The following is a 91,451-nucleotide window of genomic DNA, read 5'->3' on the forward strand; positions in this document are numbered from 1 at the left end:
CGGTGATTTAACTGCAACCGTAGATCCCGTTACCGCAACTGGTGGTGATTTAACTGCAACAGCGTCTGTAAGTACCGATGTTGGCGGTGATCTATCAACAAGTTCTCTTGTTGACAGTAGTTTACTGGCTGATAGCTCTAGTAGCTTACTAATTGATTCTACAGTCCATCTCGGTTGATGATAATCTTTTAAGTCCCCTAGTACTTTAAACTCAATTAAGTACTAGGGGATAACCTTTTGCCTAAGGTAATTGTCCTCTCTTGGATTTAGTCATCTCAAGCTTTTCACCAAAACAAAGAGCCATAAATAAGAGAAAGAAATAGCCTGAGCCTGAATAAAGAAGCAGAGAGTCTGATACATTTCCTATCATAAATGGTATTAACATCGCAAAAGCTATCGTTTTCATTTTGTCCAAACGTAAACTAGCTTGAATCATACTTAAAAAGAGAAACCCTAATGCCCCCACTCCTAATAGACCAAATTCAGCAGCCACCAACCAATACTGGCTATGTGGCTCCTGTAACTTCCAACTCCAGAAAGGTACAGGCTGCTCTTTTTCAAAATAATAAGTAAAACTGGCTGTTCCATTACCAAATAATGGATGACGATTAAATAGCTGGTACGCATAGTGATGAAATTGTAAGCGTAATCCAATATCTGTATCTTTTTGATTATGTTGATAACTTTGAATTTGTTGGGTGAGACCATCTACGCGCTCGTTCATGACTGGGCTTGTATGATAGCTAGTCATAACCTGTGCAAAAACCAGCGATAAACCAAATATCGTTTGTCGCCAAGTACGCAGCTGCAACGAAAAAAATGACATTAGCAACAGATAAATTATATACCCTGTACGTCCACCACTTACAAAAAGAACCTGATAACTGAATAGCAGAGCGAGTAAACCATAAACAAAGCGCATCTTACCTTGCTGACGATAAGCAAACAAACATGATATGTAAGCAGCAAAAGCAACCATATAGCCAGTCATAATATGATTGCGAAAAACATGGTCAGGATTGAAGTGGAATGACTGTAAATAACCGTGAAACTTAAAAATAGATAATACACAAGTAATAATCATGGCCACAAGAAAGGCTTGTAGGCTCATTTGTCTTGTTTTTGCACTTTGAAATCCAGCAACCAGGATAGGGAAATAGAGTAATTTGCTATATTTTGCAATCATGAATTTTTTATCAGCAATATTGGCTGGACTCCAGAAACAAGCAATAAGAGATATGGCGAATAAAATCAAACAAGCCCTGCCCCATTTGGTGCTAAAAAGTTCTACCACATCTTTACGAAAAGCTGGCGTCAGCAAGATAGTTATTAGGGAGAGGCTTAAACAAATGCTTTTTGCAGTGGAACTCATGGGTAAAGTGAGTAAGGTAGCTGCTAATAAGACAGTAACCCATTTTTGCATTGGGAGTCTTTGTGAAAAGCTAAGTAAAATATCCATTTAATTATCTCTCAATATATATTGGGTAATTCATCAACCTGAGTATCACGATAGAGCTGTTTAATACCACGGTAAAACGTTCCTTGCGCATTTAAAGTCGCAAATAAAAAACCTGCTTGTCCATCTAAAAATCCCCGCTGTAAAAAATAACAACGGAAAAACATCCAACCTGTTCCCAAAAGAATTTTTGCAAAATTGGGGGGATTTTGCTTCTTTCTTCTTATTTGAGCACTGTAAGAAGAGTATTTGTTAACCTTATAAAGAGCATGGCTTATATCTTGAAAAGAATAGTGTTGAATTGCTAATTTCAGTCTGGCTACCCTGGCGGATGAAGGTAATATTATTTTTTCATGAACTATATCGTTGCTGTAACGAGCGCCAGTCCGTTTAAAAAGACGAATGTGTCTTTTGGGACTTGAGGAAAAACGAAGCAGCTTACCATAAAAATTCATGCAAATAGGAATTCGATAAGCATCTGCTGTATCATTATTGATTGCTTGTTTAATTGCTTCCTGCAACCCACTATCCACAAACTCATCTGCATCAAGATTTAAGATCCAATCGCCCGTAGCATAAGCTAATGCTCGTTGTTTTTGAATTCCATAACCTTGCCAGTCAGTGCAATAAACATGAGCAGTAAATTCTTTCGCAATAGCAACGGTATTGTCTCTACTGCCTGAATCAAGAACAATAATTTCGTCTGCCCATTGCACAGATTCTAAGCAACGCTTAATGTTTGCTTCCTCATCCTTAGCAATGATGATAACACTTAGCATGCATAACCAGTAGGGTATAAAAATTTTGTTAGTTTAACTCAGAACAGGTGTAATTGTTAGCAATTTCAAGACGATATAAACTGTCAAAAAAAATGCGCTTTTAAAGCGCATTTTTTGAAACTGAACTAGTGCTCAACTTAGTAAACACCTTCCCTATGATCATGACTATCAAAATGCAACTTACCATCTTTTACCTTTAAGGTTACATGACCTCCATTAGCCAATTTACCAAAAAGTAACTCATCAGCAAGGGGTTTTTTCACGTTTTCTTGGATCAATCGTGCCATTGGACGGGCACCCATGGACTTATCATAGCCATGTTCAATGAGCCAATCACGTGCAGCTTGATCAACTTTAAAAGTAACTCCCTTGTTGCTTAATTGCTCATCAAGTTCCATGATAAATTTGTCAACTACTAAACCGATAGTGACATTGTCAAGCGGTGCAAAATTAATGATTGCATCTAATCTATTTCTAAACTCAGGACTAAATTGTCGCTTAAGGACTTCCAGACCATCACCACTATTGTCTTGGAGAGAAAAGCCGATAGAATTTCTGCTAATCTCACTTGCCCCGGCATTAGAAGTCATGACCAAAATAACATGCCTAAAGTCAGCCTGACGTCCATTAGTATCGGTCAATGTGCCATGATCCATGATCTGCAATAATAAATTGAAAACATCTGGATGAGCCTTTTCAATCTCATCCAATAAGAGAACTGCATGAGGATTTTTAGTCACTGCTTCTGTTAGCAAGCCCCCTTGATCATAACCAACATAACCTGGAGGCGCTCCTATCAGACGAGAAACAGTATGTTTTTCCATGTATTCAGACATGTCAAAGCGCAGTAATTCGATACCCAATACGTTGGCAAGTTGTTTAGTAACTTCTGTTTTCCCAACCCCAGTGGGACCTGCAAATAAGAAACAACCCACAGGTTTTTGTGGCTCCCGTAAACCTGAGCGAGCAAGTTTAATCGCAGAGGCTAGTGCTGTAATGGCATCATCTTGACCATAAACCAGTAATTTTAGATCCCGCTCCAGATTACGTAATGTATCTTTATCTCTTGCAGAAACCTTCTTGACAGGAATACGGGCAATTTTAGCAACCACACTTTCAATTTCTGCGACACTAATGATTTTTTTGCGTTTATTCACTGTCAGCAGATTCTGATATGCACCCGCTTCATCCACTACATCAATTGCTTTATCAGGTAGAAAACGGTCATTAATGTATTTTGCGGATAACTCAGCTGCTGCTTTTAATGCAGGAATAGAGAATTTCACGCCATGATGTTCTTCCAGTCGTCCTTTCAAGCCTTTAAGAATTTCAAACGTTTCATCAACGCTAGGCTCTGTGATATCGATTTTCTGAAAACGTCTGGCCAAAGCTCTATCTTTTTCAAAAATGCCGCGATATTCCTGATAAGTAGTTGAACCTATGCACTTTAGCTCACCATTAGCCAGCAAAGGCTTGATAAGGTTTGATGCATCCATAACGCCACCTGAAGCAGCTCCAGCACCAATAATAGTGTGGATTTCATCAATAAAGAGTACAGCACCATCTTGCTGTGATAATTGTTTTAGAACAGCTTTTAACCGTTTTTCAAAATCCCCGCGATATTTAGTACCAGCCAATAAAGCCCCCAAATCTAAGGAGTAAACTACACAATTGTGGATAGCATCGGGGACTTCACCATCAACAATACGACGCGCTAACCCTTCAGCAATAGCCGTTTTACCTACTCCTGCCTCGCCTACTAACAGCGGATTGTTTTTTCGGCGACGACACAATACCTGAATCGTTCGTTGGATTTCTTCATGCCGGCCAATCAATGGATCAATTTTGCCTAATCTAGCTCGTTTGTTGAGATTCATGCAATAACTTTCAAGTGGTGACTCATTAACTTCACTACCTAAAGTCTCCTCATCCATAGAATTCATACCTTCACCCATATCACTATGGTATTTAGAAACACCATGAGAGATATAGTTAATCACATCCAAACGAGTAATATTTTCGCGACGTAGAAAGTAAACAGCCTGACTCTCTTGCTCACTAAAGATTGCCGCTAACACATTGGCACCTGTAACCTCAGTCTTCCCTGCTGATTGCACATGAAATACAGCACGTTGCAAAACACGTTGAAAACCAAGCGTAGGCTGAGTTTCTCTATCCAACTCATCTTCTGGAATTCTAGGAGTAGTCTCATCAATGAATTCAATTAAATCTCGACGCAAAGCATCAATATTAGCATCACAAGCCTGTAACACGTTGCCTGCAGCTGGGTTATCAAGCAGCGATAGTAACAAATGCTCAACCGTCATAAATTCATGACGCTTCTCTTTTGCTTCCTTAAAGGCTAGATTTAAGGTGAATTCAAGTTCTTTGTTTAACATTGTCGTTGCTCCTCTCCACCCACACTACCATTACTCTGGCTCCATGGTACATAACAAGGGGTGCTGATTACTCCTAGCATGATCATTCACTAAAGCAACCTTCGTTTCTGCTATGTCCCTTGTAAAAACACCACAAACACCTTTCCCCACAATATGAACCTGTAACATCACCTGAGTTGCTATTTCTTCATTTAAGTGGAAGAACCTTTTTAATACTTCCACGACAAACTCCATTGGGGTGTAATCATCATTAAGTAAAATAACCTTATATTTCCTAGGCTGTTTAATCTCTGGTAGTACTTCTGACTCAGCCTTTTTTCGCTCAACGATTTCCTCTAAAGACCATCTACTCATAACATACACCCTTTATTAATTTTATAGACTTCTAAAGGACTTTTGGCCAGTAAAAATTGATTTAATTTCTTTAAAAAATTAAACCTTGCGATAATCAACAACATCTTGATTAGATTACATTCATATTGGCTTTTCATAACTGTTTTTTAAATTACCAACATCCTGAGTCTGTAAAATAGAGCTGCTACGAAATTTTCCCTATGATGCCCTAACTATATTTTTGTTTAGACAACAATTTTCCAGATTGAATCATCTGGAAATATAAGACCTATAGACATTTATTTGGCCAGACAGTGTGCAACATTGGTTTACCACCACAATGCTAAAGACCAATATTTTAAGTATGCGACAAAACTATGGACTTATAGCATCAATATAAACATCCAGAGGGTCTATATTGCTGCGAATATCTTGGCGATGCGTTTACGCATCACCAAGATATATTACGCCCAATCCTATCCAATCACAGGATAGTTTACATGTGCTTAATCATTGCTTCAGCAAATCCCGAACTGCTGACACAAGTAGCACCTTCCATCAAACGTTCAAAATCATAAGTAACCGTTTTTGCTTCAATGGCACCTTCCATTCCTTTGATAATATAATCAGCAGCCTCTGTCCATCCCATATGACGTAGCATCATCTCAGCTGATAAAATAAGAGAACCTGGATTCACTTTATCCTGGCCAGCATATTTTGGTGCAGTACCATGAGTTGCCTCAAATACCGCAACATCATCACCAATATTGGCACCTGGAGCAATTCCAATTCCACCAACTTGGGCCGCCAGCGCATCTGATATGTAATCACCATTTAAATTAAGAGTGGCAATGACGCTATAATCCTCAGGCCTTAACAAGATTTGTTGTAAAAATGCATCTGCAATTACATCTTTAATAATAATAGACTTACCATTTCTGGGGTTCGTCAATTGCATCCAAGGACCACCTTGATATTCTTTCGCTCCAAAGCTTTCGCGAGCTACTTGATAACCCCAATCTTTAAAAGCACCCTCAGTAAATTTCATGATGTTGCCTTTATGAACCAAAGTTACTGAATCACGGTCATTATCAATAGCATATTGGATAGCAGCTTTTACCAAACGTGAAGTACCCTCTTTAGAAACAGGCTTAATACCTATCCCGCAATGCTCAGGAAAACGAATTTTTTTAACACCCATCTCTTTTTGGAGAAAATTAATAATTTTTTTCGCATCAGCCGTGTCGGCTTGCCACTCTATCCCCGCATAGATATCCTCAGAGTTTTCTCTAAAAATAACCATATCAGTTTTCCATGGCTCCTTCACAGGACTTGGGGTACCTGTAAAATAGCGAACTGGGCGCAGGCAAGTATAGAGATCGAGATCTTGACGAATTGCCACGTTCAACGAGCGAATGCCACCGCCAACAGGAGTAGTAAGGGGCCCTTTAATGGCTACAACAAATTTTTTTAATGCATCCAATGTTTCTTTAGGAAGCCATTGATCGCCACCATAAACCTTCGTTGCTTTTTCCCCAGCATAAACTTCCATCCATGCAATTTTCTTTTTATCACCATAGGCTTTTGCCACCGCAGCATCAACTACACGCCGCATTGGAGGAGTAACATCTACCCCAATACCATCCCCTTCGATAAAAGGAATAATTGGGAAATTAGGAACTTTTAGTGACAAATCAGCGGCAACCGTAATGGCTTGTCCCTGAGCTGGAACATGAATTTTTTCGAATGTCATTGGCAACTCCGTCAATAATTTTAAAGTAAATAATCATAGCATGCGAAAAGCCTTTGTCCCAAATGCGTTTCGCAGCGATAATAAACCTTTTTAAAGATTGCATGTTATGAGAGATATTTTACTGTTTAATAAACCCTTTGGTGTCTTAACTCAATTTACAGGCGAAGAGCACGACAAAACTTTGGCTGACTATATTAATTTACCCGATTTTTATGCAGCTGGTCGTTTGGATAAAAATAGTGAAGGTTTACTTTTATTGACGAATAATGGCAAATTGCAACATCGATTAACTCACCCCCGTTTTAATAAAGAAAAGCATTACTGGGTACAAATTGAGGGTGTGCCTCAAGAACACGATCTGCTACCACTGCGTAAAGGACTCATTCTTAAAGAAACTCATTTTTTACCTGCCAAAGTTAAAATTATTGATGCACCATTGCTATGGGAACGTGTGCCTCCAATACGTTTCCGCAAAACTGTACCTACAGCTTGGCTTGAGATTATTTTGTGTGAAGGGAAAAACCACCAAATCCGTAGAATGACTGCTGCAATAGGTTTCCCTACTTTAAGACTGGTGCGTCATAAAATTGCAAACTGGTCTTTAGGTAGTTTACTACCCGGAGAATATTGCATTATCTCGGTAAATCCTGGCGATCTGAAAAAGCTCTAATCTAGCAGAATAAAAATTAACGAGCATAAAAGGCTTTTGCCCGTAGAGTATCATCCGCTAGCAATCTAACCCAAGGCCAAAGAACCATGCTGATTGCAGCACTACCGATAGACATTAACAAAGCGATATGATAGCCAAGAAAAGCTTCCATTATCAAAATCAGCACTTGGTATAGCAAACAGAAAAAACCGATTAAGGCCATTTGCTGCCCCATAGAGAAAAAATTAAACCGCCGAGCTTTATTACTTGCAATCCATGAAACTATTGATAACGCAAATGCATGTTCACCAAGCACAGTCGACAACAATACATCAAGGGCCAGGCCAATAACCAATAGAATTACCACATTAAAATAGTTTGGTAAAAAAAATTGTAAGTAGAGAACCAGCATTAACACCCAAGGCGGTCTCAATCCAATTAATAAATCAGGTAGCGGCAAAATTGTTAATGCCAATGCTAATACAATTGCAATAAATAAGCGCAAATATAATGAGTTCATGCATTTTCTCCGATTGCATTTAAACGCTCATTAATCTGGGCTGTTAATGCAGCCTGTTCTTTATCAGGCCATATCAGTAGAACCAGCCTATTTCTATTGAGCAAAGCAATTGGACTAACATCCACCTTAATAAAGGCATCTCCAGGGATACTTCTTATTGCTTCAACTCGCCCCACAGGATACCCCTCTGGGTATAAACGGCCCAAACCAGAGGTAACTAACAGATCACCTTTACTAATTGATGAAGTTCTTGGCAAATTAATTAAAGATAGTTGGCTCATATTATTTGTTCCTACCAAAATAGCTCGCTCCCCAGTGCGATTATTTCGTACAGGAACTGCGCTTTTTGAATCGGATATCAACAATACAGTACTTGTCATTGAGCCTACATCAATGATTTGCCCCATCACCCCTTTAGCATCAAGAACGGGTTGCCCCATATAGACACCATCGCGTTTTCCTTTGTTCAATACAAAAAGCTGGCGCGAACTGCTCGTATCAACAGCCAAAATTTGTGCAGCCATTGCACGCATCTGCGCCTTTGAAGAGGTTAAGAGCAATTCTCGAAGTTGAGAATTTTCTTCTTTAATGACTAATAATTTTTGTAGTTCTGCTTCCAATAACGTTTGCTGATATCGTAGCTGCATGTTTTCATTAATTAGGGCTTTTTTGGTACCCACTAAAGATTGCACCCATCCAATGACTCGCACAGGGTAGTCTACAGCAAATTGTAGAGGTGAAATAAGCAAAGCAAAACCACTACGAACACTATTAAGATATTTATAGTGGTAGTCCGAAAACATGAGCAAAAAGGACAAAGCAGAAGCAAACACAAAACCAAATACTTTGTGTTTGCTCTTTTCAGCAAAAAGCCTGCCTTTAGGATTATTCTGTTGAGAGGAAATCACCGCCACGAAGATCCATGGTTTCTAATGCCTTACCACCACCACGCGCTACGCAGGTTAAAGGATCTTCTGCAACCAGCACGGGCAGGCCTGTTTCTTCCATCAATAGAGTGTCCATGTTCTTCAATAGAGCTCCCCCACCGGTCAGCACCATACCGCGCTCAGCAATATCTGCAGCCAACTCTGGTGGAGCCAATTCCAAGGCAGCTCTAACAGCACCTACAATTCCTGAAAGTGGCTCTTGTAATGCTTCGAGAATTTCAGCGCTTGTAAGAGTAAAGCTACGAGGCACGCCTTCTGCCAAATTTCTACCTCTTACTTCAATTTCAAACAGATCACGACTGGGGAAAGCTGAACCAATTTCATGTTTAATGCGCTCAGCAGTTGTTTCACCGATTAAAGTTCCGTAATTACGACGAACATAAGAAACAATAGCATCGTCAAACTTATCACCACCGATGCGTACTGATTGATGGTAAACGATACCACTTAACGAAATGATTGCGACTTCTGTAGTACCCCCACCGATATCAACTACCATAGAGCCACTGGCTTCTTCAACTGGCATACCGGAGCCTAAAGCTGCAGCCATTGGCTCTTCTATCAAGAAGACTTCGCGAGCTCCAGCACCCATGGCTGATTCGCGGATAGCACGTCTCTCTACTTGTGTAGAACCACAAGGTACGCAAACCAATACACGTGGGCTTGGACGTAAGAAACGATTTTCATGGACTTTATGAATAAAGTGTTGCAACATTTTTTCTGTAACAAAGAAGTCAGCAATTACACCATCTTTCATTGGTCTAATCGCGTTAATATTACCAGGCGTCCTACCTAGCATACGCTTCGCTTCCAAGCCAACAGCAGCAACGCGTTTCTGGCCAGACTCATTGCGAAGAGCAACCACAGAGGGTTCATTTAAAACTATTCCCTTGTCCCTGACGTAAATCAATGTATTCGCGGTTCCCAAATCAATGGATAAATCATTGGAAAAAACGCCCCTTAATTTCCTGAACATGTGCAGCACTACCTCATTATTTTTTGGGGAGTACTTTACCCTATATTTGAATAAAAATCGACAGATCTTTATCAAGATTTTTTAAGTCACCAATTAATAAGTTACATAACGAAGATTTATTTCTTATAACAATGAGAATTTATCTCTCGAAATTCAAAGATTATTTAATCCAATCGACTTGATTTCTATCAGTCGCTTGATTTTTTAATTTGTTTTTATCTAATAATCACATCTTATATTTATGTAGAGTAGATTTTGTAAAATAATGGCGGGTAACCCCGCCTTTTTATTACGATTTTTTGCCAAAAATATTAGCCAATGATAAAAACCTCTTGCAGCTGCTTGAGATGGCTTTTAACAAATTGTTTGCCTAATCCGCGCACCTGAGACAGGTCTTCAATCGATTTAAAGTTACCGTGTTCTTCGCGATAATGAACAATAGCTTCTGCACGCTTTTGGCCTATTCCCTTTACAGATTTAGAAAGCTCACTAACATCAGCTTTATTTAAATCGATCTTTTTACCAGAGAATACCTTAGCCTTAGCTGTGGGTGAGCTATTTGCATCGGCTTTTGCATGAATAGGAAGGGATACAATACATAGTGATAATACAGCAGCAAATAAATTTGCCTTCATTTAACATTTCTCCATTAATTGTTGGACTGATAGTGGGATTAAATATTTCCAAATTCTAATCCCGTAACTTCTTGCTTACCTGCAAGAAGTTGTGGAGTATGGCAATATTTTTTTTACCTGTCGAGATTTATATGATTAAAATGAGAGTTAAGTACATAGGCAACACAAGCCGTTAATTTTTCTACCATTTCCAGATGTAAAAACTCATTGGGACCATGCGCATTTGAATGAGGACCTAAGACACCCGTAATCATAAATTGAGCTTTGGGAAATTTTTCCCCCAGCATCCCCATGAAAGGAATTGTTCCTCCCTCTCCTATATAGGCTGCGGGTTTTTTATAAAAAATCATTGATGCATTGTTGATAGCCTCTTCTAACCATTGAACCATTTCAGGAGCATTCCATCCCATAGCTTCATCATGAATATGAAAATCCACTTTTGCTTGATAAGGTGGGTTTTCGGTTAAAGTCTTTTGCATTGCTGCTGCAGCTTTTTTGGGGGATACCAAAGGCGGCAGGCGCATCGACAGCTTTAGTGAAGTTTTAGGTCGCAATACATTTCCTGCATCAGCGGTTGTTGGTAACCCCATCGCGCCTGTCACAGCAAGGGCTGGTCTCCATGTACGATTTAAAATCAGTTGCTGCTTATCTTTTTCAACGGGCTCTACACCGGAATGAAAAGGAAAGCTGGTATAGACTTCATCACCAAGAATTGCGGCACAAGCAGTCGCCTGTCGTACTCTCTCTGGTGGGATTTCGCAATATAAAGACTCCATTTTAATTTTACCGGTGACTTCATCTTCAATACGACTAACTAGTTGCCTTGCCACACGAAAACTGTCTGCCACAATGCCACTTGCATAACCAGAATGTACACCTTCTGTAAGTAACTCAACAGAAAGCTCCCCTGTAACATTGCCTCGTAGGGACGTTGTCATCCAGAGTTGCTCATAGTTACCAGCACCGGAATCCAAACAAATAACCAGGGCAGGCTCACCTATTTTTTCTTTTAAAGAGTCAATATAGAAAGGTAAATCATAACTACCGCTTTCTTCACAAGCTTCAATAATCAGCACACAACGTGCGTGAGGCAAATCCTGTTCTTGCAAAGCGCGAATTGCGGTAAGTGAAGCATAAGCGGCATAACCATCATCCGCGCCACCGCGACCATAAAGACACCCTTCCTTAATAACAGGCTTCCAAGGCCCTAATCCTTCTTGCCAACCACTCATTTCAGGTTGTTTGTCTAAATGTCCATAAAGCAGAATTGTTTCATCAAGTTGTCCTGGCACTTCCATAAACAACAATGGTGTCCGATTGGGTAAACGAATAACCTCTAAAGTCATTCCTTCAGGCGCATGAGTTCTACACCAATCAGCCACATGGTTAACAGCCTGCTCCATATATCCATGTTCTTGCCATTGTCGATCAAAATGAGGGGATTTATTAGGGATTTTAATATATTCACAGAGGCTTGGGAGAATATTGTCCTGCCATTGCTTGGCTACATAATCATACAATCTCTGGGGATTCAACATGTATCTGCTCCTTGATTAAATCAATAATTTTCAAGGTAGCAGACTCGATCTGAAGCCCCTTGATTTTAACAATAATTTCATCTTTATGTTGATTCACTTCTGTGATAGCCATTAAAAGAGACTGAGGTGCTAAGTTTTCTTCTTCAACAACCACACTAATTCCCTGTTCTTTAAAATATTTTGCATTTTGAATCTGGTCACCACGGCTTACTTTGGCGGACAAGGGGATCAGTACGTGTGGTTTTTCCAAAGCCAGGATTTCATATAAAGCATTGGCTCCTGCACGAGAAATAACTAAATCACTCGCAGCAAATAAATCAGCTAATTCCTCATTTGCATACTCAAACTGACAATAACCTTCTCGATTAAGCAAATCATTCTCTACCTTGCCTTTACCACATAAATGGATAACTTGATAATCTTCGCATAAAGTAGATAGGCATTGTCTTAAAGCATTATTTAGGGGGGCAGCTCCTTGACTTCCACCCATCACCAATAAGCAAGGTTTCTTATCATTAAAACCGCATAATGCCAAACCTTTTGCTTTAGAACCTTTAAATAGCAGTGTTCGGATGGGAGTTCCTGTAATTTCAACTTTTTCTTGTTTTTTAAAATGTTTTTTGGCAGCAGCGAAGGTAACACAAATTTTATCAACAAAGGGAAAACTTAAACGATTTGCCAGTCCAGGTGTCATATCAGATTCATGAGCAATGACTGGAATTCGATGCAGCCACGCCGCAACAACGATTGGGAAAGCAACGAAACCTCCCTTGGAAAATACGATATCCGTTTTAAGTTTTCGTAACAAACAATAAGCCTGACTGATACCCAGAAAAATTTTTATAGGATCTAAAAAATTTTTCCAACTGAAATAACGTCTCAATTTGCCACTATGAACCGCATGGTAAGGAATATTCAAAGCGCTAATCATGCCTTTTTCTACCCCATCCTCTGAACCAATATAATCAATTTTCCAGCCACTATTTTGTAAGATTTCAATTAATGCTAAATTTGGTGTGACGTGGCCAGCGGTACCGCCACCGGTAAAAACTATACGTGGATTCATTTGACTTCCCTAACCAGTAAACTTAGATCAATTGCTTGAATTGATTTGGTAATTGAACCAACCGAAATATAATTAACCCCTGTTTCAGCCACAGAACGGATTGTTGATAAACCAATACCACCTGATGCTTCTAATTCGCAGCGATGTTGGTTTATTTTTACTGCTTCAACAAGCATAGCATTGCTGAAATTATCGAGCAAAATACGATCAGGTTTGGCTGCCAGCGCTTCTTGCAATTCATCCAACGTTTCAACTTCAATTTCGATGAAAAAATTACGATGACTTTGCCTTGCTTTGGCTATTGCTGTTGTAATTGAACCACAGGATTTAATATGATTTTCTTTGATTAAAAAAGCATCATACAAACCCATGCGGTGATTAACTCCTCCGGCACAGGCCACTGCATATTTTTGAGCCATCCTCAGGCCTGGAATTGTTTTGCGTGTATCCAACAAACGGGTGCCTGTACCTTGCAGTTTCAGTAAATAACGCCGCGTTTGCGTCGCTGTTGCAGACAGCGTTTGTAAAAAATTTAAGGCGGTACGCTCTGCTGTTAAAATAGAAGCAGCCGGTCCTTTAATGCGGCATAATATTGTAGCCTCATCAAGCCAACTCCCTTCTTGCACAAGCCATTCAATAACAATACTTGTATCAATTTCGGCAAATACAGCATTTACCCAAGGGCAGCCACAAACAAGCATGGGCTCGCGAGAGACAATTTCTGCTTCTGCCATTAATTGTGGTGAAAGCAAAGCCGCACTAATATCACCAGTTCCAATATCTTCCGCTAATGCCCGTTTCACATCTGACAGGATATGAACTTTATCTAACATCATTCTTTAACATCTCTTTGATTTTTAGTATATCTTGATTTCAGGAGTGGCGGAGCCAGAAAGGTTGTCACAATAACCATGAGAATAATGGATGAGAAAAGCTGATCAGAAATTACACCCAATGTTCGACCTATCGATGCAAAAACTAACCCTACCTCTCCACGCGGCAACATCCCGATACCGATAAGTAATCGATCGTCTTTACTGCTACCTCCAAAGCCACTCAGCAATTTGCCTACAATTGCTGCAATGGTAAGTCCTGTAGACATAAGCAACACATGCCAATCAGCAAAAGCCTCAAGCTTAACCTGAATACCAATTAAAATAAAAAACAAGGGAGCAAGGATAGATTCGAGCGGTCCAACTAAATTTTTAATGCTTCGAGCATCCGAAGGTTGTCCTTTTTTGGAAATAAAAAAGCCGTCATGCAAAATCAGTCCAGCAGCAAAAGCACCAATAATGGCGGCAAGATCAACTAAAGTCGCAAGCCACGCCAGAAACATTACAAAAATAAACGAAGCGAGTAATTTAACTTCCCAAAATTCTAAAAAATTATCAAAGAAAACCACTACCTTACGTAACAAGATAGGCCCAAGAGTTAAAGCTGTTGCAAAAAATAAGAGAGCAGAAATAATAATACGCGTCACCATAGCAAAATCGACAGCATCGTTAATTACTAATGAACTCACTACAGCCAGAATAATCAGCCCAAGAATATCATCAATCATTGCCGCACCTAAAATAGTTCGCGCCTCACGTGTACGTAATTTTTTCATCTCCGCAAGTACACGTGCGGTAATCCCCACACTCGTTGCAGATAGGGTTGCAGCCACAAATAGATCGACTTTATAAGAAGCCCTAGGAAGTAACAGATGGGCAACAGTAAAACCTAAAATAATAGGCGCAATGACACCAATAAGTGCCACCAGTATAGACTCACGACCAGTATGCTTTAATTCTTCAATGGAACTTTCCAAGCCCACCATAAAAAGTAAGAAAATAACCCCATAGCGAGAAAAAACATCCAGAACATACCCTACTTTTATCAAATCAAGCCCATGCTGACCTGTTAAAGCGGCTATTACCTGTTTCGCATACACAGGATCGGTAATATTAGTGGCTACCGCTTGCGGAAGCGCCATCCCTTTTAATATCTCGCCCATAATATTAAAAATTTCAGGGCCTTCACGCAAAATTACAGCGAGATTTAAACCAAAAAAGTAACAAAGATTACCTAATAGTACGCCCATTAATAGCTCACCTAGTACACCTGGTAGCTTTAAGCGACGGGCAATATAACGGCCGACTATGGCGAAGAATAAAATAAGAGTAACCCAAAGCAATATCGGGGCAATGGGATCGTGGTGAGAATCTTGTGGGACCCCTGCATATAATAAAGCAGGGCAAAGTCCTGCTAATAATAAGTATTTAAGGTAACGTCTCATTGAGTGTTGCCAGCAAGAAAGAGACAAGTCTCTAATACAGAATCTGGATTTAATGATACACTATCAATCCCTTCTTTCATCAACCATTGAGCGAAGTCTTGATGATCAGAAGGTCCTTGACCGCAAATCCCCACATATTTTCCTGCTTTTTTACAGGTTGATATTGCCATGTGCAATAAGGCTTTCACTGCAGCGTTGCGTTCATCGAATTGTGAAGCTACCAAACCCGAATCCCTATCTAAACCCAATGTCAACTGAGTCAAATCATTTGAACCAATAGAGAAGCCATCAAAATGCTCTAAAAACTCACTCGCTAGCAAAGCATTAGAAGGTAATTCACACATCATAATAATACGTAAATCTTCTTTTCCTCGCTCAAGCCCGTGTTGTTTTAAAACCTCAATTACCTCTTTGGCTTCAGTCACTGTGCGTACGAAAGGAATCATAACTTCGACATTACTAAGCCCCATATCCTCACGAACTCGGCGAACTGCCTTGCATTCCAATGCGAAGCACTCTGCAAAATCATCGGAAATGTAACGCGATGCACCACGAAAACCTAGCATGGGATTTTCTTCATGAGGCTCATAGTGCTTTCCACCAGCCAGATTCGCATATTCATTAGACTTAAAATCCGAAAGTCTAACAATGACAGGCTTGGGATAAAAAGCAGCAGCGATCGTCGCAATCCCTTCTTTTAAGCGTTCAACATAGTATTCCACAGGCGAAGCATAAGCCGCTGTTTTCTCATCAATAAATTGTTTTAACTTTTTGTCTTCTAGTTTGTCATATTCCAACAATGCCTTAGGATGAATACCAATAGTATTGGATATTAAGAACTCTAATCGCGCCAAACCCACGCCTGCATTAGGGATGGATTGAAAAGCAAATGCACGCTCAGGATTACCCACATTAAGCATAATTTTAAGAGGTAACTCAGGCATAGTATCAACATCAAGACTCATTTGCTCAAAAGGCAACATCCCTTGATATACAAAACCTGTATCCCCCTCAGCGCAACTTACAGTTACTTCATCACCATCTTTGATGGCTTTCGTTGCATCACCGCAACCTACAACAGCAGGAATTCCTAACTCACGCGCAATGATAGCAGCATGGCAGGTCCTACCACCCCGATTGGTAACAATAGCGGATGCCCGCTTCATAACTGGCTCCCAATCCGGATCAGTCATATCTGAAACCAATACATCCCCAGGCTCGACTCGATGCATTTCACTCACATCGGTAATGATTTTTGCTCGTCCTTGACCAACTTTTTGGCCAATACTACGCCCTTCAGTAAGTATTTCACTATGCTCTTGTAGGGTATATCGCTCTAGCACTTGAGAATTTGCACGACTTTTGACCGTCTCTGGTCTAGCCTGTAAAATATACAATTTGCCATTTTTACCATCTTTAGCCCATTCAATATCCATGGGTCGGCCATAATGTTTTTCAATGACAAGAGCATGTTTGGCAAGTTGCTCGACTTCTTCATTAGTTAAAGAAAACAGTAACCTTTCACGCGGACTAACTTCTGTCGTGGTGACTGTCTGATTTTTGGTAGAATCATTGGCATAAACCATTTTCATTGCCTTACTACCCAAGGTACGACGAATTACTGCTGGTTTACCAGCCTTCAAACCTGGTTTATGCACGTAAAACTCATCAGGATTTACCGCACCCTGTACCACCATTTCACCTAAACCATAAGAAGAAGTGATAAAGACAACTTCATTGAAGCCTGATTCTGTATCCATAGTGAACATAACACCACTTGCTGCCAAATCGCTTCGTATCATTTGCTGAATACCTGCAGATAAAGCAACATCATGATGTGCAAAACCATGATGAACCCGATACGCAATTGCACGATCATTAAATAAAGAAGCAAATACTTGCTTAATTGCAATTAAAATAGCTTCTATCCCTCTAACATTTAGATAGGTTTCCTGCTGCCCTGCGAATGAAGCATCAGGTAAATCTTCAGCTGTTGCAGAAGAGCGCACTGCTACGGTAAAGTCATTGTGCCCAATAGTCTTGACTAAGTCGTTATAAGAAGCCCGAACAGCATTTTCAAATTCCACCGAAAAGGAGTGGCTCAGCACCATTTCACGAATTGTTTTACCAACAGATGTTAGTTGAGAGATATCATCAGTGTTTAAAGAAGCCAATAAATCATAAATTTTTTGATCAAGTTTATCTTTTGCCAAAAACTCGCGGAAGGAGTCAGCGGTAGTAGCAAATCCTGTTGGGACATGAACGCCAGCCGACGATAAACAGCTAATCATCTCACCCAATGAAGCATTCTTACCACCAACTTGTTCAAGATCTCGCATCCCTAAATGCTCAAAACCAATTGTATGTATGCTGACTGCCATAACCCTATTCCCCTACTTCCTTAAAAATGACCACCATTCTACTTAAATTAGTGGATGATGTGAATGAAAGCCCCGGTAATAATGGATTTCTTATTAAATACTCTTAGCGTCTTGAGACCGCGGAGTCCATCTTTGAGACAAGCCAAATTATTGTCGATATAAACGTGTATTTGTAGGAGGCTCAATCATTTCATTAGAACGAATAGGATTGATATCCAATCCGCCTCTTCGAGTATAACGTGCATAAACGGTCAACTTAGCCGGATGACAATACTTCATAAGATCCATGAAAATACGCTCAACGCATTGCTCATGAAATTCATTATGATTACGAAATGAAACCAAATACTGCAGTAAAGTCTCATTATCAATACGAAGCCCGCTGTATTTAATAACAACAGACCCCCAATCAGGTTGGCCTGTTACCGGGCAATTCGATTTTAATAAATGACTATAAAGGGTAATATTTTGTACCTCTTCATCGACAGTCTTTAACAATGTTGAATTAACTCGATATTCAGAGCAATTGATATCCAAATCATCCAAACAGAATCCTTCCAAACGGCCAATTTGAGAATTATCAAAGCTCGTGGGATAGTAAATCGCAACACTTACCTCTCGACCCACAACTTTACTCAAGTCATGAACCAGCGTTTTTTGTACTATTTCCTTGGAGCTGAAATGCGTATTATTAAATGAATTTAAATACAATTTAAACGACTTCGATTCAATTAAATTTGGCGAATCGCAAGGGATGATGATATCAGCAACAGCAACCACAGGCTTACCTTTTTCATTAAGCCATGACAACTCAAAAGCCGTCCACAAATCATAACCGTGAAACGGCAGAGATTGCTCATAAATTCCTACTGCGTCACGTTTTGGCTGACGAGAAATAGGGAAAAGAAGCGAGTTATTATAAGTCTCGATGTAGACAGTTTTTTGTCCCAGCGGTGAGGAATGAAGTTGATTTTCAGACATTATTCAGTATGTTCTTAATTTGTTCGTCATGGATTATAGCAAATCATGATATCTTTATGCATTAGCGAAAATATACTGTTTTTATTAAATTAGACACAAACTTTAATCTCTCTGTTTACCTTTTCTGTGTATTTTGTTAACATAAAGTCCTTTTTTAAAACCAAGCCGTGCTGCCTCTGGTAGTTTTAACTTAAGGTACCTTTATGCTTCGAACTCTTAATAAACTCAGTGGTTTTCTACTGGGTATAATTTTATACCCTCTTAAATCTTTATTTGTTAATTTTCTTCTCGCAATGGGTATCGTGTTTATAGCCGGGTTAGTTTTAACCATCATTCCCGCACTGGTTGGATCCTTATTCTACGATAAGACTGAAGAAAACAAACTACCTATAGCTATACTATCAGCAGTACTGACTAACCTTGGTCTACTTATCATAGTTCCTCCTGCTACTGTTGCAGTATTGATTGCTTTAGCTGTGGAAAGCATAAAAGATATATTTAGTAGTGCACGTTTAGGTGCAACTGAAGGGTATAATGAAGGGTTGTTCTATCATGTGTTTAAACAAGCCCTCATCGCCTATCTTCCCTTTAGTCGTACGTTACAAAGAGGCATTAACGCCTTAAATAGAAACCGCACACTGAATGAAGAAGGTCTTAACAACCTCAGGACTGACGATATCGATTTTAGTCAATTTGGAGAGGACGTTCCCCGGAGTGGTAGTAAAGTACCTGACTTATTTGGACCGAAAGAAAAAAATGCCGTTGTATTTACCCCGTTAACACCTGTAGAATTGCAGTCGCTTAAAGGTATTGTCGCTCTACAAGCAACCCTTGACAGATACACTGACTTGCTAGAGCGGTTGACAACTCTTGAGCAAGCAATGAGTGCACCGCGTTCTGAAGAAGGATGTCTTGACTATGAGCTCGTTCAAGATGAGCTTACTTATACAGAGATGAAAACCCCCTGTTTAATTGTTAAGTTTTATGAGTATAAACCCCAACCAAATGAGCTTAGCCCCCCCAAATGGAAAGTTGTTCCTGGAACCACCAAGATTACTGACTTTGACAAAAATCTCACACCATGGCTAACCCTACACAATAACGCTCACCCACTGTTTCGAGATGAAGTTGATAATCCTGCTGACTTTAATGGTTGTAAAACCAAGTATCATGTTTTCCCTTATAAAGAGCTTAAAGATTCTCATGAACTACGAGAGCTAACCGCTACTATTCGCAAGGAATTATCAGTGCTTGACCCTAGAAATATTCCTTCCGCTCCTGTGGTAATATCGGAAATCAGAGCAACATTAGGCCAAACATTTTTTGGCGACACAGTTGCTCCTGTAGACACGCAACCGGATGCAAATCAGCATGCATCCCCGACTTTTCCATAAGCATAATTTTATAAATACTTATCCTGCGGCCAAGCCGCAGGGTCTATTAGCACATTAAATCTCCATTTCGCGATAGTTTTGGTTCACATCTGCGGCTGCATCTAATATCATATGCGCTTTATGATTGCGGCGATTCACCATGACATTATCTCCATTAAATGCTATCTCACCTATCGATGGACGTTACTTAAAAAAAACTACCATTCTAAGTCCCTATTTTAGTGAGTTTGCTCTCACTTATTACCGTTTGATGGTTGAAATTCGCTGGCTTGAGACATTGGCTGCCAATAAGGAAATTGCTGAAGTACCGCAGCTCGATAATAATGCAAAAGTTTATTTGGCTGAAATATTGGTAAATTTTAATGAGGCAGAAGCTGAAAAAGTCAAAGATTACGAAAAAAAGACCAACCACGATGTCAAAGCTGTTGAGTATTATTTGCAAGAAAAGCTAGAGCAATTTGAAAGTCTGCGCAAATACACTGCCTTTATCCATTTTGCTTGTACCTCGGAAGATATTAATAATTTAGCCTATGCCTTGATGATCAAAGAGGCGATTGCCCAGGTCATTCAACCCACACTTGCCGAAATTATCGGTAGCATTACCATGCTAGGTAAACAGCATGGAGATATTGCGATGTTGTCAAGAACTCATGGTCAACCTGCAACGCCGACGACAGTTGGGAAAGAGCTCGTAAATTTTGTTGCACGTTTGAAGCGTCCACAACAACAATTGGCAGAGGTACTTATACCCGCGAAATGCAACGGTGCTGTAGGCAATTACAATGCTCATGTTATTGCCTATCCCGAGGTTGATTGGCGTAAACATTGTGCAAATTTTGTTAGCTCATTAGGACTATCGTTCAGTGCCTACACGACGCAAATAGAGCCACATGATGGAATCGCTGAGGTCTCGCACATTATGACTCGTATTAATAACATCCTACTTGATTATACTCGTGATATTTGGACTTACATTTCACTCAATTATTTTAAGCAAAAAACGGTCGCCGAAGAAGTTGGCTCGTCAACAATGCCTCATAAAGTAAACCCCATTGATTTTGAAAATGCTGAGGGTAATCTTGGTTTGGCTAATGCCCTATTTAATCATTTTGCGAATAAACTTACCCAATCACGTATGCAACGAGATTTATCGGACTCAACTGTCTTGCGCAATATAGGTGTTGCTTTTGCCTATACACTGATAGCGTTTCAAGCTATTGCCAAAGGAAATGACAAGTTACAAATTAATAAAATTGCTTTAAAGGCAGATCTGGACGCCAATTGGGAAGTATTAGCTGAGGCAATTCAGACTATCATGCGTCGTTATAATGTGCCTAATGCCTATGAACAGCTAAAAAATCTTACCCGCGGGCAAGGTATTGACGAAAAGAGTTTAAAAACCTTTATTAAATCACTTGCTGTTCCAGAAGAAGTGAAAAATCAATTGATTGAATTAACACCAGAAAAATACACCGGCTTAGCCGCACAACTGGTAAAAGCATTTTCATGACCACATTAGACCAACAAGGACAAGCTAAAGAGTTTGACGTTCTAGTATTAGGGACAGGTTTGGCAGGCCTTAATTATTGCCTGCAACTACTCAAAATGCAGCCGCACGTAAAAATTGCTTTAGTTAGCAAAGCTGAAAGTACTGAGTGCAACAGTCGCTACGCACAAGGTGGGATAGCGGCAGCCGTTGCTAAAGATGACTCGCAAGAATCCCATATTGCAGATACCTTACAGGCCGGCGATGGATTATGTTATCGACCGGCAGTCGAATTTATCATTCGCCAAGCACCTGAAGCCATACAAGATTTACTGAGTTATCCTATTAATTTTACTAAGCAAACAAGTGGCGATTTTGCCCTGGCTCAAGAAGGCGGACACTCTCATCGTCGAATTTTTAATACTGGTGATCAAACTGGCTTAACTGTAACCCAGACACTTTTAGAAACAGCTAAACAGCACCCGCAAATAACATTTTTTGAGCATCACGTGGCTGTTAATTTAATTACCCACTATCATCCCCACCGCACAGATATCCAGGGTGAGGTTCTTGGTGCCTATGTATTAGACTGTGAGAAAAATCGCATCCATACGTTTGTTGCTCGTTGTGTGATTCTTGCCACTGGTGGAGCTGGTAAAACCTATCGTTATACGACCAACCCTATGATTGCTACTGGTGATGGTGTAGCGATGGCCTATCGTGCAGGAGCTCGAGTAGGTAACATGGAGTTTTATCAATTTCACCCTACCCTATTGCACCATCATTCATTGAATAATTTTTTAATCTCTGAAGCGGTCCGTGGTGAAGGTGGTTTATTAGTAAATCCTGAAACAAACGAGCGATTCATGCAGCGCTATGCGCCAGAATCAATGGAATTAGCCACTCGTGACGTGGTTGCCCGCTCTATTTTTAGTGAGATAGAGCAAGGCCAGCAAGGCTTTGTATATTTAGACATTAGACATCAATCTAAATCATTTTTGCAAAAACGTTTTCCCCAGATTTATAAAACCCTACTAAATATTGGCATTGATATGAGCCAAGACATGATCCCTGTCGTTCCTGCAGCGCATTATCAATGTGGGGGGGTTTTAACGGATGTCGATGGCCGTACTGATCTAAAACGTCTGTATGCGATAGGCGAAGTCGCCTTTACAGGTTTGCATGGCGCCAATCGCTTAGCGAGCAATTCGTTATTAGAAGCACTTGTCATGGCCAGTAATGCGGCCAGATGTACTCTTAAAGATATCACGACTCCAGCTAAAGTCATCGAGACTATTCCTAATTGGAGTTCACCTGGGGAAGTCAATCCCCGAAGAGCGAGTCAAATCAATGCCCATTGGCGCGGATTAAGAGGTGAAATGACTTCTTATGCGGGTATTGTGCGCACTGAAGCGGGCTTACAAGATCTACTACAATTAATTATGAAACGAAAAAAAATCATTGAAGAGTATTATTGGAAACACTGTATTACTCGTGATTTTATTGAACTACGAAATATCGTATTGAATGCGGAATTGATTGTCAAAGCAGCACTATCACGAAGGGAATCACGTGGGGGACATTATCGTGAAGACTTTCCCCATAAGAATGCAAAAGCAGAGGAAAGTATTGCTAGATTAACCTCACCGCAAAACCCTTTTACTTAATTTAAGGTGCCTGGATGTTTAAAAGTCATTCCATTTATCAACCTGAAAAAACGCTCATGCGTATCACTAATGACATGAGTATTTGCCAGAGTGATTACCCACTAGATTGGTATCAGGAAGATTTTATCCCTTATGCAGAAGAATACCTTGCGCTACCTGATCGTAAATTAACTACTGTTTTGTCTTGGATGACTCCCTATCTCAAAAAAGCACAAGCACATTTTGGTGACAAATTACTCTTGCTTGCTCATTATTATATGGGAGGAGACATTGTTAGGCTTGTTGAGCAGTTTGGTGGACAAATTGGCGACTCCTACCAATTAGCCTTGATGGCTGCCAATCATCCTGAAAAATCTGTCATTATCGAATCAGCAGTGCATTTCATGGCAGAGTCTATTGCTATTCTCGCGAATCAACATCAACACGTGTACATTACCAATCCTAAATCAGGATGCACCATGGAAATGTTAGCGAAGGATTTTATGGTGGAGCCTGCTTTTTTAGATCTTAACGAAAGATACGGCCCTGAAAATATCTTACCCGTCTGTTACATGAATACCTCCGGACGAGTTAAAGCAATGACCGGTGCACAAGGAGGTGCCGTATGTACTAGCTCAAATGTCAAAAAAATTTTTGAATGGGCTCGTCGTCAAAATAAAAAAATATTATTCATTCCTGATAGACATATGGGAGAAAATATTGCCTATTGGATGGGTATAAAAAATCTGGCTTATTGGCCAGGTGGTACCGCAGGCGCACAATATTCTTTACCTGATCAAGACAAAAAAACCTTAGACCAATTTGATAAGGCAGAACTCATTTTATTCTCAAGTGAGTGCGCAGTGCATACTCATTACCAGCCAGAAATGTGTGAGTATTGGCATAGTTTAGGTTATGCAACAGTTGTTCATCCTGAATGCCGTAATGACGTTATCCGCGTCGCACAACATTCTGGCTCCACAGCCTTTATTTGGGATTATGTAGTCAATGACAAAGCTGGTAGCAAAAAATATGCGATTGGTACCGAAAATCACATGGTTGAAAATGTGAAACAGCATTGTAAACATCTTGGCATTGAGGTAGTGAATCTCGCTGAAGCTCCTAAAAAAGATCATGAGAAAGGAATGGGCTGCGGGTGTGCGACCATGTCACGAAATGATCCTCCTCATCTGGTTGCTTTGCTTGATCTTTTAAGACAAGGCAAAACAATGGTTTATAACGAAGTCAGAGCAGGAGATTTGGTCAATGAATTTACTGGCTCGCGGCAACGACTTAGTGAGACAGACCAACAATGGATTATTGATAACGCTAAAAAAGCACTGGAAATGATGATTAATATCACTGAGGATCGAGGCTAATTCAGAAACTTATAGGTTAAAGGAGTACAAAATTGAAAAAGGAATACCACTCAATTTATGAAGTGCATGTTGAGAAAATGGATGGCACCCAGACTAATTTGCAATCCTATCAAGGTCAGGTGATGCTTATTGTCAATGTCGCAAGTCGCTGCGGTTTTACTCCTCAATACGCTGAATTAGAAGCACTTCAACAAGATTATAAAAAGCAAGGCTTTAGTATTCTAGGATTTCCTTGTAATCAATTTTTTCATCAGGAACCTGGAACTCACGAAGAAATTAAAACCTTTGCAGAAAGCTGCTATCGAGTAACCTTCCCATTATTTGCAAAATTGGATGTTAAAGGCGCTAATCAAGCTCCTTTATATGATTACATTTTACAAAACATCAAAAAGCGGCCGTTGAAGTTTGTTCCTTGGAATTTTACAAAAATACTAATCGACACTCAGGGAAATGTGCTGAAACAATATTTACCAATGGCTTCTTTTAAAAAGATTCGTCAAGAAATTGAAACCTTATTAGCTAAACACTAATAAAACTGAGGTATTTTTAAATGTCCCACAAATTTAATACTTCCTTAAGCATTATACGATACATTGAAAAATAACAGGACAATTAGGTTAGGAAAAAACCGTCATTCAATTTGTGGGTCCTATCATGCGTACACGAGTTAACAGCCGTCAACATAATCTGGCAACAGTCAGCTCCGATAAGGCTGCTGAAGATGCTTTCTATACACAAGGTCTTTTTTCACTCTATTCATTCTTTGATAAAGAAATGAGAAAGCAACACAAGATCAAGGCTAATGAAAATAATCGCTGGCTTTACGATAAAAATGATGCGGCAGTTCCCAAGAAGTTTTATATGTATGCCATTGGTAAGAATGGCGCTCTATACATTGGCAATCCAACAGTGCATTCACAATTTAAAGCTGGAAAAGAAACCCAATCAGCAGGTTGGATAGACTACCAGTGGAATGAAGAAAAGCAAGAAGTTACTTTGATTATTGATAACTGTAGTGGTCACTATACACCTACGTTAAGTCAATTTCTGAGTGGCTTACATGGCTTGCATGAGGCAAAAATGTTACCTGACCGTTTTACAATTAGGCTAAGTAAGCTTACTAAATTCGATTATTCCATGGATGCAGATTTTTGGGAGAATGCGAGACTTGACTCGCCAAGCACAGAAAAATCAGCCATGGTTACCGTGACCTACTCGGCTAAAAATAAAGGCTTCATTTTTTCAAGAGAAACCGGACAAAGCTATGAAATGAGTAAGGAACAAATTTTTGAGAATGATTCTCCAAACCTAACTCCTAACTTAAGTTAGTAAATTGGGCAATAATAATCTTCCAGTGTTAACCAATCATCATAAATGTCTAGGATGACTTTGTTCTCTCTTCGCTTAGCCATTTGGTATGGTGTTAATGAGGAATTATTTTTCTCATAGGGATTCAGTTGTCGTAAATTATCTTTCATGTATTGCGCAAGCTCACAATTAGTTGAGAACGATAGCGACTCTAATAAATTAGCTCCTGCATTATTCTTCCCCATCCCATCCACTCCCTTTTGTTCAAATAAAAAGCGAAAAGCATTGAATGAGCCATAATACGCTGCAATGAACAACAAGTTATTTCCTTGAGCATTTTTTTCATGCCAATTCAAATTTGGAAAATTTGCATCCATGGCTCTTAGTAGAACTTCATTATCTGCAGCAGTCGCGTAAAATAAAATCCGTTGCCTCATCGTTGAGTCAAGAGTAGGCAATAACTCTTCCACTAAAGCCAAGTGATCTGAGTAAGCACAACCTAAAAAGAGGTCCCCAAGAGCATTTTGATCACTGTTGTGGCATTTTTGAAAAGCTTTCACAAGTTTTTCCTGACCTAAGAAACCAACTAAAACCGGCAAGTTGAATTTAGGTAATTTGGCATTTTTTGCTAGATAACAACTTTTATAAATCTCTTTGAGTAAACATCCTTGACTAGTCAAAAAATTTAAATCATCGGCACCTAATTCTTTAAAATCACGTTGCAGATGTGCTTTCCATAAAGAGTCAACTTTGGTGGAAACAAATTTTTTAAAAAAAGTTGAGACTCCTCCTAATTTATATAAATCTAAAGGGGGAAATTCACGAGCAATCATGACTTGTAAATCAAAGCTTAATTTTTCCAGCGAATAGAGTTTGTCGTTAAGTTCGTTACTATAGTCTTTAAGTAATTTTGCAAATCCGGAATTTGGAGCGACTACACCTCGGATGCTGCGAAGTAAATTCAACGTATTTTCATAACTGACTTTATGGCCCCATTGATGTGCTTCATATAAAAGCCAAGCAATAACAAAACTAGCTGAACGAGACATTCCTTTTTCACAATGAATTAAAATTTTTGAGTTGTTTTGCTTTGCTTCTTCTATAAAAGCAAAGACATCTTTTAAATAGGGTAGGATATTTTCGTTTCTGGAGTCAGGAATTGGGATAATCAGTTGTTTAATGAGGGGGGGCAGTTCGGGTGCATTCTGCATAATACTCACTACATGAGTAATTCCTTCGTGTTCAAATATCCCTCCATCCTTTACACTATCCACGCCACTTAATAAAAGATAATCCGTTACTTGGCTTGGATATGCTAACTGACTCTCAAGATGAAACATCATGACCCTTGAATTTTGGCAGAAATTAAAAACAGGGCAATTATAACACAACAAACATTTTTTTTGATCTTACCATTGGTACCCAGCAGTTTTTTAAGCGAGTTATTGCCCTTAAAGTACTAATGTGATTCCAGCAATGACACTATTATTGTATTGATTAGGATTATTAGTAAGTTGTTGATACACTCCAAAATCTAGCGCCATCATGGACTTAAGCATATAGATAAAACCACAATCCACAATTACCGCGCCGCTCTCATGAGGTCCTGTTTGTGATTGACCATAGATTTCAGCATAAAGACTTATCTTTTCAATAGGCGCATAGCTGATTAATACGTCGGGTAGTAATGACGTATAACGCCCTCCACCTTCCAAAGTAGGATTAGTAAACGAGCCTCCCTCAAGCATCGCGGTAGCACTCCATTGCTCGTTAAAAGCATAGATGCCAATACCACTTATAGCTATACCTAAGCTTTCACTACCAAAAGCAGAACTTCCACCCGGAAATATGACGGTTCCACTTCCTGTAAATATCCAATTTTGGCCATAACTGAATGGATGTTTAAAATCAAAACTAAAGGGTGAATAGCCAGAAAAAGGAGCCTCATTGATACGATTATAATTAGACAAAAACAATCCAATCTCATTGTGTCCTGGCAACCCAATTCGAAACTCACCTTGTGGAAAAGTTTGCTGCCAACCAGAGGGCTTAAGGGTTTGATATTGGTAGCCCCCCTCTAAAAACGCTGTTTTCAATGGGAGAGAGCAAGGACTGTCAACATTTCCTCCACGATCGGTCAATACGAGTACCTGTGGAGACCCCGTACAGGGATTATCATAGGTTTGTGCAATAACATTTGCCAGATTCACAGATAGAATAATCAAAACATAAAATAAGTTTCGTCCCTGCTTCACTAACATCCATTATTCCAGATTATCTGTTTATTTTGCTCCTAACCTTATCATAGTTATTCTTATTTACCAGGTAGAATATATTTAGGGATAGAAGAATGCTTGCAACCAAGCAATATCTTATTAATCCGTGGCAATGCTAAAAATACAGTCTGTGAGTGATTGCGTACAAACAAAACCACCATAGGTATCGATCCAATTATAGTCAGTCCGAGCCGGAATTTTGACTCTTACTGGCCACCAAATTGAATAAAGTCCTAAGGAATTACTATAAGCACATACTACCCCTCGTCCCATACCAGCAACCATGATGTTGGCTCTAACAAAACGAGTCCCATCTTCACCTTGCACACGATTGGGCGAATAAGGATTTTCAATCCATGGTTTAGGGATTACTCCCCATTTTAATGAAGTTGTGTCAGGATCAGGGCAGGATAACATTGCAGCCTTGCTTGTTAATGTGAACAAGAGCAGACCTGCCATATTTACCAGTATTATTTTTTTCATGATTTGCACTTAATTGATTAGTTATTGTTTAATTTTTATAAAAAAACTCATTCAAAGGCAATACATTCACAAGCGTAGCAAATAATTTTAGATTTCCCATTGTATCACAGCATTTCTTTGTTATAATGGCCGCCTATGCCGGGGTGGCGGAATTGGTAGACGCGCCGGATTCAAAATCCGGTGGTGGTGACACCGTGTGGGTTCGAGTCCCACCCTCGGTACCAAAATTCATTATGATATCTTCCTAAAGTTCTTTTTCTACATCGTCCTTCTAATAACTCTGAGTCATTTAAAAACTGTTAATAAGGATATATAACAATGCCAAACAATGATGCTCTTTCTTCATTAACTCAGCATAATTTAGAAATATTCCCAAACTCTCGTGCGCAACTCCTCAATGATTTGCGAAATCAATGGATTAAAAGCAAACCTTTGGCTGGAATTAAATTATTGCACAATATCCCTTTAACCTATGAAACCTTGGTAAAACTAGAGTCATTATTAGCTGCAGGTGCAAATTTAACTGTGACGCACACTCAATTTTTAGAAAAATCACCTGCAACTAATATTGTAACTTTTTTAAATAAATTAGGACTTACATACATAGAAAAGCACAATGAAATCAAAGGAGAATTCGATATTGCTTTAGATTGTTGTGCCGAAGTAGTTAACATGCCTAATGTAAAGATTAGAAGGGGTATTGTTGAATTAACTCAAAGCGGTGGTGAGCTCTACAAGCAAATGACGACACCATTCCCAGTCATTAGTGTTGATGAATCTAACTTAAAAAAATTAGAAGGCATGTATGGCACCGGCGAATCCTTTGTGAGAGCCATTAAGGAGCAATCCAGGCAATCAATTAGTGAGCAACATTTCATGGTATTTGGCTTTGGCAAAGTAGGACGTGGAATTGTAAAATATTTGCGACGAGAAACACCCTATATTACTGTCGTTGATAAATCTAAGGAACAATTGCGAAAAGCAGAAGAGCTTGGTGTCAAAGTACTTCATGCTTCCCAAATTAGTATGATCAAAGAACGCGCCAAAGAAGCGTTCTGCTTGGTTACAGCAACCGGCGAACCACAAGCATTATCCCACTATTTAACTGCAGAAGATTGTCCACAATCACTCATTGCTAATATGGGGGCAAGCGACGAAATAGGTTCCGGATTTAATAATAATCAGATACTGTTCTCAGGGATGCCGATTAACTTTTCTTTAAAGCACCCCACTTTACTTCATTTTATTGATCCAATCTTTTATGCTCATAATTTAGCTGCACAATTAATCTTGGAAAATAATTACGCTCCTGGATATCATCCCTTCCCAACGTATTTAGACGACTTAATTGTCAAGATGTGGAATGCCTATAACCCCATTGATATTAGTGATATCTATCTTTAAGACAACAGCTCCAGCAGGTCAATTTTGAATTGCTCTGATGCTGAGCTTATTAAATAAGGGACAGGTGCTACACCACTCTCACACTTTCACGCTTCTCAAAATTAAATTCATCAGGAATTTTAGTCTGTTCCCTTATCATCAAAAGGAAAGGAACAAAACCTAAAGCCAGGATAAATGATAATTGATAGAGGCCTATCCATCCGAGCCACATCTGCAACATCGCGGCCAAAGGGCCTGAGAAAATTCGCGGCAATGCTGAGACAGCAACCAATAAGGAAAATTGGGTTCCCGTAAATGACTTATTGACCAACCGCATAAATAGTGCAACCAATGCTGTTGACCCCATACCGGCTGCAAAGTTATCACAAATAACGGCTGTGGCAAACAATGCCAAGTTTTTTCCCATAATTGCTAATAAGATAAACAAAATATTTGTTGCTGCCTGTAATAAACCAAATGCTAACAAAGCGCTAAACAAGGACCAACGCATTAAAATCATTCCTGCAGCCAAACCGCCTAAAAGAATGGAACTAATGCCAATCATCTTGTTTACGTAACCAATTGTATCAAGGGAAAATCCCACCCCTTGAATTAAAAATGGCATGACTATGCCGCTTGTTGTAGCAGTGAATGCCTCTCCTAACTTGTAGAACAAAATAAAAAACAATAATGGGATAACACCACGCCGAGTTAACAGATCTTTAACGGGGGCAATAAACGAGCTAACAAAACTCGTACTAGTTGTTAATTGAGTAGTAGGCTCAGAACTCCATAAGGTAGCAATAATGCCAGCCACCATGAGAATACCCATTAAACGGTAAGTAAATGCCCAACCAAAATGTTTAGCAATAACCAGTGCTAAACCTCCAGCGATAAGAAGAGCCAACCGATAGCCAAAAACAGCCACAGAAGCCCCTAACCCGTGCTCCCTTGTAGAAAGATACTCTACACGATGCGCATCAATGGCTACATCTTGAGTAGCTGAAAAACAAGCGAGGGAAAAGGCCAGAATGGCCATAATTTCAGGAGAAGTTTTCGGTGAAAACCAAGCCATGGCATTAAAACCCACTAGCAAAGCAATCTGCATAACAAGCATCCAGCTTCGTCTTCTTCCAATAGGCAAGAGAGAATATCGATCGAGTAAAGGGCCCCAAGCAATCCGGTATGCATAGGGTAAGCTGATTAAACTTAACATTCCCGTTGCCAACACAGACATCCCTACATCAGCATACCAAGCTTGTAAGGTTCCACTTAGCAATGCCAACGGGAGTCCTGAGGAAAATCCCAGTAAAAAAATAATTAATAAACGTTTATTCATATAATTCTAATCAATTAAATTCTTAATGTTACTTACTGAGAAATCGCGAAATGTAAGCACGCCCTGGAAATCATGATAATTTTTTTGAAATAGAATGGAACTGGAGCAAGCAAGATTAAGAATTCAATAAAATTAATGCTCCCGACATGTATCAGGAGCACCGGCTTTTAATTAAGCGTCAGATTTTTTTACAGAGATCAAATGAATTTTAAAAATTAATGTTTCATTTGGACCAATAGGACCACCTACACTGCGAGGACCATAAGCTAAATCCGCAGGAACATAAACTTCCCAAGTTGAGCCAGCTGGCATCAGTTGTAGTGCTTCAGTCCACCCAGGAATCACTTGTGATACCTTGAAAGTGGCTGGTTTACCAGCTTTATCGGTACTGTCAAAAACTTGGCCATCAATCAGTGTACCAGTGTATTCAACGGTAACAGTGTCCTCTTTAGAAGGTTTAGCACCATCACCCTTTTGAATTATTTTATATTGCAAACCACTTGGTAAACTAACAACACCTTCTTTTGCTTTATTCTGATTTAAAAAGGCTTCACCTTTAGCTTTATTTTCGTCAGCTTTCTTGCTGAATTCAGCAGTACGCTTTGCCATCAAATCTTTTTGAAATTTATTCAATACATCTTTCATTTGCTGTTCTGTCAATAACAATTGCCCACCGCTCATACCATCTTGCAAACCTTTGGCCATTGCTGAAGGATTGATATCAATACCTTGCTTTTTAAAGTTTTTACCTAAATCAGCGCCAATACTGTAAGACAGCTTATCCATGTCACTATTTAATGATGTTGTAGGTGTAGCAGATGTTGCAGGTGCAGGTGTGGCAGTAGCTGATGCATCGGCAGCAACGATTGCCGTTGACATTGTCAAACCTATGACAGCTGCAGCGACCAGTCTCATCTTCATAAACAATTCCCCTTTTGTCTTTGGTCAGAATAGAACTTGCAAAAATGCCCAACCATTCTGCCTAAATTTAATTAAAATTACTAGTCAAGCCTTAAGCAAAATCAATTTTTTGGCTATTCTTTTAGTATTAAGGCTACATTCTTATTGTTTGTGTGTAAGTTTCCTTCTAAAATTGACATTATTTAAACCACTGAGTTCTTAGAATGAGTATTAGCATATTTGATTTGTTTTCCATAGGCATTGGCCCTTCAAGCTCTCACACGGTAGGACCAATGCTTGCAGCTAACGCTTTTTTAGATTTATTAATTAAAGGAAAACATTTTGATAAGACTGAGCGACTCAAGATAGAACTTTATGGTTCTCTCGCTTTAACCGGCAAAGGTCATGGCACTGATAAAGCCATTTTGAATGGATTAGAAGGAAAGGCTCCAGAAACAGTCATCCCCGAAAGCATGGTGCCTCGGATGCAAGAAATTATTGCTTCTAAAGAACTCCGTTTGGCGGGGGAAAAAACGATTCCGTTTTCTGAAAATTCTGATTTTTTATTCTTGCAAAAAGAGCTCCTCCCTAAACATAGTAATGGGATGCGGTTTACTGCTTATGATAAACAAGGCAATATGCTACTCGCTCAAGTCTATTATTCAATTGGTGGTGGCTTTATAACGACAGAAGAAGACTTTGATCACGCATCGAGTGTCAATAGTCCTCCACCCTATCCCTTCATAACTGCTCGCCAACTTTTGACACTATGCCACAAAAATAAGATGACGATTGCCGAGCTTATGATGGCTAATGAGTTAACGTGGAAAACAGCCGATGCTATTCATGACGGTATTCTTGCCATTGCCAAGGTAATGGACGAATGTATTGAAAATGGTTGCCATCATCCTGGTAATTTACCTGGCGGATTAAATCTTAAACGACGTGCACCTGATCTATATAAAAAGCTGATAGAGCATAAAGGGGTGCCCAGTGTTTTTGAGCAATCTGACATCATGAACAAACTCAATCTGTTTGCCATGGCTGTCAATGAAGAAAACGCGGCTGGCGGACGGATTGTGACAGCGCCAACTAATGGTGCTGCTGGTATTATTCCTGCGGTTCTTAGATACTGTCAGGAAGCTCATGATCGTTGGAGCAAAGAGGACATCTACACTTATTTTCTAACCGCAGCAGCCATTGGGATTCTTTATAAAGAAGGTGCTTCTATTTCTGGGGCTGAAGTGGGTTGTCAGGGTGAAGTTGGTGTTGCTTCTTCAATGGCCGCAGCAGGACTTACAGCGGTATTAGGGGGCACAATTGAACAAATCGAAAATGCCGCTGAAATTGCTATGGAACATCATCTTGGCATGACTTGCGACCCGGTAATGGGCTTAGTGCAAATCCCTTGCATTGAACGAAATGCTATGGGTGCTGTTAAAGCGGTTAATGCTTCGCGTATGGCTTTAATTGGTGATGGTCAACATCAAATCTCTTTGGATAAAGTGATTCGTACGATGAAAGATACGGGTAAAGATATGCAAAGTATTTACAAGGAAACTTCGATGGGTGGTTTGGCTGTTAATCACCCTGAATGCTGATAGGCTAGACCTCATAAGACATCACTTCAACTTTGTTGGTGCAATGTTGCACCAACAATAAACCCACCACCAAAATCCACATACCTATTAGAACTTCCACATAAGCTTTTAATGGATTAGTACTCATATAGCCCATCAAGATTACCGCTAATGTGGCGCTGAACATATTAATAAAACTCATCATTGCCGAGCCACTTGCTTTATCTGCAATTGCGTTAGAGGCAACTAAAGAACCCGCTGCAAATAATAAACCACTAAAGATGTAAAAATTCATAGTGCTTAAGAAAAACCAGCTTGCTGAAAAAGAATGGTAATACAACATTCCCGTTAGACTTCCAATGCCCGCAATACACCCGGCCAAACCAATCACAATCACTTTCTTTGCCGGCAGGCGATTCACTAAAATTTTTGCCCATAAACCGCCAATTAACATCCCCAACATATTGAGTAAATTCCAATACCCATAATCCACAATTCGTATATGAAGAATGTCATTTGCTATTTGTGGACCCGCTGCTGAAAAGCAGTATCCTATTGCTGAGCAAAGTCCAATTACCAAAGAAAACACAATTAATTTTCCACAAGAAAGAGCTCGTCGGTAATTGGCTACAATTGCACGTAGGTTAATTTCTTGTGGGTTTTGTAGGGTTTCGCTAAACATGCACGTACCCCACAGCATAACCACCCCATGAACTAGCAGGATTAAAAAGCATAAAGACCATTGCCAATACTCAGTCATTACCCCGCCAAAAGCAACGGCCAGTCCAATCCCCATTGTAAAAGATAAAATACTATAAGCCATTGCAGTTGCCCGCTGCGATTCTGGTAACCATTCATTAATTAGCATATAGGTGCATGCTAAACCACTTGCCGCCCCTAAGGCACTAATTAGGCGTCCTAAAACAATAATCCCAAAGTTTGTCTCTGCCAGTCCCAACAAACAAATCAGAACACCTACCAGATTAATACTTAAACCGATACGTAAAGCCAATACTCTGCCAAATCGATTCGCTAAAGGGCCATAAATAAGTTGCCCAATAACATAACCTACTAAAAACGCAGAAACTATCCATTCTACTTCACCAGTGGACAAACCAAATTGCATTTGTATTTGTGGTAAAGCAGGAGTAATTATTGCTGCCGAAAATGAAGCAATTGAAATGTAGGTTAATAACCATGAGATGCGAAGCTTTGAAATCATTATAATTACCCTTTTTACACATATAGGATAATTATATTTTTTGAATTTTAATTAATAAAGATGGGTAATAATTAACAACCATTAACTTTTTATTAACAATCAACCGTGACCTATCGACATTTGATAAGCTTTCTTTGGCGCAGAGACATAAAAACGATCGCTTATTGCATATCCTACTATGCAAGCCAATTGCTGATTGATGTAGACTAGAGGAATACGATCACGCAACCAAGGCGGAATCCTCCACTCTTGAAATAATTTTTTTAATGCTTTTGTTTGGCCATGCCAACAAAAAACTTCACCACCTTGACGAAAACGTATTTCAATTGAACTTTGAGCAGGAATACTTAATCCTTCATCACTAAGATTCGCAGACAAAGTACCTAAACCTCTTCCTAAATCCAAAGGTTTAGGAAAGGAAGACCACTGAAAAGTAACTAATGCTTCTTGAGAAAACTCTTTTAACAAATACAACCTTTCCTGATAGCGTCTAACACAAACATCTTCCCAAATTACCTGAGGATTTGCATCTTTTTTGGCATAAACCATTTCTGTAATTAAACGATTAAATGTTGTTGTTGGTGGCAACTTAATTTGATTGTGCCTAAGCCATACCCGCAAAACATTGGCTAATCGTGCTTTGCTTAAATTGGTTAATTGGCTAATTGATAATTGATTTGGGATTCTTTTTAAATCCGGACAATCAATTATTGCCAAATCCTCAAGATTGGCTTGAGCCTGTTGGCAATGATCACTGGTACGGGCAAAATTGTTTATTGCCTTTGGCCAGCGTGAAACTAGTAAGGGTATAATTTGATGCCGTAAATAGTTTCGGGAAAAATCAATGTCTTCATTACTTTCGTCATCAATCCACAGCAACTGATGGCTATTTGCATAGGATTCTAAAGTAGCACGAGAAAGATGTAGCAACGGACGCAATAATTGACCTTGACCTAGTTTTTTTGTATCAGCCATTCCTGCCAAACCGTCAATTCCTGTCCCACGCAAAAGATGTAGTAAAAGCGTCTCAGCTTGGTCGTTAATGTGATGAGCAAGAATTAGACAATCGTTAACGCCTATTAATTCCATAAACGCAGCATATCTCGCCCGTCTAGCAGCATCTTCAATATTGGCATTCCGCTTAAAATCGATTTGTTTAACAATTAACGGGATACGCAGCTTGTCGCAAAATCGCTCACAATGCTTTTGCCACTCAAGAGCATTGGGACTTAAACCATGGTTAATATGTATTGCAGTTAATTGGGGGGTAAGTTCAGATTGAAGGGAGAGACTATGAAGTAAAACAGTGGAGTCTAGCCCTCCACTGTAACCAATTATTAGACGATCATACCGTTTAAGCTGCTGCAAAAACTTGGTATCTAGAAGTGGCTTAGTCACAAGCCCCCATAGCCATAAATTTTTGGTAACGTTCCTGCAAAAGTTCATTTATAGACAAAGTTTTTAAGATACGCAACTCATCAATCAATATTTCTTTTAGCCGAATAGCCATCTCTGTGACATTTCGATGAGCTCCCCCTAAAGGTTCAGGAACAACGCTATCAACCAAACCTGACTCAATAATTCTATCGGCAGTAATACCCATAGCCCGGGCTGCCTCACTAGCCTTAGCTGCATCCTTCCATAGGATAGAAGCACAACCCTCCGGAGAAATGACCGAATAAATGCCGTATTGTAACATCAATACCCGATCGCCAACCCCGATAGCAAGCGCGCCCCCAGACCCAGCTTCACCAGTAACGGTACAAATAACGATGGTCTTTAATTTAGCCATTTCCAGCAGATTTCGTGCAATAGCTTCTGATTGATTACGCTCCTCTGCCCCAATACCGGGATATGCACCAGCTGTATCAATAAAGGTAAATATCGGCAATTTAAACTTTTCAGCCATTTTCATTAATCGCAACGCTTTACGATACTCTTCAGGTCGCGCCATTCCAAAATTACGATATACTTTTTCTTTGGTTCTTTTACCCTTTTGGTGCCCTAAAACTATAACAGGCTCACCATTTAATCGTGCTAAACCACCAATAATGGCAGGAGCAGATGAATAATGCCTATCGCCGTGTAACTCTTGAAAGTCTGTGAAAATATTTTCAATATAATCGGTCGTTTGAGGACGCAACGGATGACGTGCCATTTGGGCGACCTGCCAAGGCTCTAGGTTTGAAAAAATATTGGCAGTTAATTCTTCGCATTTTGCTTCAAGGCGCGCGATTTCTTCACTTAGATTAACTTCATTATCATTGCCTACCATACGTAGTGCTTGAATTTTTTGATTCAATTCTTCAATAGGCTGCTCGAAATCCAAAAATTGTCGACTCATCTGTTACTCATTTGGCGAATTTATTTTCATACGCTATGATACCTGTAACTGCTTTTTGACGCTACCGTTCCTGCATATTATATGGCCTTATTTCAACCCATACCCTCTAACAATTATGTTTTGCAACAAGAACGCGTTGACATTTGGGAATTCTCATTAGCTAATTTGCCTCTGCAAGCGACCTCCCTGCTCAACGAGGAAGAGTGCAAACGTGCCAATCGCTTTTATTTTCCTCGTCACCAACGCCGCTTTACAGTGGCTCGTGCCATGTTGCGCGCAATTCTAGGGGCCTATCTAAAGCAAGAGGCTGCGTCAATCTCATTCGTATACAACCAGCACGGAAAACCGTGGGTCAAAAATCCCTTTGATCTCGAATTTAATTTAAGTCATTCAGGAGAATTGGCTTTATTGGCCATAGGTCAAGCATTCCCCTTAGGCATTGATCTCGAGCTATTCTCGTCCAGACCTTATAAAGGGATGGCAAAAAATATATTTTCACCACAAGAGCTTGTTCATTTTTCTAAATTGCCAAAGCATCTAGAACCATTGGCTTTTTTCCATCTTTGGGCTCAAAAAGAAGCCCTAATTAAAGCCTGCGGATTAGGACTTTCTTATCCTACCCAACAATTTGATGTCCCCGTCACTCCGCCGACAAATGCCTTAATTGTCGATCATAAACACCAAAGGCATTGGCAAATGATTTCTTTTATGCCCAAAGTAGCCTGCAGTGCAGCTTTATGTTGTGATCCGCAAATTAAAATTATACGGTACGGAGTTGTTAATCCTTTAGATTTTTTATAATCCCATCACTCATCTTCCATGTTTTTTTTATCACCTTTATGGTACTATTCGCCCATTTTTAAATCACTCTACGCCATTAATTGCACAATTTGAATAGTGTATACAGCGTTTTTATCAAAAATTATTGATCCTAGCCAGCAGTTGGAGTCCGTATGCCCCGTATTAATCAAGACCTGCTAGAAAGAATACCCGAAGAAAAAAGATGGTACTTGGGGTATTATCCTGATGTTTTACTCTACCAAGACGATAAGCACGAGTATTCCGAAGCCATCTATCATTTGGCCAATGCCAAATATCTATACGCCAACGGTTATAATATCCGGCCAGCAAGCACACTCAGGTATGCTTTTGAAGCATTTAAAGGTTGGCTAGGATTTAATAACCATTGTGAGACGCAAAAAGTTCAGTTGGGGTTATATAAATTCGCTTATTATGGTTATCTAAAAGGATACCCTCAAGGAGCGCTGCATTCTTTACAACGACATGGTGTAAGTGAACAGTTCATTAGACAATTTTCTAGTCCACGAAAAAATGATGTTACCCAAAAGATTCAAAACGATTTAATTAAATTTTATGCTGACCACGTCCAAGCTTCTGTTATTCCCGAAGGACAACCTAAAATCTCTGATGAATATAGCTTTGGCAATACCTGGGCTAATCTGGAGCTTTGGTCTGAGATTCCTAAACTCGATCCGCAAAATGATTTGCTTATTCAACGCACCATAAGTCAACTTGAGAACATGTCTTCCCTACCTAATTATGTTTCCATACAGAATAGTAAATATGCCTTTGAAGTAGCTAAACAATGTATTGAGCATGTGAAATCAAGAAGGAACACCAGTCTTGCCGCAAAATTTTTAAATTATGTGCTTAATCTGTCTGCAGACAATGAGGCGCTGATTGCAAGAGCGATTCAATTTGCACCAGATATTTGTTTGCAGGATAAGCAATTTTTTATTGCATTTTATCTGGAGCGAAAAAATTTCAAAGCAGCCCTGCCTCTCATTGAGTTGTTAGAAGATACCACAGAGGCAGCAATTTTAGTGAAAAAACACTTTAACAACGAGCAGGTGCTGGCGTTAATAAAGAAGGACTCTCCCTTAGCAGCCGCTCTTTCTGAACAGTATTTAACCGCTGATACGGAGAATTTAAAGACTATCAAATTTGTAGCTACTTTTTATCCTAGCTTTGCTCAAAAATTTCCGGCCCAAGCTCTGCGACTTTTGGTGAGTGAAGAAAAATATGAGGAAGCCTACCAATTATTTACTGGGTTAAAAGATTGCCAAATTTACGTTGATGATCTTGTCAAGTTAGCTGACTATTTTGAAGATCTCAGCCTTAGCAAAGAAAAGGCTGCAGTAGCACTTCGGGAGCAGCAAAACTGGATAGGGATTGAGACACCTATACTTCAAGCAATTCGGTTGATAAAAAAAGCGCTCGAATTGGATGAAAACGATGATCGTTCTGAAAAACATTATAGGCAACTGCGTTTATATGCCGAGTCGCTAATTAACAACGACATTGTCACTCATGAAATTGAAACTTGCCAGATTGAGCAAATTATTAAAGCTATTAACTTGCTTAATCAGTGTAAGCCTGTAGCAAGCAACGAGAAAAAATTGCATCAAAAAGTATTAGTCACTGGTTTAATGCGGCAAGTCGATTACCTAATTTACACGATATCCCCTCTCGCAATTGATGCAGAATCACATACAAAATTAGCAGAACACAATGACAAGCATAGTGATAACATTCGTAACACTGCCCAACTATTGCGAAAAATCATCGATTTGTGTAATGACACCAGTGATAAAGAATTAAAATTAATTTTAGGTAAAGCTAATTTTCTATACGGAGATCTGATTAAGTTCTTTGGTTTGAATGAAAACTGTAATCCTTATTTTAGAGCAGCAATGAAAGCAGTACCTAATAACCCTTTCTACATTCTACGTTGCAGTGAAATATTTGAAGAAGAGAAGGACAAGCTACGAGAGAAAGGGGTGCCTCTTTTAAGAGCATTAGGCTATGAACCCATCCATTATTTACGTTGGGATGAACAACGATGGTATAAAGATAAAAGCTCTGCTTTAACCCCTATTCAAGATATCCATAATTTGGGAGAAAAAGGTCAGAAACGCTCTTTTTCCTTTTCTTTGATCTGAAAAATTTGATAATGGGATGCAGGAAGCCTTAATTTTGTTTATGCTTTATTTGGGATAAATAACTTAATAAGGATGTTTTATGACTACCGTGCTATTAGAAGAGCCACGTGAGCTTAAACGGAGTTGGGGTTGGCTACTGGCTTTAGGAATATTATTTGTCATCCTTGGAGGCATTGGCCTTGGGATGGTCGTTGGGTTAACACTTGCCAGCATGCTTTTTTTAGGTATTTTGTTAATCATCGGCGGATTTTTACAAATTGTGGATGTTTTTAAATCCAGGCACTGGAGAGCTGTAACTTGGCATGCGTTTATTGCCATGCTGTATATCATTGGCGGATGTCTTATCATTTATGATCCATTTCTGGCCTCCGCATTAATCACCGCCCTACTGGCAAGTGTATTAATCATCATCGGTTTAAGTCGTTTCTTTATGGCTATTATGCTTCGAGGATCATCAGGATGGGGCTGGTTATTGCTTGCTGGTATTGTCGCTATTGCTCTTGGTGTGATGATTTTAATGCACTGGCCTCTAAGTGGGTTATGGATAATAGGTTTATTTATCGCTGTTGAATTAATTGTTGATGGTTGGACCTATATTTTCCTTGCTTTTGCGCTTCGCCGTGCTTAAATTTCTTGAAGATCTGAGAATGTTGAGCCAATATGGGCTCAACATTCATTTTATAATTCCACGCTTAATCTGTATTCGAATATTTTTTCTATGAAGCAAATTAGCCCTATTCAATTAAAATTAATCCAACAGCTGGCTGATGGCGGTTGTTATAGTGGGAGTGTCTTAGGTGAGCAATTAGGTGTTTCCCGCACGGCCATATGGAAACATATTCGCCAACTGATTGAGATGGGATTACCAATTAAACGTTTGCCTCAGCAAGGGTATCAACTCACCTCTTCCATGCAATTGTTAAATGAGCCAGCCATTCGTCACTATCTTGCCGTTTACCATTTCACATCACCCATTAATTTTCACTTGTTTACAACAATAGATTCTACCAATCAGTTTTTGAAAAGCTTGCCTAATACGCATAATTTAGATATTTGTTGTGCTGAAATGCAAACGCAGGGAAAAGGTCGGTTTGGAAGACATTGGGTTTCTCCTTTTGGTGAAAATATCTACTGCTCTAGTCGTTGGGAGCTTAATTGCTGTCTATCGCAACTATCAGGTCTTAGCCTGGTTGTAGCCTTAGCTATTCTTACCAGCTTAAAGGATAGTCAGATTAAAGAAGACATCCAATTAAAATGGCCTAATGATTTGCTATGGCATGATAAAAAACTGTGCGGCATTTTGATAGAAATTATGGCAGAGACTCATGGCAATGCTCAGGTTATTATTGGCATTGGCATGAATGTAAATACCCCTACTCATAAGCAACCTTTACCGGATAAGCCTTGGTGTTCTTTATACGAAATAACCGGGAAAAAACATGATCGCAACCTATTATTAGCCAACTTAATTTATCGATTGCACGTGTATATGGAGCAATTTTTGGAACTAGGTTTTGCAAAATTTCATGACGAATGGCATGAAGTTGATTATCTAGCAGGTAAATTCATCACCGTTTCTCAGCCAACGGGCTCTATTCAGGGATATGCTTGCGGCATTAATGAACTAGGGCAACTAGGACTAAAAGACGAACAAGGAATTATTCATTATCTATCGTCTGGGGATACATCGTTAAGTGCAATTTAGAGGGGGGAAAGAGGTTGTCCCAAGCGAACAACTCCATTTGTACTCGGGACAGGACGACTGCAATAAAATCTGGGTTATACAGCTTCTTCGCTATCAGTTGACTCTTTTTCTTGTTGGATACGTAAGTATATTTCTTCACGGTGTACAGATACATCTTTCGGTGCATTAATACCGAGGCGCACCTGATTTCCTTTTACACCCAAGACAGTGATGTTTACATCGTCACCAATGATTAAAGTTTCACCAATACGCCGAGTCAAAATTAACATGACTAATTCTCCCTTAGATAGCAGCCACCATCTATTCCATAGAAGCTTCCATGGTGCTCTCGGCGGCTACAACTTGATTAAATTATAAACAATTTTAGGCTGTTCGATCGTAAGTTTACACAATGATTCTTAACGAAATATTAAGAACACCTAATTTTCGTTTTTATTAAAAAAATAAAAAGTACTTTTTTTGTTCTTTTTAGACCAAACTGAACGCTGTACAGCATTTAAGAAAATCCCAAAATAGGACGCAAAATTACCCTACTATTCTGAATTATGAGTAATATCAACCTTTCACAAGTGCAAAGTATTAAGTCTGAAAAAACAGCGAGGTATTATACTAGAAAAATTAAAAAATAAGACCTTTATTTTTAATTTTTTATTAAAATATATAAGATTAGAGCACAAAAAAACCACTATTTTTCCCAATCCTTTTGATTTAATTACTTTTTTATTAATAAATAGTCTTCGTCCATGAAATTATGCAAACTGCATTAGATATAGCCATCTTTTATTAATTGGATAGCCTAACCCAATAATTCATTAAAAACGAATAATTTCTTACCATTTTCTATTTATTAGACGGTCTATTAATGATATTTTTATGAAAAAATTTTAAAAATATTTCGCATGAAGCAATTAACCGAACTCAATTCCTGGATTGAATTAGAAAATCACGTTCACTCCCTGCGCTTAGCTACTATCGAAGAATTAAAAAACTCCCTCGATAGACGAGGAGCTCTAGCTATTTCTACGCAAAATATTCTTGTTGATTTTAGCAACCAACGAATAAATTCAACAACGTTGGAATTGTTATTACATCTTGCTCATGAATGTGATTTAAAGAATAAAATTGATGCTTTAATGCGGGGCGATTTTGTTAATAATAGTGAAGCCAGGCCAGCCTTGCATACAGCTTTACGCACTTTGGACAACAAACCAATACTCGTCAATAATTATGACATTCTTCCTGATGTTTTAGCAGCTCGCGAACAAATAAAAACAATTTCCGATGTCATTCGCTCAGGAGAGTGGTTAGGTTTTTCTGGGAAACCTATAACAGACATAGTAAATATTGGGATGGGTGGTTCTGATCTAGGCCCCCGCTTCTCCATTCGTGCGTTATCAGAGCTTGCTGCACCTCACTTAAATTATCATTTTGTTTCTGATGTTGACCCTAATGCTTTAAAAAATGCAATTCACCACTTAAGACCTGAAACAACACTCTTTATTGTTTCGTCAAAATCTTTTACAACAAAAGAAACTTTATACAATGCTAAAAAGGCGCTAAGTTGGATTAATAATCCGACACAAATGGATAAACATTTCATTGCGATCACGGCCAATGTTAAAAGAGCAAAAGAGTTCGGGTTCAACAATGTTGTGCCTATATGGGATTGGGTTGGTGGTCGTTACTCCTTATGCTCAGCAATTAGTCTAATTACCGCAATTGCCATTGGTTATGAGCAATTTTTCCAACTCTTAGCCGGTGCTCATAGCATGGATAAACACTTTCAAAATACAACTTTTGAAAGTAATTTACCTGTGCTCTTGGGACTTTTAGGCATCTGGAATAATAATTTTCTCCATATTAATAACCTGCTCATTCTCGTTTACTCTCAACAACTAGAGTATTTCGTCCCCTACATTCAACAGCTCGATATGGAGAGTAATGGCAAATCTATTGATAAGCGAGGGCGAGCTGTTAATCATGCAACAGGTCCCATTGTTTGGGGTGGGCTAGGTAATCAGGCTCAACACAGCTACTATCAATTACTTTGCCAAGGTACTCATAAAGTCGCTGTAGATTTTCTGACCGTAAAATCTTTTTCCAAGGAAATAATTAATGAGATGTCTGAAGCAAAAAGGTATGTGCTTGCTCACGGTGTCCATGATACTTCAAATCCTAACGGCTATATTCCAGGAAACAAGCCTCTAAATCATATTCAGTTAAACGACTGCTCTCCGTTTACATTAGGACAGCTTATTTCAATGTATGAGCACAAAATTTACACTCAAAGTGTTATTTGGGATATTAATGCATTTGACCAACCCGGTGTTGAAAGTGCAAAACGACAACAAATAAGTGCAGCAGTAGCGCAGTAGGCAGTGAACTTAATTATTAAGGCTTAAACAGTTTTAGTGCTTTAAAAAAGTTGCCAAAGAAAACTCTATTTCAGCGAATTCTAGTGGCTGGTGCAATCGCCGTTCGCATTTTTAACGTCTTTTTAAAATTTGCAAATCTAAAATAGAAAATATTTTTAAGCAAAAAAGACGGAAGTTTCTTAGCTAACCCGCAACGGCTCTTAAGCATTCCAAGTGCTGTTATTAGGCAATTCGCATACAGTTGCTTACGTAGCATTGGATACAAGTCAAAATAATGAAATAAATCTTGAAAATAAATCCCATAGGCCTTAATTCGACCTTTTTGGGTCGCTAAATAAGCTCCTCCTTTAGGATTACAACGATATTTTACAAGCACCTCGTTGATATAAGCACCTCGTCCTACCGGCAATAATGAATCCATGCCAAAAAACCACTCCATAAACTCCCTCTTGGGATCTGCCACCTTGCGAGATGATTTACGATAAGCATAAGCACTATGTACCGTTATAGAGCCCCATAAAGCTAAATCTTCGGCATTGAAATACATAACATTTTGATCAGCACTAGAATTGCCAGTTTCCGCTAAATAGCTACCATCATCGGAAAAATATAATGCGCGGTGGAAAATAAGATTGAGTGATTGATCATGGTTGAACAGTTCAAACTGTTTTTGCAGTTTTCCCGGCAACATGACATCATCTCCATCGCAGTGAAACACAATGTCACCAGTAGCTGCTTTATGAGCTTCTATATAGTTAACAGCAGGACCAACATTTTTATCTCGAGCAATGACTTGAATTTTTTCAGGGTACAACTGGGAGTAATCAATTATTATCTCTTGCGTACCATCTGTAGAACAATCATCAGAAACCAAGATATTAAATTCATAGTTTGTTTTTTGACTTAATATGCTATCTATGCATTCTTTTATGTAATTTTTCTGATTATAACACGAGACAACTACTGTACCCTTCATAAATCTATTCTCTAGCTAAATTCAGTTGTTGTTTACTACAAATATATGGGAGTTAAGCAGTGCCCCCATCATACTCGCTTAACGCAGGAGAGTAACTTAACTTGATAGGACATAGCAAGACAAAATTCCCCTAGAGAATTTCAGTATGAGGTATAAACTATATGGAATATTAAATAGTATGACGGCTGTGTCATCATTTCATGGAATGAGAGTATAGGTAATTTCTTTTAAAGGAGCCATAATCACCGATATAGCCAATAGTTAATTTCTCTTAATCGATAGCCATTTTGCAAATAGAAGTTGCAAGCTCTTAAATTAGAACCTTGGGTATTAACAAGAATTTTTGAGGCTCCCTGAACTCTAGACCAATTTTCTATTGCGGCTAATAAATTAAATCCCACCTTTTTGCCACGAACTAACTTATCTGTACAAATTAGCCCTATTCTTGTTGTTTCTTTATCAAGTAATTTACCCGTTACGAAACCAACTAACCTACTCTGCTCATCCTCCATTTTCAAACAGAGATCATCATGCCTTGCCAGAATGGCATTTTTCGCCCACTCTGAATAAAATCTTGCAGAGTCATCTGTTTTATACCAAGGCGAGCGAAAGCGACTAAATGCAAATGCTTGTGAAGCGAGAGAGGTAACAGCAACAATGTCATTAAGATCTGCTAATTCTATTTTTGAATTTAGATTGGAGCACTCAAACTCTAGAAGTAACTTCTCAAAACACATTTCTGTTTCAGCAATCAAAAATCCTAATTGCTGCAGCTCATCCAATTTTTCAGTATCCTTTGCTGATATCTTCGCCTGAATAATCTCATCACATAGGCTATCAAGATAAGCCAGAGATAGACTTTTGCTCTGCTTAACATCTAAATCAAAAATTTTTTTCTCAAAGAAATTGGAATCCCATTCCTTATAATGAATTAGAGAGCAGACCATTTTTAAACCTAATAGATGTATAAAAGCACAATAGTTGATTTCAAAACATTAAGACCCAGTTCGGGTAAAAATTTAAGTATAAATCAAATAGGACAAACCCGCGCATTGTAAAGGACTGACTATTGATAAGTAAAGTACAGCTAGTTTATTAGAGAGAAATAATTTTTAATTGCCACAAAAATCTTATATTTCCATGGCTAATGTTGAACGTTTATTGCAAAAAAAATAATAAAAAGCAATTAAAGTTATAGAGCAATATAAAATGGCAGTCAGAACATAAGCTAATAGCACTCCAAACAAAGACGCAGAATAATTTAACTCAATCGAACACAATAGAATAAAGAGCCCACCTTGTAGAATTTCTCCAAAAATATATAACTTGGTTGCAGCTTTGGCAACGACAACAAAACCAATCACCCACCCAAGTACCCGGAAGAAATCCCCCATCATTTGTATAAAAAATAAGTCACTGATGCCTAAGAATTCTTTACTATACACAAGCTCAATGACTGTATTTTTAAAAAAGAAAAAAAAGAGCATCATCACAAGAAATAAGCTACCAATAAAGAACAACATTTTGTTTACATGTCGAATAATATTTACACTACTTTGTTTTGGTGACACCATGGGTACGAAATAAAATGATAAAAACAGTGAGTAGAAACTTAGATATGCAGCAGAGAGTTTAGTAATAGCCTGCCAAAGTCCAGCTGTTTCTATATTCACCGAATAAATAATTTTGTTTCTTATATACATTTCAATAATGGGAAAACAAATCGTACTAAAAAGAAGCATTAAGCTAAATTTACTGAGCAAAAAACTATCCTGCTTTATAGAATAGAAACGCAAATGCCTCAAAAAGCGCCCTGTGAGACCATAGTAAGCAATTGGAATAAACGGACAAAGGTTAGGCGCCGTAACAGCTACCACCGCACCCCAAACGCCATATCTTGGAATCATATACCAGGCAAGAACCGCTGCAAGAAGACTGCCAACAACAACCAAAACTGTATAAGTTGAATTATTTCGAAAACCATTTAACAAACCATATGTATAATTGTTAAAAGAAATAAAAATCTGAGCAACCAAGAAGAAAAATATATATATGCGGTAATCTTGATTTAAAAATACATACATTGTCAGTTGTTTTATAAATAATAATCCGAGGCTCAGAGTTAGTAGCGCAGAGATAGCCGTGTAAAAAAAGGCACTCCCAGCAAAACCGAGCTGCTTGTAAATCGAACCCGCGTATTCGGAGATGTATTTGATAGTACCTGAAGCAATACCACCTCCAGCCAGCGTACCCGCAATGGTTATCAAAGTCATAAAATTACCCAATAAGCCCAGACCTTCTGGTCCTTGGGTAAGTGCAATTTGCTTGATAATATAAAGATTAACAAGCAACCGACTTAAATGAGAGGAAGCAGTTAATATCGCAACTTTTAATTGCTGCACTACAACTCCCTCAGACTTGCAACTGCTCTATCGATTACTAATTCAGCATCAGATTGAGACAAATTAAACCACAGTGGTAAGCGAACGAGTTTCTCGCTTTCAGAGGTTGTAAACTCATCGTTCCCTGAGAATTTCCCATATTTTAATCCGGCTGGGCTTGAGTGTAGTGGAATATAGTGAAATGGTGCCTGAATATCGTGAGCTTTCATCTTGGCAATAAATGCTTCACGCTTCACGTTTGAATCAAGCTTTATATAGTACATATGAGCATTATGCGTACATCCAGGGGGAATAGTTGGACGCGTTATAATTTCTGCCACAACTTTAAATGCTTCATGATATTGATGCCAAAGTGATAGACGTTTTTCATTAATTAACTCAGCAGACTCCAGCTGGGCTAAAAGATAAGCGGCTTGCAACTCACTAGGTAGGAAACTTGAGCCAATGTCTCTCCAAGTATATTTATCAACTTGGCCTCTCAAAAACTGGGAGCGGTTCGTTCCTTTTTCGCGAATTACCTCTGCACGGCTTACAAAACGAGAATCATTAATAAGTAATGCCCCACCCTCTCCACCCGAGGTATAGTTTTTAGTTTCATGAAAACTATAACAACCTAAATGTCCGATAGTTCCTAGGGGACGCTCTTTATAAGTGGCCATTACACCTTGTGCAGCATCTTCAATCACATAAAGATTATAACGAGCAGCAAGATCCATAATAGTATCCATTTCGCAGGCAACTCCTGCATAATGAACAGGTACTATCGCTTTAGTTCTATTAGTAATTGCTGCCTCTATTTTTTTTTCATCAATATTCATCGTATCAGGACGAATATCGACAAATACTATTTGGGCACCACGCAAAACAAACGCATTCGCGGTACTTACAAAAGTATAGCTAGGCATGATTACTTCATCACCCGGTTGAATATCAATTAACAATGCCGCCATTTCCAGTGCAGCCGTGCAAGACGGAGTAAGAAGTGCTGTGTTAACTGACTCAGGCTTTGCGAGCCACTCTTCACATTGTCTGGAGTAACTACCATCACCACATAACTTGGCATTGCTACTGATAATTTCAGATATATAACGAAGTTCGGTGCCTAATAGTGGAGGTTTGTTGAAACTAATCATGTTTAAGATCACCTAGGTAAAATAAGTTATTATCAAGTCATTATTCTTCGGACTATTTATCATTTTGCTTTATGAGGATGTTCTAAGAGAGAAAGCAAATAGTTGCCATAATTGCTTTTATTTAAAGAAGAGCCAATCGCATACAACTCACTATCAGACAACCAGCCATTGTTATAAGCAATTTCCTCCAAGCACGCGATCTTTAGTCCCTGCCGATGCTGAATGGTTTGTACAAACATGCTAGCTTCCAGAAGGCTTTCATGATGACCTGTATCGAGCCAAGCAAATCCTCTCCCTAGTAATTCTACAGATAATTGACCACATTCAAGATAAGCCTGATTAACACAAGTTATCTCAAGTTCATTTCTGTATGAGGGCTTAATTTGCTTTGCAATGTTAACGACTTGATTATCATAAAAATATAAACCCGTTACTGCATAATTTGAACGAGGTTTATTGGGTTTTTCCTCAATAGAAATCACTTGCAAATGCTCATCAAATTCAACAACGCCAAAACGCTCAGGATCTTTAACTTGATAGCCAAATATCGTAGCTCCTGACGTACGGTTAGCCACTTGCTTCAGTTTAGGGCTAAAGCCTTGACCATAAAAAATGTTATCACCTAATACCAGACATACAGAGTCATTGCCAATAAAAGACTCACCTATTGTAAATGCTTGAGCTAATCCTTCAGGTTTCGCTTGCACCTCATAAGTTAACTCTACTCCAAATTGCTTGCCATCACCCAATAAGCGCACAAAAGCTTCTTTATCTTCAGGTGTAGTAATGATTAAGATTTCTCGAATACCCGCCAGCATCAATATTGAAATGGGGTAATAAATCATGGGTTTGTCATATACGGGCAATAACTGTTTTGAAACACCCTTGGTGATTGGATATAATCTGCTTCCAGTTCCACCAGCCAAAATAATACCTTTCATTGGCATAGCTCCTTAGAAGAATTAAGATGATTTTGATAAGAACCATCTTTGATATTTTGACACCATTGTTGGTTGTTAAGATACCATTCGATTGTGTCTTCCATACCTTGGGTAAAATCTTTTGTGGGAATCCATCCGAGTTCATCTCTAATTTTTTGAGCATCAATTGCATAACGAAGATCATGCCCCGGTCTGTCTTTTACATAGGTAATCAAATCCTGAAAATGTTTAATGTTAGAGGTAGCTTGAGGAATTAATTTCTGTAAAATATTACAAATTGTTTTTACGACTTCCAGATTTGTTTTTTCATTATTTCCACCAATATTATAAGTTTCCCCTAACCTACCTTTAGTCAAAACACAATATAAAGCATTAACATGATCGTCTACGTATAGCCAATCTCGAACCTGACTTCCATCACCATAGATTGGCAAAGACTCACCTGCTAATGCCTTTAATATCATTAGAGGAATCAATTTTTCGGGAAATTGATAAGGTCCGTAATTATTGGAGCAGTTAGTTAACAATACCGGTAATCCATAAGTTCTATACCAAGCTCGTACTAAATGATCTGAGCTAGCTTTGCTGGCAGAATAGGGGGAGCTTGGGGAATAGGCTGTGTCCTCTGTAAAAAAAGCGCTCGTATGCCCTAAATCACCATAAACTTCATCAGTAGAAACATGGTGAAATCGAAATGTTTGCTGCTTATCATGAGGAAGATTAATCCAGTATCCTCTTGCAACTTCAAGTAAAGAATAAGTGCCCACAATATTAGTTTGAATGAAATCAACCGCTGAAGTAATAGAGCGATCGACATGACTTTCAGCAGCTAAATGCATAACAGCATCTGGTTGAAATTCATTAAAAATACGTTGAATAAGTTGAATATTACAGATATCAGAATGCGCAAAGCTATAGCGAGGATGACTACTTACCGTTTGTAATGACTCCAAATTACCCGCATAAGTTAACTTATCTAAGTTGAGTACAACATGCTCGGAGTTATTGATGAGATAACGTATTAATGCCGAACCTATAAAACCGGCCCCCCCAGTAACTATTATTTTCATATTTAGAACCAATCTATTGAGAATAGTTAGGGAACAGAAGCTGTTAAAATTTCGACAGAAGCTCGCCCCAAACCAAATTGATGCTCATTTTACTCTTACTATTTGTAATTTTAAAGGCAAGTTCGAATATTATAGATATTAGACTGCCCCTGAAGAGATTATTCAATAATTAGACAAACCATACAGAGACTCTAAGGCGACTGAGATTTAAAATCTAGTGAAGCAAATACTGTCGTATGGACAAGCCTTTATGCGTACACCAATTCAAATTTAAAACTTTACTCTGTAACATTCATTATTAATACACTGTTGGAAAGCTTATACCTAGGGTTGCTTCGGGGAACTATTTAATAATCTCTCATATTCCTCTACAACTAGGTGACCAAATTTTTTGCTGTCAAATTCATTTATTGCTCTTTTTTGTGCATTTTTTCCCATTATTGCACGGAGCTCTTCATCCAAAACAAGCCTCTTTAAAGCAGCAGTTAACTGTTCAACATTTTTTGGTTCTACTAACAGTCCAGTTTTACCATCAACAATAGCATCAGTTAAACCGTAAATGTTGGTACCAACTGTGGGCACCCCCATTGCTGCGGCCTCAATAACGACAGTTCCGAAACCCTCCCGATAACTGGGAAGGCATAAAATGTCTGCAATGACGATGAAATTTTCCGGTTCTACACAAAAACCTGGGAAAATAACTTTATCACCAGCACACTGCTGAGCTAATACCCTCACATCTTGTTCTATACCTTGTTCAAAAGGTCCAACAACAATCAACGATATTTCTTTTTCATTTTTTATCAACTCGCCAAATGCCTTTATAAGTTCAAAAATTCCTTTATCTTTCGTTATTCGTCCTACGAATAGTAAGACCAAATCATTTTGCTTAACCTTAACTGAATCTCGTATTTTGTTTTTATCTGCTTCAGTATAATTGGTTGGATTAAATCTTGCTATATTAACTCCTGCCAAGGAACCAATACCTAAAACAGAAATTTTTTCAGGTTTAATTACTTTGCTTTGAATAAGAAAATGACGCTGGCTGGGACTATCAGCATAACAATGCGTGTTTAAAACACCAATTAACTTATCGCAGGCTTTAACGATAGATTTTTTTATACCACTCATAGTAACCCATGTTTGTCCAGTAAAGGTATGCAAGCGAATAGGAATCTGAGCAAACCTGGCCGCTATGGCACAAAGTAGACCAGCTTTAGGAGTATTAGAATGAACAATATCAAATTGTCCGGAACGAAACATTTTTATTAAACTAATTAAGGAAATAATATCGGAAAACAAGCTAATTTCTCGGACAATCCGCACAGTCTTCAGTTTACAATGACTTATTTTCATTGTACTTAATAGCTCATCAGGACTAGTAATAATCGTAATATCAGCCCCTGTATCACCAATAGCCTCCAATTGCGTACGCAATTGTGTAAATACAAAAAGCGGGATGGTTGAAACCCTTGCTATTCGAGCTAACTTAATTTTTTTAGCCATTACTCCATCTCTAAAGAAAAGGATTTACTTGCATATTATCTCTTAAAATTAAGGTAGTGTAAAAAACAATAACAAAAACCTTGTTAATTTATTAAAATGGCAGCATATTATACAAGCCCTGTACAACTACATAAAATACCATCATTGAGCACAAAAAAACCAAACAAACGAATTTAGTTATTAAGGTGGACTTAGGCATTATAAAAAGTAATAGTGCTGTACTTAAAATGGAAAGATAAAACCAGGCGGGCAAAAGATAGCGATCGGCAAAAGCAGCAAATCCCATTAGAAAAAACGGAATAGTCAAAATCCAGTATATTTTCAATAGCTGGAAAAATTTTTTCTGATTTATGTCACTTAAGAAATATTTCCCTATGATAAAAAAAAGCAAGCCTGAAAAAATCGTGAAACAGGTAAAATCTATTCTATTTCCAGAATTATAACCTGCAGTCAGACCATAACTATAAATTTTATCATATAAATCGATTGGGGTGTTTTGTGATAGCCAAAAAAAACTTTTTTTAGTCAAACCAACGACATAAAAAAAAGCTAGTACGAATGTTGTAATAGATACAAATGAGTAAGAGAAAAAAGTTAATACCGAAAAAAATAAATAGATAATTGTGGTTTTATGAAAACCAAACGCAAATAAAGCTGTTGCTATTAACGGTAAAGGCCCATTGCGACAAAGTAAGAGAAGGAAAAAAAGCAGTAAGCTAATCGTTGCTGTTCCCTGTCTTATTACATTAATTTGGACAGAGTAGTAAAAGGGAGAAAAGCTTAAGCATGCCAATAGTAACAAAAAAGTAAAAAATACACTTGATTCTAACTCAAGATACTTATGCAGTTTGAATGCAATTAGTCCCAGAGAACAGAAATTAATCAAGGATATAAACGTAAAGAATGAAGCAGAAGATAAATGAAGATAAAAAAAGATGCTTGAGAAAAAATTAAACAGAGCTCCATACTGGGTATTTAAAGTATCCATAGTTAAACTATGGGTATAAAGAAGAATATAATTTTTTGTATCACTCCCTACAAAATCAGGACGGCAGCCTACCGCAATAGCTAAAAAAATAATTGAGAGTAAAATGAATAGAATAACCCTTAAATAAGATACTTTTATTCGCATCTAGTCCCTCATTTTTGATGGCATAAAATTCGACTATACTATCTCAAAATTCTAATTTGGTATATTTCTTCTAACAAAATTAAGCAATCTCTACTTTCAATAAAATTTGACAGTACTCTTAGATTGAAACAGGAAACTCATACAGGGCAACCGCATCTTAATTTAAACCGTTAATGAGAGTTGTACGTACATCATTATTAAGCGCGGCCATATGCCTCTTGCGTTTAACACTCGCATCAATGGAAGTATTTCAACGAATGATATTGAGCGCAATATGCATGAAAATAGCATAATTTTCAGAAGCAGCATCTTTTCGAACTCTAGATTCATCTTATCAAGCGTCCAGTGCAAAGAATTTTCGACAGCCCAATGCTTACGGCTAGAGTCTAGAAGTAGTGCAGCTACAGGAGTACATGAACTGATATAAAAACGCGTATCCATGGTTCTAAAATCACGCCCTTATCTGATCATTTCAACCATAACTACGCTAGTTAATTTTTCCATTTCAGCCCTTCTGGCATATGTTTTTTGTATTTTTTAAAATCAACAGCATAAGGGCGTCGTGTTTCAATTCGGCCATGACCAGTGTCAATTTCTTCATGAAAATCATGCTCTAAATTCTTAACATTAGCCTCTTTTGCACATGTTAAAAATGAAGCAACCTCCTCATGAAAATTGCCTTGATTCCCCTTGAGTGCAAGCAAATAGTCGCCTTTTTGCTTTACAATTTGCTCTGCGATATCTTTCTGGCAGCCCATAGCGTCGATGGGTGACGATGCATCCTTCAATAGCCAAACTATTTAATAACTCTGGAATGGCTGTGATCTCATTACTTTTTTCAGCCGTTTTTTCTTGTCCCAATACAATGCCATTAGCACTATTCCAAGCACTGACCATGTGAATTGCTGATTTCTCATCACTCGTGTTAAAACTGCGTCTCAAAGTTTTTCCATCAATGGCAATAACAGCACCATCTGTTGCTTTTGTTACTACTTGAATCCAGCTACTAAAGCAATTGGCAAACTGTTTTGTGTTCAACTTTCACATAACTCGCGCTATCGTATCATCAACAGGAATACCATTTTCATAAGGAAGGAACTGCCTTAACCAGTCAAGTTTAAGCAACCCGAAATCTCTGATGGATTTCCAACTCTCACATCCAGAAATCGTGGCACTAATAATTAAAGAAATAATTTCACTTTATGGATAACGCTTGTTCTTTCAATCCTGGGATCCTCAAGTGTTTTGAAGTGTGATAATAGGTCCGATTGCATGATGTTCCTTTGTAAAAAAGAAACATTTGATCATTTCTATGTAGATTTGTCGATCCCTATAGCAAACAAATTGTCTTAATTATGCCCTTAGCCATGATTTAGAAGATCTTGTCCTGGAAACTGATACAAACGCTTGCAACTGGCTATTTTGGGTCTTATACTCGTTGATTTTTATGAGTATGGTGGTTTTTAATTAGAACCCACCACCTTTATACTAACAAGTTGGCTGATGATGATAGGCTTTAGGCGCTGACATTAATCATCTAGAGGATGTTATTATACATTAGGGAAGAGTATGTTATTTTATTCCTATTCGTTTATTTTTATTTTTTTCCCCCTGGTCTTTATCATTTCTTATTTCGTTCTTAAGATTAATCAACCTATTTATTTATTCTTCTTGACCCTCTCTTCTTTAATATTTTATATTCTATGGCGATTTTCAGATATTTATTTACTTCTTTTTTCGATAGTTGTAAATTACTTATTAGGAAAAAAATTACAAAAAAATAAAGATAAACTATGGCTATCTCTTGGAGTTAGTATAAATCTCGCTTTGCTTTTTTGGTTTAAATACGCCTATTTTTTTAACGATCTAAGTCTAACAATCTTTGGTTATGGTTTTAATATACAAAAACTTGCTTTACCCTTAGCCATCTCATTTTATACTTTTGAACAAATTGCTTATCTAGTTGATAATTATAAGAAAATTATAATAAAACATACTTTCTTTGATTACCTATTCCTGATTAGTTTTTTTCCACGCTTAATTGCTGGACCAATCATACAGCCAAGAAACATGCTAAGTCAGATTAAAAATAAAATTAATATAACTGTTGAAAATCTTTCTGTAGGGTTAACCATTTTTGTAATTGGTTTATTCAAGAAAACCATCATCGCGGACTATTTTTCTGGCTTTGTGGATCAAGCATTTTTAGCCTACAAAACTGCTTCATTTCATCCTCACTTTATCCAAGCATGGAGCTCAGCATTAGCCTATGCATTTCAGCTATATTTCGATTTTTCAGGGTATTCTGAAATGGCTATTGGACTTGGAATAATATTTGGATTAAAGCTCCCTATTAATTTCAACTCTCCATACAAAAGTCAATCTATTGTTGAGTTCTGGAGACGCTGGCATATATCGTTATCTAGTTTTTTAAAAGATTACCTTTATATCCCTCTGGGTGGCAATAAAAAGGGGGAAATGCATAAATATCTCAACTTAATGATTGTTATGGTTATTGGGGGATTGTGGCATGGGGCCAATGTTACTTTTTTAGTATGGGGATTTATCCATGGCTCACTACTAGTTATCAATCATTTGTGGGACTATTTAGTAAAAAAATTCCAAATAAAAATTAGAGAATTTCCCTTATATAAACATTTTTGTTGGTTATTAACATTTTGCTTCATTTTAATTGCCTGGATTTATTTTCGCAGCGAAAATCTAACAGTTGCAAATAAAGTAGTTCTTGCAATGCTTGGCGATTCTGGCACTTTTAAATTGAAAGGAGTATTCACATTTCATTTCTATTTCTCTGCTATGGCAACTTTTTTGTTTTGTATTCTTGCCCCCAACACTTTACAATGGATGAGATATTCTTTTCCAGACAATGAAATTAATAGCCAAGTCACTCTGCAGCAAACACCATTATATTGGCGTCCACACATTATTAATGCTGTTATGGTGACAATTTTACTTTTCTGGAGTTTAACAGCTACATTTTCGTTAAATATCCAAGCGCCGTTTGTTTATTTTAACTTTTGATTATGTTAAAGACACATCGAAACTATTTATTTACGATTGGAGCACTTCTAAGTGTAGCTCTTAGCATAGCGTTTTTTCTTTTTTCAAAAGGTGCTAATCATATTGCTGATACTCGACAAAGATATACTTATGAGTTTTTAAAAATCAAACAAAATATTCTTCAATTTAAAAATGGCACTCGAAGAGTTATCGTACTATCTGGATCAAATGCATTTTATGGTTTCAGAGCAAATTTATTTGAAAAAATCACTGGCATTCCGACAATCAACATGGCTGTTCAAGGAAGCCTAGGCGTCAACTACATGCTTTACTATGTGAAGCCTTTTTTACATCGTGGTGACATTTTGATCCTTCCAATTGAGTACCACGTGCTATTTTCAAAGTCAGTTAATAATTTTGTTGTTACCAGTGTTTCATATGGGTTCGGACTTGACTATTTTAAGAGTTTAAAATTGCCTGATAAAATTGAATATATGCGAGTATTCAATAAAGAACATTTCATCGACTCACTTATGAGAGGATTAGGCTATAGAAACTCATATAAAGATTTACCATTATTAGCTGAATGCATTAATGAAAACGGGGATATGTGTTGCAATAAGTCTAATGAGAGAATTAAAAAAGGCTTACATAAGCTACTAACTCCTTATAGAGAAAAAACGCAGAGGTTTATAAAAACATCGGGGCCATTACCTCATTACATAGCTTTAGATATATTAGTTGATTTTTTTGGCTGGGCAAAAAAGAACGGTGTAATAGTAATTGGTACATACCCAAATACAGTGGACATAGCAACAGATAGAAAAATTATGGAATATGTTAGAAACTGGTATATTCAACATAACCAAATTTTTATAGGTGAGGAATCAGAATCTATTTTTCCAGAAAGTATGATGTACGACACAATTTATCATTTAAATAATAAAGGAGCCAAGTTACGCACCACGTTATTTGCTAAACGGTTTTGTGCTGAAACTAATTATTGTGAACACCCCAGAAGATCTTAATATTTATGCTCTTCCATTTAAGGAAACACTTCTAAATGAACGCGTATATGTAATGCGCTATTGAGATTATAAAGACACTTTAGTAATAGGTCACCCCTAATAAACTTCAAAGACGTTTTTAGGGGGAACTCATCACCCAAAGCCACCGCCAAAAGATCAAATAAGATTAAGAAATATCTTATCAATTTCTGTGTTAAAAAACATAAAATAGCCCATTAATCTTACCGCGGAAAAACGGACACTAATTTGTTAGTATTTATGAACGAACAAAGAGGTGTAAGTAATGGAAAGGCAAGTACGCAAGTACAGTAAAGAATACAAACAAGAGGCGGTAAGTCTTGCATTAAGTTATGGTAATGTGAATCAGGCAGCGAAAGAGTTAGGAGTTCCCGGGCCGACGCTGCATGAATGGGTAAGCAAGACAAAGTATGCAGGAAACAGTTTATTGAGCACGATAACAGAGTTATCACTCAGGCAGATATAAGCAAGGTTCTTGAAGAGAATAAAGAATTAAAGAAGCGTTTATTGCGTCTTGAACAGGAGAAAGAGATCCTAAAAAAGGCTGCCACGTACTTCGCCAAGGAGTTAGGATGAAGTACGTATTCATTACAGTTTTCAATTACATTGATGTGCCAACTATTTAAAGTGAGTCGCAGCGGTTTTTACTCCTATTGCACAAGACCATTGAGTAGTCAGCAACGAGCCAATGAAGCATTGGATAAAAAGATTGCTACCATTTTCAACCATCATAAAAAGCGCTATGGTGCGCCCCGAATAACCCGAGTTTTAAAAAGTCATAATGAGCAATGTAGTCATACCCATGTTGCCAGGTGGATGAAACAAATGGGTTTGGTGGCTGTTGCAAAAAAGAAGTTTAAAGTTACTACGGATTCAGCACATCACTTACCTGTTTATAGTAATGTGCGCAATCGTGATTTCTCCACAACATCCATCAATCAAAAATGGGCCTGTGATATTACCTATATTCGCACTCAGGAAGGCTGGCTTTATCTTGCAGTAGTCATTATTCGCGCGCAGTGATTGGTTGGTCAATGAGTAAGCGCATGAAGAAATCATTGGTCTGTGATGCATTAATGATGGCATCATTTACACGAAAGTTCCCCAAGAATGTCCTAGTGCACTCTGATAGAGGAAGTCAGTATTGCTCCAAAAAATACCAAACCATTCTCAAAGACTATCGTTTAATTGGCAGCATGAGTCGAAAAGGTAACTGTTGGGACAACGCTATAGCTGAAAGCTTTTTTCACACACTAAAAGTTGAGTTAGTTCATCAATGTATCTATACAACTCGTGAACAGGCAAGGCTTAGCCTATTTCAGTACCTAGAAGTTTATTATAATAAAAATAGAATGCATTCTGCTATTGACTACTGCACACCATTTGAGTTCGAATTGGTGGCGTAGTTTTCAGAGAGAGGTGTCCGTTTTTCCCCAGTAAGATTAGATTTTGTTGGATCATTTCTCCGGGCAAAAATCTATGGTCTTTGCTAACCCCCAGTGACCTATTACATGGCTAATTGTTACTGGTCGCGTGCACATTTAAAGCATATATAATTACATGAATATGCTTTAATGGAATTAATTTCGATTCTGAACACTCAATAATGACTTAAAATTACGCAAAATGACAATTGAACATCCAAGTACAAATCCACCCAATATTGAAAAGACTAATAGAACGTATTTATGGCGATTAATAGGACCAGATATGGAAATATTATGATCGATTAGTGCAAGTTTTATATCCTTAAAGTCTGGTTTAAACACCATAATGTCATTATGTTGTTGTTCTAAATCACGTAATTTTGGAAAATATGGAACATCAGATTTACGCTCTTCGAGGCTTTTTATTTCTGCAGTTAACCTTTTTACTCCTCTTGAATAAGAAGGGTTGGGTATACTGGCATCTAAACCAGAGAGTGGTGAAGGCTCCTCTATTTTTAATTTTTGTGCAAGTACCAATGCTTCTTTGAGTCTTACTAGCTGATCTTCACGCATTGTTTGAGCGCTTTTGAGAGCCAATGTCACCCTCTGTTGATAGTGTCTATTAACGACATTTATTTCATGTTCAAGAGAACTTTTTATCTTCTCCCTAGCTTGCTCAAGAATCATATTATAAAATAGTAGTGTGTTTTGCTCAGCATCTGCGCGACTATGAGCAGTAATAGTCAAAGAGTAGCGACCAGCAGACTCCAGCATTGTTGTTATTGAAACAGGAGCTTTAGTAGGATTTACTTCTCTTTGTTTTTTTATAAATGCTTGCTTGGCCGAATCAGATAAAAGAACACCTCGAAAGATATTAAAACAATCAGCAGGAGTTATAGGCTTTAGATTTAACAACCTCTCACGACCCAGATTTAATTCCGCAATGTCGTTATTTGTAGGAGGAATAAAAGTAAATTTTGCTTGATAAAACGGTTTTAAGATAGAAATAAATATAGAGGCAAATAAGGTTATAAGCAGGGTTATATTACCAATAAATATTTTCTTACTCCAAAGCAGTCTGACTAGCTCTATCAAATCAATTTCAGTATGATTGGAGGCTATATTGGGCTGATTTTTCACACGAGATCCTTAGTGTCTTACCACTCTCTATTTCTTTGATAAATATCTTATCCGCGTTCTGCTAATGATTCCTACAATTAAATTACTTTTTCTGTCGCCCTCAGCATAACATCCCTGAGAACCTGGCAAGTTTTTTCTATTTCAGATTTTGTTAAACTTGGATGAACCAGAAACATCAAACCAGTTTCTCCTAGTCTTTGAGCTACTGGTAATCTTGTTGATGGACGCCACGCCGTATTGTCAAATGCTTTTTCCAGATAAACTTCCGAGCACGAACCATAGTAACAAGGAACATTTTGTTGATTAATAAACTCTATTATACGTGAACGATTCCAACCTGGACTTAGTTGTTGTGGATTAACAAATACATAACATTTATAAGCGGCGTGTTCAATTTCATCCGGAATTGGCGGAACCCTTAAGCCAGGCAGAGTTGCTGCAGTATTCCAAATTTTTCTTACATTCTCTAATCTTTGTTCATGCCAAAGAGGCATTTTTTTTAACTGTAATCTTCCAAGTAATGCCTGAATTTCAAGCATCCTACCATTCATTCCAAAGTTATGGTGCAACCATCTGAAGTCCGAATTTTGGGAAGCTTTGAACACAGCATCCCATGATTTTCCATGATCTTTAAAAGACCACATGGACGACCATAAATTACGATCATTCGTAGTTACCATACCGCCTTCGCCACCAGTTGTCATAATCTTATCTTGACAAAAAGACCAGGCTCCGATATGCCCTATAGAGCCAACAGAACGACCTTTATATTTTGCCCCATGTGCTTGAGCGCAATCTTCAATAACAAATAATCCATGCTCTTCAGCAAGCGCCATAATAGAATCCATATCACAAGGCCATCCAGCAAGATGAACGCAGAGTATGGCTTTGGTCCTTGGTGTTAATACTTTACGAATCGTCTCAACGTTAATATTTTGGCTATCTTCATCTACATCTGCAAACACAGGGTTCGCTCCGGCCAGTATAATCGAGGAAACCGAAGCAATGAATGTTCTGGAAGTAACTATAACTTCATCATCTGGCCCAAGATTTAATGCTTTAAGAGCCACATCCAAAGCAACTGTGCCATTCATTAAAGCGATTGCATAGTCTACACCAACCCAAGCAGCAAACTCTTTTTCAAACTCTACACATTCAGTACCTGTCCAGTAATTGACTTTATTTGATAGTAATACCTGTCGTAAGGCATCGGCTTCTTCTTCTGTATAACTTGGCCATGGCGAAAAAGCTGTATTTAACACATTAAATCCCTCTGTTTAATTGACATTAACTTTGCGGGAACTCCTGTTACAGTGCAATTGTCCATGATATCTTTTACCACTACAGCGCCAGCCCCCACTACTACACCACTACCAATAATTATTTTTTGTCGTACACAGGCTCCTATACCAACCCAACTTCCATCTCCAACGTGAACACCACCCGCAAGATTTGCTCCCGGAGAAATATGCACCCCATCACCCAATTTGCAATCATGATCAACTGAGGCGGAAGTATTGATAATACAACCAATACCACAATGCGCATCAATATTCACTACAGCATTAGCAAAAACCACAGAACCCTCTCCAAGAAATGCGTAGGAACTTACAGAAGCAGTAGGATGTATTATACGCACTACTGGAATTTTGGCTTTTAACAACTCTCTAATCGTTTTTAAACGAAACAAATTTGCTCCAATCCCAACAATAACACCATCATAATTGCTTCTTTCAGTGATCAAAGCGCAGCTATTACCAATAACATTCCAATGACTTACTCTTGTTAAAGCAGGCCATTCATCATCAAAAAAAATAATTTCTTCCCAACCCGAAGCCAGTGCAGCATCAGCTATAACCTTACCATGTCCACCCGCGCCCAGAATAGCTAATCTTTTCATTGTTGAGACCCTTTAAATTTTTCAGCAGTAACACTGCCTTCACTAGTAATTCCATCACGAATGAGCACTTTTTTTATTGTTAGGAACATTATCTTGATATCTAGCCACAGAGATTGATTATCTATATACCAAACATCTAATTTAAATTTGTCCTCCCATGCGAGGGCATTACGACCATTTACTTGAGCAAGTCCGGTAATACCAGGTTTCATCTCATGGCGTCTTCTCTGTTTAGCATTATAAAGAGGCAGGTATTCCATAAGTAAAGGCCTAGGACCAACTATACTCATCTCTCCTTTTAAAACATTCCATAATTCAGGTATTTCGTCCAAACTACTAGCTCTCAAGAACTTGCCTAATGTAGTTAGGCGTTTATCATCAGCCAACCAAATCCCATTAGAATCTTTTGAGTCCAGCATTGTTCTAAATTTAACCATATAAAAGGGTTTTCCATGGAGTCCAGGGCGCTGTTGACGAAATAAAATGGGGCTTCCCATGTGCCAGCGAATAAGTAAAGCCAGACAACAAAGAATGGGAGCCATTAAAATTAACAATAAACTTGCGGTAAAAAGATCAAAAATACGTTTAACCAACACATACTCCTTCAAGCCAGTCTACAAAATTATTAGCTAATACCAATCTATCAAAATCAGTTTCAGCTAAAAGTCGAGCACGCTCGCCTTTTTCACGCAATACCATTCGATTGTCTGCAGCGTATTCTAACACATCAGCAAACGCAACTGCTGTATTTGGTGGAATAACAAACCCGCAATCTTTTTGAGTAATTAAATCTGCAACCCAACCTGGATAATTATTTAATACTGGTAAACCCGATGCAATATAGTCAAAAAATTTATTTGGGGACGTACCATAATAAAATGCGGGCACATCAGCGAGTATTTGTAACCCTAAATTTGCAGTCTCCATTAAACCAGCAAGTTTTTCTTTATCCACAGGATCATGGAAAATTACATTATCTAAATTTTCCCGAAAAACTCGTTGTTGTAAACTGGTTTTTAGCTTACCCTGCCCAATTAAAAGCAGTTTAATATCCTTTCGTCCTCGATGCTTTAATTCAACAGCAGCATCCAACACAGCGTCCAAACCATTTGCAATGCCGTGTGTGCCAGCAAAGACTGCAAAAAAATCTTTTTCTCCAATTGCCTCAGGACGCCAAGGTAAGGTAGGAGCAGAAAAAATTTGAATATCACATCCGTTAGGAATTAATTTAACCTTTCCCTGTACTATGCCTCGCTTCAATATTCCATTCACAATACCGGGGGATAACCCGATTAGACGATGGGCGGAATGATAGGATAACCATTCCAATACAGACATAGCACTCAATATCACTGGATTTTGTATCACACCCATAGCTTTGGGCAGCTCTGGCCACAAATCACGAACCTCAAATACAAAGGGCTTGCGTCGAAACCAACGTGCAAATATACCCGGGATAGATACCGTTAGTGGCGTTGAAGTAGCAAAAATCAAATCATATTGTTCTGTAAATACTAATTTCAGACTTTTCAATGCAAATTTGATAAAGGTATGTGCTCGAACTGCGAATCGATCACTATTGGAGTAAGCTAAGTCAAATTCAATAATCTCAATACCATCTACAATTCCTCGTCTCTGACCATTTCTGAAAGAATCAATCAAACCTGTATTAGCTTCACCATAACTTCCGCAAACAATAGTAACTTGATGTCCTCGCTCGATAAGTTGTCTAGACATCTCATAAGATCGAATTCCCGTAGTCCCTTTAGGGGTAGAAAAATGTTGATGAAAATATAGTACTTTCATTACCAGTTGTACTCCGTCACCAAAACGCCTGGTTGCTCAACTTCCACTTCTAACACAGGCAACTGATTTTTTTGAAGATAATAACGCGATTCCCATCCATCTACCAACTCAAAACGCTTAATAGGAATAGCCGTATTAACCCTGATTGTTTGCAATCCATTAGTCAAACTGTTGCCTTCAATGCACCAATTACCTGGCTTTAATCGCCATCTCATAATTGCAGAATTGCTAAACCCCTTTATTTCATCGCATACAGTTAAGTTGTTCTCAGTCAGCTCTACAAAGCGAGCATGGATTGCTCCATAGCTATCACGATAACTAGCCCCAAAACTAACAGTATCTTCTGTTTTCTGAAGCTCACAGATAGACTTAATTTTTAGCCAATTTCCAAAAAGAAAACGACTAAGACGAGGCATTTGATCTCGACCATCAAACTGAATAGTATTGTGGCTTGATACTCCATGGAAATAAGCTAGCCACTCAGGTTCTGCGTTATAGCTATAAGAGCCTCCATCTCGCAATATATTTTCATCATTAATCCATAAATCGAGGTGAAGAGCATCCGCTTGGCTTGGACGAAAACGAAACCGCGGATAGCGTAGAAGAACCCATGCATTAGCATGACGCATTACGGCATATCCACCCTTGTCGAATAAAGTACTATTAGGTTTTTCCATAACTTCTGCAGCAGGTTTAATATTAAGCCACTTTAAAGGCAGATCCCACACCCCCTCCTCGAAGTAGGCCCTTTTATTATTAAATAATGTCATCGCCAGCTGCACAGAAGGTCGATAATCCCGATAATCTGTATCGGTTAAAGGTAAAAAACAGGCGCCGTCATTCGCACCTATATTAGGGCCATCTCCTGTGCTAGGATGAATCATATTTGCCAACCAATATGCAGCAGCACTAGCACGTAATTGCCATTTTTTTGAAAATGCAGGCAAAGAGAAGTATCGCCTCCATATTTCAACCATAGATAGGGTATCAAGAACAACCCGATGGTAATTAAGTGAGTATTGGCTAAAACTACCATCTGTATCTATTAAGTGGGAAACACGATTCTCTAACCATTTTCGCCCGAGTCGACTCCATTTCTCCCCATATTTATTACCCTGAGCCTTAGCCCAGCTCCCTCCTATGAAAAGAGCTGCAGCTTCTGACGTGCCATGATTATTGTCTTGAGCCATTGCATAATTAAGCGTGGACTCTATGCGTTCTAAATGAAGTACAATTAACTCTAAAAGTACGGAAGATGGTTGATTTGCCTGCCCAAGGATCACTGCTGCCATAGCAAGATGCATGACGCGAATAGCTGCTTCTTGCCCACACTTCCAGTTGACTCCCCTATACGAGGGATTATTTTCACACCAATCATTTAACCAAAAATTAAGTTTTTCTAGAGACTTTTTATCACCTAGTTTTGCACGTTGAGCAAAAGACAATACCCAATCAAACCGAGAAGCTTCCCAGAAGATTTTAATATCCCCAACACTAGGATCAAAATCTGGAATACGCCACCATTGACGAGAAGATTGAGATCGTGTTCCTGTTAAAGGATTTAGATGCCAGTCTGGTGGAATATCCAAAACAGGGACTGGTGTATAACCAAAATATCTAACCTCATCTAACCAATTTTTTACTGAAATTTGTTCAGAGCAAGTCAATTCAATCTCATGAAAGAAAATCCCACTAAGACATGTACTTTGGAGCTCAATAAAGAATCCAAGCTTTTTATAAATACGATAAATCAATATTTGAATCGAATTTACTAAACCCAAGGAGAATAGAGCTTGAGCCTTGATGAAGATCAGTTTCATACTATATTTCAACTAATAAATTAATTGTCAAAGAACATCACTTAGCCCACTTCTCATTATCTTTGTGTTGACCAAGCAGAGCCTCGTTCAAATAAAAAAAGCCAAGCAGCTTTACATACTAATATTAAACCTACAGAAGCCATTAACCACGGAATATAAGAAATTGAACAAAAATATTCAATGTTTTTACAGTAAGTACTTATTAATAGAGGAAGAAGTACCCCTAAGAAAGCCTTAGAATTACTTATTTTATTTTGTTTTTTATAAAAAAAAAGCAAAATATAAGTTAAGAAATAGCTATTAATTACTAATCCTAGAAAAAGACTATCTCCTATCAGATACCCCATGATAATGCCTCCCCAGAAGCAAAGTATCAAAATAAGCTGTAAAAATGCTACTTGCCATACGCGCCTATTAACCATTAAAGGGAGCAAAAGTAGATTAGAGATACCAATAAGTGCTGTTATATAATATCCCATTGCAGCTAGCTTCAATGTATCCAAACTTTCCATACTAGGTTTAAATAATATGGGCTTTAGAATTGGGAGTATTATTATCCCAGCTATGCCTATTATCATTAAAGTTTTAAGATAGCGAGGGATTAGTTCCAATGAGATTTTTTTACTAATTAATAAAGGTAAGGCCCAAGACATCAAAGAGGAACTTGCCATCACGAGTGGTAATGCTAAAGTGCTACCGATTCCCGCCGCTCCAGTTGCTGCCGCCCCAAAAAAAAAGCCTATCACGATACGATCACCATATTGTGCTGCTGTTTGTGTCCACCCACGAATAACCAAAGGGAATCCTACACGGACTGATCGGCGAAGCCTTACTCTATATTTACTAAAGGGAATTTGGAAAGAACGTCTTGCTTCAACATTGAAAATATATTGACCTAGGCCTTGCAGCCAAAGAGCTAGGGCATTAGCCAAAACAAAATAGCTCCAATTTGGGCTAGCAATAAGAATCGCCAGACAAAAAACTGATCCTAACGCATTACCAGCCGCCCCAATTAATAAACCTTTACCATCTTCTAGACCTCTGGCTAAATTTCCAGTAAAACCAACAAATGCAATCCCCTCCCAATAAATAATTAGAACAATAAGTTCAACTCCTTTAACATTAAACCCTAGATAGGCTATCATGGAAAATAATAGCCCACTCATGACAGCCCACCCAAGTGATGACCAATAACTAGTTTTTATAACACTTGCTTTGTTAATTTTGCTGTAACTTAATTTTGGGAGAAACAATATCAATGATTGAGAAAAACCCGGATTAATATTTGCAGTAAGTTGACAAGAACTTCGCCATATCATCCATTTACCGAAACCAGCAACACCTAACTGCATAATCGCTAAAAGATTTAAGAAAAAACTTAAAATGGCTGGTAAGACATTCGCAATTAAAACGATTTCTTTTTTCCATAAGCCGAAAGACTGGGTTTTATTTGCTTTAAATCCATTCAATTGTTGATATCCTCCCATTAAGCCGTCAGTTTTATCGCTTGTTGAGTTAGATCATGTAAGTCTTTTGTTATACGGGGTTCAGCTTCGCTTGCTAGTAATTTCTCCCCCATAGGAGCATAGGCACCCAGGCTACCTTCACCAGAAGAAATAAATAATTTCTTTAAACTCTCTAGTTGTTGTAGTCTTTGCGTTTCCGTATTCGATTTTATGGCATTTTGGGCAATGTATATATGCTCCTCTGCTGTTGTTAATCGCATAAGAACATTTTTGTGAGAAGCGTTATAATATGGAGAACCACAATATAATAACGGGATATTTAACAATGTAGCTTGAATGGCTGTTGAAGAAGCATAGCCTACAACCAATTTTGTCTTTTCCAATAATGATGTTATAGAACTCATGGTTGGAGCAAAATAAACATTAGGAATTTTTGAAAGAGTTCTTAATATGTTTTCGTTTCTTCTTCCGATACAAGCAGGATGCTCTTTAATAACCACAGGCATGAATTTTGAAAGGTCTTTTGCGAGGCTTAAAGTAACAGCATGATGGTTACACATCTCAAGCTCAGAGATCCAATAATCATTAGTAGCTTCTGGGTAAAATTGCAAGGGTAGAAGTATGAATTCTCTGGGCAATTCTTTTAAGGCGTTCTTTTCAACTTTAATAATTTCTTGTGCACGAGAGAAAGAAGAAACCATTTTAGTCCTCTGAACTGGCCAAGGAGCAAAAGAGAAACTTAGAGGATCTCTAAACAAATGCCGGTAAGAGAAAAACACAGGACGTTTTATGGCATCAATTATCATTCGTCGAATAGCAGTTTGCTTAACTTGTTTATCAACGCCCATAAGAAAATCTGGTCGAAAATCAATTTTAGTAAGCTGGTTTAAGCTGTTATTGTAACTCTCCTCAAGAACCGATGTCATCTTTAATTGGCCAAGCAATTCTCCTCTTACAGTAAAGCGAACTCGTTTTGAAAATAAAGTATTAATCGGAGAAAATGCAGGAATACCTTTCTCCTTCGCAACACGTTGCAAGGTATCTAAAACAAAAGAATCGATAGGCAATAATAACACAATATCATAATCGTTTTTTTCTAAAATAATTTCCCAAGTTCGGTACGCTATAACAGCTAAATGAGATGCAGTTTTAAATGGCAGCGTTCTTAAAAAACGACACCTTTGTATTATATCTTCCATAGGCAGATAGGAGTTAGTATTACGGGAGGACGACTTAAGCTCTTGATAAAAAACATCGCCCCACCAGTCCACTTTGTTTCCTCCTAAACGCTCATCGGAAATAAGCTGTATTTCCGCATCCTGGCCAAAAAGTTGCGAGGCCAAGGAGATAATGCGTTTAAAATGTCTTCGACGAGCAAAAGCTAAAATTTTTTTTGGTGAGCTTTCAATTTTTTTGTTTATCATTTGCTATTTCCGTGAGCTTATTTAAAGTTAGACTAGGATTTGACATTAAGCCCAATGCAATCCATAAAAGATAGTTCTGCATTATAATAAAAGATGACATTGAGACAGTAAATAAGCCTAAGCTAGTTAACCCCAATGCCTGATAGTATATTAATTCGTCCTTAAAGGATCTCTTTACAATCACCCAAGAAATTTTCCAAACAATAGAGAAGATAAGGATTACAGCTAGGGGGAACCCATAAATATGCACAAGACCCAATGGGGAAATATGTACAGTACTCTTAGTAATTTCTTCATTTTCATTTTGTAAAGTAAAATGCGCTCCAAAACCTGAACCAATCCAAAACTTAATTGGATCCTGTTGCCACTCATGTACTACCGCGGTAACCTCCAAATTACGACCTGCAGTAATTTTTCGGATTTTTGCTTCAGTAGATTGTTCAGACGAAACTTGAAATTTTTTTGTTAGTTGCTCAGGTAAGAAAGAGAGCGAACCATTTAACCCTACAATTAAACAAGCAAGCACAATACTACAAAATATAAAAATCATTTGTAATATTCGCGAGGAAATTGCTGAATACTTAATAGGAAATATCCAAGAGCAGAGCATCATTACTATAGCAGCAAGTAAAACCCCTCGTTTCCCAGATAAAATAATGAGCAGCATTACAAAAACGATTGTCAATCTATATCTCTTCATGCATCGTGTTAAAGCTAAAGCCAGTAGCAATAACGTTGATTCAGAATTTAAACCCATGTACACGGGATATGGACCAAACACACCAAGAATGTATAAATATGACAAACCAATCATAACGCCAACTGCACCAGACCAGGCTAATTTGAAGATTAACTCCTTAGTCCATATAAGTTTGTAGTGACGGGTGGTAAAATATAGAAGAAAAACAAAAATAAGACGAGAGACATTCCCTCCAATGTCGATCCAATCACCCTTGAACCAAATTGTCCAGCAAGTTGTCCAAAAACCAATAAAAATAAGTAATAACTCAAAAAAATCGACAAAAAAACCATTTCTTAGAATTAATATCGCAAAAGAAAATGCTAATAGGAGTATAACTAATGGGAAACCGATATAAAAAGTTAAAGACGGTATTAATACACTTATTCGTATTAGCTTTAAAGTATGAAGCGCAGGAGCTAAGAATAAAAGAATAACGATTATAAACAATGATAGTTTGTAAAATTTATCAACATTTGAGCTATCTGTAATGTAATTGCGCCTCAAGATGCTCCCCTATAACACAATTTCATGCAACAAATCTAGGTAATTTTAGACTCATATTTTGGCACCAGCAATTACATTAAAACATAATGAGTACGGCAATATAGCAGAAGATATTTGTTTAATCTAGATTAAAATTTTCTATAAATTCTTTTTTTAATGGGGTACCCTCAGGAATATCTCTCAAAGCCTTTTTACCTAGGATTTTTTCATAAAACTTGGGCCCCATGCCATAACCGGGACGAATGCTCTTTATATTATTCTGAGTAAAAACCTCTCCGGACTTTACTGATTTAACTATGTATAAGGAGCGGCGAAATTTGATATTAGGTTGCTCGCTTGGCTTACAACCATAATCTACTTTCCCTAGAGCTTCCCAAGCTATTTTACTATCGCGACATAATGCTTTTAATTCGTTGGGCTCTAATGAAAAACTGTCATCAGGTCCACCACCTGAGCGATTTAATGTCACATGCTTTTCAATGATTGAGGCACCTAAGGCAACACTAGTGATAGCAGTAATATTATCAATTGTATGATCAGAAAGACCAGTTACAACCCCAAATCTTTGGAGCATATCGGGAATCGTTCGAAGATTATAATCAGCCGCCGGAGCAGGATAACCACTGACACAATGCAAAATTGCCAACTCTTTGCATCCTCCTTCTCGAGCTGCATTAATCGCCTCTTCAATCTCTTGTGCATTCGCCAATCCAGTTGAAATAATCATTGGCTTTCCTGTGCGTGCAACATATTTGATAAGGGGCAGATCAATAGCCTCAAATGATGCAATTTTATAAGCAGGCGCATTTAACGATTCAAGAAGATCAACAGCTGTAGTATCAAAAGGTGAACTAAAAATGGTAATTCCCAATTCGCGCGCATAGTTGAATAAAGGCTCGTGCCACTCCCAAGGCATATGTGCTTCTTCGTAGAGTTGGTATAGGGTTTTACCTCCCCATAAGCCACCTTCAATACAAAAATCTTCGGTATCACAATTTATGGTAATCGTGTCAGGTCGATAAGTTTGTAGCTTTATTGCATCGGCACCAGCTAGTTTAGCCTCTTTTATGATTCGTAAAGCATTTTCAAGGTTACCGTTATGATTTGCAGACAGTTCTGCAATTATATAAGGTGGACTGTCTATGGAAATTCGTCGACCATTAATTATAAGTTCAGATTTAATTGTCATGATTTATTCTCTCCTTAGCCACCCATTCTTGTTGTAGTAAACCAAAATAAATTACATCTTGATAAACAAGACCATCAAAATAATGCTCTCTAAAGACTCCCTCTTGGAGAAATCCTAGCTTTTGATGAAAGTTAATGGACTTTTCATTAAATTCCAATACATGTCCCATTAACTTATGTAACCCCAATTCATCAAAGCAGTAATCTAGCGCGGCATGCCCCAAAGCTGTACCAGTTCCTTTCGGTGCATCAGGAGCTATATAAAAACCCCATTCAGCAGTGCTGCCTGATTGTAAAATATTAAAACTGACAAAACCACTGGGAATCTGATTATATTCAAAAATCAATAATATTTTGTTTTTATTATTAGACTCTCGTTCAAACCAGGCAAAATGTTCTGCAGCCTCTATTTCATGAGTGGTGTACATAAACCGACGGATTTCAGGATGATTACGCCAGCTTAATACTTGTAAAAGGTCATCTTTTGCCATGACACGGATCTTAGCATTTTTATCTGACATTCTTCTTTCTCTCATATGAATTCAGCTCAGCAACGATTGGATTTTATTCGTTACTAAAGACACGCCTTGACCATCTGTTATTGTTCGGCAAACATGACTTAATGAACTTAATACATCCAGACTACTGATTATCTTGTTAATAGAATCGGCTAACAGGTTACAAAATTCCGCTGAAAAAGGATTTCCAATATTAATGACAGCATTATTTTTTGCAAGAGCTCTAGATATATCAAGCTGATTGTCTGCTAAAACAACCAAAAGTGTTGGCAGCCCCAGACAACATCGTTCCCAGGAAGTACTACCTGCTGCGCCGATAGCTAAATCAGCATCCGCCATCAAATTTGCCATATTCTCTACATTCTCTTTAACGTCTGTTTGCCAAGGAGTAGTTAAAGCTCGAGCCTTGATATTGGCTAGATGTGGAGCTTGCATTCCCATAACAATAGTGACTTTACAATCCTTCGGTAGCTGAGAGAGTAAAAGTCCATCTAGCACTTTGGCTGTTGCGTTGAATTGATCCACTCCCCCCATAGTAATTAATATTTTTTTAAAAGCAGGTTGTTTCCTGCGCTCCAAACTGTATTGTCTTAAGTGCGCAAACTCAGGCTTAACTAATGAGAACTGAGCACCTATTAGGATTTGGGCAGAATTTGGCAAATAACTACGATAAACCTCCTCGGTTCTGCCAAAGGTTTGATCTAATAACAGATCACATACGTGTTCACGATTTGCCAAGTCATCGATAACCATTAACTTTTTATAGTAAGGCCGAAGCCCTTCTTCCCAGTTTTTATCTAATGAATAATGGTCAACAATTAACAAATCCACGGCATTTTTAGCGAGAACTTCTTCCGTTTGTTGTGCGTCTAACTGCCAAGAGCAACCTAACCAATCACTATAAGATAGTTTTTTTTCTTTAAAATCAGAGTTATTAGGAGAGCAAATAAGACTATATACCTTGAAACCCTTTTCGGATATAAAATTGCACAAATTGCCTTGATTTTCACGACAGATAAAAATACATTCCCCACCTAATTTTTTTAATGCAAAAGCCAGAGTGAGACATCGCATCACATGGCCCGTGCCAATTTGCAGAGATGCATCTACGCGAAAAGCAATTTTCAGCTTTTTTACCAACTTGTCCATCCCCCATCAACAGCCAAATTTGCCCCCGTAATAAATGAACTAGCTGCGGAGAGCAGGAAAACAACTGGTCCCGCTACCTCATGTGCTTCACCAATACGACCAAGGGGATTTTTAAAGCAAAGTTGGTTATAAAAAGCAGGATTTTTTTCTTTTATTGACTCAGGAGGGAAAGGGCCAGGACAAAGGCTGTTCACACGAATATTAAAGTGGCCAAGGTGACAAGCCATATAGCGCGTTAACTGAATAAGACCAGCTTTTGCAGCACCATAATAAGGAGGATTATTACTCCCACTATTGCCATAAATCCGAGGATCTGGACTGACTTGACCATACATTGAGGCAACGTTCACCACAGAAGCTCCTCCACGTTTGATTTTCGCTGCATTTTTAAGCAATTCCAGCCCAGCTTGCATCAAAAAAAAAGGACCATTCACATGTGTTTTTTGTGCTTGTTCAAAATCATTGGGAAGTGATGATTCTATTGTTCCAGCTCTACCGCTATGTGCACAATTAACGATGCCATCCAATTTTCCAAACTCTGTACTTAATTGTGAAATAATTCCTTGGCACTCTTCTGCTTGCGATATATCAAAACACGCTGTATAAGCATTACCATTTGTTGCCTTGATTTCCTCAGCTAATTGACGCAGTGAACTTTCGGTGCGTCCGCAAAGAATCGGGATACCTCCCATTGCAGCCACCCCATGGCTTATTGCTTGTCCTAAATAGCCTGCAGCACCGGTGATAAGAATAATCTGGTCATTAAGCTCAAACTCTTTAGTCAAACTTTTAAATGTCATTTCATAACTTCCATTTTGCAGGATTCAAAAAACTCTCTGGGAGTTGAGGGAGAATTTGATTAGTCTCTTCTACTTGTTTTAATGTTAGTGGCATTGTATTAAACAAATCGAGGTTTTCTTGCAATTGATCTTCTGTTTCCATCCCCAGAACAAGACTATTGACCCAAGGTAATCCTCGTACGTAGGCGAGGCATAAATCTTTGCGATTCAATCGCTCAAATCTTGTCACTAACTTATCAAGTAACTCGTTGAGCTCTGAGGCATCTACATTAGGGAAATTGGGCCAATTTGTTTTCCCTAAAGTTAGAAGTCCCTGGAGATAAACACTTCGTGCAAAAAAAACAACATCCTTGCGTTTTGAAATGGCTGCCAAAAATTCGCTTTGTCGCCAACGCCAATCCAAAAGATTCACTGGACATTGAATATGCTCTATTTGTGGCTCTTGAAGGGCTTCGACAACTTCAACAGGAGTAGATACGCTGACACCGATTTGCTTTATTACTCCATCCTGCTTTAACGAAATTAGCTCATCCCAGACTGCTTCTCGCCATTGATAACGATGTTCCCAACGATGTAACAGTAATGTATCAATTTTTGACAACTTTAGATGATAACAAGTTTCATATATGCTAGCTTTGACAGCAAAGCGAACTTGCTCATCACTGGCTTCATCAGACAAATAATTTAAAGGATGAAGCTTACTAATAACATGAATATCCTCTTTTGAATTAGCCTTAAGAGCCTTCCCTATTCTCTGCTCTGATAAACCGTAGGCTCTCGCCGTATCAAAACACATAACCCCCGCTTTAATAGCCTTTTGCATCAAAGCAAGGGCTTGCTCCTCGCTAGGAAGACCCTGTTGATTGGCAACCCCATAGGGCAAACCAAGCTGTGCAGTTCCGAAAACTAGATTTTCATATCTTTTTTCTTGCCGTTTTTTCTCAACGGTACCCAATTTAGTACTTAACTCCAAGTATTTAACAAGCTCCATCCAAGGGGTATTAAGAGGGCTATCAATTTGTTTAAAAAGATTAAGCAGTCTCAGATAATCATCGAAAGTATCCATTGTGCAACGTAAATGTTGCCAACTTGGAGGAACATGCTCTAAGAGAAATTGCTTACAACGAAAATGTCGTTTTATATAGGGAGTCACATGCTCTCTATCAAAAGGTGTATTTGCCTTGCGATTTGCTTCACGCAGAGCCGAAACTTTAAAAACTTCCGTACTTAAGCCATAAGGCAAGCCATCTTGAGGAGATGATGTTCCTAAATAATCAAATTTGCTTTCATCAAATTGACTCACTACCAGATTAATAAAATTCCCGTCAGGAAAAACATTATCGGCAGTTAGCCTCACTACCAAATCATCATCGTGATATGCCGCCACAGCCTCAGTCATACGCAAAAGTACGTCATCTAATGAACCACGAAAACATTGAAGATTATTTCTGCGTAACACTTGCTCTAAAATGTCATCAGATTTATCAGTGGAAGTCGCAACGATAACAGGAAACCCTGTGCTTGCGGCTCGCAGTGCACAAAAAACAACAGAAGGATATTCACCAATTGGCAAAAGAGCTTTTGCCGGCAATCTGCTTGATGAGAGTCGGCATTGTATCAAGATAATAATTTTATATTTATTCATGAATACATCGATAAATTATCTACGCTCCCTGTAATACATTAGCTAAAACCTCTATAACCCTAGTTTGCTGTTCTTCAGTAAGTCCCGGATACATAGGTAAAGTAATAGCTTCAGAATAATAATTTTCAGCTTCAGGAAACTGACCTTCCCGAAAACCTAATTTTTTATAGTAGGGCTGAGTATGTATTGGGATATAATGCAAATTAACCCCAATACCCTGCGCTCGTAAATTTTCAAAAACCTGCCTATGGCTTACTTTTAAATCGTTAATAGCCAAACGAATCACATATAAATGAAAAGCAGAATAACTATCTAGATGTTGCCAAGGTGTCAACAAAGGAAACTCAATCAAGGCTTCGTTGTAATATTTTGCAATTTGATGGCGGCGAGTAACAAATTGATCAAGACGTTTCATCTGACTAATACCCAATGCCGCTTGTAACTCCGTCATACGATAGTTAAATCCAAGCTCTATTTGCTGATAGTACCAGGAACCATCCGATGCCTTATCCATTTTTTGTGGGTCTCTAGTAATACCATGGCTTCGCAGCGATGCCATTTTTTCAGAAAGCTCAGCATCATTTGTTAAGACTATGCCACCCTCTGCAGTAGTAATAATTTTCACAGGATGAAAACTAAATACCGTTGCATCGCTATATCGACAATTACCAATGGGTTCACCTTTGTATTTACCACCAATTGCATGAGAAGCATCTTCAATAATTTTAAAATTATAACGTTGCGCCAATGCATGAATAGCTTTCATATCACAAGATTGGCCGCTGAAATGCACAGGAATAACTATTTTGGGTAACTTCCCCTCAAGCTCAGCTTGGATTAATTTTTTTTCCAATGCTGATACACTCAGATTGTACGTGCGAGGATCAATATCTACAAAATCAACTTGTGCACCACAATAAAGCGCGCAGTTTGCAGAGGCAACAAAACTATTTGGAGAAGTCCATAGCCAATCATCTGGCCCTAAACCTAAAGCCAAACAAGCAATATGCAAAGCAGATGTAGCACTATTAACAGCAACTCCATATTTTGCATTACAATAATTAGCAAGCATTTCCTCAAAACGAGGGACTACTGGTCCTTGGGTCAGAAAGTCAGATTGCAAAACTTTTATCACGGCCTCGATATCAGCCTCGTTAATGTCTTGTCGCCCATAAGGAATCATTTTTATACTCCTGCCATTTCATTAAACTTGATAATTTCTTCAATGGATAAAAAATGATCGTTAGTCCCAGAGTTATATTCAAATCCTTGAGTAACTGGAAGTCCCTTTTCACCCAGTCGATTGGCAATAAAATCATTATTATGACTTGTAAATGTTATCGTAGGACGCAAAACATAATGGTCCTCAAACTGCAGAGTAAGATGTGAATCATCGGCAGGACACATAACTTCATGCAATTTTTCACCAGGTCGAATGCCAACAATTTCTTGATGAAAATCTGGAGCCATTGCCGAAGCTAGGTCAGTAATTTTAATGGATGGTATTTTGGGCACAAAAATTTCGCCACCATGCATACGACTAAAATTAGTCATAACAAAATCCACACCTTGTTGCAAAGTAATCCAGAAGCGGGTCATTCTTTCATCAGTAATTGGCAGATAACCTGCTTTTTCATTAATTAATTTCCGGAAAAATGGAACTACAGAACCGCGAGATCCCACCACATTGCCATAACGAACGACAGCAAATCGGGTTTTATGACCACCAGAAACATTATTTGCTGCGACAAAGAGTTTATCGGAGGCAAGTTTAGTTGCCCCATAAAGATTAATTGGGTTAGCTGCTTTGTCGGTAGATAAGGCAATTACTTTTTCAACATCATTATAAAGCGCAGCGTCGATGACATTTTCTGCACCATGAATATTGGTTTTAATACACTCCATGGGATTGTATTCTGCAGCAGGAACTTGTTTAAGTGCTGCCGCATGAATTACGAAATCCACTCCACGCATCGCCTGCGTTAGTCTATCTTTATCACGTACATCTCCAATAAAGTAGCGCATGCAAGGATCATTGTATTCTTGCTGCATTTCAAATTGTTTTAATTCATCACGTGAATAGATAATTAATTTTTTGGGATTATAACGAGCAAGAATTGTTTTTACGTATTGTTTACCAAACGATCCAGTACCACCGGTAATTAGTATGCTTTTATCATTAAACATGTAAACGTCCTTTCAAAATCAAACTTTTGTTGCTGACCACACTCCACGGATATCAATTACTTTATGAGTTTGGCAAATATCGGCAGGAATTTGTCTGAATTGTAAGTGATCAACGAGCATGAGTACAATGTCAGCCTCTGCTAAAGCTTGTTCGATAGTATTTAACTCAGTAATATTCATCAATTCAAGAGGAAGAGTGTCTATATGAGGTTCAATTGCTAAAACATGCCCTGGGTGTTTTAAAGCTATTTCTTTGGTAATCGCTAGTGCAGGACTTTCGCGCAAATCATCTATATCCGCCTTAAAACTTAAGCCAAAACAGGCGATAGTTATATCTTTGGCTTGTTTTTGGGTTTTTTCTTCAAGTAACTGCGCAACAGCGGCTTCAACTTTTCCGAGAACCCAGGTAGGTTTTTTGTCATTTACTTCACGTGCGGTGCGAATAAGCGGTGACAAATCGGGTGTCTTACTTACTATAAACCAAGGATCAACTGCTATACAGTGTCCTCCAACACCAGGACCTGGTTGGAGAATATTAACGCGAGGATGGTGGTTCGCCAATTTAATTAATTCCCATACGTTAATATCAAGTTTGTCACAAATAATGGATAATTCATTGGCAAAAGCGATATTAACATCTCGAAAACTATTTTCTGTTAACTTACACATCTCTGCAGTTCGACAATCGGTGACTATACATTCCCCTTCCACAAAAACTTTATAGAATTGTGCTGCTAGTTCAGAGCACTTAGGGGTCATGCCACCAATAACTCGATCATTTTGAATGAGCTCTCGCAATACATGACCCGGCAACACCCTCTCAGGACAATAGGCAATTCGTATATCTGAATGTTCCCCATGCGTTTGAGGGAAGGTAAGGTCTTTGCGTACTTGTGCTAACCACTCAGCCATTTGCTCTGTGGCTCCCACAGGAGAGGTGGACTCTAAAATGACCAGATTGCCTTTCTGTAATAAGGGAGCAATAGCTAAACTTGCTGCTTCAATATAGCTTAAATCAGGCTGATGTTCTTCTTTAAACGGAGTTGGAACAGCAATCAGAAATACATTTGCTGTTTCCGGGTGTAACGTTGCTCTTAGATAACCTTCATTTACAGTGGCATGTACTAAAATATCCAATTCTGGTTCAACAATATGAATTTGACCACGATTAATGGTATCAACAGTTTTTTTACTAACATCCACACCAATAACTTCTATTTTTCGTGAGGCTATCACTGCAGCCGTTGGCAAACCGATATACCCAAGGCCAACAACAGAAACCTTAGGAAATAAATTCTGATAGTTTGTTATCATACAAGCGACTCTTCCTTTGGAGTAATTTTATTTTTTTCTATTTCTTTAGAAACCACATCCTCATGGCTATCAGGCTTGAGCGTGACTTGGGAAATAATCCGCATAATTCTTGATGAAGCCAATCCATCACCATAGGGATTATTTGCCTCGCTCATGCCCAAATAAACTTGTTCATCTGTTAATAGTTCTTTGACTCCATTAACAATATTTTCAATATTAGAACCAACTAATTTCACCGTACCTGCAATTATCGCTTCCAAACGTTCAGTTGTATCTCGCATCACTAATACTGGTTTTCCAAGAGAGGGAGCCTCTTCCTGAATTCCACCTGAGTCAGTGAGGATAAGATAGGACCTTTTCATCAAATAGATGAAAGGAAGGTAATTCACAGGCTCTATGAGATAAATATTGGGAATACCACCTAGCATTGAATTAACAGGTTGCTGCACATTAGGATTTAAATGAACAGGATAAACAATATCTACCTCAGGAAAACTTATGGCTATCTGCTTTATCGCATGACAAATCTGCTCAAATCCAACACCAAAATTTTCTCTCCGATGTCCGGTAACTAAAATTACTTTACGATTGGCTGTTAAGAAAGGAAAACTCTTCGCTAGCTGAATATCAAACTCTAGTTCTGCATCAATTTTCCTAGTCATCTCGAATAAAGCATCAATGACCGTGTTACCTGTAACATAAATCTTTTCTGGTAATACACCCTCTCTCAAAAGATTATCACGGGCAAGTTCTGTTGGAGCAAAATGAATCGCTGCTAAAGCCCCTGCTAATTTTCGATTCGCTTCCTCAGGCCACGGCGAATTGATATTTCCAGTTCGAAGTCCTGCTTCAATATGCGCGACAGGGATTTGATGATAGTAGGCTGAAAGAGAAGCCGCAAAAGTAGTCGTCGTATCGCCATGAACCAATACGAGATGAGGCTTGAAGTTATTGAATAACTCTTCCAAACCGGTGAGTATTTTTGTCGTTAGCGTGGTCAAACCTTGATTTTTTGACATAACATTCAAATTAAAATCAGGTTTTATATTGAATAAATCAAGAACTGGCTGCAGCATTTGCTGATGCTGCCCTGTAACGCAAATTTTATTGTTAACTTGAGAATGAGCTTTTAACTCTCTTATAACAGGAGCCAGCTTAATCGCTTCAGGCCTGGTACCAAAAACAGTCAGGGTGTTAATCATAAAAATCCCTTTAGCCTAATATTATTATTTTTTTAACCAAAAATGTTGCAAAGTAACCCAACTTACTCCTAATAGCAGTCCAAACACAATAGATAACAGAATTAGTACACTTGCCTGAAGAGATACTGGTAAATCGGGTACCCGTATAGCACCATCCAAACGAAACACGGTAGCATCTTCAGAATCGATCTTGATTGTTTTATAAAAATGATAATCGCTTTCTAAAGTTCTTAAATCTGGAATAAAAGCATCATCTGATTGTCTTAGGGTTAAATTCTTAATTTCTACTTCCAAGGCTTTGCTACCACGTAAATACATCATACTTGGCTCATTGAAAGTTGATGCGTCTGTTATTGTACCATTTAGTGAGGAAATTGAAGGTTCTTTAATCCCAATGGCTTGGGCAACCGTTAAAGCTTCTCGCAATTGCGTCAAACGATCAGATCGCTTCTTACTCGCAACCTCTCTTTTCATTGCTATTTGCTTTTCCAAATCTTCAGTTACTGCTTCCTTTTGATTTTGGATAATAAGCATGATATCACTAGCAGTTTTTTGACTTACAAGTGCAATATAATCTTTTGCCCAGATAACAGTCTGAGCAGGATTAGTGCCTTTTACGGTGAGAAGATATTTCGAAGGGGGCAATTTAGAAAGTTCCTTAATAGCGATCTGCTTTGAGAAAGAATCATAAAGTTTGTCTTGAGAAGTGTTTCTTTTTACTTCTGACAGAGAGGATAAAAAGAAGACTTTAAAAAATTTTCTTTTTATTGACTCAGACAATAAATTATCAGTAAAAATTTGATAAATCTCTGCAGGCCTGAAAGGCTTCATCCTGGAGTCCTCTCCTGTGCGGCCATAATTAAAAGCCGCTATATCAGCTAAGCTGGGGAGAGAAATATAAGCTTTTGCTTCATAAATAGGCTTCCTTACAAAGATGTAAGAAGCTCCAGCAAGTGCGCATAGAAAAGTAATGAATAAAATCAAAAACTTACGCTTCCAAAGCGTACGCAATAATTCAGCTAAATCAATTTCATCGTAATGCATTACGGTAGAATTCTTTCCTTCCACTGCCACTCCTTATAATTTCCTTAACATCGGCAAATTATTATTTTTTTTATAGATAAAATTATTGCCATTGATAATACCACCAGATGAATAAAAAATCTTCTTCTTTCATTTCCAGATCTACTCATCACTTACAAAATATACGAACAGAGTAGTCGCATAAAACTATTAATTAGAGATATACTGTTCCAATGTTTATGAATTGGAAAATTTGGTGTCCTTAAAGGCCATGTATGATGAAATTGCGGGCCATTATGCCACCGCTGATCGATTTGGCTCAATAAGCCAAAGTCATCGCGCTGCAATCGCACAAATTAAACGAGAGCATTTAGGGTTAAAGCCTCATTATAAGGTATTAGATTTTGGGGTTGGTAACGGGGCATTTTTAGAAAAACTCAGAGAGTTTATGCCTGAAGCAGATTTCACAGGCATTGATATATCCACAGAAATGTTAACTCGCGCACGTCAAACCTTGCCTTTAACAACAATAGAAGCGAGTGCGACAGAAGCTAGCCATTATCTTCCACATCATAGTCAAGATTTAGTACTGGCACATTTTATTAATGCCTACATTCCCATTCATACTCTATTTAACGAAGCTGATTTATTGACCCGAGCCAACGGTTATTTCTCACTGATTACCACAACTTATGAATCCTTCCCTGTTGCTCAGCATTATTTAGCTAATTTTATTGCTGAAGGAACTCTATTAAGCACCGTGGTCGGTCATTACTATAAAACCTTGATAAAAAACACCACTGTTGCCTCAGGCTTAGATGAGTTAATGCATGTTTTTGCACAGCATCAATTCAAAATGGTACGGCACGAGCGATTATATATCCCTATTATGCTGGAAAATATTGATGAGCTAATAAAATTTGGTATTGAAGGAACCTGGTTTTTAAATAGTCTTACTATCAGAATGTTACCTAAGAATTTTTTATTGCAGCGTCTAAAGCGCCTTTTCAGCCAAATATTTACCTTTCCTTACCACGATACACATATTGTGGACATTATATTAGCTAAAAAATAAAACCTGCGATAAAGTAGTCTGAAAGGATTTAAGCTAACCACTTACCTACGGATTAGGGAGTTTATATGGTGGCACAACCGATCAGAAACTTTTTCCCCCAATTAAATATTCGTCAGCAACAAACCAGTAATATTATTTTTATCACTTTTTGGAGTCAATTCTCAGTTTATGCACTTAATACTGTGTTGATTCTCTTCCTGACACGTCCCCTACTCACTCATGGGTTAGGTTATTCTCAAGAAAAAGCCTATGCTTTTCTGGGAATTAGCCAAGCAACTGGCTATCTAATGCCCATTCTTGGCGGATTTATGGCTGATAAAGTACTCGGGGTGCGGCGCTCCATTCTTCTTGGCAGTATTATGTTAGCGATAGCATACCTATTGGTCATGCTAAGTGGCTATACTCTAACTTCACATGGCGATCACTTATTTATTGCTGCCTATGCATTGGTACCTGCAACGAATTCTTTATTGATGGGTACTGCATCGAGCATGGTATCTTGTATCTATGCTGAGGATGCGATTAAAGCAAAATCCGCAATGACTTTTTATTATATGTCAATTAATGTTGGTGCTTTATTGGCCACTATTATTTCTCCCGCCCTTCTCGATAGTCAGTATGGGCCCTTATCCGTTCTCACCTTGGTTTTTATTGGAAAATCTATTGCTGCTTTAAATTTTGCCAAACGCTATTCAATTTATGAGAATGTTATTTGGGGAAAGGATAAAACCTGTTTTTCGACAAAAAATAAATTTAGTTTATTCGCTTATATTACTATTATCTATTTATTTACGCTTTTTGCTTACTCACATGTCTATCAGGCAAGCCTCATCATCAGTATCGGATGTGCACTCGGCATTTTTTGGTTTTTAAGAAGAACATTATCGTTGTCGGGTGTGAGCCGCAGTAAACAATTGGTTGCTTTATTACTTATTGTGGAAGCCGTGGTATTTTTTGTCATTTATAATCAAATGAATAGCACTCTAGTCCTATTCGCTAATAACAACTCTGACTTAAGGCTATTAGGATTTCATCTTTCTCCTGCACAATATCAAATGCTAAATCCCTTTCTAATTATTATTCTAGGCACGCAATTACCACGCTTTTATGCTCGATTCCCACGCTTTATCATACCCTATCAATTCGCTGCTGGCACTTTGCTGGCAGGAGCTTCATTATTGTTATTGGCAATAGCCGCAGCAATTAGTCACAATGGATATGCAAATGGTAATTTCATTGGAGTTACCTACATATTAATCACACTTGCAGAGTTATGGGTTTCGGCGGTGGGATTGAGCATGATAGGTCTTTATTGTGATAGCCAAGAAATTGCTTTTGCGATGGGAGTATGGTACCTCGCGTCTTCATTATCTAACACCATCTCAGGCCGATTAGCAGCCCTTGTCGCCATCCCTGAAAATATTAGCTCTCCAATAGAAAGCATTGGTATTTATCAACACTACTATTTAGGAATGGGAATAGTGGCCTTAGGTTTAGGGGTATTGATGTTGGCAATTGCTTATTTTTTACGGCGCTATTTTAGTAACCGTGGGATTGAGCTTGCCTAATTGTCATTAGCTTTTGCTGCATTGAGCATAAGTCAAATTAAGATATGGGCTCAAAATTTAACTACGCCCATATCGATCTTCAAAGCGAACAATATCATCCTCACCCATGTATTCACCGCTTTGTACCTCTATCATGACTAGAGGAATCACACCAGGATTTTCCAAGCGATGTTTGTGCCCTGCTGGAATATAAGTTGATTCATTAGTATTAACATACATTTCATGCTCGCCATTAATTACCTTTGCCATGCCACTAACCACAATCCAGTGTTCACTGCGATGATAATGCATCTGGAGACTAAGACTTGCATTAGGTCGTACTTCAATACGCTTAATCTTAAAACGAGGGCCTTCTTCCAAAATACTGTATGATCCCCAAGGACGATGGACCGTACGATGGATTTTATGAGTTTCATGCCCTTGAGCTTTTAACTGGGCATAAATATTCTTGACATCCTGAGCCCGTGATTTATCAGCAACCAATAAGGCATCAGGAGTATCAATAATAAAAAGATTATCAACACCAATTGCTCCTACGAGTCTATCTTGGCTACGAATGTAACAATCCGATACATCATGGAGCAAAGCCTCTCCTTCAATGCGATTCCCCATTTCATCGGGCTTCGCCAAATCACCAAGCGCATTCCAGGAGCCTATATCACTCCAACCAATACTGCAGGGTACCACAGCGACTTTGCTAGATTTTTCGATAACCGCATAGTCAAGTGAGATTTCAGGCACTTTATTAAAGGCTTGAGCTTCAAGCTCTAATTGGAAAAAACCTTTGCCGGTTGCCATGCGGGAGACTTCCATGCAATTTTTTGTGGCCAAAAGAATTTCCGAGCAATAAAGCTCCATTTCTTTCAGTATGCTACCAGCAGAAAAACAAAACATCCCCGAATTCCAAAGAAACCTGCCACTCTCCAGATAATCTTTAGCTTTGTCCAAAGAAGGCTTTTCAATAAATCGTAAAACCGAGTTACCTTCAGCCTCAATATAACCATAGCCCGTTTCTGGACTTTGAGGCTCTATACCAAAAGTCACTAAATTACCTTCTAAGGCAAGTGCTTTTGCGCTGCTAACTGCACGAGCGAATGCTTCTTGCTCTGAAATCAAATGATCTGCAGGCAATATAAGCATGAGGGATTCATGTCCATAAGCTTCTGCAACTTGCAATGCGGCGGCGGCGATGGCAGCCGCAGTATTACGTCCGAAAGGCTCGAGAATAAAAGATAGATTTGTCTCTGTATCACGTACCTCACAAAACTCATCTTCTGTTTTAAAGAATAGCTCCCGATTCGTTACTGTTAAAATTTCCTGCACGCTATCAAGTGAGGCTGCTCGCAGAAAGGTTTTTTGCAGTAGACTCTGTCCATCTGCTAGACGAATAAAGGGCTTGGGGTGTAATTCACGAGACACTGGCCACAATCGTGATCCTGCACCACCACAGAGAATAACGGGTATTAGAGTTCCAGACACGCCTTTTATTTCCTACTTTGTCTTTCACGTAATGGGGAAACCTACCCTCTGTAAAGCAATGGGCAGGAAAACTGAAATTCTAAAACACTACCTTGAGATAGGTCAAGGTAGCTATAACCCCAAGTTATCACGCTTAAAAACTCGGTCTGCTCGATAGCTTGAGCGCACTAAAGGACCGGAAGCAACTTCAAAAAAACCCTTTTGAAGTCCAATTTCTCGAAACTCTAAAAATTTCTCCGGGGTGACGTAACGCGCAACCGGTAGATGATTTTTAGTAGGTTGCAAATACTGACCCAGGGTTAAAATATCAACTTGTTGCGCACGTAACTCATCCATAGTTTTGATAATTTCTTCATCTGTTTCGCCTAATCCCAGCATTAAACTGGTTTTAGTCAGCACATCTGACCGATATTGCTTGGCATAAGCCAAGACATTTAGAGTCTGCCAATAACCTGCACGGTTGTCTCGAACTGGGTGCGTTAAACGCTCCACAGTTTCAACATTTTGAGCAAAAACATCAACACCACTATCCAACAAAACAGCCACACTAGCCTCTACTCCCTGAAAGTCCGGAGTTAAGGCCTCCACTTTAGTATTAGGACAGCGAGTTTTGATTGCTCGTACTGTATCAGCATAATGTTTAGCTCCACCATCTGCTAAATCATCACGATTTACTGAGGTTAATACGACATAGTCAAGATTCATCAAGGCAACAGTATTGGCAGTATTTTCAGGTTCATCAGTATCTAACCAACCATGAGGATTACCAGTATCTACTGCACAAAAACGACACGCTCTGGTACAAACAGCTCCCATTAGCATAATGGTGGCAGTACCATGGGACCAGCATTCACCAATATTAGGGCATTTTGCTTCCTCACAGACTGTAGCCAGGCGATGTTTAACGACCTCCTCCTTCACTTTATGGTAAGCTGGGGTCGTCTGGTTAACGATACGTAACCACTTGGGTTTAGGCAATCTTTCGGATGAATCCTCTGTCGATTTGACGCCATCTTTGATAGCTACAACGCCTTGTTGGGTACGGTATTTTTGACCACTTTCAACCACAATGGGAATATTTTTTAATTTGCTCATACTAACGCCAACAAATTTGAATGCACTGATGATCCCAAATCAGAACGCGTAGATCAAGTTATTTACACTAAGTCACATATTGAAAGAGAAACATCATGTGGAGGATCTATAAAGTGACTATGCAGTTTCGACCATTACGTTTTGCCCGATACATGGCTTCATCAGCACGGTTAAATAGAGTTTCAAGATCGTCACCATGTTGCAAATTTGTCAAACCAAAAGAAACAGTGACGTATACTCGCCGCTCTCTATAATAAAAATCATATTCTTCAACGGTAGAACGTAATCCTTCGGCAACCTTAACTGCATTATTAAGGTGTGTACGTTCAAAAATAAAGACAAACTCCTCACCACCATAGCGCGAAATGAAATCAACGGCACGAATAGAAGATTTAAACAGCGTGGCAATTTTTTTTAAAACCTTGTCCCCAGCCAAATGTCCATAGGTATCATTAATTACCTTAAAGTTATCAATATCAGCAACGGCAATTGATAAATCACCAAAACCTCTTTGCCAACGATGATAAGCATCCAAAATATGCTCATTATAAGACGCTCTATTCGGCAAGCCAGTTAAACTATCCTGATTATTCTTTAATTTTTCGAAGGATAGCATATTTTTTATTTCGTTGGCTCCACGTTCTGTTTCCATAAGCCTATCCTGTAAAACAGTCATTCTATGTTCATATTCCGCCAAACGTTTTTCTTGCTGTTCTTTGAATTCCTTAATGTGCATTCCTATGGTAGTTAAACTTTTTTCAATTTTTTTAGATAATTCTTCTATTGTATAGGAATTATCCATGTGACTTTTAATTTCCTGGATACTAAGCTGGACCTCTTGCTCTAAATGCTCGGCATCGTGTCTTACTAAAATATTATTGTCCTTAAATAATTGTAGATACTTACTGAAATCTCGCAAGTGACTAGAAAACTCATATAAAAATAATTTCAGCTTGTTTTGCTCGTAATTAAATGAGTCTATTATTAATTCAGCTAATTTCTCAGCAACTGCAATTAATTCTTTTTCTGTTAAATGCTGCTCAAGTTTAGTCTTAATCTCTTCTTGTTTTTTAAGAAGATCCTCAGGAATAGGTAGATGTTCTACTATTTTATTTAAGCTGGAATTAATATGGCTATTGAGAAGATTAGCCGCCATATCCGGGGATTTATGATGTTGCTCACAAAATTCAATTTGTTGAGCCACGCAATTAACACATGCTTTCAGTAATTGGCTAAATTGTCCTATCAATTTTCTTTCATCAGTATCAGCCTTTAATAACTGCTCCATGCGTTCGAAAGCATGTTTATCCTTAAGCTCAATCAACATTTGGCCTAAAAGATCAGCACCTTGATGAATAAAATCAGTAATTATAATCTTATTTTCTTGTCTTTTTTGCTGTAGATTTATCATGACATCAACTAGTGATGCCACACGTTGTTGAATAGATTGGGGATCTTTATTTTCCTTAAGTGCATCCTTTAAATCTAGCAGGTGTTTATCCAAATCAACGTGAATGCCACTTGGAAGAGTCGTTAGCTTATCAATAGCCTTTCTAAGAACATTAACCTCACCCTGGAGCTTGTTACATTGCTCTTCATAATGGCTAATCGTACTAACAATTTTCTTTTTTAATTGTTGATCAAGCATTACTAAATCCCTTTTATAATCCTAAAGTTACTTTTTCTTTTTTTTCAAATATTCAAGCATTACTTTAGCATGAGACCCATCACAAAAAGGGGGGTCTTTAGTTTCCTTACAGCCGCAAAAGGAGACTGTCTCTGTAAGTATAGCCTTATATGGGATACATTGATTACCGCAATTCATTTTATCGCAAAAAGGTTGATTTTTACTTTTTCCACAACCACACCAATAATAGGTTTTTCCCTTTTCAACTTCGCAGAGAAAAGGGAAAAAGGAAGGCGGCGAATCTTTCTTTGCCATTTTGCATCCTAAGTAATTTATCCCAAAACAGCTCGCACACTGACCCTACCAAGTCCTTTTTCTTACTAAGAACGCAATAATTATTGATACAATAAAGGATAGAAAAGATATCCAAAGTTTTGCAAGCCCTTGTGGATAAAGAATAAAAAATAAAGCCACTATACATAGAAAAATAGTGGCTATTTTAGTCGAAATAGTTCGATATTTTGCAAAACGAGCTAATTTGCTCACAAAAATTATAATTAAAACGAATAACAGCATAAAGACTAAATATAAAACCTGATATGTCACTTCCAAAATACGAATTTTTAGGGGAGAAAATTGCTGCGCCAAAAGCCATTGTTCAAAAATTAGTGCTAAATTTGGCGTACAAGTTTGCGTGTAGGCCTGCAACCCCAAAGCACTTAATCCTACCAAAGTTAAAAATGCATACGGCTTTTTATCATTGAGTATTTTAAAATAACCCAAAACATAAGCAAGGAGAGCTAATCCAATCAGAATTAAAGGAATGCGCAAATTATTGTAATATTGAAAAAAGAAAACTGAGTGTACTTGCTGTACATAATGCACTAGCCCCATGACAATTAAGAACAATAATCCCAACGTTAATTGCAATGAACGTTTTTCACACACTAATAAAAAAGCAAATAGGGTAAAAATACAAAATAGTGAACAAGGATTTAAAACATCAGTGATTGCCAACATAAAAATAAATGGTACTACAGATGATTCAGACGCCATATTTCCATACCAGGTAGCTGTAGCCCACTGCCTTAACACCCTCGTTGTTGCTGCACTTAATTGGCCTGTTTTAGTAATCTGGTTACGACAATAGGTCAATCCACGTAGTAATGTCTTGCCGCTCGTTTCAGCTTCGGCAAAACCAACCCAGCGTGAATTACAGAAAAAGATTGAAGGCACATTAAAGTCATCTGCGTTTTGCTGTTCCAAAAATTGGTTAAAAGTTGTCAGTGCTGCCTTATCCTTGTTAATAAAATAGCGATGGACTTCAATCCAGGAAGTATTGTCTTCAAGATCACGAAAAAATGCATCTGCTTTATGACAATGAGGGCAAGTAGTGGATAAGAAAAGACTCACTTGGATTTTGACTTGATTATTTGCTTCCTGAGTAAACCAGGTTGAGGGTGAAGCATCAGCCCAGGCCAAAGATACTAACCCGTAAAAAAGACTACCCCAAATAAATCTCAATACTGCTCCCATCTCTAATTTCCCCTTAACAATCCTTACTCTGCCTGAAATTTCCTTTTACAAAACAAATGTCAATTGCTCCCACACAGTTTGTTCCTTAAAATTGCACCTTAGGATAAGTGAAAACAACTATTTTGAAAAAGGATCAAATATATGCTTCTAAGAATCATAACCTTAAGTTTATTGTTACTGCCATCCCTAACTTATGCAATACCAACATGCCAGGTTATCAAGAAAACTGACAAGAATAGTCTTCCTTTAGAAAAAATCACTGATTTTGTTCAGCTCTTTGTTTTTGAGCAAAGTGGCGTCCCTGCATTAATGATTGGCATCATTTCAGGCGATGAAGAAGCGGTGATTAGTTGTGGAGAAACCGTCAAAGGGAATGGGCAACGCCCTCAGATGGATACCATCTGGCCAATTGGTTCTGTTTCTAAAGTATTTACAACACAAATGTTGGTTGATTTGGTTAATCGTGGTGTAGTTCAACTTAATACATCTATTGATCAGCTGCTAGGAAATGAAATACAGCAAAAAAAACCTATTACTCTTCTTCATCTGGCAACACATAGCTCTGGATTTCCTAGACAGTTACCTACCCTTCCTGCTAACGATGATTATCAAGTTAATTATCCTTACGACACACCTGATTTTGTGAGTTGGTATGAAAATGCCAAATTAACCTATCCACCCGGCACTCATTACGAATACTCCAATGTTGGTTTTGGCCTACTTGGGCAATTGTTAGCTAAAAAAATGAACACGGATTACGAAGGATTATTACAGCAATTAATTAGTCAACCCTTGGCATTAAAAGACACCTCCGTAAAACTTTCAGCTGACCAAGCAAAACGTGAAGTAGCAAGTTACTGGGTGAACGATGATTTAATTAAAAAAGATTGGGAGTTCAGATTCGAACAACCCAGTGGCGGCATTTATTCAACAATGACTGACATGCTAAAGTTTACTGCTTATCAGCTAAGGCATTCTCCTGATTCTGAACAAAATACTCGACTAACTCAGGCAAGTTATATTTACCAATTTCAATTTGATAATCCACATGAATTTAGTGCCGACGCCATGGCTCTTGGGTGGAGTGTAGAGTTTCCGGCAAAAGGTATACCTCTGCTAATTATGAAAAATGGCTGGGTCAATGGTGTTAACACATACGTACAATTAACTCCAACGAAAGATATAGGAATAATTTCCTTTACTAATAAGCCTTATCTTAATATTAACTATGATTTAAAAGCGATAGTCAGTTTAATTTTGAGTTCAGAGTCTACAACCACAAAAGCTTAGCTTTGTGGTTGTAGACGTACAAGATTTAATAGGTATGAATGTAGTTTTCCAATTGCTCAATGACTCTCGTTTTATCTTCGAGTAAATGAAACAATAAGTCCCCAATTGATAAAATGGCTACTAACTCTCCGCGCTCCTCAATTAAAACATGACGCCTTTTAGTTTGTGTAATCACTTCCATTGCTTTTTCAACAGGGTCAAATAGATCCAAGACACTTACTTCGGCATAAGCAACCTGGGCTGCTGTCGCAGTATGCGGATCTAGGCCACGGTTTAGACAAGCTCGAATAACATCCCGCTCACTCACAATTCCCACCAAATTTTTTTCATCATCACGTACAACCAGAGCCCCTATATCTTGATCCGTCATTACTTTAACGCACTCCTTGACAGTGACATCCGATTTAATAAAGGATATAGGACGTCTTGGTTGAGGCAAGGCAGAAAAAATTAAGTGAGCCATAATTACACTCCCCGAAAACTTCTTCCTACTCACGAAGCAAGTAAGAAAAGAAATTTGCACCTTCACATTGCTTAAATATAGCACAAGAATTGTGTACTCTTGCGACGCTTGATCATTAACAACAAACTTTATTGCTACTTTCAATTAGCGCTATTAACTGGCAATAATGAAATGAATAAAATCTTTGTACGGGACAATTTTTTAAAAATCGTTCTCCATGGGTCTAATAGAGATACAATTTAAATATTTTAGGAACAATGTGGTATTGATTTTCAAGTTGGTTAAGAAGTCGCGCAGAGAGTCCAAGCCAAGCCTAAAGAAGCTATTTTGCGGCCTTTTTTGATTTCGCAATTTTTTAAGAG

The 91,451-nt window shown here is 38.3% G+C and carries 82 protein-coding genes and 1 tRNA gene; 23 read left to right on the plus strand and 60 right to left on the minus strand.

The features are described 5' to 3' along the window. Nucleotides 1-241: 241 nt before the first annotated feature. The 5 genes from Lbru_RS09460 to icd all read right to left on the minus strand — a co-directional run bounded on the left by Lbru_RS09460 (nucleotide 242) and on the right by icd (nucleotide 6,735). Nucleotides 242-1,459: an O-antigen ligase family protein gene (locus tag Lbru_RS09460; RefSeq protein WP_058441893.1), complete on the minus strand. Its 1,218-nt coding sequence runs from the start codon at nucleotides 1,457-1,459 to the stop codon at nucleotides 242-244. An 11-nt stretch (nucleotides 1,460-1,470) separates the two neighbouring features. Further along, entirely contained in the window at nucleotides 1,471-2,235 is a 765-nt protein-coding gene (locus Lbru_RS09465) for a glycosyltransferase family 2 protein (RefSeq protein WP_058441894.1), read from the minus strand. A 137-nt stretch (nucleotides 2,236-2,372) separates the two neighbouring features. Next, the gene (gene clpA / locus Lbru_RS09470) at nucleotides 2,373-4,634 is read right to left on the minus strand and encodes an ATP-dependent Clp protease ATP-binding subunit ClpA (protein WP_058441895.1); all 2,262 of its coding nucleotides are present in this window, start codon (nucleotides 4,632-4,634) and stop codon (nucleotides 2,373-2,375) included. 30 nt (nucleotides 4,635-4,664) lie between these two features. Then, on the minus strand, nucleotides 4,665-4,988 hold the full coding sequence (clpS, locus tag Lbru_RS09475) for an ATP-dependent Clp protease adapter ClpS (RefSeq protein ID WP_058441896.1): 324 nt from the start codon (nucleotides 4,986-4,988) through the stop codon (nucleotides 4,665-4,667). Between the two features lie 475 nt (nucleotides 4,989-5,463). Further along, nucleotides 5,464-6,735: an NADP-dependent isocitrate dehydrogenase gene (icd, locus tag Lbru_RS09480; protein WP_420795323.1), complete on the minus strand. Its 1,272-nt coding sequence runs from the start codon at nucleotides 6,733-6,735 to the stop codon at nucleotides 5,464-5,466. Nucleotides 6,736-6,826: 91 nt separating this feature from the next. Here icd and Lbru_RS09485 point away from each other — a divergent pair, with 91 nt between their 5' ends. Further along, complete coding sequence (locus Lbru_RS09485) at nucleotides 6,827-7,390, plus strand: pseudouridine synthase (protein WP_058441898.1); 564 nt, start codon at nucleotides 6,827-6,829, stop codon at nucleotides 7,388-7,390. 16 nt (nucleotides 7,391-7,406) lie between these two features. Here Lbru_RS09485 and mreD read toward each other — a convergent pair whose 3' ends face one another. The 10 genes from mreD to queF all read right to left on the minus strand — a co-directional run bounded on the left by mreD (nucleotide 7,407) and on the right by queF (nucleotide 18,691). Further along, nucleotides 7,407-7,889 carry a rod shape-determining protein MreD gene (gene mreD, locus Lbru_RS09490; protein ID WP_058441899.1) on the minus strand — a complete coding sequence of 161 codons (483 nt, stop codon included), beginning with the start codon at nucleotides 7,887-7,889 and terminating at the stop codon, nucleotides 7,407-7,409. Then, nucleotides 7,886-8,797: a rod shape-determining protein MreC gene (gene mreC / locus Lbru_RS09495; protein ID WP_058441900.1), complete on the minus strand. Its 912-nt coding sequence runs from the start codon at nucleotides 8,795-8,797 to the stop codon at nucleotides 7,886-7,888. The genes mreD and mreC overlap by 4 nt, the downstream gene beginning before the upstream one ends. Next, nucleotides 8,775-9,812 carry a rod shape-determining protein gene (locus tag Lbru_RS09500; protein WP_025385468.1) on the minus strand — a complete coding sequence of 346 codons (1,038 nt, stop codon included), beginning with the start codon at nucleotides 9,810-9,812 and terminating at the stop codon, nucleotides 8,775-8,777. The genes mreC and Lbru_RS09500 overlap by 23 nt, the downstream gene beginning before the upstream one ends. 311 nt (nucleotides 9,813-10,123) lie before the next feature. Further along, a complete protein-coding gene (locus Lbru_RS09505) occupies nucleotides 10,124-10,447 on the minus strand; it encodes a ComEA family DNA-binding protein (RefSeq protein WP_058441901.1) in 324 nt (107 codons plus the stop codon). A gap of 113 nt (nucleotides 10,448-10,560) precedes the next feature. Beyond that, nucleotides 10,561-11,985 carry a M20 family metallopeptidase gene (locus Lbru_RS09510; protein WP_058441902.1) on the minus strand — a complete coding sequence of 475 codons (1,425 nt, stop codon included), beginning with the start codon at nucleotides 11,983-11,985 and terminating at the stop codon, nucleotides 10,561-10,563. Further along, the gene (locus tag Lbru_RS09515; protein WP_058441903.1) at nucleotides 11,960-13,051 is read right to left on the minus strand and encodes an undecaprenyldiphospho-muramoylpentapeptide beta-N-acetylglucosaminyltransferase; all 1,092 of its coding nucleotides are present in this window, start codon (nucleotides 13,049-13,051) and stop codon (nucleotides 11,960-11,962) included. Before Lbru_RS09515 ends, Lbru_RS09510 begins: the two co-directional genes overlap by 26 nt. Further along, on the minus strand, nucleotides 13,048-13,887 hold the full coding sequence (gene nadC / locus Lbru_RS09520) for a carboxylating nicotinate-nucleotide diphosphorylase (protein ID WP_058441904.1): 840 nt from the start codon (nucleotides 13,885-13,887) through the stop codon (nucleotides 13,048-13,050). The genes Lbru_RS09515 and nadC overlap by 4 nt, the downstream gene beginning before the upstream one ends. Further along, entirely contained in the window at nucleotides 13,884-15,329 is a 1,446-nt protein-coding gene (locus Lbru_RS09525) for a cation:proton antiporter (protein ID WP_058441905.1), read from the minus strand. Before Lbru_RS09525 ends, nadC begins: the two co-directional genes overlap by 4 nt. Continuing rightward, nucleotides 15,326-17,710, minus strand: coding sequence for a phosphoenolpyruvate synthase (gene ppsA, locus Lbru_RS09530; protein WP_058441906.1), 2,385 nt, complete (start codon nucleotides 17,708-17,710; stop codon nucleotides 15,326-15,328). The genes Lbru_RS09525 and ppsA overlap by 4 nt, the downstream gene beginning before the upstream one ends. A 147-nt stretch (nucleotides 17,711-17,857) precedes the next feature. Then, on the minus strand, nucleotides 17,858-18,691 hold the full coding sequence (gene queF / locus Lbru_RS09535) for an NADPH-dependent 7-cyano-7-deazaguanine reductase QueF (protein ID WP_058441907.1): 834 nt from the start codon (nucleotides 18,689-18,691) through the stop codon (nucleotides 17,858-17,860). 203 nt (nucleotides 18,692-18,894) lie between these two features. Here queF and Lbru_RS09540 point away from each other — a divergent pair, with 203 nt between their 5' ends. From Lbru_RS09540 to Lbru_RS09565, 6 genes are all read left to right on the plus strand, one after another. Next, nucleotides 18,895-20,085 carry a hypothetical protein gene (locus Lbru_RS09540; protein ID WP_058441908.1) on the plus strand — a complete coding sequence of 397 codons (1,191 nt, stop codon included), beginning with the start codon at nucleotides 18,895-18,897 and terminating at the stop codon, nucleotides 20,083-20,085. A 139-nt stretch (nucleotides 20,086-20,224) separates the two neighbouring features. Then, entirely contained in the window at nucleotides 20,225-21,595 is a 1,371-nt protein-coding gene (gene purB, locus Lbru_RS09545) for an adenylosuccinate lyase (protein ID WP_058441909.1), read from the plus strand. After that, the gene (gene nadB / locus Lbru_RS09550; protein ID WP_058441910.1) at nucleotides 21,592-23,238 is read left to right on the plus strand and encodes an L-aspartate oxidase; all 1,647 of its coding nucleotides are present in this window, start codon (nucleotides 21,592-21,594) and stop codon (nucleotides 23,236-23,238) included. Before purB ends, nadB begins: the two co-directional genes overlap by 4 nt. A gap of 14 nt (nucleotides 23,239-23,252) precedes the next feature. Then, a complete protein-coding gene (gene nadA / locus Lbru_RS09555; protein ID WP_058441911.1) occupies nucleotides 23,253-24,596 on the plus strand; it encodes a quinolinate synthase NadA in 1,344 nt (447 codons plus the stop codon). 32 nt (nucleotides 24,597-24,628) lie between these two features. Continuing rightward, on the plus strand, nucleotides 24,629-25,126 hold the full coding sequence (locus Lbru_RS09560; protein ID WP_083500885.1) for a glutathione peroxidase: 498 nt from the start codon (nucleotides 24,629-24,631) through the stop codon (nucleotides 25,124-25,126). A 124-nt stretch (nucleotides 25,127-25,250) separates the two neighbouring features. After that, nucleotides 25,251-25,925: a hypothetical protein gene (locus Lbru_RS09565; RefSeq protein ID WP_058441912.1), complete on the plus strand. Its 675-nt coding sequence runs from the start codon at nucleotides 25,251-25,253 to the stop codon at nucleotides 25,923-25,925. Here Lbru_RS09565 and Lbru_RS09570 read toward each other — a convergent pair. The 3 genes from Lbru_RS09570 to Lbru_RS09580 form a co-directional block, all read right to left on the minus strand. Beyond that, on the minus strand, nucleotides 25,922-27,247 hold the full coding sequence (locus tag Lbru_RS09570; protein WP_083500886.1) for a dual specificity protein phosphatase family protein: 1,326 nt from the start codon (nucleotides 27,245-27,247) through the stop codon (nucleotides 25,922-25,924). The genes Lbru_RS09565 and Lbru_RS09570 overlap by 4 nt on opposite strands. Nucleotides 27,248-27,355: 108 nt before the next feature. Next, the gene (locus Lbru_RS09575; RefSeq protein ID WP_058441914.1) at nucleotides 27,356-28,165 is read right to left on the minus strand and encodes a transporter; all 810 of its coding nucleotides are present in this window, start codon (nucleotides 28,163-28,165) and stop codon (nucleotides 27,356-27,358) included. Nucleotides 28,166-28,279: 114 nt separating this feature from the next. Next, nucleotides 28,280-28,639, minus strand: a complete 360-nt coding sequence (locus Lbru_RS09580) for a DUF3757 domain-containing protein (protein WP_131793446.1) — start codon at nucleotides 28,637-28,639, stop codon at nucleotides 28,280-28,282. Nucleotides 28,640-28,800: 161 nt separating this feature from the next. On the opposite strand from Lbru_RS09580, the gene Lbru_RS09585 reads away from it, so the two are divergent. Both Lbru_RS09585 and Lbru_RS09590 read left to right on the plus strand, forming a co-directional pair. Beyond that, nucleotides 28,801-28,887: transfer RNA gene (locus Lbru_RS09585), tRNA-Leu, on the plus strand. 94 nt (nucleotides 28,888-28,981) lie between these two features. Beyond that, nucleotides 28,982-30,067, plus strand: a complete 1,086-nt coding sequence (locus tag Lbru_RS09590) for an NAD-binding protein (protein ID WP_058441916.1) — start codon at nucleotides 28,982-28,984, stop codon at nucleotides 30,065-30,067. 67 nt (nucleotides 30,068-30,134) lie between these two features. Here the strand turns inward: Lbru_RS09590 and Lbru_RS09595 are convergent, their stop codons facing one another. Both Lbru_RS09595 and Lbru_RS09600 read right to left on the minus strand, forming a co-directional pair. Further along, on the minus strand, nucleotides 30,135-31,385 hold the full coding sequence (locus tag Lbru_RS09595; protein ID WP_058441917.1) for an AmpG family muropeptide MFS transporter: 1,251 nt from the start codon (nucleotides 31,383-31,385) through the stop codon (nucleotides 30,135-30,137). Nucleotides 31,386-31,556: 171 nt separating this feature from the next. Beyond that, nucleotides 31,557-32,306: a BamJ family beta-barrel-assembly machinery protein gene (locus Lbru_RS09600; protein WP_058441918.1), complete on the minus strand. Its 750-nt coding sequence runs from the start codon at nucleotides 32,304-32,306 to the stop codon at nucleotides 31,557-31,559. Nucleotides 32,307-32,509: 203 nt separating this feature from the next. Here Lbru_RS09600 and Lbru_RS09605 point away from each other — a divergent pair, with 203 nt between their 5' ends. Continuing rightward, nucleotides 32,510-33,886 carry an L-serine ammonia-lyase gene (locus tag Lbru_RS09605; RefSeq protein WP_058441919.1) on the plus strand — a complete coding sequence of 459 codons (1,377 nt, stop codon included), beginning with the start codon at nucleotides 32,510-32,512 and terminating at the stop codon, nucleotides 33,884-33,886. Between the two features lie 4 nt (nucleotides 33,887-33,890). Here the strand turns inward: Lbru_RS09605 and Lbru_RS09610 are convergent, their stop codons facing one another. The 3 genes from Lbru_RS09610 to Lbru_RS09620 form a co-directional block, all read right to left on the minus strand. Beyond that, nucleotides 33,891-35,087, minus strand: a complete 1,197-nt coding sequence (locus Lbru_RS09610; RefSeq protein ID WP_058441920.1) for an MFS transporter — start codon at nucleotides 35,085-35,087, stop codon at nucleotides 33,891-33,893. A gap of 99 nt (nucleotides 35,088-35,186) precedes the next feature. Next, on the minus strand, nucleotides 35,187-36,485 hold the full coding sequence (gene tilS, locus Lbru_RS09615; protein WP_065235452.1) for a tRNA lysidine(34) synthetase TilS: 1,299 nt from the start codon (nucleotides 36,483-36,485) through the stop codon (nucleotides 35,187-35,189). Beyond that, nucleotides 36,478-37,431, minus strand: a complete 954-nt coding sequence (locus tag Lbru_RS09620) for an acetyl-CoA carboxylase carboxyltransferase subunit alpha (protein ID WP_058441922.1) — start codon at nucleotides 37,429-37,431, stop codon at nucleotides 36,478-36,480. The genes tilS and Lbru_RS09620 overlap by 8 nt, the downstream gene beginning before the upstream one ends. An 81-nt stretch (nucleotides 37,432-37,512) precedes the next feature. On the opposite strand from Lbru_RS09620, the gene Lbru_RS09625 reads away from it, so the two are divergent. The 4 genes from Lbru_RS09625 to Lbru_RS09640 all read left to right on the plus strand — a co-directional run bounded on the left by Lbru_RS09625 (nucleotide 37,513) and on the right by Lbru_RS09640 (nucleotide 42,099). Beyond that, the gene (locus Lbru_RS09625; protein ID WP_058441923.1) at nucleotides 37,513-38,232 is read left to right on the plus strand and encodes a 4'-phosphopantetheinyl transferase family protein; all 720 of its coding nucleotides are present in this window, start codon (nucleotides 37,513-37,515) and stop codon (nucleotides 38,230-38,232) included. A 152-nt stretch (nucleotides 38,233-38,384) separates the two neighbouring features. Continuing rightward, on the plus strand, nucleotides 38,385-40,394 hold the full coding sequence (locus tag Lbru_RS09630) for a hypothetical protein (RefSeq protein WP_058441924.1): 2,010 nt from the start codon (nucleotides 38,385-38,387) through the stop codon (nucleotides 40,392-40,394). A 79-nt stretch (nucleotides 40,395-40,473) separates the two neighbouring features. Further along, nucleotides 40,474-41,022, plus strand: coding sequence for an HdeD family acid-resistance protein (locus Lbru_RS09635; RefSeq protein ID WP_058441925.1), 549 nt, complete (start codon nucleotides 40,474-40,476; stop codon nucleotides 41,020-41,022). 90 nt (nucleotides 41,023-41,112) lie between these two features. After that, nucleotides 41,113-42,099, plus strand: coding sequence for a biotin--[acetyl-CoA-carboxylase] ligase (locus Lbru_RS09640; RefSeq protein ID WP_058441926.1), 987 nt, complete (start codon nucleotides 41,113-41,115; stop codon nucleotides 42,097-42,099). 74 nt (nucleotides 42,100-42,173) lie between these two features. Here the strand turns inward: Lbru_RS09640 and csrA are convergent, their stop codons facing one another. Continuing rightward, entirely contained in the window at nucleotides 42,174-42,368 is a 195-nt protein-coding gene (csrA, locus tag Lbru_RS09645; RefSeq protein WP_045105668.1) for a carbon storage regulator CsrA, read from the minus strand. 630 nt (nucleotides 42,369-42,998) lie between these two features. Between csrA and pgi the strand changes: the two genes are divergently transcribed. Next, on the plus strand, nucleotides 42,999-44,474 hold the full coding sequence (pgi, locus tag Lbru_RS09650; RefSeq protein ID WP_058441927.1) for a glucose-6-phosphate isomerase: 1,476 nt from the start codon (nucleotides 42,999-43,001) through the stop codon (nucleotides 44,472-44,474). Between the two features lie 70 nt (nucleotides 44,475-44,544). Here the strand turns inward: pgi and Lbru_RS09655 are convergent, their stop codons facing one another. From Lbru_RS09655 to Lbru_RS18090, 11 genes are all read right to left on the minus strand, one after another. Further along, on the minus strand, nucleotides 44,545-45,450 hold the full coding sequence (locus tag Lbru_RS09655) for a glycosyltransferase (protein WP_058441928.1): 906 nt from the start codon (nucleotides 45,448-45,450) through the stop codon (nucleotides 44,545-44,547). A 242-nt stretch (nucleotides 45,451-45,692) separates the two neighbouring features. Beyond that, a complete protein-coding gene (locus Lbru_RS09660; RefSeq protein WP_058441929.1) occupies nucleotides 45,693-46,397 on the minus strand; it encodes a GNAT family N-acetyltransferase in 705 nt (234 codons plus the stop codon). 183 nt (nucleotides 46,398-46,580) lie between these two features. Next, nucleotides 46,581-47,852, minus strand: a complete 1,272-nt coding sequence (locus tag Lbru_RS09665) for an oligosaccharide flippase family protein (protein ID WP_058441930.1) — start codon at nucleotides 47,850-47,852, stop codon at nucleotides 46,581-46,583. Next, a complete protein-coding gene (rffA, locus tag Lbru_RS09670; RefSeq protein WP_058441931.1) occupies nucleotides 47,852-48,985 on the minus strand; it encodes a dTDP-4-amino-4,6-dideoxygalactose transaminase in 1,134 nt (377 codons plus the stop codon). The genes Lbru_RS09665 and rffA overlap by 1 nt, the downstream gene beginning before the upstream one ends. Before the next feature lie 59 nt (nucleotides 48,986-49,044). Further along, nucleotides 49,045-49,926 carry a glucose-1-phosphate thymidylyltransferase RfbA gene (gene rfbA, locus Lbru_RS09675; RefSeq protein ID WP_058441932.1) on the minus strand — a complete coding sequence of 294 codons (882 nt, stop codon included), beginning with the start codon at nucleotides 49,924-49,926 and terminating at the stop codon, nucleotides 49,045-49,047. Further along, a complete protein-coding gene (gene rfbB / locus Lbru_RS09680) occupies nucleotides 49,923-50,996 on the minus strand; it encodes a dTDP-glucose 4,6-dehydratase (RefSeq protein WP_058441933.1) in 1,074 nt (357 codons plus the stop codon). Before rfbB ends, rfbA begins: the two co-directional genes overlap by 4 nt. Nucleotides 50,997-51,320: 324 nt before the next feature. Then, nucleotides 51,321-52,502, minus strand: coding sequence for a glycosyltransferase family 4 protein (locus Lbru_RS09685; RefSeq protein ID WP_058441934.1), 1,182 nt, complete (start codon nucleotides 52,500-52,502; stop codon nucleotides 51,321-51,323). Nucleotides 52,503-52,593: 91 nt separating this feature from the next. Beyond that, nucleotides 52,594-53,634 (minus strand): EpsG family protein, encoded by a 1,041-nt coding sequence (locus tag Lbru_RS09690; RefSeq protein WP_058441935.1) that lies wholly within the window; start codon nucleotides 53,632-53,634, stop codon nucleotides 52,594-52,596. A 491-nt stretch (nucleotides 53,635-54,125) separates the two neighbouring features. Next, nucleotides 54,126-54,392, minus strand: coding sequence for an ISAs1 family transposase (locus Lbru_RS16875; protein WP_131793436.1), 267 nt, complete (start codon nucleotides 54,390-54,392; stop codon nucleotides 54,126-54,128). Next, nucleotides 54,301-54,672 carry an ISAs1 family transposase gene (locus Lbru_RS16880; protein ID WP_058441937.1) on the minus strand — a complete coding sequence of 124 codons (372 nt, stop codon included), beginning with the start codon at nucleotides 54,670-54,672 and terminating at the stop codon, nucleotides 54,301-54,303. The genes Lbru_RS16875 and Lbru_RS16880 overlap by 92 nt, the downstream gene beginning before the upstream one ends. 3 nt (nucleotides 54,673-54,675) lie before the next feature. Then, a complete protein-coding gene (locus Lbru_RS18090; RefSeq protein WP_083500887.1) occupies nucleotides 54,676-54,828 on the minus strand; it encodes a transposase family protein in 153 nt (50 codons plus the stop codon). Between the two features lie 375 nt (nucleotides 54,829-55,203). Here Lbru_RS18090 and Lbru_RS09705 point away from each other — a divergent pair, with 375 nt between their 5' ends. The 5 genes from Lbru_RS09705 (at nucleotide 55,204) to Lbru_RS17490 (ending at nucleotide 59,107) form a co-directional block, all read left to right on the plus strand. Continuing rightward, entirely contained in the window at nucleotides 55,204-56,676 is a 1,473-nt protein-coding gene (locus tag Lbru_RS09705) for an MBOAT family O-acyltransferase (protein ID WP_058441938.1), read from the plus strand. A gap of 2 nt (nucleotides 56,677-56,678) precedes the next feature. Beyond that, nucleotides 56,679-57,683 (plus strand): hypothetical protein, encoded by a 1,005-nt coding sequence (locus Lbru_RS09710; protein WP_058441939.1) that lies wholly within the window; start codon nucleotides 56,679-56,681, stop codon nucleotides 57,681-57,683. Between the two features lie 283 nt (nucleotides 57,684-57,966). After that, nucleotides 57,967-58,167 (plus strand): transposase, encoded by a 201-nt coding sequence (locus tag Lbru_RS16890; RefSeq protein WP_083500888.1) that lies wholly within the window; start codon nucleotides 57,967-57,969, stop codon nucleotides 58,165-58,167. A gap of 200 nt (nucleotides 58,168-58,367) precedes the next feature. After that, entirely contained in the window at nucleotides 58,368-58,724 is a 357-nt protein-coding gene (locus Lbru_RS17485) for an IS3 family transposase (protein WP_165481412.1), read from the plus strand. A gap of 23 nt (nucleotides 58,725-58,747) precedes the next feature. Beyond that, entirely contained in the window at nucleotides 58,748-59,107 is a 360-nt protein-coding gene (locus Lbru_RS17490) for an IS3 family transposase (protein ID WP_165481411.1), read from the plus strand. A 174-nt stretch (nucleotides 59,108-59,281) separates the two neighbouring features. On the opposite strand, the gene Lbru_RS09725 is transcribed toward Lbru_RS17490, so the two are convergent. The 19 genes from Lbru_RS09725 to Lbru_RS09815 all read right to left on the minus strand — a co-directional run bounded on the left by Lbru_RS09725 (nucleotide 59,282) and on the right by Lbru_RS09815 (nucleotide 81,001). Next, on the minus strand, nucleotides 59,282-60,268 hold the full coding sequence (locus tag Lbru_RS09725; protein ID WP_058441941.1) for a Wzz/FepE/Etk N-terminal domain-containing protein: 987 nt from the start codon (nucleotides 60,266-60,268) through the stop codon (nucleotides 59,282-59,284). 77 nt (nucleotides 60,269-60,345) lie between these two features. Beyond that, nucleotides 60,346-61,530, minus strand: a complete 1,185-nt coding sequence (locus Lbru_RS09730; RefSeq protein ID WP_058441942.1) for a DegT/DnrJ/EryC1/StrS family aminotransferase — start codon at nucleotides 61,528-61,530, stop codon at nucleotides 60,346-60,348. Continuing rightward, a complete protein-coding gene (locus Lbru_RS09735; RefSeq protein WP_058441943.1) occupies nucleotides 61,524-62,168 on the minus strand; it encodes an acetyltransferase in 645 nt (214 codons plus the stop codon). The genes Lbru_RS09730 and Lbru_RS09735 overlap by 7 nt, the downstream gene beginning before the upstream one ends. After that, entirely contained in the window at nucleotides 62,165-62,761 is a 597-nt protein-coding gene (locus Lbru_RS09740) for a sugar transferase (protein ID WP_058441944.1), read from the minus strand. Before Lbru_RS09740 ends, Lbru_RS09735 begins: the two co-directional genes overlap by 4 nt. Then, a complete protein-coding gene (locus Lbru_RS09745) occupies nucleotides 62,754-63,974 on the minus strand; it encodes a glycosyltransferase family 4 protein (protein WP_058441945.1) in 1,221 nt (406 codons plus the stop codon). The genes Lbru_RS09740 and Lbru_RS09745 overlap by 8 nt, the downstream gene beginning before the upstream one ends. Then, nucleotides 63,974-65,794, minus strand: coding sequence for a heparinase II/III family protein (locus Lbru_RS09750; protein ID WP_058441946.1), 1,821 nt, complete (start codon nucleotides 65,792-65,794; stop codon nucleotides 63,974-63,976). The genes Lbru_RS09745 and Lbru_RS09750 overlap by 1 nt, the downstream gene beginning before the upstream one ends. 56 nt (nucleotides 65,795-65,850) lie before the next feature. Then, nucleotides 65,851-67,263, minus strand: a complete 1,413-nt coding sequence (locus tag Lbru_RS09755; protein ID WP_131793435.1) for a hypothetical protein — start codon at nucleotides 67,261-67,263, stop codon at nucleotides 65,851-65,853. Nucleotides 67,264-67,280: 17 nt separating this feature from the next. Further along, nucleotides 67,281-68,684 (minus strand): capsular polysaccharide export protein, LipB/KpsS family, encoded by a 1,404-nt coding sequence (locus tag Lbru_RS09760; RefSeq protein WP_058441948.1) that lies wholly within the window; start codon nucleotides 68,682-68,684, stop codon nucleotides 67,281-67,283. Then, a complete protein-coding gene (locus tag Lbru_RS09765) occupies nucleotides 68,665-69,930 on the minus strand; it encodes a hypothetical protein (protein ID WP_058441949.1) in 1,266 nt (421 codons plus the stop codon). The genes Lbru_RS09760 and Lbru_RS09765 overlap by 20 nt, the downstream gene beginning before the upstream one ends. A 118-nt stretch (nucleotides 69,931-70,048) precedes the next feature. Next, a complete protein-coding gene (gene pseI, locus Lbru_RS09770) occupies nucleotides 70,049-71,119 on the minus strand; it encodes a pseudaminic acid synthase (RefSeq protein WP_058441950.1) in 1,071 nt (356 codons plus the stop codon). After that, entirely contained in the window at nucleotides 71,109-71,639 is a 531-nt protein-coding gene (gene pseH, locus Lbru_RS09775; RefSeq protein WP_065235453.1) for a UDP-4-amino-4,6-dideoxy-N-acetyl-beta-L-altrosamine N-acetyltransferase, read from the minus strand. The genes pseI and pseH overlap by 11 nt, the downstream gene beginning before the upstream one ends. Before the next feature lie 21 nt (nucleotides 71,640-71,660). After that, on the minus strand, nucleotides 71,661-72,785 hold the full coding sequence (pseG, locus tag Lbru_RS09780) for a UDP-2,4-diacetamido-2,4,6-trideoxy-beta-L-altropyranose hydrolase (protein ID WP_058441951.1): 1,125 nt from the start codon (nucleotides 72,783-72,785) through the stop codon (nucleotides 71,661-71,663). After that, nucleotides 72,770-73,585, minus strand: a complete 816-nt coding sequence (locus Lbru_RS09785) for an SDR family NAD(P)-dependent oxidoreductase (RefSeq protein ID WP_058441952.1) — start codon at nucleotides 73,583-73,585, stop codon at nucleotides 72,770-72,772. The genes pseG and Lbru_RS09785 overlap by 16 nt, the downstream gene beginning before the upstream one ends. A gap of 1 nt (nucleotide 73,586) precedes the next feature. Beyond that, nucleotides 73,587-75,230: an aldo/keto reductase gene (locus tag Lbru_RS09790; RefSeq protein ID WP_058441953.1), complete on the minus strand. Its 1,644-nt coding sequence runs from the start codon at nucleotides 75,228-75,230 to the stop codon at nucleotides 73,587-73,589. A 19-nt stretch (nucleotides 75,231-75,249) separates the two neighbouring features. Beyond that, nucleotides 75,250-76,413, minus strand: coding sequence for a UDP-4-amino-4,6-dideoxy-N-acetyl-beta-L-altrosamine transaminase (gene pseC / locus Lbru_RS09795; RefSeq protein ID WP_058441954.1), 1,164 nt, complete (start codon nucleotides 76,411-76,413; stop codon nucleotides 75,250-75,252). 2 nt (nucleotides 76,414-76,415) lie between these two features. After that, entirely contained in the window at nucleotides 76,416-77,417 is a 1,002-nt protein-coding gene (pseB, locus tag Lbru_RS09800; RefSeq protein WP_058441955.1) for a UDP-N-acetylglucosamine 4,6-dehydratase (inverting), read from the minus strand. 18 nt (nucleotides 77,418-77,435) lie between these two features. Next, a complete protein-coding gene (gene wecC / locus Lbru_RS09805) occupies nucleotides 77,436-78,731 on the minus strand; it encodes a UDP-N-acetyl-D-mannosamine dehydrogenase (protein ID WP_058441956.1) in 1,296 nt (431 codons plus the stop codon). Beyond that, nucleotides 78,728-79,933 carry a non-hydrolyzing UDP-N-acetylglucosamine 2-epimerase gene (gene wecB, locus Lbru_RS09810; RefSeq protein WP_065235454.1) on the minus strand — a complete coding sequence of 402 codons (1,206 nt, stop codon included), beginning with the start codon at nucleotides 79,931-79,933 and terminating at the stop codon, nucleotides 78,728-78,730. The genes wecC and wecB overlap by 4 nt, the downstream gene beginning before the upstream one ends. A 24-nt stretch (nucleotides 79,934-79,957) precedes the next feature. Further along, entirely contained in the window at nucleotides 79,958-81,001 is a 1,044-nt protein-coding gene (locus Lbru_RS09815) for an LPS O-antigen chain length determinant protein WzzB (protein WP_058441957.1), read from the minus strand. Nucleotides 81,002-81,212: 211 nt separating this feature from the next. On the opposite strand from Lbru_RS09815, the gene Lbru_RS09820 reads away from it, so the two are divergent. Both Lbru_RS09820 and Lbru_RS09825 read left to right on the plus strand, forming a co-directional pair. Continuing rightward, complete coding sequence (locus tag Lbru_RS09820; RefSeq protein ID WP_058441958.1) at nucleotides 81,213-82,031, plus strand: class I SAM-dependent methyltransferase; 819 nt, start codon at nucleotides 81,213-81,215, stop codon at nucleotides 82,029-82,031. A gap of 65 nt (nucleotides 82,032-82,096) precedes the next feature. Further along, nucleotides 82,097-83,599, plus strand: a complete 1,503-nt coding sequence (locus Lbru_RS09825) for a peptide MFS transporter (RefSeq protein WP_058441959.1) — start codon at nucleotides 82,097-82,099, stop codon at nucleotides 83,597-83,599. A gap of 57 nt (nucleotides 83,600-83,656) precedes the next feature. Here Lbru_RS09825 and Lbru_RS09830 read toward each other — a convergent pair whose 3' ends face one another. From Lbru_RS09830 to Lbru_RS09850, 5 genes are all read right to left on the minus strand, one after another. Continuing rightward, complete coding sequence (locus Lbru_RS09830) at nucleotides 83,657-85,078, minus strand: mannose-1-phosphate guanylyltransferase/mannose-6-phosphate isomerase (RefSeq protein WP_083500891.1); 1,422 nt, start codon at nucleotides 85,076-85,078, stop codon at nucleotides 83,657-83,659. 111 nt (nucleotides 85,079-85,189) lie between these two features. Further along, complete coding sequence (lipA, locus tag Lbru_RS09835; protein ID WP_058441961.1) at nucleotides 85,190-86,173, minus strand: lipoyl synthase; 984 nt, start codon at nucleotides 86,171-86,173, stop codon at nucleotides 85,190-85,192. Nucleotides 86,174-86,279: 106 nt separating this feature from the next. Beyond that, on the minus strand, nucleotides 86,280-87,821 hold the full coding sequence (locus Lbru_RS09840) for a GGDEF domain-containing protein (RefSeq protein ID WP_058441962.1): 1,542 nt from the start codon (nucleotides 87,819-87,821) through the stop codon (nucleotides 86,280-86,282). A gap of 27 nt (nucleotides 87,822-87,848) precedes the next feature. Further along, a complete protein-coding gene (locus Lbru_RS09845; protein ID WP_058441963.1) occupies nucleotides 87,849-88,115 on the minus strand; it encodes a CDGSH iron-sulfur domain-containing protein in 267 nt (88 codons plus the stop codon). A 45-nt stretch (nucleotides 88,116-88,160) separates the two neighbouring features. Then, nucleotides 88,161-89,324, minus strand: a complete 1,164-nt coding sequence (locus Lbru_RS09850; protein ID WP_131793434.1) for a hypothetical protein — start codon at nucleotides 89,322-89,324, stop codon at nucleotides 88,161-88,163. Between the two features lie 153 nt (nucleotides 89,325-89,477). On the opposite strand from Lbru_RS09850, the gene Lbru_RS09855 reads away from it, so the two are divergent. Further along, nucleotides 89,478-90,626 (plus strand): serine hydrolase, encoded by a 1,149-nt coding sequence (locus tag Lbru_RS09855; RefSeq protein WP_058441965.1) that lies wholly within the window; start codon nucleotides 89,478-89,480, stop codon nucleotides 90,624-90,626. Nucleotides 90,627-90,651: 25 nt separating this feature from the next. Here Lbru_RS09855 and Lbru_RS09860 read toward each other — a convergent pair whose 3' ends face one another. Then, complete coding sequence (locus Lbru_RS09860; RefSeq protein ID WP_058441966.1) at nucleotides 90,652-91,089, minus strand: CBS domain-containing protein; 438 nt, start codon at nucleotides 91,087-91,089, stop codon at nucleotides 90,652-90,654. Nucleotides 91,090-91,451 lie beyond the last annotated feature (362 nt).

This window comes from Legionella brunensis (genome assembly GCF_001467025.1).
Lineage (GTDB): Bacteria > Pseudomonadota > Gammaproteobacteria > Legionellales > Legionellaceae > Tatlockia > Tatlockia brunensis.

What these genes read in the sequence shown, in the direction of transcription:
- Lbru_RS09460 (WP_058441893.1), bottom strand. Translation starts at nt 1,459, where the DNA reads ATGGATATTTTACTTAGCTTTTCACAAAGACTCCCAATGCAAAAATGG.
- Lbru_RS09465 (WP_058441894.1), bottom strand. Translation starts at nt 2,235, where the DNA reads ATGCTAAGTGTTATCATCATTGCTAAGGATGAGGAAGCAAACATTAAG.
- clpA (WP_058441895.1), bottom strand. Translation starts at nt 4,634, where the DNA reads ATGTTAAACAAAGAACTTGAATTCACCTTAAATCTAGCCTTTAAGGAA.
- clpS (WP_058441896.1), bottom strand. Translation starts at nt 4,988, where the DNA reads ATGAGTAGATGGTCTTTAGAGGAAATCGTTGAGCGAAAAAAGGCTGAG.
- Lbru_RS09485 (WP_058441898.1), top strand. Translation starts at nt 6,827, where the DNA reads ATGAGAGATATTTTACTGTTTAATAAACCCTTTGGTGTCTTAACTCAA.
- mreD (WP_058441899.1), bottom strand. Translation starts at nt 7,889, where the DNA reads ATGAACTCATTATATTTGCGCTTATTTATTGCAATTGTATTAGCATTG.
- Lbru_RS09500 (WP_025385468.1), bottom strand. Translation starts at nt 9,812, where the DNA reads ATGTTCAGGAAATTAAGGGGCGTTTTTTCCAATGATTTATCCATTGAT.
- Lbru_RS09505 (WP_058441901.1), bottom strand. Translation starts at nt 10,447, where the DNA reads ATGAAGGCAAATTTATTTGCTGCTGTATTATCACTATGTATTGTATCC.
- Lbru_RS09510 (WP_058441902.1), bottom strand. Translation starts at nt 11,985, where the DNA reads ATGTTGAATCCCCAGAGATTGTATGATTATGTAGCCAAGCAATGGCAG.
- Lbru_RS09515 (WP_058441903.1), bottom strand. Translation starts at nt 13,051, where the DNA reads ATGAATCCACGTATAGTTTTTACCGGTGGCGGTACCGCTGGCCACGTC.
- nadC (WP_058441904.1), bottom strand. Translation starts at nt 13,887, where the DNA reads ATGATGTTAGATAAAGTTCATATCCTGTCAGATGTGAAACGGGCATTA.
- Lbru_RS09525 (WP_058441905.1), bottom strand. Translation starts at nt 15,329, where the DNA reads ATGAGACGTTACCTTAAATACTTATTATTAGCAGGACTTTGCCCTGCT.
- ppsA (WP_058441906.1), bottom strand. Translation starts at nt 17,710, where the DNA reads ATGGCAGTCAGCATACATACAATTGGTTTTGAGCATTTAGGGATGCGA.
- queF (WP_058441907.1), bottom strand. Translation starts at nt 18,691, where the DNA reads ATGTCTGAAAATCAACTTCATTCCTCACCGCTGGGACAAAAAACTGTC.
- Lbru_RS09540 (WP_058441908.1), top strand. Translation starts at nt 18,895, where the DNA reads ATGCTTCGAACTCTTAATAAACTCAGTGGTTTTCTACTGGGTATAATT.
- purB (WP_058441909.1), top strand. Translation starts at nt 20,225, where the DNA reads ATGACATTATCTCCATTAAATGCTATCTCACCTATCGATGGACGTTAC.
- nadB (WP_058441910.1), top strand. Translation starts at nt 21,592, where the DNA reads ATGACCACATTAGACCAACAAGGACAAGCTAAAGAGTTTGACGTTCTA.
- nadA (WP_058441911.1), top strand. Translation starts at nt 23,253, where the DNA reads ATGTTTAAAAGTCATTCCATTTATCAACCTGAAAAAACGCTCATGCGT.
- Lbru_RS09565 (WP_058441912.1), top strand. Translation starts at nt 25,251, where the DNA reads ATGCGTACACGAGTTAACAGCCGTCAACATAATCTGGCAACAGTCAGC.
- Lbru_RS09570 (WP_083500886.1), bottom strand. Translation starts at nt 27,247, where the DNA reads ATGATGTTTCATCTTGAGAGTCAGTTAGCATATCCAAGCCAAGTAACG.
- Lbru_RS09575 (WP_058441914.1), bottom strand. Translation starts at nt 28,165, where the DNA reads ATGTTAGTGAAGCAGGGACGAAACTTATTTTATGTTTTGATTATTCTA.
- Lbru_RS09580 (WP_131793446.1), bottom strand. Translation starts at nt 28,639, where the DNA reads ATGGCAGGTCTGCTCTTGTTCACATTAACAAGCAAGGCTGCAATGTTA.
- Lbru_RS09590 (WP_058441916.1), top strand. Translation starts at nt 28,982, where the DNA reads ATGCCAAACAATGATGCTCTTTCTTCATTAACTCAGCATAATTTAGAA.
- Lbru_RS09595 (WP_058441917.1), bottom strand. Translation starts at nt 31,385, where the DNA reads ATGAATAAACGTTTATTAATTATTTTTTTACTGGGATTTTCCTCAGGA.
- Lbru_RS09600 (WP_058441918.1), bottom strand. Translation starts at nt 32,306, where the DNA reads ATGAAGATGAGACTGGTCGCTGCAGCTGTCATAGGTTTGACAATGTCA.
- Lbru_RS09605 (WP_058441919.1), top strand. Translation starts at nt 32,510, where the DNA reads ATGAGTATTAGCATATTTGATTTGTTTTCCATAGGCATTGGCCCTTCA.
- Lbru_RS09610 (WP_058441920.1), bottom strand. Translation starts at nt 35,087, where the DNA reads ATGATTTCAAAGCTTCGCATCTCATGGTTATTAACCTACATTTCAATT.
- Lbru_RS09620 (WP_058441922.1), bottom strand. Translation starts at nt 37,431, where the DNA reads ATGAGTCGACAATTTTTGGATTTCGAGCAGCCTATTGAAGAATTGAAT.
- Lbru_RS09625 (WP_058441923.1), top strand. Translation starts at nt 37,513, where the DNA reads ATGGCCTTATTTCAACCCATACCCTCTAACAATTATGTTTTGCAACAA.
- Lbru_RS09630 (WP_058441924.1), top strand. Translation starts at nt 38,385, where the DNA reads ATGCCCCGTATTAATCAAGACCTGCTAGAAAGAATACCCGAAGAAAAA.
- Lbru_RS09635 (WP_058441925.1), top strand. Translation starts at nt 40,474, where the DNA reads ATGACTACCGTGCTATTAGAAGAGCCACGTGAGCTTAAACGGAGTTGG.
- Lbru_RS09640 (WP_058441926.1), top strand. Translation starts at nt 41,113, where the DNA reads ATGAAGCAAATTAGCCCTATTCAATTAAAATTAATCCAACAGCTGGCT.
- csrA (WP_045105668.1), bottom strand. Translation starts at nt 42,368, where the DNA reads ATGTTAATTTTGACTCGGCGTATTGGTGAAACTTTAATCATTGGTGAC.
- pgi (WP_058441927.1), top strand. Translation starts at nt 42,999, where the DNA reads ATGAAGCAATTAACCGAACTCAATTCCTGGATTGAATTAGAAAATCAC.
- Lbru_RS09655 (WP_058441928.1), bottom strand. Translation starts at nt 45,450, where the DNA reads ATGAAGGGTACAGTAGTTGTCTCGTGTTATAATCAGAAAAATTACATA.
- Lbru_RS09660 (WP_058441929.1), bottom strand. Translation starts at nt 46,397, where the DNA reads ATGGTCTGCTCTCTAATTCATTATAAGGAATGGGATTCCAATTTCTTT.
- rffA (WP_058441931.1), bottom strand. Translation starts at nt 48,985, where the DNA reads ATGATTAGTTTCAACAAACCTCCACTATTAGGCACCGAACTTCGTTAT.
- rfbA (WP_058441932.1), bottom strand. Translation starts at nt 49,926, where the DNA reads ATGAAAGGTATTATTTTGGCTGGTGGAACTGGAAGCAGATTATATCCA.
- rfbB (WP_058441933.1), bottom strand. Translation starts at nt 50,996, where the DNA reads ATGAAAATAATAGTTACTGGGGGGGCCGGTTTTATAGGTTCGGCATTA.
- Lbru_RS09685 (WP_058441934.1), bottom strand. Translation starts at nt 52,502, where the DNA reads ATGGCTAAAAAAATTAAGTTAGCTCGAATAGCAAGGGTTTCAACCATC.
- Lbru_RS09690 (WP_058441935.1), bottom strand. Translation starts at nt 53,634, where the DNA reads ATGCGAATAAAAGTATCTTATTTAAGGGTTATTCTATTCATTTTACTC.
- Lbru_RS16875 (WP_131793436.1), bottom strand. Translation starts at nt 54,392, where the DNA reads ATGGGCTGCCAGAAAGATATCGCAGAGCAAATTGTAAAGCAAAAAGGC.
- Lbru_RS09705 (WP_058441938.1), top strand. Translation starts at nt 55,204, where the DNA reads ATGTTATTTTATTCCTATTCGTTTATTTTTATTTTTTTCCCCCTGGTC.
- Lbru_RS09710 (WP_058441939.1), top strand. Translation starts at nt 56,679, where the DNA reads ATGTTAAAGACACATCGAAACTATTTATTTACGATTGGAGCACTTCTA.
- Lbru_RS16890 (WP_083500888.1), top strand. Translation starts at nt 57,967, where the DNA reads ATGGAAAGGCAAGTACGCAAGTACAGTAAAGAATACAAACAAGAGGCG.
- Lbru_RS17490 (WP_165481411.1), top strand. Translation starts at nt 58,748, where the DNA reads ATGAAGAAATCATTGGTCTGTGATGCATTAATGATGGCATCATTTACA.
- Lbru_RS09735 (WP_058441943.1), bottom strand. Translation starts at nt 62,168, where the DNA reads ATGAAAAGATTAGCTATTCTGGGCGCGGGTGGACATGGTAAGGTTATA.
- Lbru_RS09745 (WP_058441945.1), bottom strand. Translation starts at nt 63,974, where the DNA reads ATGAAAGTACTATATTTTCATCAACATTTTTCTACCCCTAAAGGGACT.
- Lbru_RS09750 (WP_058441946.1), bottom strand. Translation starts at nt 65,794, where the DNA reads ATGAAACTGATCTTCATCAAGGCTCAAGCTCTATTCTCCTTGGGTTTA.
- Lbru_RS09760 (WP_058441948.1), bottom strand. Translation starts at nt 68,684, where the DNA reads ATGATAAACAAAAAAATTGAAAGCTCACCAAAAAAAATTTTAGCTTTT.
- pseI (WP_058441950.1), bottom strand. Translation starts at nt 71,119, where the DNA reads ATGACAATTAAATCTGAACTTATAATTAATGGTCGACGAATTTCCATA.
- pseH (WP_065235453.1), bottom strand. Translation starts at nt 71,639, where the DNA reads ATGTCAGATAAAAATGCTAAGATCCGTGTCATGGCAAAAGATGACCTT.
- pseG (WP_058441951.1), bottom strand. Translation starts at nt 72,785, where the DNA reads ATGGACAAGTTGGTAAAAAAGCTGAAAATTGCTTTTCGCGTAGATGCA.
- Lbru_RS09785 (WP_058441952.1), bottom strand. Translation starts at nt 73,585, where the DNA reads ATGACATTTAAAAGTTTGACTAAAGAGTTTGAGCTTAATGACCAGATT.
- Lbru_RS09790 (WP_058441953.1), bottom strand. Translation starts at nt 75,230, where the DNA reads ATGAATAAATATAAAATTATTATCTTGATACAATGCCGACTCTCATCA.
- pseC (WP_058441954.1), bottom strand. Translation starts at nt 76,413, where the DNA reads ATGATTCCTTATGGGCGACAAGACATTAACGAGGCTGATATCGAGGCC.
- pseB (WP_058441955.1), bottom strand. Translation starts at nt 77,417, where the DNA reads ATGTTTAATGATAAAAGCATACTAATTACCGGTGGTACTGGATCGTTT.
- wecC (WP_058441956.1), bottom strand. Translation starts at nt 78,731, where the DNA reads ATGATAACAAACTATCAGAATTTATTTCCTAAGGTTTCTGTTGTTGGC.
- wecB (WP_065235454.1), bottom strand. Translation starts at nt 79,933, where the DNA reads ATGATTAACACCCTGACTGTTTTTGGTACCAGGCCTGAAGCGATTAAG.
- Lbru_RS09825 (WP_058441959.1), top strand. Translation starts at nt 82,097, where the DNA reads ATGGTGGCACAACCGATCAGAAACTTTTTCCCCCAATTAAATATTCGT.
- lipA (WP_058441961.1), bottom strand. Translation starts at nt 86,173, where the DNA reads ATGAGCAAATTAAAAAATATTCCCATTGTGGTTGAAAGTGGTCAAAAA.
- Lbru_RS09840 (WP_058441962.1), bottom strand. Translation starts at nt 87,821, where the DNA reads ATGCTTGATCAACAATTAAAAAAGAAAATTGTTAGTACGATTAGCCAT.
- Lbru_RS09845 (WP_058441963.1), bottom strand. Translation starts at nt 88,115, where the DNA reads ATGGCAAAGAAAGATTCGCCGCCTTCCTTTTTCCCTTTTCTCTGCGAA.
- Lbru_RS09855 (WP_058441965.1), top strand. Translation starts at nt 89,478, where the DNA reads ATGCTTCTAAGAATCATAACCTTAAGTTTATTGTTACTGCCATCCCTA.
- Lbru_RS09860 (WP_058441966.1), bottom strand. Translation starts at nt 91,089, where the DNA reads ATGGCTCACTTAATTTTTTCTGCCTTGCCTCAACCAAGACGTCCTATA.